Origin of the sequence: Streptomyces sp. NPDC088915 (assembly GCF_044749825.1) — a bacterium.
Classification (GTDB): domain Bacteria; phylum Actinomycetota; class Actinomycetes; order Streptomycetales; family Streptomycetaceae; genus Streptomyces.
The window spans coordinates 1-86,481 of record NZ_JBIVIR010000025.1; the positions used below are offsets into that span (position 1 = coordinate 1).

The following is an 86,481-nucleotide window of genomic DNA, read 5'->3' on the forward strand; positions in this document are numbered from 1 at the left end:
TACTCCCAGACCGCCGCCTACGGCCACTTCGGCCGCGAGCTGCCCGACTTCACCTGGGAGCGCACCGACCGCGTCGACGCCCTCAAGAAGGCCGCCGGGCTGTAGGCCCCGGAAGCGCACGACCGAAGCCCGGCGCCCCCACGGGGCGCCGGGCTTCGGTCCGTCCGGGCTGTCGGTGGCGTCTGGTAGGTATGGGGCCGTGAGCAGCGAGAACGAGAAGCCCTCCGAGGAACCCGAGCAGCTCGCGCTCATTCGGGAGACCGTGCGGAAGGCGAAGGCGCCGAAGGCCAAGCCGCGGACCTGGCGGGGGGCCGCCCTCGCCAAGGAGCTGCCCGTGGCCCGGGTCGTCGTGAACAAAGGGGTGCTCCACCTCGACCAGTTCTTCGACTACGCGGTCCCCGAGGAGCTGGACGAGGCCGCCCGGCCCGGAGTGCGCGTGCGCGTGCGGTTCGGGGCCGGGAAGCACCAGGTCAAGAACGGGCGCCGGGAGGGCGGCCGGCTCATCGACGGCTTCCTCGTCGAGCGCCGGGCCGCATCCGACTACTCCGGACCGCTGGCCGCCCTCGCCGACGTCGTCTCCCCGGAACCGGTCCTCGGGCCCGAGCTGCTCGGCCTCGCCCGCGCCGTCGCCGACCGCTACGCGGGCAGCCTCGCCGACGTCCTCCAGCTCGCCGTGCCGCCGCGCAGCGCCCGCGCCGAGGGCCGCCCCTCCCCGGAGCCGCTGCCGCCGCCGAGCGCCCCGGAGCCGGGGAGCTGGACGCGGTACGAGCAGGGGCCCGCGTTCCTGGACTCCCTCGCGCACGGCGGGGCGCCCCGCGCCGTGTGGAACGCGCTGCCGGGCCCGTACTGGGCCGAGGAGATCGCCCGGGCCGTCGCCGCGACCCTCGCCTCCGGGCGGGGCGCCCTCGTCGTCGTCCCCGACGGACGGGCCGCGGACCGGGTCGACGCGGCCCTGACCGGCGTCCTGGGGGAGGGGCGGCACGCGCTGCTCACCGCCGAGGCGGGCCCCGAGAAGCGGTACGCGCGCTGGCTCGCCGTGCGGCGCGGGGCCGTGCGGGCCGTCGTCGGCACCCGGGCCGCGATGTTCGCCCCCGTACGGGACCTCGGGCTCGTCGTCGTCTGGGACGACGGCGACGGCAGCCACAGCGAGCCGCACGCCCCGCAGCCCCACACGCGCGAGGTGCTCCTGCTGCGCGCCGCCCACGACCGGTGCGCCTTCCTCCTGGGCAGCACGAGCTGCACCGTCGAGGCCGCCCAGCTCGTCGAGACCGGCTGGGCCCGGGCGCTGACCGCCGGACGCGAGCGGGTCCGCGCCGCCGCCCCCCTGATCCGTACCGTCGGCGACGGCGAACTCGCCCGGGACGAGGCCGCGCGCGCCGCCCGGCTCCCCTCGCTCGCCTGGCAGACCGTGCGGGAGGGCCTCAAGACCGGCCCGGTGCTCGTGCAGGTGCCCCGCCGGGGGTACGTGCCGAGGCTGGCCTGCGAGCGCTGCCGGACGCCCGCCCGCTGCCGGCACTGCGCCGGGCCCCTGGAGGCTCCCGAGCAGCGGGAGCTGTGCTGCGGCTGGTGCGGGCGCGGCGCCCCCGACTGGCACTGCGCGGAGTGCGGCTCGACCCGGCTGCGCGCCCAGGTGGTCGGTGCGCGGCGGACCGCCGAGGAGCTCGGCCGGGCCTTCCCGGCGGTGCCGGTCCGCAACTCGGGCCGGGACCACGTCCTGGACGGCGTGCCCGGGCGGCCCGCGCTCGTCGTCTCCACCCCCGGCGCCGAGCCCGTCGCCGAGGGCGGCTACGCGGCCGCGCTCCTCCTCGACGGCTGGGCCATGCTCGGCCGCCCCGACCTGCGCGCCGGCGAGGAGGCGCTGCGCCGCTGGATCGACGCGGCCTCCCTCGTGCGGGGGCAGGCCGAGGGCGGCACGGTCGTCGTGGTGGCCGAGCCGACGCTGCGGCCGGTGCAGGCGCTCGTCCGCTGGGACCCGGTCGGGCACGCCCGGCGCGAGCTGGCCGAGCGCGCCGAGCTGGGCTTCCCGCCGGTCTCCCGGATGGCCGCGGTGACCGGCCCGCCGGAGGCCGTCGAGGGCTTCCTGGCGGCGGCCGCGCTGCCCCCCGACGCCGAGGTCCTCGGCCCCGTGCCGCTGCCCGTGGTGCGCCCCGGCGGCGCCCGCAGGCCCGGCGACCCCCCGCCGGGCGAGCAGTGGGAAAGGGCCCTGGTCCGGGTCCCGCCGGGCAGCGGCGCGACCCTGGCGGCGGCCCTCAAACAGGCCCGGGCGTCCCGCCTGGCGCGCGGCGGCGGGGACCCGGTGCGGATCCGCGTGGACCCGCCGGACATCGGCTGACACCCGGGACGCTCCCGTACGGACGGAAGGGCGGTCACGCGCGCGAGACGGCCACCCGGGCCTCCGCCGTACGGACGTGAGGCGGCCGCGGAACGCCTGCCCGGGCTCCGTACGGCCGCGGGACGCCCGCTCGGGCTCCCGTACGGAAGGGAGACGGCCGCGGAACTCCCGCTCGGGCCCCGTAACGGCCGCGGAACTCCCGCTCGGGCCCGTACGGACGCGAGACGGCTGCGGGAGGCCCCTTCGGGTCCCGTACGGACGCGAGACGGCCGCCCGTCCCACGAGGGGCGGGCGGCCGTGGCGTCTCGTGCGTCAGACGTTGCGGGGCGCGGGGAAGGCCGACGGGCGGGGGTCCTCGCGGAGGGCGGAGCCGCCGGCGGAGGGCTGCGGCGGCATCGAACGGGCGGCGGGGACCGACGGGACGGGGCGGATCCCGCCCGGCTCCACCCCGTGCTCCTGCTCCGCGGCGGCGCTCTGCTGGGACGCCCGGCGGGCGCCGTAGCGGCGGTGGACGGCCTGCTTGGTGACCCCGAGCGCGGAACCCACCGCGTCCCACGAGAAACCGAGCGAGCGGTCGAAGTCGACCGCCGCGGTCACCAGGGTCTCGACGCTGTCCCGCAGCTCCTGGGCGAGCCGTACGGTCGGGGCGGGCGCGCGCCCGTACACGACGAAGCCCGTCGACGGGCCGGAGCGGCGAGGGCGGTAGACGTTGCCCAGCTGGGCCGTGAGCGTGCGCAGTGCGTCCACCTGCCGCCGGACCCGCTCGATGTCCCGCACGAGCAGGTGCAGACTCGCCCGGGCTTGGGCGTCGTGGGTTGCGTGGTCGGCCATGTGAAAGCCTCTCGAACCGGCGTGTAAGGGGGCGGGTCGCGAGGGAGCGGCGCGACCCGATTCGGTCAATCTCTCTTGACCAACGCGCCACGGGGAGTTGGGTCACGCTGCGGGGGCGTACACGCATATGCGCGGAGCGCCCGTCCTCGCGTACGCCCCCTTCCGCCCCCGGCGCCGCGCGCCGGGCGGGAGCCGCCGGGCACCGCCTAGACTGGTGCGCCGCCCCAACGCCCCCGGAGAGACAGGCAGTCGCCCCCCATGAAGCTCGTCTTCGCAGGCACCCCCGAGGTCGCCGTTCCCGCCCTGGACGCCCTGATCGCCTCCGGGCGGCACGAGGTGGCCGCCGTGGTCACCCGGCCCGACGCCCCGGCGGGACGCGGCCGGCGGCTCGTCGCGAGCCCGGTGGCCCAGCGGGCGGAGGAGGCGGGGATCGAGGTCCTCAAGCCAGCCAGGCCCCGGGACGAGGACTTCCTCGCCCGGCTGCGGGAGATCGCGCCGGACTGCTGCCCGGTCGTCGCGTACGGCGCCCTGCTGCCCAAGGTCGCCCTCGACGTCCCCGCCCGCGGCTGGGTCAACCTGCACTTCTCGCTGCTGCCCGCGTGGCGCGGCGCCGCGCCCGTGCAGCACGCGCTGATGGCGGGCGACCAGGTGACCGGCGCCTCCACCTTCCTGATCGAGGAGGGCCTCGACTCGGGGCCGGTCTACGGCGTCGTCACCGAGGACGTCCGCCCGACCGACACCAGCGGCGACCTGCTGACCCGGCTCGCCTTCGCCGGCGCCGGGCTGCTCGCCGCGACCATGGACGGCATCGAGGACGGCACGCTCCAGGCCGTCCCGCAGCCCGTCGAGGGCGTCACCCTCGCCCCGAAGATCCGGGTCGAGGACGCCCACGTCGACTTCGCGGCCCCCGCGCTGCGGGTGGACCGGGTGGTGCGCGGCTGCACCCCGGCCCCCGGCGCCTGGACCGTCTTCCGCGGCGAGCGCCTCAAGCTGATCCAGGTCACGCCCCTCCCGGACCGCACCGACCTGGCCCCCGGCGAGCTCGTGGTCGGCAAGAACAACGTGTACGCGGGCACCGGCTCGTACGCCGTCGAACTCCTCTGGGTCCAGCCCCAGGGCAAGAAGCCGATGAAGGCCGCCGACTGGGCCCGCGGGGTGCGGATCGCCCCGGGGGAGCGGCTGGGCGCGTGACCCCGGCCGGGGCCTCCTAGGAGGCGTCTCCCCACCGGTTCCAGAGCGTGTGCCGCCAGTCGTCGGCGTCGGGCCCGGGGCGGGTCACCGGCGGCACCGGACCCGGGGCGGTCTCGATCAGGTGCAGCAGCGACCAGGCGACGCCGTAGCAGTCGTCCGGGCCGAAGCAGGCCGCCAGGGCCCGCGCCTCGTCGGGGGTGACGGGCGCGCAGACGGCTTCGAGCTGTCCGACCCGCCGGGCGATCTCCTCCTCGTCGGCGTCCTGGTCGGGGAGGGAGCCGTCGGCCGTGAACGTCCTGACTTCGGGTCTCATCCCCGCATGATCGGCCCCTCCCGTCGCCCCGGGCAAGCGGCCGTGCGACGGGGGCGGGGCCGCACCGCCCCGGGCCCGCCCCCGCGGAGGGACTACGCTGGGGGCGTTCGACCTCGTCATTTCGTCACGCGGAGCACCTTTGAGCGAGCAGGCACGTCGCCGTCCCCCCAAGCCCTACCGGAAGCCCAAGAAGGACCCGGTCCGGATGCTCGCCTTCGAGGCGCTGCGGGCGGTCGACGAGCGGGACGCCTACGCGAACCTGGTGCTGCCGTCGCTGCTGAAGAAGGCCCGCGAGGGCGGGGACTTCGACGGGCGGGACGCGGCCCTCGCGACCGAGCTGGTGTACGGGACGCTGCGCCGCCAGGGCACGTACGACGCGATCATCGCCGCCTGCGTCGACCGCCCGCTGCGCGAGGTCGACCCGCCCGTACTCGACGTGCTCGCGCTCGGCGCGCACCAACTGCTCGGGACCCGGATCCCCACCCACGCCGCCGTCTCCGCCAGCGTCGAGCTGGCGCGGGTGGTGCTCGGCGACGGGCGGGCCAAGTTCGTGAACGCCGTGCTGCGGAAGATCGCGCGGCAGGACCTGGACGCCTGGGTGGCGCAGGTCGCTCCGCCGTACGACGAGGACCCCGAGGACCACCTCGCCGTCGTCCACTCCCACCCCCGCTGGGTCGTCTCGGCCCTGTGGGACTCGCTGGGCGGCGGCCGCGCCGGGATCGAGGACCTCCTGGAGGCGGACAACGAGCGCCCCGAGGTCACCCTCGTCGCCCGCCCCGGCCGCTCCACCACCGAGGAGCTCGCCGCGGCCACCGAGACCCTGCCGGGCCGCTGGTCCCCGTACGCCGTGCGGATGGCGGAGGGCGGCGAGCCCGGCGCCATCGAGGCGGTGAAGGAGGGCCGGGCCGGCGTCCAGGACGAGGGCAGCCAGCTCGTCGCCCTCGCCCTCGCGAACGCCCCCCTCGAAGGACCCGACGCGCGCTGGCTCGACGGCTGCGCGGGCCCCGGCGGCAAGGCCGCGCTCCTCGCCGCCCTCGCCTCCGGGCGGGGCGCCGCGCTCCTCGCCTCCGAGAAGCAGCCGCACCGCGCCCGCCTGGTCGAGCGCGCCCTCGCCGGGAACCCCGGCCCGTACCAGGTGATCGCCGCCGACGGCACCCGCCCGCCGTGGGCCCCCGGCTCCTTCGACCGGGTCCTGATGGACGTGCCCTGCTCGGGCCTCGGCGCCCTGCGCCGCCGCCCCGAGGCCCGCTGGCGCCGCCGCCCCGACGACCTGGACGGCTTCGCCCCGCTCCAGCGCGCGCTGCTCACCGAGGCGCTGCGCGCGGTCCGCGTCGGCGGCGTCGTCGGGTACGCGACCTGCTCGCCGCACCTGGCCGAGACCCGGGTCGTCATCGACGACGTCCTCAAGAAGACCGGCGGCGCCGAGCTGATCGACGCCCGTCCGCTGCTGCCCGGCGTCCCCGCGCTCGGCGACGGGCCGGACGTGCAGCTCTGGCCGCATCTGCACGGTACGGACGCCATGTACCTGGCGCTGCTGCGCCGGACCGCCTGACCTCCGGACCGCCCTACCCTTCGATCATCTGACCGCAATATCCCGGTCCGTCCTGGTCCCGGGCTCGTCGTTTCGTACCGAACCCGGTCCGGACCTGAATCGAAACCGCCCAGCGGCAAAGAAGTGCCCAAGAACGTGGGAGGCTTGGCGCATGGCGCAGATCAACCCCAGCATCCTGTCCGCGGACTTCGCCCGGCTCGCCGAGGAGGCGAAGGCGGTCGAGGGCGCCGACTGGCTGCACGTCGACGTGATGGACAACCACTTCGTCCCCAACCTGACGCTGGGCGTGCCGGTCGTGGAGTCCCTCGCCCGGGCGACGGACACCCCGCTCGACTGCCACCTGATGATCGAGGACCCCGACCGCTGGGCCCCGCAGTACGTGGAGGCCGGCGCCGGTTCGGTGACCTTCCACGTCGAGGCGGCCGCCGCCCCCGTGCGACTCGCGCGGGAGATCCGGGCCCAGGGCGCCCGCGCCTCGATGGCGCTCAAGCCCGCCACCCCCATCGAGCCGTACGAGGACCTGCTCCCCGAGCTCGACATGCTGCTGATCATGACCGTCGAGCCGGGCTTCGGCGGCCAGGCCTTCCTCGACATCATGCTGCCCAAGATCCGCCGCACCCGTGAGCTGATCTCCAAGCACGGTCTCGAACTGTGGCTCCAGGTCGACGGCGGGGTCGCGGAGTCCACGATCGAGCGGTGCGCCGAGGCCGGCGCCGACGTCTTCGTCGCGGGCTCGGCGGTGTACGGAGCGGCCGACCCGGCCGCCGCCGTCGCCTCGCTGCGGGCCCGTGCCGAGACCGCGACGGCCTCCGCCGCGTGGGCGTGTGGCCACTGAGCCTCCGGCGGATGAACGCGGTCCGTCGGGCCGCCGACAGGACTGATCAAGGCCCGTCGTTTCTGACAGGATGAACGACGGGTCCAGAGTGTGAACGACCTCGGTACGTGAACGGCAGTGAGGAGAGCGCGGTGGCGGGTATGTCGGCGGGACGGTCAGCCCTGCGGATGGGCCCCGCGGAGCTGGTGCAGGCGGCGGCCATGGCCCGCCGCTTCTACCTGGAGGGCAAGTCCAAGATCCAGATCGCCGAGGAGTTCGGCGTGAGCCGCTTCAAGGTGGCCCGGGTCCTGGAGACCGCCCTGGAGCGCGACCTCGTACGGATCGAGATCCGCGTACCGGCCGAGCTGGACGCCGAGCGCTCCGACGCGCTCCGCGCCCGCTACGGGCTCCGCCACGCCGTCGTCGTCGAGTCCCCGGCGGAGGGCGAGGACGAGTCGCCCGACCCGGAGAACCTCGGCGAGGTCGCCGCCGACCTGCTCGGCGAGCTGGTCAACGAGGGCGACGTCCTCGGCCTGGCCTGGGGCCGCTCCACCATCCACATGGCGGCCGCGCTCGACCGGCTGCCGCCCTGCACGGTCGTCCAGCTCACCGGCGTGTACGACGCCGGGACCGCCGAGCGCGGCTCCGTCGAGGCCGTGCGCCGGGCCGCCCAGGTCTCCGGCGGCGAGGCCCACCCCATCTACGCCCCCATGCTGCTGCCCGACCCGGCGACGGCCGCCGCGCTGCGCAGCCAGACCGGCATCGCGCGGGCCTTCGAGTACTTCGACAAGGTGACCGTCGCCTGCGTGTCCATCGGCTCCTGGGAGCCGGGCATCTCCACCGTCCACGACATGCTCTCCGACGAGGAGCGCGCCCACTACGCCTCCCTCGGCGTCGCCGCCGAGATGTCCGCGCACCTCTTCGACGCCGAGGGGCGCCGGGTCGGCCGCGACCTGGGCGAGCGCTGCATCACCGTCGAGGCGGACCGGCTGCGCCGGATCCCCGAGGTCGTGGCCATCGCCGGCGGCCAGCGCAAGGCGGCGGCGATCGGCGCGGTGCTCCGCTCCGGCCTCGTCACCAGCCTGGTGACCGACCGCGCGGCGGCGGACTACCTGCTCACCGAGTCGAGGCCGGGCACCCACCCGGCGCTCGACCGCACGGACCCCGACAGCTGACCCACGCGTGCCCCCCGGTGTCGGAGCCGTCCCGCACCGGTATGTTCGGGACATGCTGCTCCGGCCCCCGCGCGCGCTCCTCGCGCTCGTCCTCGCCGTCCTCCTGGGCGGCTTCCTGGCCGGCTGCTCCCCGAGCGGCGGAGGCACGGGAACCGCCGCCCCGACCCGTACGACCGCGACCGCCGCGTCCACCGGCACCTCGGGACTGCCCACCGTGCGGGCCGCCGACCTGCCGCCCGAGGCGCGCCGGACGCTCGACCTCGTCGCGCGCGGCGGGCCCTACCCGTACGCCAAGGACGGCACCGTCTTCTCCAACTTCGAGAAGGTCCTGCCCCGCCGGGAGCGCGGCTACTACCACGAGTACACCGTGAAGACCCCCGGCGAACGCGACCGGGGGGCGCGCCGCCTCGTCACCGGGCGCGGCGGCGAGACGTACTACACCGACGACCACTACGAGACCTTCCGGGAGGTGGTCGGAGATGGGCCTTGACGACCCCGTCGTCCTCGACCTGACCGGAGTGGCGGACAAGGCCGCCCTCATGGACCGGTGTGCCGACGCGCTCGCGCTGCCCGACTGGTTCGGCCGCAACTGGGACGCCCTCGCCGACTGCCTCACCGATCTGCCCCGGCCGGTCGTCCTCGTCGTCACCGGCTGGCGGGGGTACGCCGAGGCCCGGCCGCGCGAGTGGCGGACCGCCCAGGAGGTCTTCGCCACGGCGGCCGACGAGAGTCCCACCCGCCTCTCCGTCCTCCTCTCCCTGGGCGGGACCTTCGGAGGATCCTCCTAACCTTCTGCCGCAAGCCTCGGAGGATCGGACCGGGACTGGTATGCGTACACCCGTGGGACAATGAACTACGTGCTTTTTCCCCTGGCTGAAATGCCTAGGGGCCGATCCGAACGACTGGGATGTCAGCACGTGCGTTTCCTCAATGACGTCAAGCCGCCCTACGACCTGACGTACGACGATGTGTTCATGGTGCCGAGCCGCTCGGCCGTCGGCTCCCGCCAGGCCGTGGACCTCTCCTCGCCCGACGGCACCGGGACGACCATCCCGCTCGTCGTGGCCAACATGACCGCCGTCGCCGGCCGCCGGATGGCCGAGACCGTCGCCCGCCGCGGCGGCCTGGTCGTCATCCCGCAGGACATCCCGATCGAGGTCGTCACCGACGTGATCTCGTGGGTGAAGAGCCGCCACCACGTCCTCGACACCCCGATCGTCCTGGAGCCGCACCAGACCGTCGCCGACGCGCTCGCGCTGCTGCCCAAGCGCGCCCACGACGCCGGCGTCGTCGTCGACGAGGACCGGCGCCCGGTGGGCGTCGTCACCGACGCCGACCTCTCCGGCGTCGACCGCTTCACCCGGCTCTCCGAGGTCATGTCCAAGGACCTGCTCCTCCTGGACGCGGACATCGACCCGCGCGAGGCCTTCAACACCCTCGACGCCGCCAACCGCCGCTACGCCCCCGCCGTCGACGCGGAGGGCCGGCTGGTCGGCATCCTGACCCGCAAGGGCGCCCTGCGCGCGACCCTCTACAGCCCGGCCGTCGACGCGAACGGCCGGCTGCGCATCGCCGCCGCCGTCGGCATCAACGGCGACGTGGCGGGCAAGGCCAAGCTGCTCCTCGACGCGGGCGTCGACACGCTCGTCATCGACACCGCGCACGGCCACCAGGAGTCGATGATCTCCGCCATCCGGACCGTCCGGGCGCTCGACCCGCAGGTCCCGATCGTCGCGGGCAACATCGTCGCCGCCGAGGGCGTCAAGGACCTCGTCGAGGCGGGCGCGGACATCATCAAGGTCGGCGTCGGCCCCGGTGCCATGTGCACCACCCGCATGATGACCGGCGTCGGCCGCCCGCAGTTCTCGGCCGTCCTGGAGTGCGCCGCCGAGGCGAAGAAGTACGGCAAGCACGTCTGGGCCGACGGTGGCGTCCGGCACCCGCGCGACGTCGCCATGGCGCTCGCCGCCGGCGCCTCCAACGTGATGATCGGCTCCTGGTTCGCCGGCACGTACGAGTCGCCGGGCGACCTCCACCAGGACGCCAAGGGGCGCTTCTACAAGGAGTCCTTCGGCATGGCCTCGGCCCGCGCCGTCAAGAACCGCACCTCCGACGAGTCCTCCTACGACCGCGCCCGCAAGGCGCTGTTCGAGGAGGGCATCTCCACCTCCCGCATGTTCCTCGACCCGCAGCGTCCGGGCGTCGAGGACCTGATCGACTCGATCATCGCGGGCGTCCGCTCCTCCTGCACCTACGCCGGTGCCGGCTCGCTCGCCGAGTTCGAGGAGAAGGCCGTGGTCGGCATCCAGTCCGCCGCCGGCTACGCCGAGGGCAAGCCGCTGCACGCCAGCTGGAGCTAGTCCCTCCCTCCGCACGCACGAAGCACGCACGACGGCCGTGGGCCCCCGGGAAACCGCTCCCGGGGGCCCGCGGCCGTCCCGTACGGTCACGGCATGGAGCGTACGGAGATCAGACCCTGCCGCGCCGAGGACGTCCCCCTGCTCGGCCGGCACCTGCCCGCCCCCGGCGCGCCCGCGCGCCACGCCGACCGGTTCGCGCGCCAGGAGGCCGGGACCGGCACCTATCTGCTCGCCTGGCGGGGCGGCGAACCCGTCGGGCACGGCCAGGTGCGCTGGGACGGCTGCGCGGCGCCCGAGGTGCGGGCCGCCGTGGGGGACTGCCCGGAGTTCAACGGCCTCGACGTACGGGCCGACCTCCGGGGCCGGGGCGTCGGCACGGCCCTGATCCGCGCCGCCGAGGAGCTGGTCCGCGCCCGCGGGGGCGCTGCCCTGGGCCTCGGGGTCGCCCGTGACAACCCGCGCGCGGCGGCCCTCTACGCGCGGCTCGGCTACGCGCCCGTCACGGCGTACACCGACCGCTGGAGCCGGACGGACCGGGACGGACGCGTCCACGAGGAGGCGGACCCCTGCACCTTCCTGGTCAGGGAGCTGTCAGCGGGCTGACGCCGGGGGAAGGCGCGCCCGGGACGCCCGGGAGCCCGGTCAGGGCCTCCGCCACCGCCGCCGCGATCCGGGCGTGCCCCCGGTCGTTCGGGTGCAGGCCGTCCGCCAGGTGCTCCGGGCCGAGCAGCGGGCCGCCGGGCAGGACGGACAGGTGCCCGTCGCCCTCGGCCGCCAGGTCCCGGCCCGCCCGCTCCATGGCCCGGCGCAGCTCCGTGAGGGTCGTGCCGAGGGCGTTGCGGGTGTGCTCGGCCTCCGGGCGCAGGACGGGCGAGACGATCAGCAGCGGGGTCTCGGGGTGGCCCGTGCGGACGAGCCCGACGAAGGCCCGCACGGTCTCGTACAGCCAGTCGGCCGTCGCGGGCGCCTTGGACCAGCAGTTGGTGCCGAAGGCCAGGGTGATCAGCTCGCCGGGGAGCCGCGCCAGGTGCTCGGCCAGGGGCAGTTCGCCGCGCGCCGCGCCCGCGTATCCCAGGTTGACCGGGTCGAGGCCCAGGAGGCGGCCCGCCGTGGCGGGCCAGGAGCGGGCCGGGCGGGTCGACCACCAGCCCTCGGTGATGGAGTCGCCGTGGACGAGCCACCGGGGCCGGGCCGGGGCGGGGGAGAGGGCGCCGCCGACGGCCCGCAGGGCGAGCGGCACGGGCGCCTGGCCCTCCGGCAGGTACACGCTGAAGCTCCCGCCGCCCGGGGGCAGCGGGAGCTTCACGACGGCCTCGGCGGCCGGGGCGACACAGGTCTCCCCGACGAACCGCGCCCCGCTCCAGAGGGCGAAGCAGTGGCGCAGGTCCCGCAGCGGGTCGTCCGCGTCCGGCACGGCCGCCCGGTAGCGCAGCTCCACCGCGCGCGTGCCGGGCGCGGCCGTGAACTCGATCCGCACCCCGATGGGCAGCTCGGCCCGCGCCGCCACGTCCCACGGCAGCCGCGCCAGATCGTCCGGATCGGCCCGCACGGGCCGCTTCCCGTCCAGCCAGGCCGTACCGCGCAGGAACGGTTCCGGGTCGAGCCAGTCCACCGGGTCTCCGATCGTCGGGCCGCAGGGCCTCGCGGAGCGGGTCGTCCGGCACGTAGAGCCCTTGCGTGCGTGGATCGCTGCATGCCCCCGATGTACTGATTCATGCGGGGGAGCGCAATGTTTCCCCCCTCCGTGCCGTAAGTGCGCAATGATCATCCGGCATTGCGCAACAACCCTGCATTACGAGTGCGAACCCCTGACCCTTAGGCTCGTGCCTCGTACCAGGAGTGGCGGCGACCGCCTGCTCGGCGGTTCCGTCCCCCGTGGGTCTGCTTCGGCATGCCCGCGCACCGCCGCGGTCCCCGCCCCGCCCCCACAGGCAGCGATAAGGAGCCTCCGCAGTGCTGGACCACGGCGCAGCCCCACCGGTCGACGACACGACCGCCCCCAAGCCCTCCGCTCTTCATGCACTCGGCCGTCGCAAGCCGGTGGAAGCCCTGGTAGCGGAGGGTGGACAGGGCGAGGGAGGCACTCTCCGCCGCTCCCTCTCGATGTGGCAGCTGACCATGATCAGCATCGGCGCCACGCTGGGCACGGGCATCTTCGTCGTCCTCGGCGACGCCGTCCCGAAGGCCGGTCCCGCGGTGACCGTCGCCTTCGTCATCGCCGGCCTCACGGCGCTCTTCTCGGCCCTCTCGTACGCCGAGCTGGCCGGCTCCATACCGGTGGCCGGCTCCTCCTACTCGTACGCGTACGCAACGATGGGTGAACTCGTCGCCTGGGTCTGCGGCTGGTGCCTGGTCCTGGAGTACGGCGTCTCCGTCGCCGCCGTGGCCGTCGGCTGGGGCGAGTACCTCAACGAGCTGCTCGACGGGACCATCGGGGTCACCCTCCCCGCCGCGGTCTCCTCCGCGCCCGGCGAGGGCGGCTTCATCAACCTGCCCGGTCTGATCGTCGTGCTGCTCGCGATGGTCTTCCTGCTCGGCGGCGCCCGCGAGTCCGCCGTCGTCAACACGATCATGGTGTTCGTGAAGATCGCCGCGCTGGTGCTCTTCTGCGCCATCGGCTTCATGGGCTTCAAGTCCGGCAACTACGCCGACTTCATGCCCCTCGGCATGGCCGGGGTCAGCGCCGCCGGGGCCAGCCTCTTCTTCTCGTACATCGGCTTCGACGCCGCCTCCACCGCCGGTGAGGAGGCGAAGGACCCCAAGCGGGACCTGCCGCGCGCGATCATGCTGTCGCTGCTCATCGTCACCGTCCTCTACGTCCTGGTCGCCGCCGTCGCCGTCGGCGCGTGGAACTGGAAGGACTTCGACGGCTCCGAGGCCACGCTCGCCGCGATCATGAACGACGTCAGCGGTCAGAAGTTCTGGGGCACCCTGCTCGCCGCCGGCGCCGTCATCTCGATCGCCAGCGTCGTCCTCACCGTCCTCTACGGCCAGACCCGGGTGCTCTTCGCGATGTCCCGCGACGGCCTCGTGCCCAAGGTCTTCGGCAAGGTCAGCGGCAAGACCGGCACCCCGCGCGTGAACACCGTGATCGTGTCGCTGTTCTGCGGCGCCCTCGCCTCCGTCATCCCGCTCGGCAAGCTCGTCGACGCCACCAGCATCGGCACCCTCTTCGCCTTCGCCCTGGTCAACGTCGCCGTGATCGTGCTGCGCCGCACCCGCCCGACCCTGGACCGCACCTTCCGCGTCCCGCTCGGCTGGACCTTCCCGATCCTCGGCTTCCTGTTCTGCGTCTACAACATGTTCAGCCTCGACGCGATCACCTGGGCCGTCTTCGGTTGCTGGATGGCCGCCGGGCTCGTGTTCTACTTCCTGTACGGCATGCGCCGCTCCCGCCTGGCCACCGCAGCGCCCTCAGCAGAGAAGTGATCCACCCGTAGTGCGACTCAACGACCTCGACGAACGCATCGTCCACGCCCTCGCGGAGGACGCCCGCCGCTCGTACGCCGACATCGGCTCGCTCGTGGGGCTCTCCGCGCCCGCCGTGAAGCGGCGCGTGGACCGGCTCCGGGCCGAGGGCGCCATCACCGGCTTCACCGTACGGGTGGACCCGGCGGCGCTCGGCTGGGAGACCGAGGGGTTCGTCGAGATCTACTGTCGCCACAACACCTCGCCGGACGACATCCGGCGGGGTCTGGAGCGGTACCCCGAGGTGGTGTCCGCGTCGACCGTCACCGGTGACGCGGACGCCGTCGTCCAGGTCTTCGCCTCGGACATGCGCCACTTCGAGCGCGTCCTGGAGCGGATCGCGGGCGAGCCCTTCGTGGAGCGCACCAAGTCCGTCCTGGTGCTCTCGCCGCTGCTGCGGCGCTTCTCCTCGGGCTCGCCCGCGTAACCGGGGCCACTCCGTCGGGTACTCGAGCTTCCAGGGCAGCACCCTGAAGTCGCCGGTGCCGGTCTTCACCTCCTCGAAGGGGGCCGCGCTCATGCGCGGCGGCAGCTCCTCGTACTCCTCCTTCGTGATCCAGCTGTAGCCCAGGCGGTCGCGCCTCCCGTCGTCGTGCACCGAGATCCCGACCCGCTTGTTCCGGAAGCCGTCCACGTCGGTCTCGGTCACGACGCCCGTCACCACCGCCGCCTTGCCGTCCGTGGTGAGGCAGTCGACCTTCGCCACCGCGCAGCCCCCCTCGCCGTTCTTGTAGTGGCTGAACCGGAAGGTGCCGGTCGCCGCCCGCGGGTCCTTGTTGTCCTTCGCCGCCAGGTGCGCGTCGAAGGAGAACGTGATGGCGTCCCCGGCCGGCCGGTACAGCTCGGCCGTGCCGGTCAGGGCGGCGAACTTCGTACGACGGTTCATGGGCGGTTCCGTTCCTTTCGGCCGGTCACCGGCCGGTCGACCGGACGCCCACCACTCTTCCGCCCGGACCGCGCCGGCACGTCGCGCCGTGGAACGGTCCTCGTCTCCGCCGCGCGGCGGGGGAGCCGTACGACCCCGGTGGGAGCCGTACGCAACGAATCGCCGCCGGGAACGAGGAGCGCGCAACGGTTCGACGGTCGGTCCGCAACGCTCCCGCCTTGTCCCGGCCGAGTCCGGAACCGTACCGTTTTTGACGTCTTCCCCCTGTACTCCGGACCCCCCGAGGATCGCCATGCCCGCGCTGCGCACCGCCCTGCTCCAGAGCTCCGGCGAGCTCGGTGACGTGGCCGCCAACCTCAAGCTCCTCGACGAGGCCGCCGCCCGCGCCGCCGCCGCCGGGGCGGGCCTGCTGCTCGCCCCCGAGCTGTTCCTCACCGGCTACGCCATCGGCGCCGACATGGCCCGCCTGGCCGAGCCGGCCGACGGCCCCTCCGCCCGCGCCGTCGCGGCCGTCGCCGTGCGCCACGGCCTGGCCGTCGGCTACGGCTACCCGGAGCGCAACACCGAGGAGCACGGCGTCCTCCACAACTCCCTGCGGCTCATCGGCGCCGACGGCGTCCCGCTGGCGAACTACCGCAAGACCCACCTCTACGGCGCCTTCGAGAACCGGTGGTTCACGCCCGGCGACGATGGCGTCGTCCAGGCCGAGGTCGGCGGCCTCACCGTCGGCCTGATGATCTGCTACGACGTCGAGTTCCCCGAGAACGTACGGGCGCAGGCCCTGGCCGGCACGGACCTCCTCCTCGTGCCGACCGCGCTCATGCACCCCGCCGAGGTCGTCGCCGAGTCCGTCGTCCCCGTGCGCGCCTTCGAGAACCAGCTCTACATCGCGTACGCCAACCGGACCGGGCCCGAGGGCGACTTCGAGTTCGTCGGCCTCTCCGTGCTCGCCGGCCCCGACGGCACCGCCCGGGCCCGCGCCGGACGCGGCGAGGACCTCGTCGTCGGCGACGTCGACCCCGCCTTCCTGGCGGCCTCCCGCGAGCTGAACCCCTACCTCCGCGACCGGCGCCCGGACCTCTACGGCCCCCTGGTCTGAGCCCCCTCGTCCTCCCGCCCCACCCTTCTTCTCCCGTGCAAGGAGTCCGTACCCCATGACGTCCACGGTGCCCAACGCCGTCCAGCACACCGACGCGCAGCCGCCGATCACCATGTTCGGTCCGGACTTCCCGTACGCCTACGACGACTTCCTGGCCCACCCGGCCGGACTCGGCCAGATACCGGCGACCGAGCACGGCACCGAGGTCGCGGTCATCGGCGGCGGCCTGTCCGGGATCATCGCCGCGTACGAGCTGATGAAGATGGGCCTCAAGCCCGTCGTCTACGAGGCCGACAAGATCGGCGGCCGGCTGCGGACCGTCGGCTTCGAGGGCTGTGACGACTCGCTGACCGCCGAGATGGGCGCCATGCGCTTCCCGCCCTCCTCGACCGCGCTCCAGCACTACATCGACCTGGTCGGCCTGGAGACCACGCCCTTCCCGAACCCGCTCTCCCCGGCCACCCCGTCGACCGTGGTGGACCTCAAGGGCGAGTCGCACTACGCCGAGACCATCGACGACCTGCCGCAGGTCTACCGCGACGTCGCCGCCGCCTGGGGCAAGTGCCTCGAAGAGGGCGCCGACTTCTCCGACATGAACACCGCGATGCGCGAGCGGGACGTCCCGCGCATCCGCGAGATCTGGGCGCAGCTCGTCGAGAAGCTCGACAACCAGACCTTCTACGGCTTCCTCTGCGAGTCCGAGGCCTTCAAGTCCTTCCGGCACCGCGAGATCTTCGGCCAGGTCGGCTTCGGCACCGGCGGCTGGGACACCGACTTCCCCAACTCCATCCTGGAGATCCTCCGCGTCGTCTACACCGAGGCCGACGACCACCACCGCGGCATCGTCGGCGGCTCGCAGCAGCTGCCGCTGCGCCTGTGGGAGCGCGAGCCGGAGAAGATCGTCCACTGGGCGCAGGGCACCTCGCTCGGCTCCCTGCACGGCGGCGACCCGAAGCCGGCCGTGACCCGGCTGAACCGGACCGCCGGCAACCGGATCACGGTCACCGACGCCTCCGGCGACATCCGCACGTACCGGGCGGCGGTCTTCACCGCCCAGTCCTGGATGCTGCTCTCCAAGATCGCCTGCGACGACTCGCTCTTCCCGATCGACCACTGGACGGCGATCGAGCGCACCCACTACATGGAGTCGTCCAAGCTCTTCGTGCCCGTGGACCGGCCGTTCTGGCTGGACAAGGACGAGGACACCGGCCGTGACGTCATGTCGATGACGCTGACCGACCGGATGACCCGCGGCACGTACCTCCTGGACGACGGCCCGGACAGGCCGGCCACGATCTGCCTCTCGTACACCTGGTGCGACGACAGCCTGAAGTGGCTGCCGCTGTCCGCGAACGAGCGGATGGAGGTCATGCTGAAGTCGCTCGGCGAGATCTACCCGAAGGTCGACATCCGGAAGCACATCATCGGCAACCCGGTGACGGTCTCCTGGGAGAACGAGCCCTACTTCATGGGTGCCTTCAAGGCGAACCTGCCGGGCCACTACCGCTACCAGCGGCGCCTGTTCACGCACTTCATGCAGGACCGGCTGCCCGAGGACAAGCGCGGCATCTTCCTCGCCGGCGACGACATCTCCTGGACGGCCGGCTGGGCCGAGGGCGCGGTGCAGACGGCGCTCAACGCGGTCTGGGGCGTGATGCACCACCTCGGCGGCTCCACCGACGCCACCAACCCGGGCCCGGGCGACGTCTACGACGAGATCGCCCCGGTCGAGCTGCCGGAGGACTGAGCCGTACGGTTCAGGGGCAGGCCGGGGAGGTTAAGGGCCTGGTCAGGGAGGTTCAGGGCCTGGCCAGGGGCGTGAGCAGCATCCGCCCCACCAGGCCCACCGACCGGTCGAGGCGCTCCGTGAACTCCCCGGCCAGCTCGGGGAGGCCGCGCAGCTGCCAGAGCGAGCGCGCCGCCAGCCAGGCCCCGTCCCTGGCCCGGTCCAGGCTCCAGCAGCCGAGCAGATGGGTGAGCGGGTCCGCGAGCTCCAGGAGGTCCGGGCCCGGCATCAGCTCCTCCCGGATGCGCTCCTCCAGGAGGACCAGGACGTCCCCGACCCGGTCGAACTCGTCCTCCAGGTCGACGGGGGCGCACTCCAGGTCCCGGCAGGCGTCCACGACGGCGAGCGCCAGGTCGTGGCCGATGTGGGCGTTGATCCCGGCGAGCGCGAACTGGAGCGGGCGCACGCCGGGGTGGCGCCGGTAGTGGAAGAGGGGCCGCCAGCAGGCGGGCGCCGGGCCGCCGGTGGCGAGGGCGTCGACCGCCGCGAGGTACCGCTCGGCGAACCGCACGTCGAGCGTGGCGGCGGCCCGCCGGTCCTCGAAGGTGCCCGCCGCGAGGGCGTGGCCGATCTCCTCGGTGACGGTCAGGTAGACCCGGTTGAAGACGGCGACCCCGTCGGCCGGGTGCCAGGCCGAGCGGAGCGCCCGCATCCGGTCCACCACGGGATCGACGGCGACGAAGGGTCCGAGTTGCTGCCCGAGCTGCTGGGTCTGCGCCATGGGGGCAGGCTCCCAGCCGCCGGGCCCGCGGGGGAGCCTTCCGGGCCCGGCTTCCCCAGAACGGGCGAATCCCTCAGCTCTTCGCCCCGTCGTCCGTGCCGCTCTCGTACGAGCTGGTGCCGGAGTCCAGGAGCGGCTCCTGCTCCTTGAGGTGGGCCGGGGCGAAGGCCCGCAGCACGTGGTAGCCGGTGATGACGACGATCGTGCCGAGCGCGATGCCGCCCAGCTCGAAGGTATCGGTGAAGGTCAGCTTCACCCCGCCGACGCCGATGATGATGCCGGCGGCGGCCGGGACCAGGTTCAGCGGGTTGCGCAGGTCGACCCCGGCGTTGATCCAGATCTGGGCGCCCAGCAGGCCGATCATGCCGTACAGGATGACGGTGATGCCGCCGAGGACGCCGCCGGGGATGGCGGCGACGACCGCGCCGAACTTCGGGCAGAGGCCGAAGAGCAGCGCGAAGCCGGCCGCGGCCCAGTAGGCGGCGGTCGAGTAGACGCGGGTGGCGGCCATGACGCCGATGTTCTCGGAGTACGTGGTGTTCGGCGGGCCGCCCACGGCGGTCGACAGCATCGAGGCGGCGCCGTCGGCGGCGATCGCGGTGCCGAGCTTGTCGTCGAGGTTGTCCCCGGTCATCTCGCCGACGGCCTTGACGTGCCCGGCGTTCTCGGCGATCAGGGCGATGACCACGGGCAGCGCGACCAGGATCGCGGACCACTCGAAGCCGGGGCCGTGGAAGGAGGGCAGGCCGATCCAGTCGGCCTTCGAGACGCCGGAGAGGTCGAGCCGCCAGTGGTCGGTGACCTGCCCGGACGGGGACATGGAATGGATCTTGCCGAAGACCAGGTCGAGCACCCAGGACAGGGCGTAGCCGAAGACCAGGCCGAGGAAGATCGCGATCCGGGACCAGAAGCCGCGCAGGCAGACCACGGCCAGTCCGGTGAACAGCATCACCAGGAGCGCCGTCCACTGGTCCTGCGGCCAGTACGTGGCCGCAGTGACCGGGGCCAGGTTGAAGCCGATCAGCATGACGACGGCGCCGGTCACGATCGGGGGCATCGCCGCGTGGATGATCCGCGCGCCGAACCTCCGCACCGCGAGGCCCGCCAGGAAGAGCACGGCGCCGACGACCAGGACCGCGCCGGTCACGGTGGCGCTGGTGCCGCCGGAGGCCCGGATGGCGGCGGCGACGCCGACGAAGGAGAGCGAGCAGCCCAGGTAGGACGGGACCGTGCCCCGGGTCGCCAGGAGGAAGATCGCGGTCGCGACGCCGGACATCATGATCGCGAGGTTCGGGTCCAGGCCCATGAGGACCGGGGCCACGAAGGACGCGCCGAACATCGCGACCACGTGCTGGGCGCCGAGTCCGACGGTCCGGGGCCAGGAGAGCCGCTCGTCCGGGCGGACGACGGCCCCAGGAGCGGGTGTTCTCCCGTCCCCGTGCAGGGTCCAGCGCACGCCGAGGTTCATGAGGTCGCTCCCGTTCTCCGGTTCCGGCGGTCGCGTCGTGACCGCAAAAGATCAGCCACATGGTATGCGCGGTCACCGGCCGGGGACGCCCGGGAGGACGGCGCCCCGGCCGGTGGCCGCCGTTACGCGGCCGGGCCCCCGCTCCTGGCGGGGACGCCGTCGGCCGAGGGCGCCGCCGGGACCTTCGTGTCGGCGCTCCGGAGCACGCCCGCGCCCACCACCAGACCGAACGCGAGCAGCGTGACCAGGCCGAAGGAGAAGACGAGCGAGGTCGCGTCGGCGATGCCGCCGATCGCGGAGGGGGCGATCAGACCCGAGGTGTACGTGATGGTGGCGACGCCCGCGATGGCCTGGCTGGGGTTCGGGCCGCTGCGCCCGGCCGCCGCGAAGGCCAGCGGGACGACGACCGCGACCCCGAGTCCGATGAGACCGAATCCGGCCAGGGCGACGGCCGCGTGCGGGGCGAGGACGACCAGGAGGCCGCCGAGGGTGGCGACGGCGCCCCCGACCCGTACCGTACGGACCGCGCCGAAGCGGTCCACCACCCGGTCGCCGACCAGCCGCGCCACGGCCATCGTCAGGGCGAAGGCGGTCGTCGAGGCGGCCGCGAGCCCGGCCGAGGTGCCCAGCTCGTCGCGGAGGTAGACGGCCGACCAGTCGAGGCTGGCGCCCTCCGCGAACACCCCGCAGAAGCCGATGGCGCCGATGACGAGCGCGGACTTCGGCGGCAGCGAGAAGCGCGGCGGCGCCTCCTCCTCCGGGGTGCTGCGCACGTCCAGGACGCCCTGGCAGAAGACCAGGCCGAGGACGGTGAGGACGAGGGCCGCGACCAGGTGGTGCAGCCGGGCGTCGCCGCCGAGGTGGGCGGCGACCGTGCCGGCGGCGGAGCCGATCAGGGCGCCCACGCTCCACATGCCGTGCAGGCTCGACATGATGGAGCGGCCGAGCCGGTTCTCGGTCTCGACGCCCAGCGCGTTCATCGCCACGTCGGACATGCCGGCGGTCGCGCCGTACACGAAGAGCGCGCCGCACAGCCCCCAGACGTTCGGGGCGAGCGAGGGCAGGATCAGGGACAGGGTCCACAGGGCGAGCAGGCCGCGCAGCGCGGTGCGGGCGCCGAAGCGGTGGGAGACCGACCCGGCGAGCGGCATCGCGAGCGAGGCGCCGAGCGCGGGGAAGGCGAGCGCGAGCCCGAGCTGCCCGGCGCTGACGTTCGCGTGCTCCTGGATCCAGGGGATGCGGGTGGCGAAGCTGCCCGTCACCGCGCCGTGGACGCAGAAGACGGCGGCGACGGCGAAGCGCGCCCGCCGCAGGCGTTCGGTGGTGGTGACGGTCTCCGCCGCCATGGGCCCTCCCGGGGTCGTGGTCCGCCGCCGCCGTGGCGCGCCGGTGTCGTGGTGTCTCGTCGTCGTGGTCGTCTGCCGCCGTCGTGGCGTGCCGCGTAAACTATCAGGAACCCTGCCTGATAAATAGTAAGCAGGGCGGAGTCCCGCCCCGGGAACGTCTGAGAGGATCGCCGCATGGCCGCATCCCCGAGCACCGCACGGGCCATCAACGACCGGCTCGCCCTGCGACTGCTCCAGGACGAGGGCCCGTTGACGGCCGCTCAGCTCAAGACGCTCACCGGACTCTCCCGCCCGACCGTCGCCGACCTCGTCGAGCGGCTCCGGGGCTCCGGGCTCGTCCACGTGGTCGGCGAGGCCGGGGCCGAGCGCCGGGGCCCCAACGCCAAGCTGTACGGGATCGTCGCGGGCCGCGCCCACCTCGCCGCCCTCGACGTGCGCACCCGCTCGGTCTCCGTCACCGTCGCCGACCTGCTCGGCACCACGCTCGCCGAGGCCTCCGCGCCCGTCGGTGACGACGGCGGCACGGGACCCGCGGTGGAGAAGGCCGTCGCCCTCCTGGAGCGGACCGTGAAGGAGGCCGGCGTCGACGCGCCGCACAGCGTCGCGGTCGGCGCCCCCGGGCTCATCGAACCCGTCACCGGCGAACTCCGCGACTCCACCGGGCTGCCCGCCTGGCACCGGCGGCTCGTCGCCGTCCTCCAGGAACGGCTCCCCGCGCGCGTGCTCGTGGAGAACGAGACCAACCTCGCCGCCCTCGCGGAGCTGCGCGAGGGCGCGGCCCGCGACCGCGAGGACTTCGTCCTGCTCTGGCTCGGCCAGGGCGTGGGCGCCGCCGTCGTCCTCGACGGACGGCTGCGCCGGGGGGCCTCGGGCGGCGCGGGCGAGATCGGCTTCCTGCCGGTGCCCGGCGCCACCGGACTCCCCTCGGCCACCGGCTGCGACGGCGGTTTCCACGAACTGGCCTGCACCGCCGCCGTCGAGGCGCTCGCCCGCGAGCACGGCCTGGACCCGGAGGGCGCGCCCGCCTCCGGCCACGAACCCTTCCTGGACGCCCTCGCCCGCCGGCTCGCCGTCGGCGCGGCGGCCGTGGCCTCGGTCCTCGACCCCGGCTGCGTGGTCCTGGGCGGCGAGACCGGCCACAGCGGCGGCGCGGCCCTGGCGGCCCGGGTGGAGGCGGAGCTCGCCGCCCTCTCGCCGCTGCGCACCGAGGTCCGGGCCACCGCCCTCGGCGACGCGGCCGTCCTGCGCGGCGCCCTCCTGACGGCCCGGGACGCGGCCCAGGAGGACCTGTTCCCTTAAAGGGCCCGGGACTCCGGAAACGCCACCGCGCCGCGCCCCGGACAGGGAAGCGCGGCGCGGCGGGTGCCCGGCGACGGCAAGGGCCGTGAGTCTCCGCCGCCGGGGGTCCTTCGGGGGTGGGGATCAGCAGGCGCCGAGGTCCTGCCAGACGCCCCACTCGCCGGTCGTGCCCGGGGCCTCGTTCTGCGTCCACCACTTGGCCTTGTACTTGCGGCCGTTGTGGGAGACCTCGTTGCCCGCGTTGTAGACCTGGCCGGCCACGTACGCCGGGGCGGCGCAGCCCGTGGGAGGCGTCGTCGGCGGGGTCGTCGGAGGCGTGGTCGGGGGCGTCGTCGGCGGGGTGGTGGGCGGCGTGGTCGGGGGAGTGGTCGGCGGGGTGGTGGTGCCCGGCTCCACGACCGTCGTGCCGCGCGCCAGGTCACCGGCGAGGGCGTACGTCGTGCCGTTGATGTTCACCGTCCAGTTGGAGGGGGTGGACACCGGCAGGTAGTAGTTGAACGACAGGTCGACCGTCGCGCCCGGGGCCAGCGACTGCCAGGCCGGGAGCTTCAGCGAGACGCGGTGGAAGTCGCCCTTCAGGCCGCCCACGTTCGAGCCCGTGTGGTCGCTGCTGATGACCTTCGTGCCGAAGCCGGACTGGTCGGAGGCGTTGCTCGGCGCCGAGGTGCCGTAGTCGAACTGGAACTCGGTGCCGCCCGGCAGGGTGGTGTTGGTCCGGTTGGTGATCTTGACCTTGGGCGTGATCGGGTAGTTGGAGTCGCCGAGCTTGAACTCGGTGAACGCCGTCTCGATGTTCACGGCCTGGGTCGGCAGCGCCTTGTTGGACTTCTTCGCGCCGTACGGGGTGGCCGACTTGAACTTGTCGTACATCAGCGAGGTGAGCGTGGAGCCCATCTCGTACTGGCCCTTGGCGGCGTTCCAGGCGTAGTCGCCGGCCATCTCCCAGACCATGGTGCCGCCGATGCCGCGGTTCACCACGTAGTCTGCCTTGGCGGCCACCGACTGCTCGTCCTCGGTGGAGAGGAAGACCTTCTTCTGCGCGTTCCACAGCCACGGCGCGACCAGGGTCGAGTCGTACTTGCGGACGTAGGTGCCGGTCAGCTGGGTGTTCGCGGGGAAGCCGTACTTGGTGACGTAGTCGCCGACGATCCCCTTCTCCAGGTTCTTGGCGTGCCACATCGGGTTGGAGCCGGCGGGCGACTCCTTGCCCGCGGTGTCCTTGTCGTGCCAGAGGTTGTCGATGCCCTCGGCGCCGTCGCCGCACTTGGTCAGGCCCGCGCCGGCCGGGCAGGTGGCCGCGGTGGCCTTGCCCCAGAGGCCGTCGGTGCCGCCCTGCACGTTCTTGTGGCCGCGGGTGTAGTAGGGCAGGCCGATGTTGATGCGGCCGGCCGGCATCGAGCCGCGGAAGTAGTGGTACGCCCAGTCGGTGTTGAGGTATCCGATGTTGCCGTACTGCTGGCTGCCGTAGACGTTGGCGGCGGCGAGCTCGCCGTCCTTGCCGTCGTCGAAGAGGGAGGCGTTCGGGCCGACGTACTCGTTCCAGGCGCCGTGCAGGTCGTACGACATGATGTTGACGTAGTCCAGGTACTTCTGGACCTGGAAGGTCTCCATGCCGCGCAGCAGGTAGCCGGAGGAGGGGGCGGCGACGGTCAGCAGGTAGTGCTTGCCGTCGGTGGCGCCGGCCCGGTCCAGCTTCTCGCGCAGGGACTTCATGAGGGCCGCGTAGCCCTGCACGAGACCGGCGCGGCGCCCGTTGGCGAGCTGCCAGTCGAGCGGGTTGCCCGCGTCCTTCATCGTGGTCGGGTACTCGTAGTCGATGTCGACGCCGTTGAACCCGTACTTCCGGATGAAGTCGACGGCCGAGGTCGCGAAGGTGTCGATCCCGGCCTGGTTGACCGAACCGTCGGCGTTGGTGGCCATCGAGTAGAAGCCGCCGGAGTTCACCCGGTCGCCGTTGTCCGCGAAGTAGCCGCCGGTCTCCGCCCAGCCGCCGACCGAGATCAGCGTCTTGACGTTCGGGTGCTGCTTCTTGAACTTGTTGAGCAGGTTGAAGTGGCCCTTGTAGGCGAGACCGGGGTCCATCTCGGCCCCGGCGACACCGGGCCAGGTCATCCCGGTGGCCGCGTTGTCCGGACCGTCCGTGCCCACGGAGAGCTTGTTGGCCCCGTCGACGTGCCCGAAGGCGTAGTTGATGTGGGTGACCTTCTCCCACGGGATGTCCTTGGCGAGGTACGAGGGCTCGCCGTTCTTGCCGGTGCGCCAGCCCGTGAAGTAGCCGATGACCCGGCGCTGGTGGTCCGCGCCCATCTTCTCGCGGCCCTCGGCGTCGTAGACCGAGCAGTACGGGACGTCGACGCCGGGCGTCTTGTAGAGGCCGTCGGGGCGACAGGACTCGTTGTCGGCCGCGTACGAGACGCCGCCGGAGAGCGAGCTGAGCAGGAGCCCGGCGACGGCCGCGCCGGACGCGAGCAGCGAGGCTCTCTTCGTCGTGGGGGACAACACGATCGGTTCCTCCTGGGGAGGTGATGGAACACAACGAACAAGGGGGTGGGTCGTGTTGGGCCCGTGGAGTGCGCACCCCGGCGGACCGTTACCTCGGAGGTGACACGGAGATTAAGAGGACTAGACCAGTGCGTCAATAGGTCTGGACCAAAGAAGGGGGATGTGGGATCCTGTGAGCCAGCCCACAGGTCCTCGGCCGCGCCGCCGTTCACGGTCGTGGCACACTGGCCCTGTATCAGCAGCAGCGCACTCCGGGGTCGGTGTAATTCCGAACCGGCGGTATAGTCCGCGACCCGTCCGCAGCCAGCGGCCGGTTGACCAGGTGAGATTCCTGGACCGACGGTGAAAGTCCGGATGGGAGGCAGTGCGCGGCGGGTGACCCCTCTTTCGGAGGTGTGCCGGCCGTACGTCCGCTGTCCGCCGTCCTTCGGCGGGCCGGGACCTTCGGCCTCGGCGTACCCCGTGCGAGGCGTCCTTCCCGCTCCCTGTCGTTCCGACAGGCCCCGGAGTCCGTGCCCGAAGAGGCAGGAGGACCCGGTGGACCGGCAGGCCGACACCACCGCCATGCGACGCGCCGTCGAGCTCGCCGCCCGCGCGCTCGGCGCCACCAGCCCCAACCCCGTCGTCGGCTGCGTCATCGCGGACGCCTCCGGACACCGGGTCGGAGAGGGCTACCACCGGCGCGCCGGCGGCCCGCACGCCGAGGTCCACGCCCTGCGCGAGGCCGGCGTCCTCGCCCGCGGCGGCACCGCCTACGTCACCCTCGAACCCTGCGACCACACCGGCCGCACCGGACCCTGCTCCCGGGCCCTGATCGAGGCCGGGATCAGCCGCGTCGTCTACGCGGTCGGCGACCCGAACCCGCAGGCCACCGGCGGCGGCGACACCCTGCGCGCCGCCGGCGTCGAGGTCGAGCGGGGACTCCTGGAGGACGAGGCCGAGGCCGTCAACATCGCCTGGCTCACCTCCGTGCGCAACGGCCGCCCCTTCGTCCGCTGGAAGTACGCCGCCACCCTCGACGGCCGGACCGCCGCCGCCGACGGCACCTCCCGCTGGATCACCTCCCCCGAGGCCCGCGCCGACGTCCACCGGCTGCGCGCCGAGGCCGACGCGGTCCTGGCCGGCGGCGGCACCCTGCGGGCCGACGACCCGCACCTCGCCGTCCGGGGCATCGAGGGCGCGGTCCAGCCGCTGCGGGTCGTCCTCGACACCCACGCCACGATCCTGCCGACCGCCCGCGTCCTCGACGACGCCGCGCCCACCCTGGTCGTCGTCGGCGAGGACGCCGACACCCGCCACCTGCCCGACGCCGAACTGCTCCGGCTGCCCCTGCGCGACGGCCGGATCGGCGTCCACGACCTGCTCGACGCGCTCCACGCCCGGGGCGTCCGCTCGGTCCTCCTCGAAGGCGGCCCCACCCTCGCGGGCTCCTTCGTCGCCGGGGGCGCCGTCGACCAGGTCGTCGGCTACCTCGCCCCCGTCCTCCTCGGCGACGGCCCGCAGGCCCTCGCCGGGGCGGGAATCGGCACCATCGCCGAAGCGTTGCGGCTCGACATCACCGAGACCGTCCGCATCGGACCCGACCTCCGCATCACCGCCACCCCCAAGGGAGCCTGACCGTGTTCACCGGAATCGTCGAAGAACTGGGCGAGGTCGTCGCCGTCGAGCGGCTGGAGGACGCCTCCCGCTTCCGACTGCGCGGCCCCCTGGTCACGGAAGGCGCCCAGCACGGCGACTCCATCGCCGTCAACGGTGTCTGTCTCACGGTCGTCGAGCACGGCGACGGCGAGTTCACCGCCGACGTCATGGCCGAGACCCTCAAGCGCTCCGGCCTCGGCGCCCTCGGCGTCGGCTCCCGCGTCAACCTGGAACGGCCCATGGCCGTCGGCGGCCGCCTCGGCGGCCACATCGTCCAGGGCCACGTCGACGGCACCGGCACCGTCCTCGACCGCACCCCGTCCGAGCACTGGGAACTGGTCAGGGTCGGCCTCCCCGCCCACCTCGCCCGGTACGTCGTCGAGAAGGGCTCGATCACGGTCGACGGCGTCAGCCTCACCGTCGTCGAGGTCGGCGACGACTGGTTCACCGTCAGCCTCATCCCCACGACCCTCGACCTGACCACGCTCGGCATCAAGAAGAGCGGCGACCCGGTCAACCTGGAAGTGGACGTCATCGCCAAGTACGTCGAGCGACTGCTCGGCCCGAACACGGGGGAGACCGTCAAGTGAACTGGCTCAACTCCGAGGCGTTCACCCTCCTCGGCCAGCGCATCATCTGGTCCGACATGATCGGCAACGTCTTCGGGCTCGCCGCCCTCGCGCTCGGCTGGCGCCGCTCCGTGTGGACCTGGCCCGTGCAGTTCCTCGCCGGCCTCGTCCTCTTCACCGCCTTCTACGGCCACCTCGCCGGCAGCGCCGGCAAGCAGGTCGTCGTCGTGCTCGTGGCGCTCTACGGCTGGTGGCAGTGGCAGCGCGGGAAGGACCAGGGAGCGGACGGCCACATCACCGTGCGCTTCGCCACCTGGCGCGAGCGCGGCGCCATGGTCGCCGCGGCCGCCGCCGGCACCGTCGCGGTCGCCCTGCTCTTCAAGGCCTTCCCGACCCTGTCCTGGGACCCCTGGCCGGACGCGTACATCTTCGTCGGCACCGTCGTCGCCATGTACGCCCAGGCCCGGGGCATGGTCGAGTTCTGGTTCGCCTGGCTCCTCGTCGACCTGGTCGGCGTCCCGCTGAACTTCGCCAACGGCTACGCCTTCTCCGGCTTCGTCTACGTCATCTACGGCGCGCTCGTCCTGTGGGGCATGCGCGACTGGTGGCTCCGCTCCCGCACCGCCCCCGCTCTGGAAGGAGCCCACGCATGAGCACCCTCCCGATGTGGGACGCCGAAGACCTCGCCCTCGACCCCGTCGAGCAGGCGATCCGGGACATCGCCGCCGGCCGCCCCGTCGTCGTGGTCGACGACGAGGACCGCGAGAACGAGGGCGACCTCGTCATCGCCGCCGAGAAGGCCACCCCCGAGATCGTCGCCTTCATGATGAGCGAGTGCCGCGGCCTGATCTGCGCCCCCATGGAGGACGAGGAGCTGGAGCGCCTCGAACTCCCGCAGATGGTCGAGCACAACACCGAGTCGATGCGCACGGCCTTCACCGTCTCCGTCGACGCGTCCCCCGCCCACGGCGTCACCACCGGCATCTCCGCCGCCGACCGCGCCACCACCCTGCGGATGCTGGCGAGCGGACGCCACGAGCCCTCCGACTTCGTCCGCCCCGGCCACGTCTTCCCGCTGCGCGCCAAGCCCGGCGGCGTCCTCGTCCGCAACGGGCACACCGAGGCCGCCGTCGACCTCGCCCGCCTCGCGGGACTGCGCCCGGCCGGCGCCATCGTCGAGATCGCGGGCGAGGACGGCGTCATGCTGCGCCTGCCCGAGCTCGTCCCCTTCGCCCGCAAGCACGGCCTCACGATCATCTCCATCGAGGACCTGATCGCCTACCGCCGCTCCGCCGAGCCGACCGTCCGCCGCGAGGCCGAGGTCAGCCTGCCCACCGCGCACGGCGACTTCACCGCGTACGGCTACCGCTCCACCGTCGACGGCGTCGAGCACGTCGCCCTCGTCCACGGCGAGGTCGGCGACGGCGAGGACGTCCTCGTCCGGGTCCACTCCGAGTGCCTGACGGGGGACGTCTTCCACTCGCTGCGCTGCGACTGCGGCCCCCAGCTCCAGGCCTCCATGGACCGGATCACCGAGGCCGGCCGGGGCGTCGTCGTCTACCTGCGCGGCCACGAGGGCCGCGGCATCGGCCTGCTGTCCAAGCTGCGCGCGTACGAACTCCAGGAGCGCGGCCGCGACACCCTCGACGCCAACCTGGAGCTCGGGCTGCCCGCCGACGCCCGCGACTACGCGGCCGGCGCGCAGATCCTCGTCGACCTCGGCGTCCGCAGCCTGCGCCTGATGACCAACAACCCCGACAAGATCGACGCCCTCACCCGGTACGGCCTCGTCGTCGAGGGCCGCGAGCCCATGCCGGTCCAGGCCGGCGAACACAACCTCCGCTACCTGCGCACCAAGCGGGACCGGATGGGCCACGACCTGCCCTGGCTGGACGGTTCCCCGGCCCCCACCTGCGGCAACCAGTAACCCCGTACGCAACCACCCGCACCACCGGCAAGGAGAAACATGAGCGGCAAGGGCGCACCCGTCCTCAGCGTGAAGAACTGCGGCGACCTCCGGGTCGCGGTCATCGCTGCCCAGTGGCACGAGAAGATCATGGACGGCCTCGTCGACGGCGCCCTGCGCGCCCTGAGCGAGCTCGGCATCGACGAGCCGACCCTGCTGCGCGTCCCCGGCAGCTTCGAACTCCCGGTCGTGGCGAAGGTCCTCGCCGGGCGCGGCTACGATGCCATCGTGGCGCTCGGCGTCGTCATCCGCGGCGGAACGCCGCACTTCGAGTACGTGTGCCAGGGCGTCACCCACGGCCTCACCCAGGTCTCGATCGACACCGGCGTACCCGTCGGGTTCGGCGTCCTCACCGTCGACGACGAGGAGCAGGCGCTCGACCGGGCCGGCCTGGAGGGCTCCTCCGAGGACAAGGGCCACGAGGCCGTCACCGCCGCCGTCGCCACCGCCACCACACTGCGCACGGTCAGCGAACCCTGGCGCTGAGTGGCGCCGGGGCACCCCGTACTCTTAGGACCATCATGGCGAACGGAACCCGTAAAAGCTTCGAAGAGCTCTTCGCCGAGCTCAAGCTCAAGGCCGAGACCGGCGACCCGGCCACCTCCCGCACCGCGGAACTGGTGGACAAGGGCGTCCATGCCATCGGCAAGAAGGTCGTCGAGGAGGCCGCCGAGGTCTGGATGGCCGCCGAGTACGAGGGCAAGGAAGCCGCCGCCGAGGAGATCTCGCAGCTGCTGTACCACGTCCAGGTGATGATGGTCGCCCGCGGGATCTCGCTCGACGACGTCTACGCCCACCTCTGAGCCGCACCCGCCCCCCGCACCACAACTCCCCAGGCAAAGGAAGCCGTCCCATGCTGCGCATCGCCGTCCCCAACAAGGGTTCCCTCTCCGGACCTGCGTCGGCCATGCTCCATGAGGCCGGCTACCGCCAGCGCAAGGAGTCCAAGGAGCTGGTGGTCATCGATCCCGGCAACGAGGTCGAGTTCTTCTACCTGCGCCCGAAGGACATCGCGATCTACGTCGCCTCCGGGAAGCTGGACATCGGCATCACCGGCCGCGACCTGCTCCTGGACTCCGGCGCCAGCGCCGAGGAGATCCTCGCGCTGAACTTCGGCCGCTCCACCTTCCGGTACGCCACCCGCCCGGGCACCGCGAAGGGCCCCGAGGACTTCGGCGGCATGACGATCGCCACCTCCTACGAGGGCATCGTCGCCAAGCACCTCGCCGACCAGGGCATCGACGCCTCCGTCGTGCACCTGGACGGCGCGGTCGAGACCGCGATCCAGCTCGGCGTCGCCCAGGTCATCGCGGACGTCGTGGAGACCGGCACCAGCCTGCGCAACGCCGGCCTGGAGGTCATCGGCGAGCCGATCCTCACCTCCGAGGCCGTCGTCGTCCGCCGCCAGGGCGCCACGGACGACCACCCGCAGGTCCAGCAGTTCCTCCGCCGCCTCCAGGGCGTCCTCGTCGCCCGCTCGTACGTGATGATGGACTACGACTGCCGCGCCGAGCACCTGGAGCAGGCCGTCGCCCTCACCCCCGGCCTGGAGTCGCCGACCGTCTCCCCGCTGCACAACGAAGGCTGGGTCGCCGTCCGCGCGATGGTCCCCGCCAAGGACGCACAGCGGATCATGGACGACCTGTACGAGCTGGGCGCCCGCGCCATCCTCACCACCGCGATCCACGCCTGCCGCCTCTGACGGCCGGGCCCCGCGTCCCACCAGGCACCACCCGGGTGTCACCAGGCACCACCAGGCACCGAGGAACCCGCATGTCCGAGCCCACGACGCCCGCCCTCCCGGTCACCTTCCGTCCCGGCCGCACCCGGGCCGTCCTGCTGACCGTGGGGATCGCGATGTTCGCCACCGTCACCCTGGTGGCGATGATGCTGGAGAAGCTCGGACCGGGGGAGCGCGCCAGCTTCGTCTTCACGGCCGCGCTCTTCCTCGGGGTCCTCGTCCTGCTGAGCCGCCCCAAGGTCGTCGCCGACGACGAGGGCGTCACGGTCGTCAACATCACCCGGACCCGCCGGCTCGCCTGGGCGGAGATCCTCCGCGTCAACCTCCGCTCCGGCGACCCGTGGGTCTTCCTGGACCTGAGCGACGGCACCAGCCTGCCCGCGCTCGGCATCCAGCCCGGCATCGCCAGGGAGGCCGCCGTCCGGGACGCCCGCGCCCTGCGGGCCCTGGCCGAGAGCCGGGGGACGGGCACGGAGGGCTCCTGACCCCAGGGGCCGCATCGGGTGAGACGTCCGGGAGAACCCCGGTCCGTCCCCCATCCGGAGCCGACCCCCTGCCCCTCGGGGCGTCGGCGTGACTACTCTGGAGGCGGTGGTGCCCGGCGCACCACCGCCTCGCGTGTGCAGGGCCGCCGCAGCGGCCCGCGAGGCCACCCCTTCGACCCGAGGAGTGACTCCCTCCAGCAATGGACGGATCGTCCGGTAGTACCCGCGCCGCCCCCTCCCAGGAGGCGGCGGCATGATCATCTCCCTTCTGCTGCTCGCCGCGGCCTTCCTCCTGATCCTCGCCAACGGCTTCTTCGTGGCCGCCGAGTTCGGCCTCGTGACCGTCGAGCGGGCCGAGGCCGAGCGGGCCGCGGCCACCGGCGACCGGCGCGCCCGCGCCGTCGTCACCGCGCTGCGCGAGCTGTCCTTCCAGCTCTCCGGCACCCAGCTCGGCATCACCCTCACCTCGCTCGTCGTCGGCATGCTCGCCGAGCCCGCGCTCGCCGGGCTGCTGCACGGGCCGCTCACCGCGACCGGACTGCCCGGAGGGGCCGTCTCCGGGGTGTCGGTGGTGATCGGGATGCTGCTCGCCTCCGCCGTCCAGATGGTGGTCGGCGAGCTCGTGCCCAAGAACTGGGCGGTCTCCCGGCCGCTCCAGGTGGCCCGTTTCGTCGCCACCCCGCAGCGCCGCTTCTCCGCCCTCTTCCGGCCGGTGATCGCCCTCCTCAACCGGGTCGCCAACCGGCTCGTCCGGCTCCTGGGCGTCGAGCCCACCGAGGAGCTGGACTCGGTCCGCACCCCCGGCGAGCTGGTCTCCCTGGCCCGCCACTCGGCCCTGGCCGGCGCCCTCGAACAGGACACCGCCGACCTCTTCGTACGGACCCTGTCCCTCGGCGGCCTCACCGCCGAGCAGGTCATGACCCCGCGCGTGAAGGTCAGCGCCCTCCAGTGGGACGCCACCGCGGCCGACGTCCTCAACCTCACCCGGGCCACCGGCCTCTCGCGCTTCCCGGTCTACCGCGACCGGATCGACGAGGTCGTCGGCATGGTCCACCTCAAGGACGCGCTCGCCGTCGCCCCGCACGCCCGGCTGCGCACCCCCGTCGGCCGGATCGCGGTCCCGCCGCTCCTCGTCCCCGAGTCGCTGCCCGCCCAGGCCCTCCTGGAGCGGCTGCGCCGGGAGCAGCCGATCGCGGTGGTCGTCGACGAGTACGGCGGCACCGCCGGCGTCGTCACCCTGGAGGACATCGTCGAGGAGCTCGTCGGCGAGGTCCGCGACGAGCACGACACGGCGGCCGACGGACGCCCCGAGCTGGTCGCCGCCCCCGCCGAGGACGGCCGCCCCGCCTGGGACGCCGACGGCTCCTGCCGGGTCCACACCCTGCGCCGGATGGGCCTCGACGTGCCCGAGGGGCCGTACGAGACCGTCGCCGGGCTCGTCGCCGACCTCCTCGGACGCATCCCCACCGCCGGGGACCGGGTCGAACTGCCCGGCTGGCACCTCTCGGTCCACCGGGTCGACCGCTACCGCGCCGAGCACGTCCGGATCGTCCGGACGGACGCGGACGCGGTCCCGGACGCGGCTCCGGGGTCGGGTTCCGGTTCGGTCCCGGCTTCGGGTGCGAGTCCGGACCCGGCCGCCCCCTCCACCGGTCTGCTGGTCGCGGAGGGCGCCCGATGAGCACGCTCCCACTCCTCTTCGCCGTCCTCCTGGTCCTCGCCAACGGCTTCTTCGTCGGGGCCGAGTTCGCGCTCGTCTCCGTCCGGCGCAGCCAGATCGAGCCGCTCGGCGGCGCCCGGGCCAAGCAGGTCCTGTACGGCCTGGAGAACCTGCCGCGGATGATGGCGGCCGCGCAGTTCGGCATCACGATCTGCTCGCTGACGCTCGGCGCCGTCGCCGAGCCGACCGTGGCCCACCTCCTCGAACCCGTCTTCCACGCGGTCGGGGTCCCCGAGGGCCTGGTCCACCCGCTCGGCTACGTCATCGCCCTGGCCGCCGTCGTCTTCCTCCACCTCGTCATCGGCGAGATGGTGCCGAAGAACCTGGCGATGGCCGCGCCCGAACGGACCGCGCTGTGGCTGGCCCCGGCCCTCGTCGGCTTCGCCCGGCTCTGCCGCCCCGTGACGACCGCCCTGGGCGCCTGCGCCCGGCTGGTCCTGCGGGCGTTCGGGGTCGAGCCGAAGGACGAGGTGGAGGCCGTCTTCACCAGCGCCCAGCTGGGCCGCCTCGTCGAGGACGCCGGACAGGCCGGCCTGCTCGACCCGGCCGAGCAGGAGCGCCTGGAGGACGCGCTCGAACTGGGCTCCCGCCCGGTGACGGACGTCCTCATCCCCTCCGCCACCCTGGTCACGGTCCCGCTGTCCGTCACCCCGCGCGAGATCGAGGAGCTGACCGTGCGGACCGGGTACTCCCGCTTCCCGGTCCGCGCCGAGACGGGCGCCGCCTTCACGGGCTTCGTGCACGTGAAGGACGTCCTCGACCTGGACGAGCGGGAGCGGGCGGTGCCGCGGCGGCTGTGGCGGCCGATGGCGACGCTCCGGGCGGAGCTGCCGCTCGACGACGCCCTCACCGTGATGCGCCGCGCCGCGACCCATCTGGCCCAGGTCGCGGACGGCTCGGGACGGGTGCTCGGGCTCGTCGCCCTGGAGGACGTCCTGGAGATGCTGGTGGGCGAGGTCCGCGACCCCGCCCACCGGGTGCGCCCCCGGACGGCCACGGTCACGATCCCGGTCGCGACACCGGGCGCGGCCCCGACTCCGGCACCGGACGCGTCCTCGTCCCGGCTCCCGCGCGGAGCCAGTACAGCCGGCTAGTACGAGGGCGGTTCCTGCTGCGGGCCGCGGTCGACCGGACCGCGGCCCGACAGGACCTCCCCGTACGCCTGCATGAGGTCCGCGAGCCGGAGGGTCGCGAGGTCCTCCCGGGTCGGGCTGCCCGGGTAGCCGGAGAGCCGCAGGTCCCGGTAGGCGCAGGACTTCTCGTACAGGGTGCGCAGGAAGCGCCCGTTGCCCAGCTCGTCGATCCAGCCCTGTTCGACGACGTGCCCGCTGATCGAGCGCAGCTCGTCGCGGGCCTCGTCGTCCCAGCCGTCCCCGTTGGCCGCCGCGAGGACCTCGCCGATGGCGGTGAGTTCGAGCGGCCGGTACGACGGGAAGTCCACCCGGGTGGTGAACCGGGAGGACAGGCCGGGGTTGGTGGAGAGCAGCCGGTCCATCCCCTCGGGGTAGCCGGCCAGGATGACCACCAGGTGGTCGCGGTTGTCCTCGGCCCGTTTCAGGAGCACCTGGAGCGCCTCGTCGCCGTACGCGTCGCCCTTGCTGTAGCCGGTGTTCGAGAGCGCGTAGGCCTCGTCCACGAAGAGCACCCCGCCGACCGCCGAGTCGATCAGCTCGTTGGCCTTGACCGCCGTCTGGCCCAGGAACTCGCCGACCAGATCGGCCCGCTGGGCCTCCACGAGGTGGTCGCCGCCGAGCAGCCCGAGGGCGTAGAAGACCCGGCCCAGGATCCGGGCGACCGTGGTCTTCCCGGTGCCGGAGGGGCCGGAGAAGACGAAGTGCCGCTTCGGCGGCTGGACCGGCAGCCCCCGGTCGGCCCGGAGCCGCGCCATCTCCAGCTGCGCCGAGAGCGCCTTGACCTGGCGCTTCACCGGTTCGAGCCCGACCATGCCCTCCAGCTCGGCGAGCGCCTCCGCGAGCAGGGCCGGATCGGTGGGTCCGGCCGGGAAGCGCGGCGGCTCCGGCTGCCGGGGGACCCGGGCCTTCTGCCGTACGGCCTCCGGCGGCGCGGCCGGCGGCACCGGATCGGGCGCGAGCAGCAGCCCGTCGCCGAGCCCGCCGGCCTCGGGCTCGGCGCCCGGCACGGTGTCCGCCGCGTCCTGGCCGAGACCGCCGCCGACCGTGCCCAGGGCGACCGTCGCGAGCCCGGCCGGATCCTCCAGGCCGTCGTACCCCTCGAAGCCGTCGTACGCGGTGATCGCCGCGAGCCGCGCCGCCGTGTCCATGAACGCCGGGTCGATCCGGTGCACGGCCCGGTAGAGCGGCAGGGCGGCGGCGCTGCGCCCGGTGCCCTCGTGGGCGCGGGCCAGCCAGTACCGCAGCTCCTTGCGCTGCGGCTGCTCGCTGCGGCACCGCATCAGGGAGGCCGAGAGCAGCGGCTCGGCCTGGCCGTACATCTCCAGGCGCACCCGGGCCATGCCGCCGAAGAGCCCGGCCTCGATGCCGAGCAGCGGGTCGTCGACCAGGGGCTCGGACAGCCGGACGAGCTGGTCCCAGTCCTTGACGAGATAGGCCCGGCAGGCGTGCAGGAAGCGCACCTGGGGGTCGGTGTCGACCGGGGGGAGCCCCGCGAGGGCCCGGTCGAGCTCGGGCACGTGGCGCCCGTCGAGCCAGTGGGAGGCGTGCGCGAGCAGCAGGTCGCGCGGACTCTCCAGGACCGGCTGCACCCACCAGCCGAGCCAGTACCAGGAGTTCAGGGTGCGCCGGTAGCGGGTCCGCTGCTCGCCGAAGCGCTCGCGGTGGCGGTACATGCGCAGCAGCGCGGTCGTGGTGTCGATCCGGAGCGCGTGCAGCCCGAGCCAGGCGTCCGCCATCCCGGGGTCGATCCGCACCGCCGCCCGGAACTCGTCCTCCGCCTGCGGATAGGCGCCCATCGTGTAGGCGTCGACTCCGCGCAGCCAGGCGAGCTCGGCCGGGGGCTGCGAGCCCTGTGTGCCGATGTCCATCGGGTCCCCCACAACCGTCATCGCATGGACGGGATTTGACCGCACCTGCGGGCATCGTACCTGCGCAGGGGGTGGGCGCTTAAGGAGAAGCGCATGATCCGGAAGCGGTGACCCTGGGTGAGCGTCAGGGGACGCAGAAGGCTCCGGAGAGGGGTTGAAAAGGGACTCCGGGGGCAGAACGAAGCCCCCGATCACGGGGGAACAACCGGGGGCTTCGCGTCCGCGGCGGCTCCGAAAAGCCGCACATTCAGAACGTAAGACCTGTACGCCCCCCGGGTCAAGCGGAGTTGGGGCACTTGCGCAAGCGGAGCCGGAGCCCCTCAGTTCACGGACAGAAAGCCGTCACGGTGGGTGATGATCTGGTCCGCGCCCGCTGTCACACGGGGCCCGGAAAGCCACTCGTACCCCTCTTGGCACTCCCGTACCAGGGTATCGGCGAAGGGCCGGGAGGGGTCCTCGGAGAAATGGCGAGTCTCCGCCACGGTCCAGCCGTCCCAGAACGCGGCCTGCTCCGGGCCGTCCCGGCGCCTGCCCCGCTCCCAGGACTCCCGCGCGCCGCGCTCCATCCACAGCAGCCGCGCCAGGAAGGGCCGCACCTCCCGCCGGCCCGCGCCGACGCCCTCGACGAGGACCACCGGCGCCGGGGGCAGCGCACGCGGCTCCCCGAAGCGCCGCAGCCGCCAGTCGTACGGACGGTAGGACCCGGCCGCGCCCCGCGCGAGGGGCTCCAGGACCTGCTCCCGCAGCCGGCCGGTCCACGCGAAGGGTTCCTCGTGGGTGGCGAGGTCGTCGAGGTGGAGGACGGGGGCGTCGCCGAGGGCGGCGGAGAGGCGGGCCGCGAGGGTGGACTTGCCGGAGCCCGCGTGGCCGTCGACCGCGACCAGCCGGACCGGCCCGCAGGAGGGCGGGAGCCGGAGCAGCGCGCGGGCGGCGCGGTCGAGGTCGTCCATGGGCCCCAGGGTAGGGGAGCGGGGACCGCCGCAGGTCAGGGAGGTACCGCCGTCAGTGGACGAGACCAATATTGGTACGGCGACGCGGGGCGAAGTGCTGGCGGAGGCCCGCCGGGAGCCGGGATAGTGGGCCCGCGCGACCCGTCCGCACGCCCGTGGTCCGGGGCGGGCGCGGACGAGGTCCGGAGTTCCGCACGCCCGCACGTCGACATCTCCGCACGCCCACCGTCCTCGACTGGGGGTCACCGCCCATGACCAGCTCCACCCCGCGCAGAACCGTCCTCGCCGCGGCGCTCGCGGCCGCCGCCGGGACGGCCGCCTCCGTCGTCCCCGCCGTCGCCGCCCCCACGGGCCGGACCCCCGCGCCCGCTCTCGTCGACAACCGCTTCTGGTCCTCGTACGCGGACTGGCGGAGCGGCACCGGCGCCGGTACGAAGGCGGTCCCGGGCCACCGGCCGGGCCTGGTCCTCGCCCGGCCCGAGGGCCGCACCGACCACACCGACCCGCACACCGGACGGACCTCCTCCTGGGAGTACGCGAGCTGGACCTCGCCCGTCCACACCTCCACCGTGCCCGCCACCGAGGTCATCGCCTCCTGGAACGCCCGTACGCCCCCCGGCACCTGGATCCAGGTCGAGCTCTCCGGCACGTACTCCGACTCCACGGCCACTCCCTGGTACGTCCTGGGCCGCTGGGCCTCCGGCGACGGCGAGGAGGACATCCGGCGCACCTCGGTCGACGACCAGACCGACGGCCGGAGCAGCGTCTGGACCGACACCTTCGCGATCGACGACCCGGCGAGCGGGCTGCGGCTGCGCGCGTACCGGCTGCGCCTGACCCTCTACCGGGCGCCGGGCAGCGGCCTCACCCCGACGGTGTGGCGGATCGGCGCCATGGCCTCGGACGTCCCGGACCGCTTCACCGTCCCGGCCTCCGCGCCCGGCCCCGCCCGCGAGCTGGCCGTGCCCCGCTACTCGCAGAACACCCACGTCGGGCAGTACCCCGAGTACGACAACGGCGGCGAGGCCTGGTGCAGCCCGACCTCCTCCCAGATGATCGTCGAGTACTGGGGACGCCGGCCCTCGGCGGAGGACCTGGCCTGGGTGGACCCGGCCTTCGCCGACCCCCAGGTCTGCCACGCGGCCCGCTTCACCTACGACAACCAGTACGAGGGCTGCGGCAACTGGCCCTTCAACGCCGCCTACGCCGCGACCTACCCCGACATGAACGCCGTGGTCACCCGACTGCGCTCGCTCACCGAACTGGAGGACCTGGTCCGGGCCGGCATCCCGGTCGTCACCTCCCAGTCCTTCCTCAAGGAGGAACTGACCGGCGCCGGGTACGGCACCGCGGGCCACCTGATGACCGTCGTCGGCTTCACCCCGGACGGCGACGTCGTCGCCAACGACCCGGCCTCGCCGGACAACGAGGCCGTCCGCCGGGTCTACCGGCGCCGCGAGTGGGAGAACATCTGGCTCCGTACGAAGCGCTACGACGCGAGCGGCAAGGTCAGGAGCGGTACGGGCGGGGTCTGCTACGTCTACTGGCCGGTCGACCCGGCACCGGCCCGGCGCCGCGCGCTGCGGTCACTCGGCCTGCTGTGAGCGGACACGGCCCTGCGGGCAGGGTGAGCGGTGAGGGGCAAAGTTCCTACGGGCAAAGGGAGTTGCGGGAGCGCTGCGTTACGTTGAAGGCGTGACCGACATCGAATCGCGCATCGACACGTCCCGGCCGCACACCGCCCGGATATGGAACTACTGGACCGGCGGCAAGGACAACTACCCGGTCGACCGGGAGGCCGGGGACCGGATCCGCGAGCTGCACCCCGGGATCGGGGAGTACGCGAAGGCGGACCGGCTGTTCCTGGGGCGCGCGGTCCGGCACCTGGCCGCACAGGAGGGCGTCCGGCAGTTCCTGGACATCGGGACGGGGCTGCCGAGCGCCGACAACACGCACGAGGTCGCCCAGCGCGTCGCCCCCGACGCGCGGGTCGTGTACGTCGACAACGACCCGCTCGTCCTCACACACGCCCGCGCCCTGCTGGTCGGGACGCCCGAGGGCGCCACCGACTACCTGGACGCCGACCTGAGGGACGTCGACACGATCCTGGCCGCCGCGGCGAAGACGCTCGACCTCGCGCGGCCGGTCGCGCTGATGCTGCTCGGAGTCGTCATCTTCGTCGAGGACGACGAGGAGTCGTACGGAATCGTCCGCAGGCTCATGGACGCGCTCGCGCCCGGCAGCCACCTCGTCCTGTCCCACACGGTCACCCACCCCGACATGCCGGACGTCGACGCGGCGGTGGCGTTCTGGAACGAGCACGGCACCCCGAAGCTCACCCAGCGGACCCCCGCCGCCGTCGCGCGCTACTTCGACGGCCTGGAACTGCTGGAGCCCGGCGTGGTGTCCTGCTCCGCGTGGCGCCCGCAGACGCCCGCGCCGGACGTCGCGATGTACGCGGGCGTCGGACGCAAGCGAGGCGAGTGACGCAAGCGAGGCGAGCAAGGCGGGACGGCCGGAACCGCGCTCCGTACGGGCGGTGCGACGCGGGCGGCGACGTGGCGTCCGGCACAGCGGGGGCCCGCCGCCCCCGCCTCCCCGACCGCCTCCCGGCCGCCCACCGCAAGGGCTCCGGGGCCCTCGGCCGCCTCCGGCGCGGCGGCGCGGCTCCGGGGGACGTGACGGACATCTCTACCCCCGGGCCGCCCCCGTGGCGCATGGTGGTCGCCATGACCTCCACCACCCATGGCCTCGCCCTCTTCCGCGCCCGCACGGGCGGTCCCCGGGACGACGACGGCCCCAAGATCCTGGAACACGTCCTCGGCTGGACCCTGGTCGTGCTGCTCGCCGTGCTCGTCACCCGGGCGGGCCTCATGTGACGGCGTCGGTGTGATCCCCCGGCGGCCGTGTGAACCGGGGCCGCCGGGCGGGCATACTCCCCGCGACCCCGGCATCCCGCGTGCGACCCGCCCGCGCCCGGCAGGGAGGAGCGCGGCCGTGCCCGACACCCCCGCGGACGGCGTGGAGCGCCGACTGCCCACCGACGAGGCCCGCGAGCTGCTCGCCCTGGTGCGCGACGTCGCCCGGCGGGAGATCGTCCCGTCCGCCGCGGCCGAGGAGGCCGCCGGACGCTTCCCCCGCGACCTGTTCGCGCTGCTCTCCCGCTCCGGGCTCCTCGGACTGCCGTACGACCCCGCGTACGGCGGGGGAGGCCAGCCGTACGAGGTGTACCTCCAGGTCCTGGAGGAGCTCGCCGCGGCCCGGCTCACCGTCGGCCTCGGCGTCAGCGTCCACAGCCTCTCCTGCCACGCGCTCGCCGGCTTCGGCACCGAGGAGCAGCGGGCCGCGCACCTGCCCGCGATGCTGGGCGGCGGCCTCCTCGGCGCGTACTGCCTCTCCGAACCCTCCGCCGGGTCGGACGCGGCGGCCCTGCGGACCCGGGCCGTCCGCGACGGCGACGCGTGGACGATCGACGGTACCAAGGCGTGGATCACGCACGGCGGGATCGCCGACTTCTGCACGGTCATGGCCCGCACCGGCGGCCCGGGCGCGCGCGGCATCACGGCCTTCCTGGTCCCGGGGGACGCGCCGGGCCTGAGCGCGGACCCGCCCGAGCGGAAGATGGGGATGGGCGGCTCGCCCACCGCGCAACTGCGCTTCGACGGCGTACGGGTCCCCGACGCGCGGCGGCTCGGCGGGGAGGGGCAGGGCTTCGCGATCGCGCTCGACGCCCTGGACTCGGGGCGGCTCGGCATCGCCGCCTGCGCCGTGGGACTCGCCCGGGCCGCTCTGGACGCGGCCGTCGGGTACGCCCGGGAGCGCCGCCAGTTCGGCCGGCCGATCGCCGACTTCCAGGGGCTCCGCTTCCTCCTCGCCGACATGGCGACCCAGGTGGAGGCGGGCCGGGCGCTGTACCTGGAGGCGGCGCGGCTGCGGGACGAGGGGCGGCCCTTCGGCCGGTGCGCGGCGATGGCCAAGCTCTTCTGCACGGACGCCGCCATGCGGGTCACCACGGACGCGGTGCAGGTGCTCGGCGGGTACGGCTACACGGCCGACTTCCCGGTGGAGCGCTTCCTGCGCGAGGCCAAGATGCTCCAGATCGTCGAGGGGACCAATCAGATCCAGCGGATGGTCATCGCCCGTCACCTGGTCGGACCAGAGTCCCGCTGACGCGGACGGTCCGGTCCGCCCAGACGGGCCCCGCGGCGAGCCGGATCCACTCCTGGTCGCGGTGGCCGGGCAGGGTGCGGCCCTGGCTCGCCCAGAGGGAGAGCACGTCCTGGTAGATGGGCGGGTGCGCCGGGACGGGAGCGGGGGCGGGAAGAGCGGCGGAGGCCGGGACCGGGGCCTGCGCGGAGACCGGAACCGGGGCGGCGACCGGGACGGGGGTGGTGATCGTGACCGGCGGGTGGGCCGGGAGGGGAGGGCCGAGCGGGGTGGGGGCCGGAGACCGTTCCGGGGCCCCCACCCGGGCCGGGGGCCGGACCTGCGACCGGTCTTGAGCCCAGGGCTGTCGGATCTGCGACTGGACCTGGACCTGGACCTGCGACTGGACCTCGACCTGTGACGGGGTCTGCGGCTGGAACCGCGTCTCCGCCCCCGCCCGGGGCTCCGCCTGCCCCTGCGCCGGGACGGGCAGCGGCATGGGCATGGACGCGGACACGGCTGCGGGCGTGGGAACGGGCGCCGACGACGGCGCCGCAGCCGGTTGAGGAACCGATTCTTCAATGCGCGGCTCGGCCTGCCGGTGCCGACCGTAACCGCTGGGAGTCGTGTGCAGCGTGGTCATGCCCGGACCAACGCGCTCCCCTGGCCAAGGGTCACCGCCGGGCGGATTCGAGCGGCAGTTCGCCCGGTACCCGGGCGGAGCCGGCGCGCCGCCGGACCGGCGGGTTCTCCCGTACCGCACCGCGGGCGCGGCACGGGAAACGGCCGGTGGCGTGCGGGCTCAGGCCGCGCGGCGCATCTGCGGCACCCGGATCGGGCGCGAGCCCGGGCCGCCGACGTGCGAGAAGGGCTGCGTGCGCCAGTCGAGCCCCTGGGGGAGCGTCAGGAGCAGCGCGGTGTCCTGCTCCAGGACCTCCAGGGAGTCGTCGGCCGGGCGCGCCCCGGAGGCCGCGAGACCCGTGCCCGGGCACACCGTGAGGACGAAGGGGTTCCACGGCGTGGGGCAGAGCGCGTGCTCCGGCAGCACGTCCTCGTCCGCGAGCAGCGCGATGGGCTGCACGCACTCCGGGCAGACGACCCGGAACATCTCAAAGGTGTCGTACGCGTCGAGCTCGTCGGACGTGTCGACCGAATCAACAGGCTCCTGCATGGAGAATCTCCCCCTCGGGTGGGTCGGCCGGATCTGTGCGGCCTTCGACCACAGCAACCACTTCCCATGCGGAACTCCGCATAACCGTGAGGCGGCGTCCCGAGCCCGGCGCAAACCTGTGGCGTTCGTCACATGCCCGTCGCAGGTGCCCCGTGACGGCGCATAGCGCCCCATAGAGGCCGCCCCGGGCTGTCGCCCGGCCTCCCCGGAGCACTAGGGTCACCGCATGGAGGAGCTGGATCGTCAGATCGTGGAGTTGCTCGTCAAGGACGGGCGCATGAGCTACACCGACCTGGGCAAGGCCACCGGCCTGTCCACGTCGGCCGTGCATCAGCGCGTCCGCCGCCTTGAGCAGCGCGGTGTCATCCGCGGCTATGCCGCCGTCGTCGACCCGGAGGCCGTGGGCCTGCCGCTGACCGCCTTCATCTCGGTCAAACCCTTCGACCCCAGCGCCCCCGACGACACCCCCGACCGGCTCGCCGACATCCCCGAGATCGAGGCCTGCCACAGCGTCGCGGGCGACGAGAACTACATCCTCAAGGTCCGGGTCGCCACCCCGCTGGAGCTGGAGCACCTGCTCAGCCGCATCCGCTCCCAGGCCGGCGTGTCCAGCCGTACGACGGTCGTCCTGTCCACCCCGTACGAGGCCAGACCGCCGCGCATCTGACCCGTCGGCACCCGTGCGGAGGGCCTCTCGGCATCCGTCGGGAGAATCAGCCGACGCCCGCCGGGGGACCTGCCGGACAAACCGGGTCCCCCCAGGTCCTAGCCTGGGGGCATGAGTGAGTCCACGCCCGCCGCCTCTCCCGGCGCACACCGCACCGTGCTGCTGCGCGGCGGAGAAGTCCACAGCCCCGCCGACCCCTTCGCCACCGCCATGGTGGTGGAGCGCGGGCACGTCGCCTGGGTGGGATCGGAGGGCGCGGCCGACGCCTTCGCGTCCGGCGTGGACGAGGTGGTCGACCTGGAGGGCGCGCTCGTCACCCCGGCGTTCGTCGACGCGCACGTGCACACCACCGCCACCGGCTTCGCCCTCACCGGGCTCGACCTCTCCTCGGCCGCCTCGCTGGCCGAGGCGGCGGAGCGGATCCGGGCCCACGCCGCCGCCCGCCTCGAGGACCGCGTCCTCGTCGGCCATGGCTGGGACGCCTCCCGCTGGCCCGAGCGCCGCCCGCTCACGCGCGAGGAGCTCGACGGGCTCACCGGCGGCCGTCCGCTCTACCTGACGCGGATCGACGTCCACTCGGCCGTCGTCACCACCGCCATGCTCGACCTCGTGCCCGGCGTCCGGGACCTGGACGGCTTCCACGACGGCCTGCGGCCGCTCACCGGCGATGCCCACCACGCCGTGCGCGCCGCCGCCTTCGGCGCCGTGTCGGCGCGCCAGCGCACCGAGGCCCAGCGCGCCGCCCGCGCCCGGGCCGCCTCCCTCGGCATCGGCACCCTGCACGAGTGCGGTGGCCCGCGGATCTCCTCCGAGGAGGACTTCACCGGACTGCTCGACCTCGCGCGCGAGGAGGCCGGGCCCCGGGTCGTCGGCTACTGGGCCGACCTCGACGTGGAGCGGGCGCGGGACCTCGGCGCGCTCGGTGCCGCCGGCGACCTGTTCGCCGACGGCTCCCTCGGCTCCCACACGGCCTGCCTCCACGAGCCGTACGCCGACCACGCCGACACCGGCCACACCGGCGCCGCCCACCTGGACGCGAGCACCGTCGCCCTGCACGTCGTCGCCTGCACCGAGGCGGGGCTCCAGGCCGGCTTCCACGCCATCGGGGACGCCGCCGTCACCGCGGTCGTCGAGGGCTTCAGGGCCGCCGCCGAGAAGCTCGGCCTCGCCCGGGTCCGGGCCGCCCGGCACCGCGTCGAGCACGTCGAGATGCTCACCCCCGAGACCGTCGCCGCCTTCGCCGAACTGGGCCTCACCGCCTCCGTCCAGCCCGCCTTCGACGCGCTCTGGGGCGGCGAGGAGGGCATGTACGCCGACCGGCTCGGCGCCGAACGGGCCCGCACCCTCAACCCGTACGCGGCGCTGCTGCGCGCCGGAGTGCCGCTGGCCTTCGGCTCCGACAGCCCCGTCACCCCGCTCGACCCCTGGGGCACCGTCCGGGCCGCCGCCTTCCACCGCACCCCCGAGCACCGGATCTCCGCCCGCGCCGCCTTCACCGCCCACACCCGGGGCGGCTGGCGGGCCGTCGGCCGCGACGACGCCGGGACGCTGGTCCCCGGCGCCCCCGCCGACTACGCGGTCTGGCGCACCGAGGAGCTCGTCGTCCAGGCACCCGACGACCGGGTCGCCCGCTGGTCCACCGACCCGCGCTCCGGCACGCCCGGCCTGCCCGACCTGTCGCCCGGCGCCGACCTCCCCGTCTGCCTGCGCACGGTGGTGCACGGACGGACCGTGTTCGCGCGGCCGGACGCGTGACGCGGAGGCGCCCGCCCCCCGGCCGCCGGCGGAAGGCGCGGCCCGGGTGGGGTCCGGACGTCCCGTGGGCAGCGGCTCCCGATCGGCCCGCGGCCGGCGGATCCCGGGCCGGACCCGAGGACGACGGGCCCCGCACCGCGCGTCACCCGTCCCACCCGACCCGCCGCGCCGGAGCACCGCGGAGACCTCGCTATGGTGGGGGCCTGTGTATGTATCCGAAGGGGCAGCAGTGAACGACGGTGGCCAGAGGCGTTACGGCCCGCTCGGCGAGGCCTTGGTGATCATTCCGACCTACAACGAGGCGGAGAACATCAAGCCGATCGTCGCGCGGGTGCGGGAAGCCGTACCCGACGCGCACGTGCTCGTCGCCGACGACAACAGCCCCGACGGCACGGGCAAGCTCGCGGACGAGATCGCCTCCGGGGACGACCACGTGCACGTCCTGCACCGCAAGGGCAAGGAGGGGCTCGGCGCCGCCTACCTCGCCGGCTTCCGGTGGGGCATCGAGCACGGCTACGGCGTCCTCGTCGAGATGGACGCCGACGGCTCCCACCAGCCCGAGGAGCTGCCGCGGCTGCTCACCGCCCTCAAGGGCGCGGACCTGGTGCTCGGCTCCCGCTGGGTGCCGGGCGGCCGGATCGTGAACTGGCCGAAGTCCCGCGAGTTCATCTCCCGGGGCGGCAGCCTCTACTCGCGCGTGATGCTCGACGTGCCGATCCGCGACGTCACCGGCGGCTACCGGGCCTTCCGCAAGGAGACCCTGGAGGGCCTGGGCCTGGAGGACGTGGCCTCGGCCGGGTACTGCTTCCAGGTCGACCTGGCCCGCCGCGCGGTTGCCGCGGGCTACCACGTCGTCGAGGTCCCGATCACCTTCGTGGAGCGGGAGGTCGGCGACTCGAAGATGAGCCGCGACATCCTCGTCGAAGCGCTGTGGCGGGTCACCGGCTGGGGCCTGACGGCGCGCGCGGAGAAGGTCGGCAAGCGGCTCGGCCGCAAGCCCTCCTGACCCCGCGACCTCCGCACTGATCCTTCCTTTACGCCGTTCCGGCGGGGCTCCGGGCACACTGGGGACCATGACGACCGGCGTACCGCCCTCCCCCGCCCCCAGGAAGCGCTCCCGCGCGCGTACGTTCCTCCCGCTCGGCCTCGCCGTCTGGCTGGCCCTGGAGATCTGGCTGCTCACAGTGGTGGCGGACGCGGCGGGCGGGCTCGCCGTCCTCGCCCTGCTCGTCGGCGGTGCCCTGCTCGGCGCCGTCGTCGTCAAGCGGGCCGGCCGGCGCGCCTTCCGGAACCTCACCTCGACCTTCCAGCAGGCCCAGGAGGCCGCGCGGACCGGCGGGACGCCCACCGTGCCGGAGCGCACCGGCGCGGAGGACCGCAACGGCTTCCTCATGCTCGGCGGCCTGCTCCTGATGATCCCCGGCCCGATCTCCGACGCGGCCGGCCTGCTCCTGCTGGTCCCCCCGGTCCGCTCCTTCCTCGGCCGGTCGGCGGAGGAGGCGGTCGAGCGCCGGATGCGCGCCGCGTCCCCCGGCAGCCTCCAGGGCGCCTTCCAGCAGGCTCGTATGCGCCACCCGGACGGGAAGGTGGTCCAGGGCGAGGTCGTCCGCGAGGACGCCTCCCGGAGCCCGTACCGGACCGACGGCCCCCGCCCGCCCCTGACGCCCTGACCGACTCCGGCGCCCCCTCGGGGGAGCGCGTACGGAAACGCCGCGGGGCCCGGTACACGTCTTCGTGTACCGGGCCCCGCGGCGTTGATCGTCCGGCGGTCCGCTAGGCGGACTTGCGGCTGTCGCGCGGATGCACGGCGATGTTCATGGCGCCGGAGCGCAGGACGGCCAGCCTCTCGGCGAGGACCTCCTCCAGCTCCTCGCGGGTGCGCCGCTCCATGAGCATGTCCCAGTGCGTACGCGCAGGCTTGCCCTTCTTCTCCTCGGGACCGTCCCCGTCCACCAGGAGTGCCTGGCTTCCGCAGACCTTGCACTCCCACTCCGGCGGAATCTCCGCCTCTACCGAGAAGGGCATCTCAAAGCGATGTCCCTTCTCGCATGCGTACTCCACCGCCTGGCGCGGGGCCAGATCGATGCCGCGGTCGGTCTCGTAGCTCGTCACCACGAGGCGCGTGCCGCGAAGAGCTCGCTCACTCATGAATCGTGCCTCCCGGGCTTGTCGCCCACAGGACAGATGTCGCTGTCGTCGTTATCCGGTCAACGTCCGGTCGGCGGTAAAGATTCCCGTGCCGGGTCATGCGTCGCCCGTCGTGCCGCCCTTGTTGTACCCACCAGTGCCCGTTTTGTCACATCTGACGGCAGGTGTGACGTGGTGTCTTCACCAAAGCAGCACGCAGTAACGGTCCGCCTGGCAGGCCAAACGCGTACACTACCGCCCTTTCACCGCCACGTCTAAACACGCTCCGGCGCCGCGTTTCCCGCGGCCTCGGCCGCGCGTCGCACCGGCACCCTGGCGAGCAGGACGAAGCCTACGGCGAAGAAGATCAACAGGGAGATGATGGCATCCCGATAGCTTCCGGTCAGCTGATACGCGAGACCGAACACGAGCGGACCCAGCCAGCTGAGCCCCCGGTCGCTCATCTCGTACGCCGAGAAGTACTCCGCCTCCTTGCCGCGCGGCACCAGGTGCGAGAACAGCGAGCGCGACAGGGCCTGGCTGCCGCCCAGGACCAGGCCGATCGCGGCCGCCAGGCAGTAGAAGAAGACCGGCGCGTCGGCCGGCAGGACGTAGGCCGCCGCCAGGATCAGGGTCCAGACCGCGAGCGAGGCCAGGATCGTCCGCTTGGCGCCGTACGACCGGGCGAGCCGCCCCATGCCGAGGGCCCCCGCCACCGCGAGCACCTGGACGAGCAGGACCGCCGTGATGAGCGTCGTCTGGTCCAGGCCCAGCTCCTCCGAGCCGTACAGGGAGGCCTGCGAGATCACCGTCTGCACGCCGTCGTTGTAGATCAGGTACGCGAGGAGGAAGGAGAGCGTCAGCGGATGCCGGCGCATGTCCTTCAGGGTCGCCCGCAGCTGGCGCCAGCCGCTGCCGACCGCGCCCTCGCCGGCCCGCTCCCGTCCCTCCGGGGGGATCCGCCGGTCGCGCAGCCGCCGCAGCGGCACGAGCGTGAACGCGCCCCACCACACGCCGGCCGAGGCCAGGCAGATCCGGACCGCCTCCCCCTCGGTGAGCCCGAAGGAGTCGTGGCCCGAGTAGAGGACCAGGTTCAGGACGAGGACCAGCGCGCCGGACGTGTAGCCGAAGGCCCAGCCGCGCGAGGAGACCGCGTCCCGCTCCTCCGGCTCCGAGATCTGCGGCAGATAGGCGTTGTAGAGCGCCATCGAGACCGAGAGCGAGGCGTTCGCCACGATCAGCAGGAAGGCGCCCAGGAGGTAGCGGTCGCCGCCCAGGAAGAACATCCCGGCCGTGGCCGCCGCCCCCAGGTACGCGGCCGCCGCGAGCAGCGGCTTCTTCCGGCCCGTGCGGTCGGCCGCCGCGCCCACCAGCGGCATCGCGACCACCGCGACCACGATCGAGGCCGACACGGCGTACGCGAAGAGCGAGCCCGCCCGCACGGGTATGCCCAGCGGGTGGACGAACCCCTCCGGGTCTGCCGCCGCCCGCGCCACCGAGGTCAGGTACGGGCCGAGGAAGACGGTGAGCACGCTCGTCGAGTACACCGAGCACGCGAAGTCGTAGAAGTACCATCCCCGCTGCTCGCGCCGCCGTTCGGCGGGGCCGGTGGCGTACTCCTCCGGCTCGGTGGTCCCAGCGGTCACGGCCGCCCCCTCGTTCGTCCCGTGGGCCCGTGCCCCCTGCGGTCGGTCCCCGGGCCGCCCGGGCGCGCTCAGGTCCACGCGCCCCGCTCGGTCAGCACCGAGCGCAGCGTCTCCAGGTGATCGGTCATGATGCCATCCACCCCCAGGTCGAGGAGAGAGTGCATGCGGGCCGGATCGTTCACGGTCCAGACGTGGACCTGGATCCCGCGCGCGTGCGCCGCGCGGACGAACCGCCGGTCGACCACCGGGACCCCGCCCTGGCGCTCCGGGACCTGCGCCGCCACCGCGCCGGCCCGCAGCGCCGCCGGGACGCCGAGGGAGCGCAGCCGCAGCCCGAGCACCCCGCGCACCCCGTACGAGGTGGCGAGGCGCGGACCGGCCAGGCGCTGCGCCCGGGCCACCCGGGCCTCGGTGAAGGAGCCGACGCAGACCCGGTCCCAGGCGCCGGTCCTGCGGATCAGGTCGACCAGCGGGGCCAGGGCCGACTCCGTCTTCAGGTCCACGTTCCAGCGGGCCTCCGGGAACTCCTCCAGGAGGTCGGCGAAGAGCGGCAGCGGCTCCCGGCCCGCCACCCGGGCCTCGCGCACCGCCTCCCACGGCAGGTCGCGGATCCGCCCCGAGGCGTCCGTCACCCGGTCCAGGGTCGCGTCGTGGAAGGCCACGAGCACCCCGTCGGACGTCGTGTGGACGTCGGTCTCGAAGTAGCGGTAGCCCGCCGCGGCGGCCCGGCGGAAGGCGGCCGCGGTGTTCTCCAGGCCGTTCGCCGTGCCGCCGCGGTGGGCGAACGGAAGGGGGGAGGGGTGGTCGAGGTAGGGGTGGCGTACGCGAGTCACCGCCGCAGTATGGCCTGTTCCGGTGTCCCGGGGGCGACCGCCGGGGGACGGACGGCCGTCGCGGGGCCGGCGTCCTCCGCCGGAGCGGGGCCCCCGGCCGGGCCGGGGTTCTCCGCCGGGGCGGGTCCCGAGGAGGCCACCGTGATGCCGCCCTCCCGCTCCGGGACCGCGAAGCGGCGCAGGAAGAACTGGGCCAGCGGGCCGATCGAGAGCGCGTAGAGCACCGTGCCGATCCCCACCGAGCCGCCGAGCAGGAAGCCGGTCGCCACCACGGCCACTTCGAGGAGCGTCCGCACCAGGCGGATGGAGCGGCCGGTGAGCCGGTGCAGACCGGTCATCAGACCGTCGCGCGGACCGGGGCCGAACCGCGCCGCGATGTACAGACCGGTCGCGAGCCCGTTGAGGACGATCCCGAGCACCATCAGCGGCACCCGCACGACCAGGGCGCCGGACTCCGGGACCAGGGCCAGGGTGCCGTCCATCGCCAGACCGATCACGAAGACGTTGGAGACCGTGCCGAGGCCGGGACGCTGCCGGATCGGGATCCACAGCAGCAGCACCACCGCCCCCACCACGATCGACACCACGCCGATCGTCAGCCCGGTCCTCTCGGCGAGTCCCTGGTGGAGGACGCCCCAGGGCTCCAGGCCGAGCGCGCCGCGCACCAGGAGCGCCGAGCTGACGCCGTACAGCGTCAGTCCCGCGTAGAGCTGGACGAGCCGACGGGTGAGGTGCCGGCCGCGGAGACCGGAGGCGATGGACAAGGTGCTGCCCCCCAGGGTGGTGGTAGTGGACTGACTCGTGCCACTCTGTGGCAGGGGATCGAAGGCCAACCATGGCCAATTCGAGGAAGGTGGACTGATTTCCATGGCTCAGTGGACTTCGGCGGTGGGACCGGCACAGCTCGCCCGGCAGCTCCAGGCGCAGCAGGCCCGGCCCGCCGGGCCCGGCGCCCGCAAGCCGCCCGCCTACCGCGCCCTCGCCGACGGCATCCGGCTCCTCGTCCTGGAGGGCCGCGTCCCGGTCGCCGCCCGCCTGCCCGCCGAGCGGGAGCTCGCCCTCGCGCTCGCCGTCAGCCGGACGACGGTGGCCGCGGCCTACGAGGCGCTGCGCACCGAGGGCTTCCTGGAGTCGCGGCGCGGCGCCGGCAGCTGGACCGCCGTCCCCGCCGGGAACCCGCTGCCCGCGCGCGGCCTGGAACCGCTGCCGCCCGAGGCCCTCGGCTCGATGATCGACCTCGGCTGCGCCGCCCTCCCCGCCCCCGAACCCTGGCTGTCCCGGGGCTTCCAGGGCGCCCTGGAGGAGCTGCCGCCCTACGCCCACACGCACGGCGACTACCCGGCCGGCCTCCCCGCGCTGCGGCAGATGCTCGCCGACCGGTACACGGCCCGCGGCATCCCCACCATGCCCGAGCAGATCATGGTCACGACCGGCGCCATGGGCGCCATGGACGCGATCTGCCACCTCTTCGCCGGGCGCGGCGAGCGCATCGCCGTCGAGTCCCCCTCGTACGCCAACATCCTCCAGCTCATGCGCGAGGCCGGGGCCCGGCTCGTGCCCGTCGCCATGTCCGAGGGCCTCGGCAGCTGGGACCTGGGCCGCTGGCGCCAGGTGCTGCGGGACGCGGCGCCCCGCCTCGCGTACGTCGTCGCCGACTTCCACAACCCGACCGGCGCGCTCGCGGACGAGGACCAGCGGCGGCAGCTGGTGGAGGCGGCCCGCTCGGCCGGCACGGTGCTCGTCGTCGACGAGACCATGGCCGAGCTGCACCTCGACGACGACCTGGAGATGCCCCGGCCGGTCTGCGCCTTCGACCCGGCCGGCTCCACCGTCCTGACCGTCGGCTCGGCCAGCAAGGCCTTCTGGGCGGGCATGCGCATCGGCTGGGTCCGGGCCGCGCCCGACGTCATCCGCTCCCTGGTGGCCGCCCGCGCGTACGCGGACCTCGGCACCCCCGTCCTGGAGCAGCTCGGCGTGAACTGGCTGATGCGGACCGGCGGCTGGGAGGAGGCGGTGGGCCTCCGGCGCGACCAGGCCAGGGAGAACCGGGACGCGCTGGTGACCGCGGTCCGCAGGGAGCTCCCGGACTGGGAGTTCGTGGTCCCGCGCGGCGGCCTGACCCTCTGGGTGCGCACCGGAGGCCTCTCCGGCTCCCGGCTCGCCGAGGTGGGCGAGCGGGTCGGCGTCCGGGTGCCGTCCGGTCCGCGCTTCGGCGTCGACGGCGCCTTCGAGGGCTTCGTCCGACTGCCCTTCACGGTCGGCGGCCCGGTCGCGGACGAGGCGGCCGTGCGGCTCGCCGCCGCGGCCCGGCTCGTCGAGTCCGGGGCGGGCGGCGGGGCGGAGTCGCCGCGCTCGTTCGTGGCGTAGTACCGCCGGGGCGGGTGCCTTCCGGAACGTACGGAGGGGCGGGTACGGACACCACGGTCCGTACCCGCCCCTCCGCGTCGTTCCCGGTGCTCAGCCCTCCGCCGGGACCGGGGCGTGGAGCGGTGCCGGACCGGGCGCCGGAGCCGGCTCGGGCGCGGTGACGGGGATCTTCTCGATCACCACCGTCGGCGCGGGAGCCGTCGTGGGCGTGGCCGGGGTCCGCTCCGGCAGGAGGTCCAGGACCGCCCGGCGGTGCGCGTCGCTCGTCGCGTCGTCGTACGGGTCGGGCGTCGCCGGCACCTGGAGCCGCAGGACCGGACCGGTGCCCAGGCGCGCGTAGCCGCGGCCCGCGGGGACGTCGGGCGTCGGCGTGGTGTGCGGCCGGGCGCCGAGGACGGCCTCGATCTGCCCGGGCGCGGCGGGGCCCAGGACGACCCGGGCCCGGGTGTGGCTCCGTACCGCCTCGCTCAGCACGTCCACGTTGTCGAACTGCTCGGCCACCACCACCGTGACCTGTGCTGCCCGCCCGTGCCGCAGCGGCACCTGGAGCAGCTCCTGCGGGTCGGGGCGGCCGTCGGCGGCGGCCAGGTGGCCGAGGACGCTCGGCCGGTCGAGCAGGATCCACAGCGGCCGCCGGGTGTCCTCCGGGGCGGGCAGGCCGGCCTGCCGGGCCCGGTTCGCCGCGATCAGGCGCCGCTCGGTCTCGTGCGCCGCCCACTCCAGGCTCGCCAGGGCCCCGGAGAGCCCGCACTCGACGGAGAGGACCCCGGCGCGGCCGGCCAGGCACGCGTACTCGCCGGTGCCGCCGCCCTCGACGATCAGGACGTCGCCGTGGGGGAGCGCCTGGAGCGCGAGCGAGCGCAGCAGGGAGGTGGTGCCGCTGCCCGGCTGGCCCACGGCCAGCAGGTGCGGCTCGGTGGAGCGGGGACCGGTGCGCCAGACCACGGCCGGGGCGTCCTCCGTGCCGTCCGCCGCGACCACCGGCACGGTCCGCTGCACGGCCTCGGCGTCGGTGAAGCCGAGGACGGTCTCGCCCGGCACGGTGACGAAGCGCTGGGCGGCGATGGTGGTGGGCAGGGCGGGCAGCACGCTCAGGACGAGCCGGTTGCCCTCCTCGTCCCAGTCGAAGCGGTACTCGCGGCCGCGCCCCGACTTGGCGTGCAGCAACTGCTCGATCCGGGCGCGCGCGGCCGGGTCGCCGTCGGTGAAGTACGGGGGGTACGCGATCCGCAGCCGGGTGAGACGCCCGTCCCCGTCGAAGGCGTACTCCCCGAAGGCCCCGCTCCAGTCGCCCCCGTGGGAGAAGAGCGGGGAGGGGTCCTCGGGAACGGAGAAGTACGGCACGAGCGCCTCGTACAGGCCCTTGAGGCGGGCGGTCTCCGCCTCGTCGGGTCCGGTCTTCACGACCGGACGCTCGCGCCCCTTCCACGCGGCGGCGCCCATGACCGTGACGAGCGCGAGGAGCGGCCCGTACGGCAGGAGGGCGACGACCATGACGCAGGCCGCGACCAGGAACAGCGTGGGACCACGCCGTTCCTTGGGGGTCGCGGCCCACCTGGCGCGCGCGGACGCGGCCAGCTTCCGCAGACCCCGGGAGACCGTGATCAGCGGATGGAGCACGTCGGTGGCGCTGTCGGCGGCCGTGCGCGCGATCTCTCGACTGCGGGCGATCTGCGCGCTGCCGCTGCTCAGAATGCGGGGGAGTGGTCGCCGGGCCACGTCGTACTCCTGAAGTGGTGGAAGGGGCTGAGGGGCGTCAGAACTTGATCCCGCCCAGGAGGCCGGCGAGGCTCTGCCCGCCCGCCGTGATGCTCGGGGCGATGGCGGTGCCCGCGAGGTAGAAGCCGAACAGCGAGCTGACGATGGCGTGGGAGGGCTTCAGGCCGTCCTTCTTGAAGAACAGGAAGCAGATGATGCCGAGCAGGACCACGCCTGAGATGGACAGGATCATTGGGTGTTCTCCTGGTTGAGGGGACAGTCACCACGAGTTCTTCCAGGTTCACGGCAAGTATCTATGTGACTAAAGGTGCATTGGAGTGAAAAACGGGTGTTTTCACTTGACCGGCGGACGGCGGACGCACGGCCGGGTGGCGAAACGCCCGGGGTGCGCTATAGGCGGATCGGGAACGGACGGAACGCCGTGATCTTTGCCTCGGTCGCACACGGTCATGTCCCCGGACGGGCAGTACCCTGTCGATTCACCCGTACGGCCGCGCCCGCCGTGCACGGCCCGACAGCGCAGGAGAGAGGCGGTCCCACCCGATGAGCGAGACTCCGGACCCCGAGGTCATCGAGCTGGCGTCCAAGGTCTTCGACCTCGCGCGCACGGGGGACGCCGAAGCCCTCGCCGCCTACGTCGACGCGGGCGTCCCCGCGAACCTCACCAACGACCGGGGCGACACCCTCGTCATGCTCGCCGCCTACCACGGCCACGCCGCCGCGGTCTCCGCCCTCCTGGAGCGGGGCGCCGACGCCGACCGCGCCAACGACCGCGGTCAGACCCCGCTCGCCGGCGCCGTCTTCAAGGGCGAGGGCGACGTGATCCGCGCCCTCCTCGCCGGCGGCGCGCATCCGGAGGCCGGGACTCCGTCCGCCGTCGACACCGCCCGGATGTTCGGCAAGGCCGAACTCCTGGAACTCTTCGGGACCCGGTGAACGGGCGCTGAACCCCAGGTGAGGCGGCGTCGTAAATGTGGTCGCGGTGGCGAAATGGGTGGGTCATCATGACGTCGGACCCGGCGAAACGGGCCACCGACGAGAGGCAGAGGAAGATGGTCACTGGCAAGCGCAGGACGACGAGCGGCCCGACATGCCGTCGCACGGCCTAGGCGTACACCGATGTACCGCCTGACCCGGTTCATTCCGGTCATCCCGGCATCCCCCGGTCGTGTCGACAGCTTGATGTGAGGCGTCTCCCCATGTTCGATCCAGTCATAGCGCCGAGCGGCACCCTGCTCGGCCTGCTGCAGCGGGGCCGCGGCGACGGCACCCTGCACGCGCTCGCCGCGCCACGCGCCGAGGCCCTCGCGGCCCTCAACCGCTGCGTTCTCGACGACCCCCGCCACGACTGGCAGGTCGAGAACCGCTCCCTGTACTACGCCCGTCTCTACCTGGACCTCCACGGAGGCCTCGACGAGATCGAGGCGCACCTCTTCGGCGCCGAGGACCACCTCGACACCGAGGAGTCCCGCACCGGGCTCGCGCTCGCCGTCCTCGGCCACCTCGCCTCCTACGGACGCCAGGACGCCCTGCTGCTGCTCCGGCGCTACGCCGCGGTCGGCAGCAACTGGGCCTGGGCCCTGGACGAGCTGGCCCTCCGCGACGACGACGCCGGACTCCGCGCGCTCGCCCCGTCCGTACTGGCCCGCTTCGCGGCCGACGCGGAGGGCGGCGCCGAGCTGGCCCGCACCGTGCGCGACGCCTTCGAGCCCCGGCCCTGGCGGCTGTGGGCCGAGGACCGGCGCGACACCGTGGGCCCCCGCGTCAGGGCCGCCATGGAACAGGGCTCCTTCGACCGCTGGCAGCGCCAGATGCGCCCCACCGGGCCCCGCCCCGGCTGGAGCGTGCGCGCCGTCCTCGACTGGGCGCAGGAGGGGTACGAACGCGGCGCCGTCCTCCACGGCCCCGCCGCCCGCTGCCTCGCCGCCGTCGCCGGACCCGAGGACCGGCCCGAACTCCTCGCCGCCGCCCGCGACGGCGCGGAAGGGGCCCGGGGCGCCGCCCTCCACCACCTCGCCGCGTCACGGGACCCCGCCGTCCTCGACCTCGTCGAACACGCCGCCGACAGCGGCTCCCGCGAGATCGCCGAGGCCGCCGTCGCCGCCTACCGGCGCATGTGCGGCGAGGACGCGGTCGCCCGCGCCCGCGCGTGGATCCGGCGCACCGACGCGCTCGGAACCGCCGCCGCCGAGGTGCTGGCCTGCCGCGGCACCGCCGAGGACTCCCCCTCAGTCCTCGGCGCGCTGCGCGAGACCGTACGCTCCCAGGGCCCCGACGCCCCCGCGCTCCCCTTCCTGATCGACGGCGCGGGACGCCTCGGCATCGCCTGCGCGGCCCCCGTGCTGCGGCACGTCTACCGGGAGACGACCTCCTCCCAGCTGCGCGGCCGCACGGCCCGCGCCCTCGCCGCCACCGACCCCACCTTCGCGACCGGCTTCGCGGTCGAGTGCCTCTGGGACTGCGAGGAGACCACGCGCGAGGTCGCGGCCCAGCACGCCGAGACCGGCGACATCCGCGTCGCCGAACGCCTGCGCCGCCTCGCCGCCGACCCGGCCGAGGAGGTCGAGGTCCAGCTGGCGGTGCGCAACCGGATAGGGCCGGACCTCCAGGTCTGAGGCCCCGAGCGCCCTACGGGGGCGGGTCACGCCGATGGCGTGGCGCGCCCCTGTCGGCTTTTCGAAGGGCCTCGCGCGTTCCTGAAGGGGTCCTGCAAGGCCCCGAAGGGGTCTGCGGGCGTTCCCCGAAGGCGCCCGCGCGGGGAAACGCTCATGGGACGTTCCCTCCCCGTCCAGATCGACTTTGACGGGGACACGCCGGGCGCGACGACAACACCCGTATGCGTGTCGTCATCGTCACCGAATCCTTCCCTCCCGACGTCAACGGTGTGGCGCACTGCGCCCTGCAGACCGCGCGCCACCTCGTCCGGCGGGGCCACGCCCCGCTCGTCATCGCCCCCGCCGTCGCCGACCCGGCCGCGGACGCCGACGCCCCCTGCCCCGTCGTCCGGGTGCCGTCCCTGCCCCTGCCCGGCTATCCGCAGGTACGGGTCGCCCTGCCCAGCCGCCGGGTCGCCGCGGCCATCGCCGCACACCGCGCCGACCTCGTCCACCTCGCCGGACCGTTCGTCCTCGGCGTGCGCGGGATGACGGCCGCCGCCCGCCTCGGCATCCCCGCCGTCGCCGTCTACCAGACCGACCTCGCCGGCTACGCGCGCACGTACGTGGGGACCGGCGAGGGGACCGCCTGGCGCCGCCTCCGCGCCGTGCACGGCGCCGCCGACCGCACCCTCGCCCCGTCCTCCGCCGCCCTGCGCGCCCTGGAGGCCCACGGCATCGGCCGCGTCCGGCTCTGGGGCCGCGGGGTCGACACCGCCCGTTTCCGCCCCGAACTGCGCGATCCCGCCCTGCGCCGCGAACTCGCCCCGGACGGCGAACTCCTCGTCGGCTACGTGGGCCGCCTCGCCCCCGAGAAGCGCGTGGACCTGCTCGCCGGGGCGTGCGGGCTCCCCGGCGTACGCGTCGTGGTCGTCGGGGACGGCCCGAGCGAACCCGCCCTGCGCGCCGCCCTGCCGGGTGCCCGGTTCACGGGCCGCCGCACCGGCGCCGACCTCGCCCGGATCTTCGCCTCGCTCGACGTCTTCGCCCACACCGGCCCGTACGAGACCTTCTGCCAGACCGTCCAGGAGGCCATGGCGAGCGGGGTGCCGGTGGTCGCCCCGGCCGCCGGCGGGCCCCTGGACCTGGTCGACCACGGCCGCACCGGGCTCCTGGTGCCCCCGGACGACCCGGACGCGCTGCGCGCCGCCGTCGCCGCGCTCGCCACCGCGCCGGACCTGCGCGCCGCCTACGGCCGGGCCGGCCGCGCCGCCGTCGAGGGCCGCACCTGGGAGGCCCTCGGCGACGAACTGATCGGCCACTACCGGGAGGTCCTGCACGCGCGGACGGCGGTGGCGGCGTGAACGGCATCCGTGCGACGGCGGACACGGGGACGGGTACGGGGACGTATACGGGCACGGGCACGGGCGCGCGTACGGGCGGGCCCGCCGGTCGCGGCGGGCTCCGGATCGTGCGGCTCGCCAACTTCGTGACACCCACCTCGGGCGGCCTGCGCACCGCCCTCGACCGGCTCGGCCGCGGCTACCTGGCGGCCGGGCACGAGCCGGTCCTCGTCGTCCCCGGCGCCACCGCGAGCGACCGCCGCACCGAACAGGGCCGGGTCGTCACCCTCCCCGGCCCCGTGCTGCCCGGCACCGGCGGCTACCGGGTCCTCGCCGACCGGCGCCGGGTCGCCCGGCTCCTCGACGAACTGGCCCCCGACCGGATCGAGGTCTCGGACCGCACGACCCTGCGGTGGACGGGCGAGTGGGCGCGACGCGCCCGCGTGCCGTCGGTCATGGTCTCCCACGAGACCGCGGACGGGGTCCTGCGCACCTGGGGCGTGCCGCCCGCCCTCGCGGCCCGCGCGGCGGACCGGCTCAACCGCCGCACCGCCTGGGCGTTCGCGCGGGTCGTCTGCACGACGGAGTGGGCCGAGCGCGAGTTCGTACGGATCGGCGCCCGCAACGTCGTACGGGCCCCGCTCGGCGTGGACCTGGACCACTGCCGGCCCGGCCGCCGCGACGCCGCGATGCGGGCCCGGTACGCGGGCGGGGAACGGGTGCTGCTCCTGCTGTGCTCGCGCCTCTCCGTCGAGAAGCGGCCCGGCACGGCCCTGGACGCCCTGGAGGAGCTGCGCGCCGCGGGGGTCGCGGCGGCGCTCGTGGTCGCGGGCGACGGGCCGCTGCGGGCCGCGCTGGAGCGGCGGGCGCGCGAGCGGCGCCTCCCGGTGCGGTTCGTCGGGCACCTCGCCGACCGGGAGGCCCTGGCGGACCTCCAGGCGGCGGCCGACGTCTGCCTGGCGCCGGGGCACGCCGAGACGTTCGGGCTCTCCGCCCTCGAAGCTCTCGCCTGCGGGACCCCGGTCGTCGTCAGCGCCTCCTCGGCCCTTCCCGAGGTCGTCGGCACGGCCGGGGTCGCCGCCGCCGACATCCCGGCGGCCTTCGCCTCCGGGGTCCAGAGCCTCCTCGCCGTCCCGGAGGAGGTCCGCCGCCGGGCCGCGCGCACGCGTGCGGAGGGTTTCGCCTGGGACCGCTCCGTCGCCGCCTTCCTCCGCGCCCACGACGCCCTCCCCGTCCGGGAGGGGCTCCCCGTTCGGGAGGAGCTCTCCGTCCCGGAGGGGCTCTCCGCCCCGGAGCCGCTCGTTTCGGAGGAGCTTCCCGCCCGGGAGCCGCTCGCTTCGGAGGAGGCCCGCCGATGACGGGGGACGAGGCCACGCGCGCGGGGACGGGGGACGAGGCCACGCGCGCGGGAGCGCTCTTGCCCGGGGTGCCGGCGCCCCGATCCCCGAAATCCAGGTCCCTGAAGCCCTCGTCCCCGAAGCCCCCACCCCCGGAAGGCCTCCGCCCCGCCCCCGCCGGCCCCGTCCGTTTCGCCGTGCTCGGGGACTCGCTCAGCGAGGGCGTCGGGGACCGGGTGGACGGGGCCTGGCGGGGGTGGGCGGCGCTGCTCGCCGACGGGCTCGCGGCCGAGGGGGAGGAGACGGCGTTCCTGAACCTGGCCGTCAGCGGCGCCCTCGGCGCGGACGTGGCCGGGGAACAGGCCCGCCGTGCCCTCGCCTTCCGGCCCCACCTCGCCTCCGTCGTCGTCGGGGTCAACGACACCCTGCGCCGCACCTTCGACATCGGGCTCCTGGCCCGCCGCCTCGACCGGGTCTGCGCCGACCTCGACGCCCTCGGGGCCGTGCTGCTCACCGCCTGCCTGCCCGATCCGGGCCGGATGCTCGGCCTGCCCCCGCCCCTGGCGCGCCCGCTCGCCCGCCGCCAGCGGTCCGTCAACGCGGTCGTGCACGCGCTCTCCGCCCGGTACGGGACCGTCCACCTGCACCTGGACGACCGGGCCTGGACCGACGACCGCGCCCTGTGGAGCGCCGACCGGCTCCATCCCGGGGAGCGCGGCCACCGCGCCGTCGCGGCGGGCTTCCACCGGCTCCTCGCCGACCGGGGGCTCGCCCACGGCCCGCCGCCCGCGCCGGAGCCCGACCGGCCGCCGCCGACCCGCACCGAGTCGCTGCTGTGGCTCGCCACCGCTGGTACCGGCTGGGTCCTCCGCCGCAGCCGCGACCTGCTCCCGCAGCTCCTCCTGCTCGCCGCCGCCGAGCTGCGCCACCGGGCCGACGGCACCGGGCCCCTCGACGCGCGTGCGGACGCCGCCCTCGCCGCCGCGCTCGAGGCCGTGGCGGGGGACCGGGCCTCCGCTCAGCGCACCGGCACGAACCGCACCGCCGTCCCCGGCACCGCCTGGGCCGCCGCGCCCAGGTCGGCCTCCCGGACGACCCCGACCACCGGATAGCCCCCGGTCGTCGGGTGGTCCGCGAGGAAGACCACCGGACGCCCGTCCGGCGGCACCTGGACCGCGCCGAGCACCATGCCCTCGCTCGCCAGCTCCCCGGGCACGGCCCGCTCCAGGGCCGGCCCTTCGAGCCGCAGCCCGATCCGGTTGCTCGCCGGGGACACCCGGTACGCGCGCGTGGCGAGGGTACGGAGGGCGCCGGGCGTGAACCAGTCGTCGCGGGGCCCGAGCCGGACCCGCAGGACGAGCGCGTCCGGCGGCCCCGGCCAGGGAGGGGCGTCGACCGGCACGCGCACCGCCGTGTCCGCGCCCAGCGGCAGGACGGTCTCCCGTGCCAGGGGCGCCGGGCCGAGGCCGGACAGCAGGTCGGTGGACCGGCTGCCGAGCACCGGCTCGACCTCGATCCCGCCGCCGAACGCCACGTACGCCCGCAGCCCCCGCGCGGCCGTCCCGACCTCGATCACCGCCCCGGCCGCCACCCGGACCGCCGTGCCCCAGGCGGCCGGGCGCCCGTCCACCCGGACCGGGCAGGGCGCGCCGCCCACCGCCACGGTCACCGCGCACCGGGCCCGCACCGCGCACCCGTCGACGGTGGTCTCCAGGACCGCCGCCCCCTCCGCGTTGCCCACGAGCCGGTTGGCGAGCCGTACGGCCGCCGGGTCGAGCGCGCCCGAGCGGACCACGCCCAGGTGCGCGTACCCCGGGCGCCCCAGGTCCTGCACGGTGGTCAGCGCCCCCGGCCGGACCACGTCGACGGCCCTGCCCGTCACCGTCCTTCCCCGTTCCGAGGATTCCGAGGCTTCCGGGGGTTCCCGGGGGTTCCGGGGCGTTCCTCCGTGAAACGGACCCGGGTGCCGGGGGAGAGGAGCGCCGCCGGGTCCCGCCCGGTGTCCCAGAGGACCGCGTCCGTGGTGCCGATCAGCTGCCAGCCGCCGGGGGAGGAGCGCGGGTACACGCCCGTGTACGGCCCGGCCAGGGCGACCGAGCCGGCCGGGACGGCGGTGCGCGGAGTGGCCCGCCGGGGGACCTCGTACCGCTCGCCGAGCCCCGTCAGATAGCCGAAGCCCGGCGCGAACCCGCAGAAGGCGACCCGGAAGTCGGCCGCCGTGTGGATCCGCACCGCCTCCTCGACGGACACGCCCCAGTACGCGGCGACCTCCGCCAGGTCGGGCCCGTCGTAGCGGACCGGCACCTCCACGACCCGCTCCACGCGCGCGGAGAGCGGCCCCACCTCCCAGCCCGGCAGCTCGGCCGCGAGCCGGTCCGGGTCCGCCACCCCGTCGAGCAGCACGGTCCGCGCCGCCGGCACGACCTCCCGCACGGCGGGCAGGGCACCGGCGGCCCGCCGCCGCAGCACCTCGGCGTGGAACGCCTCCGCCTCGGCGCCGCCGTCCAGCTCCACGAGCAGCGCCCGCTCGCCCACGCGCAGCACGCGCACGCGTACGTCCGTGGAAGGGGCCCCGGAGAGGTCCTCGCTCATACGAAGGCCTCCACCCGCACCCCGGAGGCTTCGAGGCCCTCCCGGACCCGCTGGGCCAGCTCCACCGCGCCCGGGGTGTCCCCGTGCAGGCAGAGCGAACGGGCCCGGACGGCCACGGAGGCCCCGTCGTGCGCGGTGACCGTCCCGAGCCGGGCCAGGGCCACCGACCGCTCCACGACCTCGGCGGGATCGGTGACGACCGCCCCCTCGTGCCCGCGCGGCAGCAGGGAGCCGTCCGCCCGGTAGGCCCGGTCGCCGAAGGCCTCGGCGACGACCGGGAGCCCGGCCGCCGCGGCGGCCTCGTGCAGCCGGGACCCGGGCAGCCCCAGGACCGGCAGCGTCCGGTCCGCGAGCAGGACGCCCTCGACGACCGCCCCCGCCTGCTCGTCGTCCCGGACCACCCGGTTGTAGAGGGCGCCGTGCGGCTTCACGTACGCGACCCGGGAGCCCGCCGCCCGGGCGAAGACCTCCAGGGCGCCGATCTGGTACGCCACCTCGGCGGCCAGCTCCGCCGCCGGGACGTCCATCGACCGCCGCCCGAAGCCGGCCAGGTCGCGGTAGGAGACCTGCGCCCCGATCCGCACCCCCCGCGCGGCCGCGAGCTCGCACACGCGCCGCATGGTGGCCGCGTCCCCGGCGTGGAAGCCGCAGGCCACGTTGGCGCTGGTGACCACGGACAGGAGTTCCTCGTCGTCGGTCAGGGTCCAGCGGCCGAAGCCCTCGCCGAGATCGGCGTTGAGGTCGATCGACACCCGGTTCGTGCTCATCTGCGCCTCGCGGGGTGGGGCGTGCCCGCGCGGGCACGGCGGGATCGTCAGGTGCTCTCAACGTAGAGGATCGTTGAACGATCCGACAAGAATGCGCCGAGAAGCCGCCGAGAGTCCGGCGAGAAGCAGCCGGGAAGCCGCCGGGAAGCAGCCGAGAAGTCGCCGGGAAGCAGCCGAGAAGTCGCCGGGAAGCAGCCGAGAGTCCGATGAGAGTCCGGCGAGGAGCGGTCCCGGCGGGAAGCGTGTTGTCCCGTCCACCGCTGTGCGGTTGACTTCCGTGCGGCCGGACCGGCGGCGGACGCCGGGGGAGCGCCGACGACGGAGAGGGAGGAAGCGCCGTGGCGGGACGGGCGGGCGACGGAGCCGGGGACCTGGCGGACGACCGCGCGCTGCTCGGGCGCACGAGCACGGCGGAGCGGGTCGCGGACATCCTGCGCACCCGCATCGCCGAGGGCCGCTTCGCGCCCGGCGTCCGGCTCTCCGAGGACGGGATCGGCGGCGCCCTCGGCGTGTCCCGCAACACCCTGCGGGAGGCCTTCCGCCTCCTCACCCACGAGCGCCTCCTGGTCCACGAACTGAACCGGGGCGTCTTCGTCCGCGTCCTCACCGCCGACGACGTGGCCGACATCCACCGCGTCCGCAGGCTCGTCGAATGCGCCGTCGTCCGGGGCCTGGGGCGGGGACCGTTCGCCCTCGACGGGCTCGCCGCCGCCGTCGCGGAGGGCGAGGCCGCCGCCGGCGCCGACGACTGGGACGGCGTCTCCACGGCCAACATCCACTTCCACCGCGAACTCGTCGCCCTCGCGGGCAGCGCCCGTACCGACGAACTCATGCGCGGCGTCCTCGCCGAACTCCGCCTCGCCTTCCACCTCGTCGACGACCCGCGCACCCTCCACGAGCCGTTCCTCGCGCGGAACCGGGAGATCCTGGGCGCCCTGCGCGCCGGCGAGCGCGGCACGGCGGAACGCCTCCTCGCCCGCTACCTCGACGACTCCCTCGCCCGGGTCGCGGACGCCTGCGCCCGGGCCGCCGGCACCCCGCCGGACGCCCGCCGCTGAACCCCGGAGGCCCGGGCGCATCCGCACGGTTTCGACCGTTGTCAGGGTGAGGACCTAATCTGTGCACCGTGACTTCGCCTGCCTCGACGGACCTCGCTCCGCCCCAGCTCAGCGCGGGGCCGCGGCCCGCGCAGGGCCCGGCCGCCGACGAAGGGCTCGCGCGGCGGCTCCGCGCGCTCGCGTGCACCGCCCCGCTGCACGACCTGGACGCCCGCAAGGCGAACCTGGCCGGCGAGTACACGGTCTACGCGATGGCCGAGGTGGCCCTCGCCGCGATCGACCTGATCACCCTGAACATGGACTTCGACACCGGCGCCGACCACGAGCAGATGGTCGCCCGCCTGCTGCCCCGCGTCGCCGCCCAGGCCCCCGGGCGCCCCGCCGCCGAGCACGAGCGCGTGGCCCGCTGGGTCCTGGAGAACCTGATCAACGTCGGCAGCGTCGACCGCGGCTTCCGCGCCGTCTACGGCACCTTCGGCACCGACGGCGTCTACGTCCGCAGGGACTACGACTTCAAACTCGTCGAGGAGGTCCCGGGATACGGGGGCGGGGTCTACCTCCGCACCACCGACGAAGCGGTCAACGTCCTCGTCGGCGCCCTCGACACGGACGTCACCAGCGCCCAGATCGCCGCCGAGGTGAAGCTGGAGGTCCTCATCAACCGGGGCCGCCTCGCCGACGCCCAACTCGCCGCCGAGCAGGCCCGCTACCGGACCGTGCAGTACGCCGAGACCCTCCGCAGGACCCTGGAGGCCACCCGGCGCAACGTCCGCGCTGTCGACTGGCTCCGGACCGTCCCCGACATGATCGCCGAGGCGCTCGACCACGTGGCCGACCGCTACCGCCACGAGAACGCGATCCTCACCAACATCCGCAGGGCGCGCGACGAGGCCGAGGCCGCCACCGACGCGAAGACGGCGGAGCACAAGCGGCGCGCCGCCGAACTCGTCGACATCGTCAAGGACTGCATCCGGCGCCACACCCAGCTCCAGTCCCGCCTCCTGGAGGCCGGGCCGCTCTTCCGCGCCGAACAGGACCGCCAGGCCTTCGCCGTCCCCACCGCGTACACCGGACTCGACCTGTACGGACAGCTGGTCGCCCCGCTCCTCACGCTCCCCGTCGAGCAGGCCACCCGCGCCACCGACGCCTTCTTCGCCCACGGCACCGGCCTGCGCACCCCCGCATCCGTCCGCCTCGGCGACCTCGTCGACCTGCTGCTCACCCCGCCCGTCGAGCGCGAGCACCTCGGCGCGGAGATGCCCGAGCCGGACCTGATCGCCACCCCCGACGACTCCCGCTTCAGCGAGGAGCAGCTCGGACACGCCATGCGCATGCTCGACCTGGAGCACGACGCCCCGCGCCGCCTCTCCGGCCTGCTCGCCGAGGCCCGCGCCATCGACCCCGACCTGCCGTACCTCGTCGCCCTCCTCGCCGTCCACGCGGCGAGCCCCCCGGTCGGCACCGCCTACCGCCAGGGCGAGGAGCGACTGCTCTTCGCCGTCGACGACGGCACCCCGCTCGACGACCCCGAGTTCGGCGGCGCCGACCTCGTCGTCGGTACGGCACTCCTCGACGCGGCGGGCATGGCCGCCGACCGCACGGAGGCGACGTGACCCTCGTACCCCCCGCCACCCCGCCCTCCTGTACGGAGGGGTCCGGCCCCGCCCCGACCGACCCGCCGGACCCGACCGACCCGCCGGACACCGTCGTACCCGAGGCCGCCGTCGTACCCGGAGCCGTCGCCATGCCCGGAACCGCCGTCGTACCCGGAGCCACGGCCCTTCCGGCGCCACGGCCGGAAGCCACGGCACCGGAGCCGGTACGGGAACCGGCGCCCGAAGCCGAGCCGGACGCCGAAGCCGCCCCGGCCCCCCGCACCCGCCCCCGCCCCCGCCTCGGCACCGTCCCCCTGCCCGGGCCCTCCCGCGCCGGGACCGCGCGGCGGGGCGACCTCCCCTCCGTACGGGCCGTGCGGCTCACGGACGAACCGCCCGCCCCCGCCGAGAGGGCCGCCGCCCCGGCCGCCGTCACCCCCGTCCCGCTGCCCGTACCCCGGCCCGCCGACCGCGCCGTACCGACCGAGAACCGTCCCGAGGAGCCCCAGCCGTGAGCGAGACCCACGCCGAGCACGCCGACGCGTGGAGCGAGCAGGAGCCCCCGCACGCCGACGCATGGAACAGGCAGGAGCCCCCGCAGGCCCCCGCCGCCCCCGCCGCGTCCGGCGGCCCCGCGGTCACCCCCGCCGACGCCGCCGACGCGGCCCGGCTCGTCTCCTTCGGACTCCAGCCCAAGCTGCTCCCGGCCCGCGACGCCGAATACGCCGAACTCCTGCGCCGCTACCGCGAGGACCCCGCCTTCGCGCGCCTCGCCGACGCCGTCGCCACCGGCCTCGGCCTCGTCGTCCTGGAGGTCTCCCCGCGCGCGGGGATGGCCGTCACCGCCGGCGAGGACTCCGTCTTCGCCGTCCGCATGGGCGACTACGCCCGCCGCGCCTCCACGGACTCCGCCGACCGGTTCCTGCACGGCCTGGCCCACCTCGCCGTCGCCGCCATGGCCTTCCCCCGCCCCGAGGACCTCGCCGACGACTCCTACATCGGCCGGTTCACCGTCAACGGCGTCGACGCCTTCGTGCGCCAGGCCTGCCTGCGCCTCGAACAGCGCGCCGAGGAGGAGGGCGAGAACACCGACCCGGCCTCCGGCGCCCCCGGCCTGGAGGCCGCCTGGCGGACCTACGCCCGCCGCAGCGCCACCGGCGCCACCAAGGACGCCCGCAGGCTCGCCGGCTCCACCACCGGCATCGTCGGCAAGGCCGCCGCGTTCCTCACCGACTCCGGCTTCCTCCAGCGCACCGGCGACGAGGGCGGCGGCTCCTACCGCACCACCGCCCGCTACCAGCTCCAGGTCCGCGACATGGCCGGCTCCGCCGCCATGGCCGAACTCCTCGACCTCGGCGTCGTCCCCGTCAGCGACGGCTCCGCGACCCTCCTGCCGCCGCCCGAGGGCGACGACCTGGAGCTCGCGGCCGACGCGGGCCTCCCGTTCCACTCGTAGCCCCGCCCACGTCCCGCGCGGTCCCGCCGCCCCACCGACCTTCCCAGCACGAGAGTCCCCGCCATGTACGAGCTGTCCCGGGTCCGCCTCTACTCCATCGGCCCCGCCGGCGCGCGCTACGCCGACACGGTCCTGGACCTGCGCGGAGTCGGCGCCCCGGTGCCCCACCCCGCCCCCACCCAGGCGGAGTTCTTCGAGGACGAGCCGGTCGGCCCGCCGCGCCGCCCGGCCCCCGCGGGCGTGCTCTTCCTGGAGAACGGCGGCGGCAAGTCCGTCCTCCTCAAGCTGATCTTCTCGGTCATGCTCCCCGGCCACCGCAACACCCTCGGCGGCGCCAGCTCCGGCGTGCTGCGCAAGTTCCTCCTCGCCGACGACTGCGGTCACGTCGCCCTGGAGTGGCAGCACACCCTCACCGGCGAACTCGTCGTCGTCGGCAAGGCCAGCGAGTGGCGCGGCCGCCAGGTCTCCAACGACCCGCGGAAGTTCGCCGAGGCCTGGTACTCCTTCCGGCCCGGGCCCGGCCTCAGCCTGGACAACCTCCCCGTCGCCGAGGCCACGTCGGTCCGCCCGCCCGTCGAGGGCGCCTCCGGCGCGCGCGGCCGCCGCCGCACCATGAAGGGCTTCCGCGACGCGCTGACCGAGGCCGGCAAGGCCTACCCGCACCTGGAGGTCGTCTGGGAGGAGATCCACGACCGCTGGAACGAGCACCTGGGCGAACTCGGCCTCGACCCCGAACTCTTCCGCTACCAGCGCGAGATGAACGCCGACGAGGGCGAGGCCGCCGGGCTCTTCGCGGTCAAGAAGGACTCCGACTTCACCGACCTGCTGCTGCGCGCCGTCACCGACACCCGGGACACCGACGGCCTCGCCGACCTCGTCGGCGGCTTCGGCAACAAGCTGGGCCGCCGCGCCGAACTGACCGCCGAACGCGACTTCACGGCCGGTTCCGCGGACCTCCTGAACCGGATCGTCGAGGCCGCCGGAGCCCGGGCCCACGCGCGCGAGGTCCACACCGCCGCCGAGCGCCGCACCCGCACCCTCGCCCGCCGGCTCTCCGCCCGCGCCGCCGAGGAGCGCGGCCGGGGCGCCGAGCTCGCCCAGCAGGTCACCTCCGCCGCCCACGCCGTCGCCGAGGCCGAGGACGCCCGCGGCCGCAGCGCCCTCATCGCCGCCGAACTCGCCTACCGGCACGCCTCCCTGGCGCTGGCCGCCGCCGAGAAGGGCGCGGCCTCCCAGCGCCGCGAACTCACCGACGCCCGCACCCTGCACTCCGCCTGGCAGGCCGCCGAGGCCGTGCTCCGCCACCGCGCCGCCGGCGACCGCTCCGCGCGCGTGGCCGCCGCCATCCGCGAGGCCGAACGGGACGCCGCCCCCGCCCTCGCGGCCCGCGCCACGGCCGCCGCCGACCTCGTACGGGCCCTCGCCGCCGCCGCCGAAGAGGGGGAGCGGCACGCGGCGGAGGAGGAGGAGCGCTCCACCGCCCTCCAGGAGGCGGGCGAGACCGCCCACCGCGACGCCACCGCCGCCGCGACCGAGGCCCAGCGGGCCCGCAGCGAGGCCGGCCACCTGCGCCAGCGGCTCGCCGAGGTCGAGCAGGAGACCGCCGAGGCCGTACGGGCCGGCTGGCTCGACGACACCGCGCCCGACGCCGACCCGGCCCGCGCCGCGCTCGCCGCCAGCGACGCCGAGAAGACCGCGGTCGCCGCCTGGGACACGGCCCGCGAGGCCGCCGCCGCCGCCATCGAGCGCGCGCGGGGGGCCGCCGCCGCCGAGACCCGCGCCGAACTCGCCGCCGCCCGCGCCGCCGACGCCGCCGCGGCCGCGGGGAACGCCCACGACGCGGAGCGCCGCGCCGCCGAGTCCCTCGCCGCCGAGGAGCGCCTCGCCGAACTCCTGGGCCTGCCCTCGGGCGGGCACCCCGCCGGGGACGACGGCACGGCCCACGGCGGACCGCTCACCGTCACCGACCTCGACCGGTCCGCCGACGAGCTGCGCTCCCTGCTCGACGGGGCCGTCGCCTCCGCCGAGCGGCAGCTCTTCGAACTGCGCACCGCCGCCGCCGACGACTCCCGCATCCTCGGCGCCCTCGGCGACGGCGGCCTGCTGCCGCCGGGACCCGACGTCCTCGCCACCGTCGAACACCTCGGCGAGCACGGCATCCCCGCCCTCCCCGGCTGGCGCTACCTCGCCCAGGCCGTGGACCCCGCCGACCACGCGCGCGTGCTCGCCGCCCGCCCCGAACTCGTCGACGGCGTCGTGATCACCGACCCCGTCTCGTACGGGCGCGCCCGCGAGGTCCTCGCCGCCGCCGCCCTGCTGCCCCGCTCCGCCGTCGCCGTCGGCACCGCCGCCGCCCTGCTCGCCCCCGTACCGGCGCGCGCGGACGGCGAGGACTCCGGCGTCTTCCTCGTACCGCCGAACCCGGCCATGCACGACGAGCACGCCGCCGACGAGGAGCGGCACGCCCTGCGTGCGCGTGCCGCCGCCCGCGACGAGGAGATCCGCGCCCTCGCGGCCCGCCTCGCCGGCGACCGCGCCCTCGCCGCCCGGATCGGCGCCTGGCGCGCCGACTGCCCGCCCGGCATGCTCACCGAACTCGCCGCCGCCGCCGAGACCGCCCGCGAGGGCGCCGAAACGGCCGCCGCGGCCCTCGAAGAGGCCCGTACCGCCCGCGCGGAGGCCGACGAGACCGCCGCCGAGGCGACCCGCGTCCGCGACGAGCGCCAGGAGGCCGCCCAGCGCGCCCGCCGGGTCGCCGACGCCCTCGCCGGTCTGGCGTTCCGGCTGCGCGAGCGGTCCGCCTGGCAGGCCAGGCTCCGCGAACTCGCCGACGACGCCGCCGAGTCCGAGGCCCGCGCCCAGACCTGCCTGGAGCGCGCCCGCGCCGCCGACGAGGACCGCCGCGCCGCCCAGCGCGCCGCCGACGACGCCCACCGCACCGCCCGCGCCCTGCGCGCCGAGCGCGCCGAGATCGCGGGCGCCCCCGACCCCCTCCCCGAGGCGGACGCGACCGCGCCCCGCACCGCCCTGCCCACCCTCCGCGAGGCCTACCGGGCCGCCTCCCAGCTGTACGAGAAGGTCGGCGTCGGCGCCGACCTGCGCGCCGAGCAGGCCCGCGCCGAGAGCGACGAGTCCGCCGCCCTCGCCGAGCTGAACCGCCTCACCAACAAGGTCCGCACCCGCGCCGAGCAGCTCCTGGAGTCCACCGACGGCGCCGACGGCCCGTCCCGGCAGGCGGCCGCCGCCCGCGCCGAGTCCCTGGTCCAGATGCTGGAGACCCGCGCGTCGGAGGCGAGCGAGAAGCTCGGCCGGCTCCGCGGCGAGGCCGAGCGCCTCGCCCCCGAGGACGGCGGGGCGCACACCGAGCTGCCCGAGGAGCTCGTCCCCGCCGACGCCGAGCGCGCCCAGGCCCTCCTGCGCACCGCCACCGCCGAACTCGCCGCCCGCAGCGCCGCCCTGGAGTCGGCCCGCGCCGCCCACGCCGGACTGCTCCGGGACCACCGGGCCGCCGAGGACGCGGCCGGCGGCTTCGACGAGACGGCGGCCCTGCTCCGGGACCAGCTCCGCGACCACGCGGACGAGGAGCGGGAGGAGACCGAGCCGTACCCCGGCACCCTGGAGGAGGCCCGTACGACGGCGGCCGAGGCGCGCCGGGCCCTGCGCGGCCGGACCGGCGAGCTGTCCGCCGCCGACGCCGCCGTGCGCGAGGCGAGCGACGTCCTCGTCCGGCACGCCAACTCCACCCGCTACGAGCAGGTCCGCACCCCGGCCCGCCAGCAGATCCGCGAACTCCCGGCGTCCGCGCTCCCCGAGCACGCCGCCAAGTGGGCCGAGGCCTTCGCGCCCCGGCTGCGGGTCCTCACCGACGAGCTGGAGCAGCTGGAGCGCAACCGGGACTCGATCGTGGACCGCCTCCGCGGCCTCGTCGAGTCCTCCCTCGCGACCCTCCGCTCGGCCCAGCGGCTCTCCCGGCTCCCCGAGGGCCTGGGCGAGTGGTCCGGCCAGGAGTTCCTGCGGATCCGCTTCGAGGAGCCCGACCAGGCCACCCTCGCGGAGCGGCTCGGCGAGGTCGTCGACGAGGCCACCCGCGCCGCCGTGAAGAAGAACTCCGACCTGCGCCGCGACGGCATGTCCCTGCTGCTCCGGGGCGTGCAGGCGGCCTTGGAGCCCAAGGGCGTCTCCGTCGAGATCCTCAAGCCGGACGCGGTGCTGCGCGCCGAGCGGGTCCCCGTCGGGCAGATGGGCGACGTCTTCTCCGGCGGCCAGCTCCTCACCGCGGCCATCGCCCTGTACTGCACGATGGCGGCGCTCCGCTCCAACGACCGGGGCCGCGACAAGCACCGGCACGCGGGCACGCTGTTCCTGGACAACCCGATCGGCCGCGCCAACGCCACGTACCTCCTGGAGCTCCAGCGGGCCGTGTCGGACGCGCTGGGCGTCCAGCTCCTGTACACGACGGGCCTGTTCGACACGACCGCGCTCGCCGAGTTCCCGCTGGTGATCCGGCTCCGCAACGACGCCGACCTGCGGGCGGGACTGAAGTACATCAGCGTGGAGGAGCACCTGCGCCCGGGGCTTCCGCGGACCGACCCGGAGGGGGAGGCGATCCACGGCGAGATCACGGCGACGCGCATGTTCCGCCGCCACCAGTCCGACGACCCGGCCCCGACGGACGCCGCGTAACCGGACGTCCGTGAAATCGGGCGTCCGTGAAATCGGGCGTCCGTGACACGGAGAACGGCCCGGCCCCCTCGACAGGGGGCCGGGCCGTTCTCCGTGTCACTCGTTGCTCAGGCCGCCTCGGACAGCGGCGCCGCCTCCACCCGGCCCTCCTCGCGCCGCGCCCGCAGCGGCGGACGCGCCGTGCTGCTCGGCTCCGACACCACGCCGTTGCGCTGGCGCCACACCTGACGGGTGACCCAGACGTCGAGGACGCTCCAGGTGGCCACGACCGTCGACACCACCGCGGTGATCGTGATCGGAAAGGCCAGCCATGAACCCGCCAGGCTGCAGAAGAACGCCACCACCGCCTGGATGAGGGTCACCGACGTGAGCAGTACGGCACGCACCGCGGCGTCGCGCACCGGATCCGGCATCCGCTGCCGGCCCCGCTCGTCCTCCACCCACAACTGCCCCGCCGACCGCGCCTCGTGTTCCATTGTCCTGTCACTCCCCACCACTGAACGACTCCAGGGAACGGCTGCCCGTTGTGAGCGCCTTTACGCGGACAGAACACTCCCCGTACCCATTGACGCACCACAGAGGGAAAAGGTTTCGTCCCCTCAGGGGCGGACGCGAGACCCCGTCCGAGCGGAACGCACAGTTCCAGCCATCTCCGCAGGTTGGCGGAGCCGCACGTCATCAGGTGTCCTGCGCCACAGTGACCGATCCCAACTCCCTGAATAACAGGACATCTCATGATCAACGCTCACTCGACAGGCTGAAAATAGCCCGGACACACCTTCGGGATGGCCGCGATGCAGTAGTAGGCTCGCGCCGCCGTTTGTTGAAACTCAAGGTTGACGCCGTGTGTTGACGCCCGACGTCACGAAGTGAAGGACCCTCGCGACGAACGGGGGCCGAGCTGGGGGAGGCCATGCGCTTTCGCGGGAAGTCCATCCGCAGGAAGATCGTGGCGTTGCTGCTCGTACCGCTCGTCTCCCTCACCGGCCTGTGGGGCTTCGCCACGGTCCTCACCGGCCGCGAGGCCGACCAGCTCCTCGACGTCGGCTACATCGTCGACAAGGTCGGCTACCCGCTGGAGGACACCGCCCGGGTCATCCAGCTCGAACGCCGGCAGTCGCTCATCTACCTCGCCGACCCCCGCGGTTCCGAGACCCTCGGCTCGCTCCAGGAGACCCGCAGGGCCACCGACCGGCAGATCGCCCGCATCCGCGCCAACGCCGCCGAACCCGGCGTCCGCGAGGAGATGCGGCCCGTCACCGCCCAGCGGATCGACAGCCTCCTCGAAGCGCTCGACGGCCTCGAATCGCTCCGCCGCTCCGTGGAGAACCGCAGCATCGGCCGCGTGCAGGCCCTCGACTTCTACAACCGGCTCGTCGACCCCTGCTACAGCTTCCTCATCACCCTCCACGCCCTGGAGAACGTGGAGATGGACAAGCAGGGCCGCGCCCTCGTCGGCATCACCCGCGCCCGCGAACTGCTCTCCCGCGAGGACGCCCTCGTGCTCTCCGCGCTCGTCGCGGACCGCGTCACCGCCCAGGAGATCCGCGCGATATCCGACCTGATCGCCAACCGGAAGCAGTTCTACGAGGTCAACCTCGAACTCCTGCCGGCCGCCGAGCGCGACCGCTTCGAGAAGTTCTGGCGCGGCCCCGAGACCCTGGCGCTGCGCACCGCCGAGAACGCCGTCGTCGAACAGGGCCCCACCGACAGCCCGCGCGCCGTCACCGCCGCCCGCTGGCAGGACCAGGCCGGTCCCGTCCTCGACGTCCTCGCCCGCGAGAACACCGCCGCGGGCGACCGCTACCAGGAACGCGTCCAGCCCGCCGCGTACAGCGTCCTCCTCAAGGTCGGCGTCGCCGGCGTCCTCGGCTTCCTCGCCCTGCTCGCCTCGATCGTCATCTCCGTCCGCATCGGCCGCGAACTCGTCCGCGACCTGCGCCGCCTCCGGAAGGAGGCGCAGGAGGTCTCCGGGGTCCGCCTGCCCAGCGTCATGCGCAGGCTCGCCGCCGGCGAGCAGGTCGACGTCACCACCGAAGTGCCCCACCTGCGCTACGGGGAGGACGAGGTCGGCCAGGTCGGCCAGGCCCTCAACACCCTCCAGCGCGCCGCCGTCGAGGCCGCCGTCAAGCAGGCGGAGCTGCGCCGCGGCGTCTCCGAGGTCTTCGTCAACCTGGCCCGCCGCAACCAGGTCCTGCTCCACCGCCAGCTCACCCTCCTCGACACCATGGAGCGGCGCACGGAGGACACCGACGAACTGGCCGACCTCTTCCGGCTCGACCACCTCACCACCCGCATGCGGCGGCACGCCGAGGGCCTCGTCATCCTGTCCGGCGCCGCCCCCTCCCGCCAGTGGCGCAAGCCCGTCCAGCTCATGGACGTCGTCCGCGCCGCCGTCGCCGAGGTCGAGGACTACGAGCGGATCGAGGTGCGCCGCCTTCCCCGCCTCGGCGTGGGCGGCCCCGCCGTCGCCGACCTCACCCACCTCATCGCCGAACTCCTCGAGAACGCCACCGTGTTCTCGCCCCCGCACACCGCCGTCCAGGTGCTCGGCGAGCGGGTCGCCAACGGCTTCACCCTGGAGATCCACGACCGCGGCCTCGGCATGAACCCCGACGCCCTGCTCGACGCCAACCTCCGGCTCGCCGAGACCCCCGAGTTCGAGCTCTCGGACACCGACCGCCTCGGCCTCTTCGTGGTCAGCCGGCTCGCCCAGCGCCAGAACGTCCGCGTCTCGCTCCAGACGTCCCCGTACGGGGGGACCACCGCGGTCGTCTTCATCCCGGCCGCGCTGCTCACCGACGCGCCCGAGACGGAGGGCGCCGGCTTCCGCCTGGACCGCAAGGCGTCCGACCACGCCGACGGCGACTCCGCCGCGCTGCCCGTCCGCCGCCCGGCGCTCGCCCGGGTCCCCGACGTCACCGCCGCGCCCCTCGACGGCCCGGTCGAGCTGGAGGCCCCGCTCGACGACGACTTCGACGTGCTCCTCGACCGGTCCGCGGACCTCCTCGACACCGAGAGCGAGCGCGGCGGCCTCTTCAAGCCCCGGGACCGGCGCCGCGCCGGCCTCGCCCCCGCGGGCGAGCAGCACGAGCAGGCCCCGGACCGGACCACCGCCGGCCGCGAGGAGGAGGGGACCACCGACGGGACCGCCCGCCGCCCCGTGCCGCTGCCGCGCCGCCACACCCCGACGCTCGTCGTGGACCACGGCCGGCGCCTCGACGGCCCCGACCGCTCCCACCCGCTCCCCGGCCGCGCCCACCCCACCCCGGGCCGCCCGGGCAACGGCCCCGGCCACGAGGACCGCCAGGGCCCCACCCTCGTCCCGGTCCGCCCGGAGAGCCCCGCGCGCCCCGCGCGTGCGGAGACCCCCGTACGCCCGGAAGGCCCCGCGCGCCCGGAGAACCCCGTACGCCGGGGAAGCCCCGTACAGCCGCCGGAAGGCCCCGCGCGCCCGCAGAGTGGTCCCGTACCGCCCGCGACCGACCCCGCCCCGCCGGAGGCGCCCGCTCCCGCGCTCTTCGACGGCCTGCCCCGCCGCGTCCGTCAGGCCAGCCTCGCGCCCCAGCTGCGCGAGGCCGACCGCAAGGCCGGCACCGACAAGGAGACCGCCGCGCCCGCCGGACCGGACTCCTTCGAACGCGACGCCGAGGAGGTGCGCGCCCGCATGGCCGCCATGCAGCGCGGCTGGCAGCGCGGACGACGGCACACCACCGACCCTGACGACCCGGCAGCACCAGGAACGACACCCGAGGGGGACGGTCGATGACCGCACCGAACGCCGCAGCACCCAGCACGACCTCCGGAAACGGCGAACTGAACTGGCTCCTCGACGAACTCGTCCAGCGCGTCGGCTCCATCCGCAAGGCCCTGGTGCTCTCCAGCGACGGCCTTGCCACCGGTGCCTCCCAGGACCTGACCCGGGAGGACGGCGAGCACCTGGCCGCCGTCGCCTCCGGCTTCCACAGCCTCGCCAAGGGCGTCGGCCGCCACTTCGAGGCCGGCAAGGTGCGCCAGACGGTCGTCGAGCTGGAGGACGCCTTCCTCTTCGTCACGGCCGCCGGCGACGGCAGCTGCCTGGCGGTGCTCGCGGACGCCGACTCCGACGTCGGCCAGGTCGCCTACGAGATGACGCTGATGGTGAAGCGGGTCGGGGCCCACCTCGCGACGGCCCCCCGGACCGGACTGCCCTCGGGAGGGTGAGTGGGACGGCATGAGTGACGCAGCCGAGCGGAACCGGACGGCGGAGGAGCGGACCCCGCGCCCCCACCACTGGTTCGACGACGAGGCCGGACCGGTGGTCCGTCCGTACGCGATGACCCGTGGCCGGACGAGCGCCGCCACCCGCCACCGGCTCGACCTGATCGCATTGGTCGTCCCCGAACCCGCCGCCGAAGACCCCGGCCGGGACCAGACGCTCTCCCCGGAACACGTGGAGATCGTCGAACGCTGCTCCGAGCAGCCCCAGTCGATCGCCGAGCTCGCCGCCGGACTCGACCTCCCCGTCGGGGTGGTCCGGGTCCTCGTCGGCGACCTCGTCGAGGACGAACTCGTCCACGTGACCCGCCCCGTTCCGCCGGCCGAGCTGCCGGACGTGAACATCCTCCGCGAGGTGATCAATGGCCTTCGGGCGCTCTAGCCGCACCAAGCCCTTCGTCGAACCGGTGACCCTGAAGATCCTCGTCGCCGGCGGGTTCGGGGTCGGCAAGACGACCCTGGTGGGCGCGGTCAGCGAGATCAGGCCCCTGCGGACCGAGGAGATGCTCAGCGAGGCGGGGCGGCCCGTCGACGACCTGCACGGCGTCGAGTCCAAGACGACCACCACGGTCGCCATGGACTTCGGCCGGATCACGCTGCGCGAGGACCTCGTCCTGTACCTGTTCGGCACGCCCGGCCAGGACCGCTTCTGGTTCCTCTGGGACGAGCTGGCCCAGGGGGCCCTGGGCGCGATCGTCCTCGCGGACACCCGCCGCCTGGAGGACAGCTTCGCGGCCATCGACTATTTCGAGCGGCGCGGCATCCCGTTCACGGTGGCCGTCAACTGCTTCGAGGGCGCCCAGCGGTTCCCCGCCGAGAGCGTGCGCGGAGCCCTCGACCTCGACCCCGAGGTCGAGCTGGTCATGTGCGACGCCCGGGACCGCGAGTCCGTGAAGAACGTCCTCGTGGCGGTCGTCGAACACGCCCTCGTCCTCGCCGACCGCACCCACGCGGCCGCCACCTCCTGACCCCCGGTGCGGGGTCCCGGAAGGGGACCCCGCACCGGGAGGCTCAGTGCCCGGCCACCGACCTCCGCGCCACCGGGAAGTCGAAGAAGGTGTCGGGGAACGGCTCCGGCTCGAACGTGAAGTGCCACCACTCCTCCGGCAGGTTCACGAACCCCTGCTCGGCGAGCACCCCCTTGAGCAACTGCCGGTTGGCCCGCCGCACACCCGTGATCCGCGGGTCGTCGGTGTGCGAGCGCGTGTCGAAGCAGTCGTAACCCGTCCCCATGTCCACGGAGTTGTCGGGGAACCGCTCCGCCTTCGGCGCGTAGCACTCCACGAGCCTCTCGCCCGGCCGGTACGCGCGCGTGGGCAGCGCCGGCAGCCGCACGATCGTCAGGTCCACCGTCGAACCCCGGCTGTGCCCGGACTTCTCCGCGATGTAACCGTCCGCGAACAGCCTCGACTTGTCGACGAGCGGATAGAACTCCTTCTTCATCCGCTCGTCCTCCAGGTCCTCCGCCCACCGCACGAAGTGGTCGACGGCCCGCTGCGGCCGGTAGCAGTCGTACACCTTCAGCGTGTAGCCCCGAGCGAGGAGCCGCACCTGCGCCCGGTGCAGCGCCTCCGCCGCCGGACGGGTCAGGACGCACAGCGGCTGGCGGTAGCCGTCCACCGGCACGCCCGTGAAGTTGTGCGGCGTCGCGTAGCGCATCTCCTGGAGGATCGTCCGGTCCACGGAGTCGAGGGCCACGAACTCCCGCGGTGCCCTGGGCTCCGGCGCGGCCGGGGCCGGGGGAGCGGCGGCGAGGGCGACCAGCCCGGCGGCCGCGACGGAGAGGGTACGGAGAAGAGAGGTGAGACCTGTCATGGGCCCCGTCTACCAGTTCCGGCAGCGCCGGGAAAGGGCGATCGCATACGGTCGGGCCGTGAAACACCTGTCCGTGAAGCACTCGACCGCGCAGCACCCGCCCCGCAGCGCCCGACCGTGAGGGACCCGGCCATGACCGACTCGACCGCGCAGAACTCCCACTGCTCCTCCTGCGGCGCGGCCCACCCCGCCGACGCTGGCTGGCCCCGCACCTGTCCGGGCTGCGGCCGCACCGCCTACCGCAACCCGCTGCCCGTCGCCGTCGCCCTCCTGCCCGTCACGGACGCCGACGGCACGGGCCTCGTCGTCATCACCCGCACCATCGAGCCCCGGCGGGGCGGGGTCGCCCTCCCCGGCGGCTTCATCGACCACGGCGAGGACTGGCACGCCGCCGTCGCCCGCGAACTGCGCGAGGAGACCGGCATCGAGGCCGCCGCCGAGGAGGTCCGCCTCGCCGACGCGATGAGCTCCACGGCCGGCCACCTCCTCCTCTTCGGCCTCCTCCCGGCGCGCCCGGCCTCCTCCCTGCCCGCCTCGGCCCCGACGGACGAGACCAGCGGCCACCACCTCCTCCGGGCCCCGGGGGAACTGGCCTTCCCGCTCCACACGGAGGCGGTGCGGAAGTGGTTCGCGGGGGAGTACGGCTGAGGGGCCACGGTCCGCCGGGACCCGGCCCCCGCACCGGCGGACCCAGCCGGTCAAAGCCCCCGCACCCGCACCGGCAGCCCCGGCTCCGCCACCCCGTCGTCCGTCACCCGCTCCACCACCACCCGCCCGTCCACGAGGCGCGACTGGTACCGCTCGATCTCGGCCGGCTCCCAGCCGTCCCCCGTGTCCCGTACGACGAGCCCCCCGCCCGTCCGCCCGGCGGCGGGCGCCCACACCTCCAGGACCGGGTCGCCCCCCTCGCCCCGCACCGGGAGCACCGCGCCCGCCCGGGCCAGGACCGGCACCCGCGACAGCGGCGCGTCGAGCAGCACCTGCCCGGGCCCCTCGTACGCCCGGCCCGTCGCCGTGTCGTACCAGCGTCCGCGCGGCAGCCGCACCGCCCGCCGGTCGGCGCCGTGCGTCAGGACCGGCGCCACGAGCAGCGAGTCGCCGAGCAGGAACGCGTCCTCGCAGTCCCGCAGCGCCCGGTCCTCCGGCGTCCCCCACCACATCGGCCGGACGTACGGCGCGCCCGTCATCCGGGCGAGCCGCGCCAGGGTCGTGAAGTACGGCCGCAGCCGCTCCCGTTCGGCCAGCGCCACGCGCGCGTGCTCCAGGACCTCGGGCCCGTACTCCCACGGCTCGTGCGGCCCGGGACCGCTCCCCGCGCGCGTGCGGAACAGCGGGAGCCACGCCGCCAGCTGGTACCGGCGCAGGAACAGCTCCGGCGACGGACCGCCGTCGGCCCCGGAGCCGTCCACGTCCGGCCCCGCGTACGGCACTCCGCACAGGCCGAGCCCCAGGACCAGCGAGAGCGAGGCCCGCAGCCCCGGCCACCCCGCCGCCACCCCGCCCGCCCAGGTGCCCCCGTACCGCTGCGTCCCCGCCCAGCCGGAGCGCGAGAGGAGGAAGGGCCGCTCGTCGGGCCGCAGCCGGCGCAGCCCCTCGTATCCGGCCCGGGCCGTCGTCAGGCCGTACACGCCGCTCGTCTCCCGGCCGTCGCCGTCGTGCGCCCGGTCCCCGGGCTCCGCCCGCACCGCCGGGTCCGCGGCGGCCACCAGCCGCACGTCCTCCTCCCGCAGCTCCTCCGCGAGTCCGGACAGACCGTTCGAGTGCCCGGCACCCGGGTGTCCGGCGTCCAGGTGTACGGCGGACAGCGGAAGCCCGTGCTTCCGGTACGCGTCCACCGCCCCCCGCACCTCCGCCGCGCCCCCGGAGCCCTCGCGCGCGTGCTGCGGGCCCAGCGCCCAGGACGGCGGGAGCGCGGGCGCGCCCGTGAGGGCCGCCCAGCCGTGCAGGACGCGCGCGGGGGTGCCGACCACCACCCAGCAGCGCAGCGGACCGCCCTCCATCCGGACCTCGCAGGTCCCGGGCCGGTCGTGCCCGGACCCGGCCCCCTCCTCGCCTTCGGAGAGGGTGACCCGGCCGTTCCAGGAGTTGTCGTGGAACGCCAGGTGCGTACCGGCGTCCGAGACGATGAACTGCACGGGCATGGCGAGGTGCGACGGAACGTCCCCCCGGCCGGAACGCCCCCGGGGCGCCGTGCTCCGCAGCCCGTACGAGCCGTCCCGCAGCCGCAGTCCCCCCGACCGCCCGCCGAGCCCGAAGAACCGCGCGTCGGCCGGCACCTCGCTCCGCTGCACCCAGCGCGCGGCCCCGGAGGCGTCTTTGGACCCGGAGGGAGCCGCGGCCCCAGAAGGGCCCGTGCCCTCGGCAGGACCCGCACCCCCGGACGCCTCCACCGGCTCCCACCAGCGCGGCGGCAGGTCCCGCCGGAGCAGCAGCCCGCCCGGCGTCCGGATCTCCACCGCCCCGTGCCGGGAGACCGCCACCGTCACCCGCTCCGACACGATCCGCCACCCGCCGTCCGTGTCCGGCTCCAGGGCCGCCCGGGGATCCGGCTCGGGCGCCCCGCCGGCCAGCGCGTACGAGGGCAGCGGACCGGCTCCGTCCCACCCCCAGAACACCGTGCCGCCCGCCGACACGCACAGCCGCAGCGAGGACCGCGCGAACCGGATCGTCCCCCCGCCCGGCCCCGGCTCCGCCGCCTCCGCGAGCCCCGGCACCCGGGCCCGCTCCGCCCCCCTCGGGGGCGTCCCCCACGCGTCCGTACGGCGCCGCCGCCACGCCGACCGCACCGTCCGCAACCCCTCCACGGGACCGAACACCTTCATCGAACGCAGCAGCTCACGACCGTCCATGCAGCTCACCCTGCCACCCGGAAAAGGCGGAACGAGCCGCGTTCAACTGCCGTTCACCCGTGGTGGGAGCACATATTCAACTACCGGACCATGGGCGGGCAGCCCTGGTGCGAAAGACGATCACATGGCATCGTCCTGTCAGCCGCGTCGCGCGCACACCCCAGCACGTGCGCGGGACACACGCAGACCCCGCGTACAGCCAGGGAGCCGCCCCATGACATCAGCGCAGACCGAGCCGCTCTGGCAGCCGGACGAGGAACGCATCGCCACGGCCGCCGTCACCCGTTTCCAGTCCTGGGCGGCCGAACACCACGGCGCCCCGGCCGAGGGCGGGTACCCGGCGCTCCACCGCTGGTCGGTCGAGGAGCTCGAAGCGTTCTGGCGGGCGGTCGTCGAGTGGTTCGACATCCGCTTCTCCACCCCGTACGAGAGGGTTCTCGGCGACCGCTCGATGCCCGGCGCCGACTGGTTCCCCGGTGCCACCCTCAACTACGCCGAGCACGCCCTGCGCGCCGCCGACGAGCGCCCCCACGACACGGCCCTGCTCCATGTGGACGAGACACATGAGCCCACCCCGGTGACCTGGGCGGAGCTCCGCCGCCAGGTCGGCTCCCTCGCCGCCGAGCTGCGCGCCCTCGGCGTACGCCCCGGCGACCGCGTCAGCGGCTACCTGCCCAACGTCCCGCAGTCCGTCGTGGCCCTCCTCGCCACCGCCGCCGTCGGCGGCGTGTGGACCTCCTGCGCCCCCGACTTCGGCGCCCGCAGCGTCCTCGACCGCTTCCAGCAGGTCGAACCGGTCGTCCTCTTCACCGTCGACGGCTACCGCTACGGCGGCAAGGAGCACGACCGCCGCGACACCGTGGCCGAGCTGCGCGCCGAGCTCCCGACCCTCCGCGCCGTCGTCCACATCCCGCTCCTCGGTACCCCGGCCCCCGAGGGGACCCTCGCCTGGGACGACCTGGTCGCCGCCGACACCGAGCCGGTCTACGAGCAGGTCCCCTTCTCCCACCCGCTGTGGGTCCTGTACTCCTCCGGCACCACCGGCCTGCCGAAGGCGATCGTCCAGTCCCAGGGCGGCATCCTCGTCGAGCACGTCAAGCAGCTGGGCCTGCACTGCGACCTCGGCCCCGAGGACGTGTTCTTCTGGTACACCTCCACCGGCTGGATGATGTGGAACTTCCTCGTCTCCGGCCTGCTCACCGGCACGACGATCGTCCTGTACGACGGAAGCCCGGGCTACCCCGACACCGCCGCCCAGTGGCGCGTCGCCGAACGCACCGGCGCCACCCTGTACGGCACCTCCGCCGCGTACGTGACGGCCTGCGCCAAGGCGGACGTGCACCCCGGCCGCGACTTCGACCTCTCGGCCGTCCGGTGCGTCGCCACCACCGGCTCCCCGCTGCCCCCCGACGGCTTCCGCTGGCTCCACGACGAGGTCCGCGAGAACCTCTGGATCGCCTCCGTCAGCGGCGGCACGGACGTCTGCTCCTGCTTCGCGGGCGCCGTCCCCACCCTCCCCGTCCACATCGGCGAGCTCCAGGCCGCCGGCCTCGGCACCGACCTCCAGGCCTGGGACCCCTCCGGCAAGCCCGTCGTCGGCGAGGTCGGCGAACTCGTCGTCACCAACCCCATGCCGTCCATGCCGATCCACTTCTGGAACGACCCCGACGGCAGCCGCTACCGCGACAGCTACTTCGAGATGTTCCCGGGCGCCTGGCGCCACGGCGACTGGATCACCATCACCGACCACGGCTCGGTCGTCATCCACGGCCGCTCCGACTCCACCCTCAACCGGCAGGGCGTCCGCATGGGGAGCGCCGACATCTACGAGGCCGTCGAACGCCTCCCGGAGATCCGTGAATCCCTCGTCATCGGCCTGGAGGAGCCGGACGGCGGCTACTGGATGCCGCTCTTCGTCCACCTCGTGGAGGGCGCCGTCCTCGACGAGGAGCTGATCGCCCGCATCAAGCGGACCATCCGCTCCGAACTCTCCCCGCGCCACGTCCCCGACGAGATCATCGAGGTCCCGGGCGTCCCGCACACCCTCACCGGCAAGCGCATCGAGGTCCCGGTCAAGCGCCTTCTCCAGGGCACCCCGCTCGCCAAGGCCGTCAACGCCGGCTCGGTCGACGACCTCGGCCTCCTCCACTTCTACGAGACCCTGGCCGCCAACCGCCGCGCCTGATCCCGAGAACGCCCGGGGCCCCGATCCACCGGGATCGGGGCCCCGGGCGTTCCCCCTCTACGCCTTCGGCACCTCACCCGGCGGACGCCCCCGTCGGCCTCGCCCCGCTCCTCCTGGTCGTCAACAGCGCCCTCGTCGTCCTCTTCCAGGTCCCGCTCTCCCGTTTCGGCGCCACCACCGACGCCGCCCGCCGCCTGTTCCTCCCCCTCGCCGGCCTCTTCGCCGCCGGCACGCTCGCCGTCGCCGTCTCCGCCCTCGGCGGCCGCTCCCTGGCCACCGGCGCCCTGATCACCGCGGCCGTCGTCCTCACCTTCGCCGAAATGATCCACACCATCGCCTCCTGGGAGATCTCCGTCGCCCTCGCCCCCGACGACGCCCAGGGCGCCTACCTCGGAGTCCACGGCCTCGCCCAGTCCACCCAGCGCTTCGCGGGCCCCCTCCTCATGACCGGCCTCGTCTCCGCGGGACCCCTCGCCTGGCCCGTCCTCGGCGCCGCCCTCGTCGCCACCGCCGCCGCCCAGAACCGCCTCGTCCGCCGACGCCTCTCCGGACCGTCACTGTCAGTGGCGAAGGTTACGGTGAGTGAGCACTGATCGACCGTCACCAGGGGGAGACATGACACGGACCGGAACCACCCCGACGAACCTCCGCCGCGCACTGCGCCGCGAGATCCCCAGCACCGTCGGACTCCTCGCCGACGAACAGGACTTCGCGGCCATGCGCCGCTACCGCACGTTCCTCTTCGACGACCACACCGCCTACCTGCGCCAGGTCGAGGCCCTCCTCAAGACCCTCGCCCGCCAGGGCACCCACACCACCGTCGCCCTCTTCGACCCCGAGGAGTACGCGGCCTGGTGCGCCGAGACCGCCACCGACCCCGACCGGCCCGCGAGCCGCAGCCGCTTCACCGCCCACCTCGCCGCCACCGGAGCCCGCGTCACCTACACCGGACAGCCCCTCACCGCCCTCCTCCCCGAACTCGTCGACACCGCCGTCCGCCAGGCCACCTGGGAGTACGCCACCACAGTCCTCGCCACCGCCGGCGACTGCGCGAGCTGCGGCAAGGACATCGGCAAAGCCGCCTACGAGCGGGCCGCCCGCCTGCTCGTCCGCCTCCTCGAAGCCGCCGGACCGGGCACCCACCACCTCGTCTGCAGCGTCCCCGCCGCCGACGACCAGCTCCTCGCCGTCCTCCACACCGACGGCACCCCACCGCCCGAGGACACCACCGGCACCGAATTCGCCACCGAATTCACCGCCGTCCTCGCCGCCGGCATCGCCCTCGCCGCCCCCGGCGGCCTCGTCCTGCGCACCACCGCCCCCGACACCCCCGACCGCCTCCACGGCTGGCGCCTCACCGACGGCACCCTGACCCCGCTCACCGAGGCCGAGGTCTTCTCCGCCTACTGCACCGACGCCCGCACGGGAGAACCCCTCTCCCCGGAACCCGGCGTCGAGTACCGCGCCGGCTTCCCCCTCGCCCCCGGCCCCGACGACGACTGGACCACCCACCACTGACCCCGCGCACGACGAAGGGGCTCCCCGCCACCTCCGTGCGGAAAGCCCCTTCGTCGTCGCTCACCTCAGTGGATCACTCCCCGGACAGCACCGCCTGCGCGGCCAGCCGCGCCTCGTGCGCGGTGTCCGCGGCCCGCGCCGCGGCCGCGGCGCGCTCGCACTGCGCCAGCGTGTACTTGGCCAGCGTCGCCCGCACGTACGGAATCGACGCCGCGCCCATGGAGAGGGAGGTGACACCCAGGCCCGTCAGCACACACGCGAGCAGCGGATCCGAAGCGGCCTCGCCACAGACACCACAGCTCTTTCCCTCGGCCTTGGCCCCCTCGGCGGACAGCGCCACCAGGTCGAGCAGCGCCGGCTGCCACGGGTCCTGGAGCCGGGACACCGCACCGACCTGACGGTCGGCCGCGAAGGTGTACTGCGCCAGGTCGTTGGTGCCCAGCGAGAGGAACTCGACCTCCTGCAGGATCGAGCGCGCCCGCAGCGCGGCCGAGGGGATCTCGACCATCGCACCGAACTTCGCCCGCAGCCCCGCCTCGCGGCAGGCGTCGGCGAACGCCTTCGCGTCCGTACGGTCGGCCACCATCGGCGCCATGACCTCGAGGTACACCGGCAACCCCTCGGCCGCCTTCGCGAGGGCGGAGAGCTGCGTCCGCAGCACCTCCGGGTGGTCGAGCAGCGACCGCAGACCCCGCACGCCGAGCGCCGGGTTCGGCTCATCGGCCGGGGTCAGGAAGTCCAGCGGCTTGTCGGCACCCGCGTCCAGGACGCGCACGACCACACGCCCCTCGGGGAACGCCTCCAGGACCTGACGGTAGGCCTCGACCTGCTTCTCCTCGGACGGCGCCTGCTTGCTGTCGTCCAGGAAGAGGAACTCCGTACGGAACAGACCGACGCCCTCCGCACCGGCCTCCACCGCCGCCGGCACGTCCGCCGGACCACCGACGTTGGCCAGCAGCGGCACCTTGTGCCCGTCCGAGGTCGCACCCGGCCCGGTGGACGTCGCCAGCGCGGCCCTGCGCTCGGCGGCGGCCTTCGTCAGCGCCGCCTTCTTCTCCTCGCTCGGTTCCACGAAGAGCTCACCGGTGGAACCGTCGACCGCGATGAGCGTGCCCTCGGCCAGCTCGCCCGCGCCCGGCAGCGCCACGATGGCCGGCACGCCCAGCGCCCGCGCGAGGATCGCGCTGTGGCTGGTCGGTCCGCCCTCCTCGGTCACGAACCCGAGCACGAGCGCCGGGTCGAGCAGCGCCGTGTCGGCCGGCGCCAGGTCCCGCGCGATCAGCACGTACGGCTCGTCGCTGTCCGGCACGCCCGGCATCGGCACGCCGAGCAGCCGCGCGACGATCCGGTTCCGCACGTCGTCCAGGTCGGCGACCCGGCCCGCCATGTACTCGCCGGCGCCGGCGAGCAGCTCGCGGTAGTGCGAGAAGGCGTCGTAGATGCCGCGCTCGGCCGTGCTGCCGACCGCGATCCGGCGGTCCACGTCGGCGATGAGCTCCGGGTCCTGGGCGATCATCGCCTGGGCCTCGAGGACCGCCTGCGCCTCGCCACCGGCCAGATTGCCCCGGGCGTTCAGATCCGCGGCCACGGCCTCCACGGCCTGACGGGCACGCCCCTGTTCGCGCTCCGCCTCCTCGGCCGGAATCGACTTGGCCGGCGGCTCCAGAACCGCAGTGCCCATGTGCCGGACCTCGCCGATCGCCACTCCGTGGCTGACGCCGACGCCTCGCAGCGTTGTCTCCATCTCACCCGTCTCCGATTGAGCGGCGGCCCCTGCCGCCGCGTTGAATGTCGAACTCGCGGTCGTCACAGCGGACGGACCGGCTCAGCTCCAGCCGAAGAGGCTGTCGCCGGCGGCCACGTCGCCGGTCTCGGCGACGTCGGAGAGCGAGTCCGCGGTGGCCTCCAGGGCCACGACGGGACAGATGGGGGACTTGCCGGCGGCCTCGACCGCGGCGGGGTCCCAGCGCACGACGGCCTGTCCGCGCGTCACGGTGTCGCCCTTGCCGGCGAGCAGCTCGAAGCCCTCGCCGTTGAGCTGGACCGTGTCGATCCCGAGGTGCGTCAGCACACCGTGTCCTTCGGCGTCGACGACGACGAAGGCGTGCGGGTGCATGGAGACGATGACCCCGTCGACGGGGGAGACGGCCTCGGAGGGCTCGCGTACGGGATCGATGGCGGTACCGGGACCGACCATCGCACCGGAGAAGACCGGATCGGGAACTGCAGCGAGACCGATGGCACGGCCGGCGAGCGGCGAGGTCACGACTGTCATGGGAAGCCTCCCAGGGGCGGAGATTGTGTGGCGCCGTCACTACCTGTCCTGGACGGCGAACTGTTCCGAAGCGTATGTCATGGGAAGTCCCGGTTCCGCACGAGACGTACCAGTTGGGCGGAGCTAGGGACTACCCACGACGATTTGCCTCTACTGACGGTGGGATGTACTGTCGTACTCCTGCCTGACCCCAACGCGGCCTTGAGTCGCGGGTCGGCAGCACCTATCAAGCCAGATCCTAACCCCAGTGGTCTACACCTCTGCGTGCTCGCAGCGGGACGTGGTCAGGGGGACCGAGAAAGCCTGGTAATGTTTGATCCCGCCGGGAACGGAAAACGCGAAAGCGAATTCCAGCCCCAGCAACCCGCTCCAGCGGGTGGCAGAAACGGAAAACGGATCTGCTAAGCTGGAAACACGAAAGACCGAAGGGAAAAGCCCGGAGGAAAGCCCGAGAGGGTGAGTACGAAGGAAGCGTCCGTTCCTTGAGAACTCAACAGCGTGCCAAAAATCAAC

78 protein-coding genes and 1 riboswitch are annotated in these 86,481 nt (G+C 74.4%); of the genes, 51 read left to right on the forward strand and 27 right to left on the reverse strand.

The annotated features are described in order from the left end of the window. Positions 1 to 199 precede the first annotated feature (199 nt). Positions 200 to 2,332, forward strand: coding sequence for a primosomal protein N' (locus ACIP5O_RS33645; RefSeq protein ID WP_401300615.1), 2,133 nt, complete (start codon positions 200 to 202; stop codon positions 2,330 to 2,332). Between the two features lie 312 nt (positions 2,333 to 2,644). Here the strand turns inward: ACIP5O_RS33645 and ACIP5O_RS33650 are convergent, their stop codons facing one another. Continuing rightward, a complete protein-coding gene (locus ACIP5O_RS33650) occupies positions 2,645 to 3,163 on the reverse strand; it encodes a hypothetical protein (RefSeq protein ID WP_401300618.1) in 519 nt (172 codons plus the stop codon). A 258-nt stretch (positions 3,164 to 3,421) separates the two neighbouring features. On the opposite strand from ACIP5O_RS33650, the gene fmt reads away from it, so the two are divergent. Beyond that, complete coding sequence (gene fmt / locus ACIP5O_RS33655; protein ID WP_401300620.1) at positions 3,422 to 4,354, forward strand: methionyl-tRNA formyltransferase; 933 nt, start codon at positions 3,422 to 3,424, stop codon at positions 4,352 to 4,354. Between the two features lie 16 nt (positions 4,355 to 4,370). On the opposite strand, the gene ACIP5O_RS33660 is transcribed toward fmt, so the two are convergent. Then, complete coding sequence (locus ACIP5O_RS33660; RefSeq protein ID WP_401300623.1) at positions 4,371 to 4,667, reverse strand: hypothetical protein; 297 nt, start codon at positions 4,665 to 4,667, stop codon at positions 4,371 to 4,373. A 139-nt stretch (positions 4,668 to 4,806) separates the two neighbouring features. Here ACIP5O_RS33660 and ACIP5O_RS33665 point away from each other — a divergent pair, with 139 nt between their 5' ends. The 7 genes from ACIP5O_RS33665 (at position 4,807) to ACIP5O_RS33695 (ending at position 11,171) form a co-directional block, all read left to right on the forward strand. Next, the gene (locus tag ACIP5O_RS33665) at positions 4,807 to 6,219 is read left to right on the forward strand and encodes an RsmB/NOP family class I SAM-dependent RNA methyltransferase (protein WP_401300626.1); all 1,413 of its coding nucleotides are present in this window, start codon (positions 4,807 to 4,809) and stop codon (positions 6,217 to 6,219) included. Between the two features lie 151 nt (positions 6,220 to 6,370). After that, complete coding sequence (gene rpe, locus ACIP5O_RS33670) at positions 6,371 to 7,054, forward strand: ribulose-phosphate 3-epimerase (protein WP_401300629.1); 684 nt, start codon at positions 6,371 to 6,373, stop codon at positions 7,052 to 7,054. Between the two features lie 107 nt (positions 7,055 to 7,161). Next, positions 7,162 to 8,208 carry a sugar-binding transcriptional regulator gene (locus tag ACIP5O_RS33675; protein WP_401300632.1) on the forward strand — a complete coding sequence of 349 codons (1,047 nt, stop codon included), beginning with the start codon at positions 7,162 to 7,164 and terminating at the stop codon, positions 8,206 to 8,208. A 52-nt stretch (positions 8,209 to 8,260) separates the two neighbouring features. Beyond that, on the forward strand, positions 8,261 to 8,698 hold the full coding sequence (locus ACIP5O_RS33680) for a ribonuclease domain-containing protein (protein ID WP_401300635.1): 438 nt from the start codon (positions 8,261 to 8,263) through the stop codon (positions 8,696 to 8,698). Further along, positions 8,688 to 8,996, forward strand: a complete 309-nt coding sequence (locus ACIP5O_RS33685) for a barstar family protein (RefSeq protein ID WP_401300638.1) — start codon at positions 8,688 to 8,690, stop codon at positions 8,994 to 8,996. Before ACIP5O_RS33680 ends, ACIP5O_RS33685 begins: the two co-directional genes overlap by 11 nt. A gap of 129 nt (positions 8,997 to 9,125) precedes the next feature. Continuing rightward, on the forward strand, positions 9,126 to 10,568 hold the full coding sequence (locus ACIP5O_RS33690) for a GuaB1 family IMP dehydrogenase-related protein (RefSeq protein ID WP_401300641.1): 1,443 nt from the start codon (positions 9,126 to 9,128) through the stop codon (positions 10,566 to 10,568). Between the two features lie 93 nt (positions 10,569 to 10,661). Then, positions 10,662 to 11,171, forward strand: a complete 510-nt coding sequence (locus ACIP5O_RS33695) for a GNAT family N-acetyltransferase (RefSeq protein ID WP_401300643.1) — start codon at positions 10,662 to 10,664, stop codon at positions 11,169 to 11,171. Here the strand turns inward: ACIP5O_RS33695 and ACIP5O_RS33700 are convergent. Continuing rightward, a complete protein-coding gene (locus ACIP5O_RS33700; RefSeq protein ID WP_401300646.1) occupies positions 11,149 to 12,180 on the reverse strand; it encodes a GDSL-type esterase/lipase family protein in 1,032 nt (343 codons plus the stop codon). The genes ACIP5O_RS33695 and ACIP5O_RS33700 overlap by 23 nt on opposite strands. Positions 12,181 to 12,521: 341 nt before the next feature. On the opposite strand from ACIP5O_RS33700, the gene ACIP5O_RS33705 reads away from it, so the two are divergent. From ACIP5O_RS33705 to ACIP5O_RS33720, 4 genes are all read left to right on the forward strand, one after another. After that, the gene (locus ACIP5O_RS33705; RefSeq protein ID WP_401300649.1) at positions 12,522 to 13,997 is read left to right on the forward strand and encodes an amino acid permease; all 1,476 of its coding nucleotides are present in this window, start codon (positions 12,522 to 12,524) and stop codon (positions 13,995 to 13,997) included. 10 nt (positions 13,998 to 14,007) lie between these two features. Beyond that, on the forward strand, positions 14,008 to 14,463 hold the full coding sequence (locus ACIP5O_RS33710) for an Lrp/AsnC family transcriptional regulator (protein ID WP_015032260.1): 456 nt from the start codon (positions 14,008 to 14,010) through the stop codon (positions 14,461 to 14,463). A 751-nt stretch (positions 14,464 to 15,214) separates the two neighbouring features. After that, the gene (locus ACIP5O_RS33715; protein ID WP_356548383.1) at positions 15,215 to 16,021 is read left to right on the forward strand and encodes a carbon-nitrogen hydrolase family protein; all 807 of its coding nucleotides are present in this window, start codon (positions 15,215 to 15,217) and stop codon (positions 16,019 to 16,021) included. Between the two features lie 55 nt (positions 16,022 to 16,076). After that, the gene (locus tag ACIP5O_RS33720; RefSeq protein WP_383439148.1) at positions 16,077 to 17,768 is read left to right on the forward strand and encodes a flavin monoamine oxidase family protein; all 1,692 of its coding nucleotides are present in this window, start codon (positions 16,077 to 16,079) and stop codon (positions 17,766 to 17,768) included. 52 nt (positions 17,769 to 17,820) lie between these two features. Here ACIP5O_RS33720 and ACIP5O_RS33725 read toward each other — a convergent pair whose 3' ends face one another. From ACIP5O_RS33725 to ACIP5O_RS33735, 3 genes are all read right to left on the reverse strand, one after another. After that, entirely contained in the window at positions 17,821 to 18,528 is a 708-nt protein-coding gene (locus ACIP5O_RS33725; protein WP_401300653.1) for a DUF5995 family protein, read from the reverse strand. Positions 18,529 to 18,601: 73 nt separating this feature from the next. Then, complete coding sequence (locus ACIP5O_RS33730) at positions 18,602 to 19,996, reverse strand: uracil-xanthine permease family protein (RefSeq protein WP_401300655.1); 1,395 nt, start codon at positions 19,994 to 19,996, stop codon at positions 18,602 to 18,604. Positions 19,997 to 20,118: 122 nt separating this feature from the next. After that, positions 20,119 to 21,342, reverse strand: coding sequence for an MFS transporter (locus tag ACIP5O_RS33735; protein WP_401300657.1), 1,224 nt, complete (start codon positions 21,340 to 21,342; stop codon positions 20,119 to 20,121). 174 nt (positions 21,343 to 21,516) lie between these two features. Here ACIP5O_RS33735 and ACIP5O_RS33740 point away from each other — a divergent pair, with 174 nt between their 5' ends. Further along, a complete protein-coding gene (locus tag ACIP5O_RS33740) occupies positions 21,517 to 22,641 on the forward strand; it encodes an ROK family transcriptional regulator (RefSeq protein WP_401300660.1) in 1,125 nt (374 codons plus the stop codon). A gap of 123 nt (positions 22,642 to 22,764) precedes the next feature. On the opposite strand, the gene ACIP5O_RS33745 is transcribed toward ACIP5O_RS33740, so the two are convergent. Further along, positions 22,765 to 25,143 carry a chitinase C-terminal domain-containing protein gene (locus ACIP5O_RS33745; RefSeq protein ID WP_401300662.1) on the reverse strand — a complete coding sequence of 793 codons (2,379 nt, stop codon included), beginning with the start codon at positions 25,141 to 25,143 and terminating at the stop codon, positions 22,765 to 22,767. 242 nt (positions 25,144 to 25,385) lie between these two features. After that, positions 25,386 to 25,515, forward strand: a riboswitch (FMN riboswitch). A gap of 165 nt (positions 25,516 to 25,680) precedes the next feature. Between ACIP5O_RS33745 and ribD the strand changes: the two genes are divergently transcribed. The 10 genes from ribD (at position 25,681) to ACIP5O_RS33795 (ending at position 34,356) form a co-directional block, all read left to right on the forward strand. Beyond that, positions 25,681 to 26,760, forward strand: coding sequence for a bifunctional diaminohydroxyphosphoribosylaminopyrimidine deaminase/5-amino-6-(5-phosphoribosylamino)uracil reductase RibD (gene ribD, locus ACIP5O_RS33750; RefSeq protein WP_401300665.1), 1,080 nt, complete (start codon positions 25,681 to 25,683; stop codon positions 26,758 to 26,760). Between the two features lie 2 nt (positions 26,761 to 26,762). Beyond that, entirely contained in the window at positions 26,763 to 27,371 is a 609-nt protein-coding gene (locus ACIP5O_RS33755; protein WP_401300668.1) for a riboflavin synthase, read from the forward strand. Continuing rightward, entirely contained in the window at positions 27,368 to 28,003 is a 636-nt protein-coding gene (locus ACIP5O_RS33760; RefSeq protein ID WP_401300671.1) for a nicotinamide riboside transporter PnuC, read from the forward strand. The genes ACIP5O_RS33755 and ACIP5O_RS33760 overlap by 4 nt, the downstream gene beginning before the upstream one ends. Continuing rightward, entirely contained in the window at positions 28,000 to 29,277 is a 1,278-nt protein-coding gene (locus tag ACIP5O_RS33765) for a bifunctional 3,4-dihydroxy-2-butanone-4-phosphate synthase/GTP cyclohydrolase II (RefSeq protein ID WP_401300674.1), read from the forward strand. Before ACIP5O_RS33760 ends, ACIP5O_RS33765 begins: the two co-directional genes overlap by 4 nt. A gap of 39 nt (positions 29,278 to 29,316) precedes the next feature. Beyond that, positions 29,317 to 29,802, forward strand: coding sequence for a 6,7-dimethyl-8-ribityllumazine synthase (gene ribH / locus ACIP5O_RS33770; RefSeq protein WP_030691287.1), 486 nt, complete (start codon positions 29,317 to 29,319; stop codon positions 29,800 to 29,802). A gap of 35 nt (positions 29,803 to 29,837) precedes the next feature. Next, a complete protein-coding gene (locus ACIP5O_RS33775; RefSeq protein WP_055644610.1) occupies positions 29,838 to 30,119 on the forward strand; it encodes a phosphoribosyl-ATP diphosphatase in 282 nt (93 codons plus the stop codon). Positions 30,120 to 30,169: 50 nt separating this feature from the next. After that, positions 30,170 to 31,018, forward strand: a complete 849-nt coding sequence (gene hisG / locus ACIP5O_RS33780) for an ATP phosphoribosyltransferase (RefSeq protein WP_401300677.1) — start codon at positions 30,170 to 30,172, stop codon at positions 31,016 to 31,018. Positions 31,019 to 31,089: 71 nt separating this feature from the next. Further along, on the forward strand, positions 31,090 to 31,542 hold the full coding sequence (locus ACIP5O_RS33785) for a PH domain-containing protein (RefSeq protein WP_356548371.1): 453 nt from the start codon (positions 31,090 to 31,092) through the stop codon (positions 31,540 to 31,542). A gap of 253 nt (positions 31,543 to 31,795) precedes the next feature. Then, positions 31,796 to 33,223 (forward strand): hemolysin family protein, encoded by a 1,428-nt coding sequence (locus tag ACIP5O_RS33790; RefSeq protein ID WP_401300681.1) that lies wholly within the window; start codon positions 31,796 to 31,798, stop codon positions 33,221 to 33,223. Continuing rightward, positions 33,220 to 34,356: a hemolysin family protein gene (locus ACIP5O_RS33795; protein WP_401300684.1), complete on the forward strand. Its 1,137-nt coding sequence runs from the start codon at positions 33,220 to 33,222 to the stop codon at positions 34,354 to 34,356. The genes ACIP5O_RS33790 and ACIP5O_RS33795 overlap by 4 nt, the downstream gene beginning before the upstream one ends. On the opposite strand, the gene ACIP5O_RS33800 is transcribed toward ACIP5O_RS33795, so the two are convergent. Further along, a complete protein-coding gene (locus ACIP5O_RS33800) occupies positions 34,353 to 36,263 on the reverse strand; it encodes an AAA family ATPase (RefSeq protein ID WP_401300798.1) in 1,911 nt (636 codons plus the stop codon). The two genes, ACIP5O_RS33795 and ACIP5O_RS33800, sit on opposite strands and share 4 nt — an antisense overlap. A gap of 320 nt (positions 36,264 to 36,583) precedes the next feature. Next, positions 36,584 to 37,213, reverse strand: a complete 630-nt coding sequence (locus ACIP5O_RS33805) for a uridine kinase (RefSeq protein WP_401300687.1) — start codon at positions 37,211 to 37,213, stop codon at positions 36,584 to 36,586. A 251-nt stretch (positions 37,214 to 37,464) separates the two neighbouring features. Between ACIP5O_RS33805 and ACIP5O_RS33810 the strand changes: the two genes are divergently transcribed. The 4 genes from ACIP5O_RS33810 (at position 37,465) to ACIP5O_RS33825 (ending at position 41,383) form a co-directional block, all read left to right on the forward strand. Next, positions 37,465 to 38,817 (forward strand): peptidase C39 family protein, encoded by a 1,353-nt coding sequence (locus tag ACIP5O_RS33810; protein ID WP_401300690.1) that lies wholly within the window; start codon positions 37,465 to 37,467, stop codon positions 38,815 to 38,817. A 91-nt stretch (positions 38,818 to 38,908) separates the two neighbouring features. After that, the gene (locus ACIP5O_RS33815) at positions 38,909 to 39,700 is read left to right on the forward strand and encodes an SAM-dependent methyltransferase (protein ID WP_401300693.1); all 792 of its coding nucleotides are present in this window, start codon (positions 38,909 to 38,911) and stop codon (positions 39,698 to 39,700) included. Positions 39,701 to 39,771: 71 nt separating this feature from the next. Continuing rightward, positions 39,772 to 40,092 (forward strand): SCO1431 family membrane protein, encoded by a 321-nt coding sequence (locus ACIP5O_RS33820; RefSeq protein WP_401300696.1) that lies wholly within the window; start codon positions 39,772 to 39,774, stop codon positions 40,090 to 40,092. Between the two features lie 118 nt (positions 40,093 to 40,210). Continuing rightward, positions 40,211 to 41,383 (forward strand): acyl-CoA dehydrogenase family protein, encoded by a 1,173-nt coding sequence (locus tag ACIP5O_RS33825; RefSeq protein WP_401300699.1) that lies wholly within the window; start codon positions 40,211 to 40,213, stop codon positions 41,381 to 41,383. On the opposite strand, the gene ACIP5O_RS33830 is transcribed toward ACIP5O_RS33825, so the two are convergent. Continuing rightward, positions 41,346 to 41,876, reverse strand: coding sequence for a hypothetical protein (locus ACIP5O_RS33830; protein ID WP_401300702.1), 531 nt, complete (start codon positions 41,874 to 41,876; stop codon positions 41,346 to 41,348). The two genes, ACIP5O_RS33825 and ACIP5O_RS33830, sit on opposite strands and share 38 nt — an antisense overlap. 285 nt (positions 41,877 to 42,161) lie before the next feature. Further along, on the reverse strand, positions 42,162 to 42,530 hold the full coding sequence (locus ACIP5O_RS33835; RefSeq protein ID WP_401300704.1) for a hypothetical protein: 369 nt from the start codon (positions 42,528 to 42,530) through the stop codon (positions 42,162 to 42,164). A 226-nt stretch (positions 42,531 to 42,756) separates the two neighbouring features. Here ACIP5O_RS33835 and ACIP5O_RS33840 point away from each other — a divergent pair, with 226 nt between their 5' ends. The 4 genes from ACIP5O_RS33840 to fxsA all read left to right on the forward strand — a co-directional run bounded on the left by ACIP5O_RS33840 (position 42,757) and on the right by fxsA (position 46,622). After that, positions 42,757 to 43,197, forward strand: a complete 441-nt coding sequence (locus tag ACIP5O_RS33840) for an Lrp/AsnC family transcriptional regulator (RefSeq protein ID WP_017242178.1) — start codon at positions 42,757 to 42,759, stop codon at positions 43,195 to 43,197. 111 nt (positions 43,198 to 43,308) lie between these two features. Continuing rightward, a complete protein-coding gene (locus ACIP5O_RS33845) occupies positions 43,309 to 44,952 on the forward strand; it encodes an amidohydrolase (protein ID WP_401300707.1) in 1,644 nt (547 codons plus the stop codon). Positions 44,953 to 45,181: 229 nt separating this feature from the next. Beyond that, positions 45,182 to 45,958 (forward strand): polyprenol monophosphomannose synthase, encoded by a 777-nt coding sequence (locus tag ACIP5O_RS33850; RefSeq protein ID WP_401300709.1) that lies wholly within the window; start codon positions 45,182 to 45,184, stop codon positions 45,956 to 45,958. A 67-nt stretch (positions 45,959 to 46,025) separates the two neighbouring features. Then, positions 46,026 to 46,622 carry an FxsA family membrane protein gene (fxsA, locus tag ACIP5O_RS33855; RefSeq protein ID WP_401300712.1) on the forward strand — a complete coding sequence of 199 codons (597 nt, stop codon included), beginning with the start codon at positions 46,026 to 46,028 and terminating at the stop codon, positions 46,620 to 46,622. A gap of 103 nt (positions 46,623 to 46,725) precedes the next feature. On the opposite strand, the gene ACIP5O_RS33860 is transcribed toward fxsA, so the two are convergent. The 4 genes from ACIP5O_RS33860 to ACIP5O_RS33875 all read right to left on the reverse strand — a co-directional run bounded on the left by ACIP5O_RS33860 (position 46,726) and on the right by ACIP5O_RS33875 (position 50,322). Then, positions 46,726 to 47,100, reverse strand: a complete 375-nt coding sequence (locus ACIP5O_RS33860; RefSeq protein ID WP_026278069.1) for an RNA polymerase-binding protein RbpA — start codon at positions 47,098 to 47,100, stop codon at positions 46,726 to 46,728. A 254-nt stretch (positions 47,101 to 47,354) separates the two neighbouring features. Then, positions 47,355 to 48,725: an MFS transporter gene (locus ACIP5O_RS33865; protein WP_401300715.1), complete on the reverse strand. Its 1,371-nt coding sequence runs from the start codon at positions 48,723 to 48,725 to the stop codon at positions 47,355 to 47,357. Positions 48,726 to 48,793: 68 nt separating this feature from the next. Continuing rightward, entirely contained in the window at positions 48,794 to 49,558 is a 765-nt protein-coding gene (locus ACIP5O_RS33870) for a glycerophosphodiester phosphodiesterase (RefSeq protein ID WP_401300719.1), read from the reverse strand. Further along, positions 49,555 to 50,322 carry a YitT family protein gene (locus ACIP5O_RS33875; RefSeq protein ID WP_401300721.1) on the reverse strand — a complete coding sequence of 256 codons (768 nt, stop codon included), beginning with the start codon at positions 50,320 to 50,322 and terminating at the stop codon, positions 49,555 to 49,557. The genes ACIP5O_RS33870 and ACIP5O_RS33875 overlap by 4 nt, the downstream gene beginning before the upstream one ends. 103 nt (positions 50,323 to 50,425) lie before the next feature. Here ACIP5O_RS33875 and ACIP5O_RS33880 point away from each other — a divergent pair, with 103 nt between their 5' ends. Beyond that, a complete protein-coding gene (locus tag ACIP5O_RS33880; RefSeq protein WP_401300724.1) occupies positions 50,426 to 51,925 on the forward strand; it encodes a PLP-dependent aminotransferase family protein in 1,500 nt (499 codons plus the stop codon). A gap of 90 nt (positions 51,926 to 52,015) precedes the next feature. Here ACIP5O_RS33880 and ACIP5O_RS33885 read toward each other — a convergent pair whose 3' ends face one another. Further along, on the reverse strand, positions 52,016 to 53,644 hold the full coding sequence (locus ACIP5O_RS33885) for a hypothetical protein (protein ID WP_401300727.1): 1,629 nt from the start codon (positions 53,642 to 53,644) through the stop codon (positions 52,016 to 52,018). A gap of 37 nt (positions 53,645 to 53,681) precedes the next feature. Then, positions 53,682 to 53,876: a hypothetical protein gene (locus ACIP5O_RS33890; RefSeq protein ID WP_125667438.1), complete on the reverse strand. Its 195-nt coding sequence runs from the start codon at positions 53,874 to 53,876 to the stop codon at positions 53,682 to 53,684. A gap of 311 nt (positions 53,877 to 54,187) precedes the next feature. Here ACIP5O_RS33890 and ACIP5O_RS33895 point away from each other — a divergent pair, with 311 nt between their 5' ends. The 5 genes from ACIP5O_RS33895 to ACIP5O_RS33915 all read left to right on the forward strand — a co-directional run bounded on the left by ACIP5O_RS33895 (position 54,188) and on the right by ACIP5O_RS33915 (position 60,030). Next, positions 54,188 to 54,580, forward strand: coding sequence for an ankyrin repeat domain-containing protein (locus ACIP5O_RS33895; RefSeq protein ID WP_125667437.1), 393 nt, complete (start codon positions 54,188 to 54,190; stop codon positions 54,578 to 54,580). 263 nt (positions 54,581 to 54,843) lie between these two features. Beyond that, positions 54,844 to 56,259, forward strand: a complete 1,416-nt coding sequence (locus ACIP5O_RS33900) for a HEAT repeat domain-containing protein (RefSeq protein WP_401300733.1) — start codon at positions 54,844 to 54,846, stop codon at positions 56,257 to 56,259. 221 nt (positions 56,260 to 56,480) lie between these two features. Next, entirely contained in the window at positions 56,481 to 57,602 is a 1,122-nt protein-coding gene (locus tag ACIP5O_RS33905; RefSeq protein WP_401300736.1) for a glycosyltransferase family 4 protein, read from the forward strand. 104 nt (positions 57,603 to 57,706) lie between these two features. Further along, positions 57,707 to 58,939, forward strand: a complete 1,233-nt coding sequence (locus tag ACIP5O_RS33910; RefSeq protein WP_401300801.1) for a glycosyltransferase — start codon at positions 57,707 to 57,709, stop codon at positions 58,937 to 58,939. 176 nt (positions 58,940 to 59,115) lie between these two features. After that, positions 59,116 to 60,030 carry an SGNH/GDSL hydrolase family protein gene (locus ACIP5O_RS33915; protein WP_401300739.1) on the forward strand — a complete coding sequence of 305 codons (915 nt, stop codon included), beginning with the start codon at positions 59,116 to 59,118 and terminating at the stop codon, positions 60,028 to 60,030. Here the strand turns inward: ACIP5O_RS33915 and ACIP5O_RS33920 are convergent. From ACIP5O_RS33920 to ACIP5O_RS33930, 3 genes are read right to left on the reverse strand one after another with little or no spacing between them, the layout of a single operon-like run. Beyond that, a complete protein-coding gene (locus ACIP5O_RS33920; protein WP_401300742.1) occupies positions 59,937 to 60,800 on the reverse strand; it encodes a biotin-dependent carboxyltransferase family protein in 864 nt (287 codons plus the stop codon). The genes ACIP5O_RS33915 and ACIP5O_RS33920 overlap by 94 nt on opposite strands. After that, positions 60,797 to 61,510 carry a 5-oxoprolinase subunit PxpB gene (pxpB, locus tag ACIP5O_RS33925; RefSeq protein ID WP_401300743.1) on the reverse strand — a complete coding sequence of 238 codons (714 nt, stop codon included), beginning with the start codon at positions 61,508 to 61,510 and terminating at the stop codon, positions 60,797 to 60,799. The genes ACIP5O_RS33920 and pxpB overlap by 4 nt, the downstream gene beginning before the upstream one ends. Continuing rightward, positions 61,507 to 62,277: a LamB/YcsF family protein gene (locus ACIP5O_RS33930; protein ID WP_401300746.1), complete on the reverse strand. Its 771-nt coding sequence runs from the start codon at positions 62,275 to 62,277 to the stop codon at positions 61,507 to 61,509. Before ACIP5O_RS33930 ends, pxpB begins: the two co-directional genes overlap by 4 nt. Positions 62,278 to 62,615: 338 nt before the next feature. On the opposite strand from ACIP5O_RS33930, the gene ACIP5O_RS33935 reads away from it, so the two are divergent. From ACIP5O_RS33935 to ACIP5O_RS33955, 5 genes are all read left to right on the forward strand, one after another. Then, positions 62,616 to 63,335, forward strand: coding sequence for a GntR family transcriptional regulator (locus ACIP5O_RS33935; protein ID WP_401300749.1), 720 nt, complete (start codon positions 62,616 to 62,618; stop codon positions 63,333 to 63,335). A gap of 68 nt (positions 63,336 to 63,403) precedes the next feature. Further along, the gene (locus tag ACIP5O_RS33940) at positions 63,404 to 64,948 is read left to right on the forward strand and encodes a hypothetical protein (RefSeq protein ID WP_401300752.1); all 1,545 of its coding nucleotides are present in this window, start codon (positions 63,404 to 63,406) and stop codon (positions 64,946 to 64,948) included. Then, on the forward strand, positions 64,945 to 65,445 hold the full coding sequence (locus ACIP5O_RS33945; RefSeq protein ID WP_401300755.1) for a hypothetical protein: 501 nt from the start codon (positions 64,945 to 64,947) through the stop codon (positions 65,443 to 65,445). The genes ACIP5O_RS33940 and ACIP5O_RS33945 overlap by 4 nt, the downstream gene beginning before the upstream one ends. Then, entirely contained in the window at positions 65,442 to 66,386 is a 945-nt protein-coding gene (locus ACIP5O_RS33950; RefSeq protein WP_401300758.1) for a hypothetical protein, read from the forward strand. Before ACIP5O_RS33945 ends, ACIP5O_RS33950 begins: the two co-directional genes overlap by 4 nt. Before the next feature lie 63 nt (positions 66,387 to 66,449). Next, positions 66,450 to 71,069: a hypothetical protein gene (locus ACIP5O_RS33955; protein ID WP_401300761.1), complete on the forward strand. Its 4,620-nt coding sequence runs from the start codon at positions 66,450 to 66,452 to the stop codon at positions 71,067 to 71,069. A 107-nt stretch (positions 71,070 to 71,176) separates the two neighbouring features. On the opposite strand, the gene ACIP5O_RS33960 is transcribed toward ACIP5O_RS33955, so the two are convergent. Next, positions 71,177 to 71,545, reverse strand: a complete 369-nt coding sequence (locus ACIP5O_RS33960; RefSeq protein ID WP_401300763.1) for a hypothetical protein — start codon at positions 71,543 to 71,545, stop codon at positions 71,177 to 71,179. Positions 71,546 to 71,982: 437 nt separating this feature from the next. On the opposite strand from ACIP5O_RS33960, the gene ACIP5O_RS33965 reads away from it, so the two are divergent. From ACIP5O_RS33965 to ACIP5O_RS33980, 4 genes are read left to right on the forward strand one after another with little or no spacing between them, the layout of a single operon-like run. Continuing rightward, positions 71,983 to 74,838, forward strand: coding sequence for a nitrate- and nitrite sensing domain-containing protein (locus ACIP5O_RS33965; RefSeq protein ID WP_401300766.1), 2,856 nt, complete (start codon positions 71,983 to 71,985; stop codon positions 74,836 to 74,838). Then, a complete protein-coding gene (locus ACIP5O_RS33970; protein ID WP_365539830.1) occupies positions 74,835 to 75,272 on the forward strand; it encodes a roadblock/LC7 domain-containing protein in 438 nt (145 codons plus the stop codon). Before ACIP5O_RS33965 ends, ACIP5O_RS33970 begins: the two co-directional genes overlap by 4 nt. A gap of 10 nt (positions 75,273 to 75,282) precedes the next feature. After that, entirely contained in the window at positions 75,283 to 75,708 is a 426-nt protein-coding gene (locus ACIP5O_RS33975) for a DUF742 domain-containing protein (RefSeq protein ID WP_125668439.1), read from the forward strand. Then, on the forward strand, positions 75,689 to 76,294 hold the full coding sequence (locus tag ACIP5O_RS33980; protein ID WP_401300769.1) for a GTP-binding protein: 606 nt from the start codon (positions 75,689 to 75,691) through the stop codon (positions 76,292 to 76,294). Before ACIP5O_RS33975 ends, ACIP5O_RS33980 begins: the two co-directional genes overlap by 20 nt. 43 nt (positions 76,295 to 76,337) lie before the next feature. Here the strand turns inward: ACIP5O_RS33980 and ACIP5O_RS33985 are convergent, their stop codons facing one another. Then, the gene (locus tag ACIP5O_RS33985) at positions 76,338 to 77,141 is read right to left on the reverse strand and encodes a M15 family metallopeptidase (protein ID WP_401300772.1); all 804 of its coding nucleotides are present in this window, start codon (positions 77,139 to 77,141) and stop codon (positions 76,338 to 76,340) included. 132 nt (positions 77,142 to 77,273) lie between these two features. Here ACIP5O_RS33985 and ACIP5O_RS33990 point away from each other — a divergent pair, with 132 nt between their 5' ends. Then, on the forward strand, positions 77,274 to 77,789 hold the full coding sequence (locus ACIP5O_RS33990; protein ID WP_401300775.1) for an NUDIX domain-containing protein: 516 nt from the start codon (positions 77,274 to 77,276) through the stop codon (positions 77,787 to 77,789). 50 nt (positions 77,790 to 77,839) lie between these two features. Here ACIP5O_RS33990 and ACIP5O_RS33995 read toward each other — a convergent pair whose 3' ends face one another. Then, positions 77,840 to 79,990, reverse strand: a complete 2,151-nt coding sequence (locus ACIP5O_RS33995; RefSeq protein ID WP_401300778.1) for a glycoside hydrolase family 31 protein — start codon at positions 79,988 to 79,990, stop codon at positions 77,840 to 77,842. 214 nt (positions 79,991 to 80,204) lie between these two features. Here ACIP5O_RS33995 and ACIP5O_RS34000 point away from each other — a divergent pair, with 214 nt between their 5' ends. Continuing rightward, positions 80,205 to 82,175 (forward strand): acetoacetate--CoA ligase, encoded by a 1,971-nt coding sequence (locus tag ACIP5O_RS34000; RefSeq protein ID WP_401300780.1) that lies wholly within the window; start codon positions 80,205 to 80,207, stop codon positions 82,173 to 82,175. 73 nt (positions 82,176 to 82,248) lie between these two features. Here ACIP5O_RS34000 and ACIP5O_RS34005 read toward each other — a convergent pair whose 3' ends face one another. Then, positions 82,249 to 82,509: a hypothetical protein gene (locus ACIP5O_RS34005; RefSeq protein ID WP_401300783.1), complete on the reverse strand. Its 261-nt coding sequence runs from the start codon at positions 82,507 to 82,509 to the stop codon at positions 82,249 to 82,251. On the opposite strand from ACIP5O_RS34005, the gene ACIP5O_RS34010 reads away from it, so the two are divergent. Both ACIP5O_RS34010 and ACIP5O_RS34015 read left to right on the forward strand, forming a co-directional pair. After that, positions 82,496 to 82,768 (forward strand): hypothetical protein, encoded by a 273-nt coding sequence (locus ACIP5O_RS34010; RefSeq protein WP_401300786.1) that lies wholly within the window; start codon positions 82,496 to 82,498, stop codon positions 82,766 to 82,768. The genes ACIP5O_RS34005 and ACIP5O_RS34010 overlap by 14 nt on opposite strands. Before the next feature lie 22 nt (positions 82,769 to 82,790). Continuing rightward, entirely contained in the window at positions 82,791 to 83,693 is a 903-nt protein-coding gene (locus ACIP5O_RS34015) for a hypothetical protein (RefSeq protein WP_401300789.1), read from the forward strand. Between the two features lie 73 nt (positions 83,694 to 83,766). On the opposite strand, the gene ptsP is transcribed toward ACIP5O_RS34015, so the two are convergent. From ptsP to ACIP5O_RS34030, 3 genes are all read right to left on the reverse strand, one after another. Then, complete coding sequence (gene ptsP, locus ACIP5O_RS34020; protein WP_356548327.1) at positions 83,767 to 85,437, reverse strand: phosphoenolpyruvate--protein phosphotransferase; 1,671 nt, start codon at positions 85,435 to 85,437, stop codon at positions 83,767 to 83,769. An 81-nt stretch (positions 85,438 to 85,518) separates the two neighbouring features. Next, positions 85,519 to 85,968, reverse strand: a complete 450-nt coding sequence (locus ACIP5O_RS34025; protein WP_401300792.1) for a PTS glucose transporter subunit IIA — start codon at positions 85,966 to 85,968, stop codon at positions 85,519 to 85,521. A gap of 252 nt (positions 85,969 to 86,220) precedes the next feature. Then, a partial coding sequence (locus ACIP5O_RS34030; protein WP_401300795.1) for a hypothetical protein occupies positions 86,221 to 86,481 on the reverse strand: 261 nt, incomplete at its 5' end.

Bases quoted from the DNA above. Each gene is read 5' to 3' on its own strand.
- ACIP5O_RS33775 (WP_055644610.1), top strand. From the start codon at position 29,838: ATGGCGAACGGAACCCGTAAAAGCTTCGAAGAGCTCTTCGCCGAGCTC.
- ACIP5O_RS34015 (WP_401300789.1), top strand. From the start codon at position 82,791: ATGACACGGACCGGAACCACCCCGACGAACCTCCGCCGCGCACTGCGC.
- ACIP5O_RS33835 (WP_401300704.1), bottom strand. From the start codon at position 42,530: ATGCAGGAGCCTGTTGATTCGGTCGACACGTCCGACGAGCTCGACGCG.
- ACIP5O_RS33720 (WP_383439148.1), top strand. From the start codon at position 16,077: ATGACGTCCACGGTGCCCAACGCCGTCCAGCACACCGACGCGCAGCCG.
- fmt (WP_401300620.1), top strand. From the start codon at position 3,422: ATGAAGCTCGTCTTCGCAGGCACCCCCGAGGTCGCCGTTCCCGCCCTG.
- ACIP5O_RS33955 (WP_401300761.1), top strand. From the start codon at position 66,450: ATGTACGAGCTGTCCCGGGTCCGCCTCTACTCCATCGGCCCCGCCGGC.
- ACIP5O_RS33660 (WP_401300623.1), bottom strand. From the start codon at position 4,667: ATGAGACCCGAAGTCAGGACGTTCACGGCCGACGGCTCCCTCCCCGAC.
- ACIP5O_RS33725 (WP_401300653.1), bottom strand. From the start codon at position 18,528: ATGGCGCAGACCCAGCAGCTCGGGCAGCAACTCGGACCCTTCGTCGCC.
- ACIP5O_RS34000 (WP_401300780.1), top strand. From the start codon at position 80,205: ATGACATCAGCGCAGACCGAGCCGCTCTGGCAGCCGGACGAGGAACGC.
- ACIP5O_RS33800 (WP_401300798.1), bottom strand. From the start codon at position 36,263: ATGGACATCGGCACACAGGGCTCGCAGCCCCCGGCCGAGCTCGCCTGG.
- ACIP5O_RS33785 (WP_356548371.1), top strand. From the start codon at position 31,090: ATGTCCGAGCCCACGACGCCCGCCCTCCCGGTCACCTTCCGTCCCGGC.
- ACIP5O_RS33765 (WP_401300674.1), top strand. From the start codon at position 28,000: ATGAGCACCCTCCCGATGTGGGACGCCGAAGACCTCGCCCTCGACCCC.
- ACIP5O_RS33730 (WP_401300655.1), bottom strand. From the start codon at position 19,996: ATGAACCTCGGCGTGCGCTGGACCCTGCACGGGGACGGGAGAACACCC.
- ACIP5O_RS33895 (WP_125667437.1), top strand. From the start codon at position 54,188: ATGAGCGAGACTCCGGACCCCGAGGTCATCGAGCTGGCGTCCAAGGTC.
- pxpB (WP_401300743.1), bottom strand. From the start codon at position 61,510: ATGAGCGAGGACCTCTCCGGGGCCCCTTCCACGGACGTACGCGTGCGC.
- hisG (WP_401300677.1), top strand. From the start codon at position 30,170: ATGCTGCGCATCGCCGTCCCCAACAAGGGTTCCCTCTCCGGACCTGCG.
- ptsP (WP_356548327.1), bottom strand. From the start codon at position 85,437: ATGGAGACAACGCTGCGAGGCGTCGGCGTCAGCCACGGAGTGGCGATC.
- ACIP5O_RS33975 (WP_125668439.1), top strand. From the start codon at position 75,283: ATGAGTGACGCAGCCGAGCGGAACCGGACGGCGGAGGAGCGGACCCCG.
- ACIP5O_RS33680 (WP_401300635.1), top strand. From the start codon at position 8,261: ATGCTGCTCCGGCCCCCGCGCGCGCTCCTCGCGCTCGTCCTCGCCGTC.
- ACIP5O_RS33860 (WP_026278069.1), bottom strand. From the start codon at position 47,100: ATGAGTGAGCGAGCTCTTCGCGGCACGCGCCTCGTGGTGACGAGCTAC.
- ACIP5O_RS33990 (WP_401300775.1), top strand. From the start codon at position 77,274: ATGACCGACTCGACCGCGCAGAACTCCCACTGCTCCTCCTGCGGCGCG.
- ACIP5O_RS33890 (WP_125667438.1), bottom strand. From the start codon at position 53,876: ATGATCCTGTCCATCTCAGGCGTGGTCCTGCTCGGCATCATCTGCTTC.
- ACIP5O_RS33840 (WP_017242178.1), top strand. From the start codon at position 42,757: ATGGAGGAGCTGGATCGTCAGATCGTGGAGTTGCTCGTCAAGGACGGG.
- ACIP5O_RS33790 (WP_401300681.1), top strand. From the start codon at position 31,796: ATGATCATCTCCCTTCTGCTGCTCGCCGCGGCCTTCCTCCTGATCCTC.
- fxsA (WP_401300712.1), top strand. From the start codon at position 46,026: ATGACGACCGGCGTACCGCCCTCCCCCGCCCCCAGGAAGCGCTCCCGC.
- ACIP5O_RS34010 (WP_401300786.1), top strand. From the start codon at position 82,496: ATGATCCACACCATCGCCTCCTGGGAGATCTCCGTCGCCCTCGCCCCC.
- ACIP5O_RS33735 (WP_401300657.1), bottom strand. From the start codon at position 21,342: ATGGCGGCGGAGACCGTCACCACCACCGAACGCCTGCGGCGGGCGCGC.
- ACIP5O_RS33930 (WP_401300746.1), bottom strand. From the start codon at position 62,277: ATGAGCACGAACCGGGTGTCGATCGACCTCAACGCCGATCTCGGCGAG.
- ACIP5O_RS33960 (WP_401300763.1), bottom strand. From the start codon at position 71,545: ATGGAACACGAGGCGCGGTCGGCGGGGCAGTTGTGGGTGGAGGACGAG.
- ACIP5O_RS34005 (WP_401300783.1), bottom strand. From the start codon at position 82,509: ATGGTGTGGATCATTTCGGCGAAGGTGAGGACGACGGCCGCGGTGATC.
- ACIP5O_RS33795 (WP_401300684.1), top strand. From the start codon at position 33,220: ATGAGCACGCTCCCACTCCTCTTCGCCGTCCTCCTGGTCCTCGCCAAC.
- ACIP5O_RS33685 (WP_401300638.1), top strand. From the start codon at position 8,688: ATGGGCCTTGACGACCCCGTCGTCCTCGACCTGACCGGAGTGGCGGAC.
- ACIP5O_RS33905 (WP_401300736.1), top strand. From the start codon at position 56,481: ATGCGTGTCGTCATCGTCACCGAATCCTTCCCTCCCGACGTCAACGGT.
- rpe (WP_401300629.1), top strand. From the start codon at position 6,371: ATGGCGCAGATCAACCCCAGCATCCTGTCCGCGGACTTCGCCCGGCTC.
- ACIP5O_RS33965 (WP_401300766.1), top strand. From the start codon at position 71,983: ATGCGCTTTCGCGGGAAGTCCATCCGCAGGAAGATCGTGGCGTTGCTG.
- ACIP5O_RS33970 (WP_365539830.1), top strand. From the start codon at position 74,835: ATGACCGCACCGAACGCCGCAGCACCCAGCACGACCTCCGGAAACGGC.
- ACIP5O_RS33900 (WP_401300733.1), top strand. From the start codon at position 54,844: ATGTTCGATCCAGTCATAGCGCCGAGCGGCACCCTGCTCGGCCTGCTG.
- ACIP5O_RS33805 (WP_401300687.1), bottom strand. From the start codon at position 37,213: ATGGACGACCTCGACCGCGCCGCCCGCGCGCTGCTCCGGCTCCCGCCC.
- ACIP5O_RS33650 (WP_401300618.1), bottom strand. From the start codon at position 3,163: ATGGCCGACCACGCAACCCACGACGCCCAAGCCCGGGCGAGTCTGCAC.
- ACIP5O_RS33695 (WP_401300643.1), top strand. From the start codon at position 10,662: ATGGAGCGTACGGAGATCAGACCCTGCCGCGCCGAGGACGTCCCCCTG.
- ACIP5O_RS33845 (WP_401300707.1), top strand. From the start codon at position 43,309: ATGAGTGAGTCCACGCCCGCCGCCTCTCCCGGCGCACACCGCACCGTG.
- ACIP5O_RS34025 (WP_401300792.1), bottom strand. From the start codon at position 85,968: ATGACAGTCGTGACCTCGCCGCTCGCCGGCCGTGCCATCGGTCTCGCT.
- ACIP5O_RS33715 (WP_356548383.1), top strand. From the start codon at position 15,215: ATGCCCGCGCTGCGCACCGCCCTGCTCCAGAGCTCCGGCGAGCTCGGT.
- ACIP5O_RS33985 (WP_401300772.1), bottom strand. From the start codon at position 77,141: ATGACAGGTCTCACCTCTCTTCTCCGTACCCTCTCCGTCGCGGCCGCC.
- ACIP5O_RS33980 (WP_401300769.1), top strand. From the start codon at position 75,689: ATGGCCTTCGGGCGCTCTAGCCGCACCAAGCCCTTCGTCGAACCGGTG.
- ACIP5O_RS33810 (WP_401300690.1), top strand. From the start codon at position 37,465: ATGACCAGCTCCACCCCGCGCAGAACCGTCCTCGCCGCGGCGCTCGCG.
- ACIP5O_RS33880 (WP_401300724.1), top strand. From the start codon at position 50,426: ATGGCTCAGTGGACTTCGGCGGTGGGACCGGCACAGCTCGCCCGGCAG.
- ribH (WP_030691287.1), top strand. From the start codon at position 29,317: ATGAGCGGCAAGGGCGCACCCGTCCTCAGCGTGAAGAACTGCGGCGAC.
- ACIP5O_RS33740 (WP_401300660.1), top strand. From the start codon at position 21,517: ATGGCCGCATCCCCGAGCACCGCACGGGCCATCAACGACCGGCTCGCC.
- ACIP5O_RS33995 (WP_401300778.1), bottom strand. From the start codon at position 79,990: ATGGACGGTCGTGAGCTGCTGCGTTCGATGAAGGTGTTCGGTCCCGTG.